The organism is Streptococcus parauberis NCFD 2020 (assembly GCF_000187935.1).
GTDB classification, from domain to species: domain Bacteria; phylum Bacillota; class Bacilli; order Lactobacillales; family Streptococcaceae; genus Streptococcus; species Streptococcus parauberis.
Genome location: NZ_AEUT02000001.1, coordinates 921,765 through 1,037,107, shown reverse-complemented (window position 1 = coordinate 1,037,107; position 115,343 = coordinate 921,765). Strand labels below are relative to the sequence as shown.

General features: G+C 34.9%; 113 protein-coding genes, 1 tRNA gene, 2 pseudogenes and 1 riboswitch (2 of these 117 cut by a window edge). Of the genes and pseudogenes, 101 read left to right on the top strand and 15 right to left on the bottom strand.

Features of this window, described 5'->3' with window-relative positions; all coding sequences use genetic code 11:
* The 7 genes from SPB_RS05170 to SPB_RS05145 form a co-directional block, all read left to right on the top strand.
* Window positions 1-643, top strand: the 3' portion of a protein-coding gene (locus SPB_RS05170) for a response regulator transcription factor (RefSeq protein WP_003103157.1). The gene continues 26 nt to the left of window position 1, outside the view; only the last 643 of its 669 coding nucleotides appear in the window; its start codon lies beyond the left edge, outside the window; it ends in the stop codon at window positions 641-643.
* Window positions 622-1,995 carry a sensor histidine kinase gene (locus SPB_RS05165; protein WP_003105907.1) on the top strand — a complete coding sequence of 458 codons (1,374 nt, stop codon included), beginning with the start codon at window positions 622-624 and terminating at the stop codon, window positions 1,993-1,995. Before SPB_RS05170 ends, SPB_RS05165 begins: the two co-directional genes overlap by 22 nt.
* Before the next feature lie 1,686 nt (window positions 1,996-3,681).
* Window positions 3,682-3,996: a helix-turn-helix domain-containing protein gene (locus tag SPB_RS11645; protein ID WP_367682861.1), complete on the top strand. Its 315-nt coding sequence runs from the start codon at window positions 3,682-3,684 to the stop codon at window positions 3,994-3,996.
* A gap of 47 nt (window positions 3,997-4,043) precedes the next feature.
* Window positions 4,044-4,844: a TspO-related membrane protein gene (locus SPB_RS05160; protein ID WP_003103835.1), complete on the top strand. Its 801-nt coding sequence runs from the start codon at window positions 4,044-4,046 to the stop codon at window positions 4,842-4,844.
* Entirely contained in the window at window positions 4,844-5,239 is a 396-nt protein-coding gene (locus tag SPB_RS05155; protein WP_003104934.1) for a DUF2177 family protein, read from the top strand. Before SPB_RS05160 ends, SPB_RS05155 begins: the two co-directional genes overlap by 1 nt.
* Window position 5,240: 1 nt before the next feature.
* Complete coding sequence (locus tag SPB_RS05150) at window positions 5,241-7,016, top strand: DegV family protein (RefSeq protein ID WP_003105948.1); 1,776 nt, start codon at window positions 5,241-5,243, stop codon at window positions 7,014-7,016.
* Window positions 7,009-7,785, top strand: a complete 777-nt coding sequence (locus SPB_RS05145) for a DUF1295 domain-containing protein (RefSeq protein WP_003102913.1) — start codon at window positions 7,009-7,011, stop codon at window positions 7,783-7,785. The genes SPB_RS05150 and SPB_RS05145 overlap by 8 nt, the downstream gene beginning before the upstream one ends.
* A gap of 83 nt (window positions 7,786-7,868) precedes the next feature.
* On the opposite strand, the gene SPB_RS05140 is transcribed toward SPB_RS05145, so the two are convergent.
* Entirely contained in the window at window positions 7,869-8,549 is a 681-nt protein-coding gene (locus tag SPB_RS05140) for an IS6-like element IS1216 family transposase (protein ID WP_003105887.1), read from the bottom strand.
* Between the two features lie 537 nt (window positions 8,550-9,086).
* Here SPB_RS05140 and SPB_RS05135 point away from each other — a divergent pair.
* Genes SPB_RS05135 through SPB_RS05125 form a run of 3 tightly spaced genes read left to right on the top strand, consistent with a single transcriptional unit; the run spans window position 9,087 to window position 11,038 of the window.
* Window positions 9,087-9,518, top strand: a complete 432-nt coding sequence (locus SPB_RS05135) for a hypothetical protein (protein ID WP_003103571.1) — start codon at window positions 9,087-9,089, stop codon at window positions 9,516-9,518.
* Window positions 9,519-9,535: 17 nt separating this feature from the next.
* Complete coding sequence (locus SPB_RS05130; protein ID WP_003102409.1) at window positions 9,536-9,871, top strand: DUF771 domain-containing protein; 336 nt, start codon at window positions 9,536-9,538, stop codon at window positions 9,869-9,871.
* Window positions 9,872-9,913: 42 nt separating this feature from the next.
* Window positions 9,914-11,038, top strand: coding sequence for a site-specific integrase (locus SPB_RS05125; RefSeq protein ID WP_003105720.1), 1,125 nt, complete (start codon window positions 9,914-9,916; stop codon window positions 11,036-11,038).
* A 92-nt stretch (window positions 11,039-11,130) separates the two neighbouring features.
* Here the strand turns inward: SPB_RS05125 and SPB_RS05120 are convergent.
* Window positions 11,131-11,201 (bottom strand) — tRNA-Thr (locus SPB_RS05120).
* 212 nt (window positions 11,202-11,413) lie between these two features.
* Between SPB_RS05120 and SPB_RS05115 the strand changes: the two genes are divergently transcribed.
* Window positions 11,414-12,604 carry an MFS transporter gene (locus SPB_RS05115; RefSeq protein WP_003104709.1) on the top strand — a complete coding sequence of 397 codons (1,191 nt, stop codon included), beginning with the start codon at window positions 11,414-11,416 and terminating at the stop codon, window positions 12,602-12,604.
* A gap of 20 nt (window positions 12,605-12,624) precedes the next feature.
* Window positions 12,625-13,440: an MBL fold metallo-hydrolase gene (locus SPB_RS05110; RefSeq protein ID WP_003104862.1), complete on the top strand. Its 816-nt coding sequence runs from the start codon at window positions 12,625-12,627 to the stop codon at window positions 13,438-13,440.
* Window positions 13,441-13,470: 30 nt separating this feature from the next.
* Here SPB_RS05110 and SPB_RS05105 read toward each other — a convergent pair whose 3' ends face one another.
* A complete protein-coding gene (locus tag SPB_RS05105; protein WP_003104211.1) occupies window positions 13,471-14,841 on the bottom strand; it encodes an MATE family efflux transporter in 1,371 nt (456 codons plus the stop codon).
* A complete protein-coding gene (locus SPB_RS05100; RefSeq protein ID WP_003103299.1) occupies window positions 14,828-15,286 on the bottom strand; it encodes a MarR family winged helix-turn-helix transcriptional regulator in 459 nt (152 codons plus the stop codon). The genes SPB_RS05105 and SPB_RS05100 overlap by 14 nt, the downstream gene beginning before the upstream one ends.
* A 159-nt stretch (window positions 15,287-15,445) precedes the next feature.
* Between SPB_RS05100 and SPB_RS05095 the strand changes: the two genes are divergently transcribed.
* From SPB_RS05095 to SPB_RS05070, 6 genes are all read left to right on the top strand, one after another.
* Entirely contained in the window at window positions 15,446-15,700 is a 255-nt protein-coding gene (locus SPB_RS05095; RefSeq protein ID WP_003103881.1) for a DUF1912 family protein, read from the top strand.
* Window positions 15,701-15,721: 21 nt separating this feature from the next.
* On the top strand, window positions 15,722-16,270 hold the full coding sequence (locus SPB_RS05090) for a helix-hairpin-helix domain-containing protein (protein WP_003104448.1): 549 nt from the start codon (window positions 15,722-15,724) through the stop codon (window positions 16,268-16,270).
* Window positions 16,271-16,523: 253 nt separating this feature from the next.
* Complete coding sequence (locus SPB_RS05085) at window positions 16,524-17,057, top strand: DapH/DapD/GlmU-related protein (protein WP_003104700.1); 534 nt, start codon at window positions 16,524-16,526, stop codon at window positions 17,055-17,057.
* Window positions 17,058-17,066: 9 nt separating this feature from the next.
* Window positions 17,067-17,657, top strand: a complete 591-nt coding sequence (locus SPB_RS05080) for a GNAT family N-acetyltransferase (RefSeq protein ID WP_003105752.1) — start codon at window positions 17,067-17,069, stop codon at window positions 17,655-17,657.
* Complete coding sequence (locus SPB_RS05075) at window positions 17,644-18,249, top strand: DUF1349 domain-containing protein (protein ID WP_003103269.1); 606 nt, start codon at window positions 17,644-17,646, stop codon at window positions 18,247-18,249. The genes SPB_RS05080 and SPB_RS05075 overlap by 14 nt, the downstream gene beginning before the upstream one ends.
* Before the next feature lie 21 nt (window positions 18,250-18,270).
* Window positions 18,271-20,922, top strand: a complete 2,652-nt coding sequence (locus tag SPB_RS05070; protein WP_003104109.1) for a valine--tRNA ligase — start codon at window positions 18,271-18,273, stop codon at window positions 20,920-20,922.
* Between the two features lie 394 nt (window positions 20,923-21,316).
* On the opposite strand, the gene SPB_RS11640 is transcribed toward SPB_RS05070, so the two are convergent.
* The 3 genes from SPB_RS11640 to SPB_RS05060 form a co-directional block, all read right to left on the bottom strand.
* Window positions 21,317-21,394 carry a putative holin-like toxin gene (locus tag SPB_RS11640; protein ID WP_219565302.1) on the bottom strand — a complete coding sequence of 26 codons (78 nt, stop codon included), beginning with the start codon at window positions 21,392-21,394 and terminating at the stop codon, window positions 21,317-21,319.
* 189 nt (window positions 21,395-21,583) lie between these two features.
* The gene (locus SPB_RS05065) at window positions 21,584-21,916 is read right to left on the bottom strand and encodes a hypothetical protein (RefSeq protein ID WP_003104287.1); all 333 of its coding nucleotides are present in this window, start codon (window positions 21,914-21,916) and stop codon (window positions 21,584-21,586) included.
* 13 nt (window positions 21,917-21,929) lie between these two features.
* Window positions 21,930-22,346 carry a YqxI family protein gene (locus SPB_RS05060; protein WP_003105025.1) on the bottom strand — a complete coding sequence of 139 codons (417 nt, stop codon included), beginning with the start codon at window positions 22,344-22,346 and terminating at the stop codon, window positions 21,930-21,932.
* A gap of 278 nt (window positions 22,347-22,624) precedes the next feature.
* Here SPB_RS05060 and SPB_RS05055 point away from each other — a divergent pair, with 278 nt between their 5' ends.
* From SPB_RS05055 to SPB_RS05035, 7 genes and pseudogenes are all read left to right on the top strand, one after another.
* Window positions 22,625-25,360 carry a GBS Bsp-like repeat-containing protein gene (locus SPB_RS05055; RefSeq protein ID WP_003102479.1) on the top strand — a complete coding sequence of 912 codons (2,736 nt, stop codon included), beginning with the start codon at window positions 22,625-22,627 and terminating at the stop codon, window positions 25,358-25,360.
* Window positions 25,361-25,863: 503 nt separating this feature from the next.
* On the top strand, window positions 25,864-26,154 hold the full coding sequence (locus SPB_RS05050; RefSeq protein ID WP_003103453.1) for a DUF1310 family protein: 291 nt from the start codon (window positions 25,864-25,866) through the stop codon (window positions 26,152-26,154).
* Between the two features lie 41 nt (window positions 26,155-26,195).
* Window positions 26,196-26,822, top strand: coding sequence for an Mbeg1-like protein (locus SPB_RS11500; RefSeq protein WP_254655068.1), 627 nt, complete (start codon window positions 26,196-26,198; stop codon window positions 26,820-26,822).
* A gap of 61 nt (window positions 26,823-26,883) precedes the next feature.
* Window positions 26,884-27,387 (top strand): hypothetical protein, encoded by a 504-nt coding sequence (locus SPB_RS11495; protein ID WP_003104474.1) that lies wholly within the window; start codon window positions 26,884-26,886, stop codon window positions 27,385-27,387.
* A gap of 16 nt (window positions 27,388-27,403) precedes the next feature.
* On the top strand, window positions 27,404-27,796 hold the full coding sequence (locus SPB_RS05040) for a hypothetical protein (RefSeq protein WP_003104106.1): 393 nt from the start codon (window positions 27,404-27,406) through the stop codon (window positions 27,794-27,796).
* 13 nt (window positions 27,797-27,809) lie between these two features.
* Window positions 27,810-28,089: pseudogene (locus tag SPB_RS11635) on the top strand (hypothetical protein).
* A gap of 44 nt (window positions 28,090-28,133) precedes the next feature.
* Window positions 28,134-28,484 carry a hypothetical protein gene (locus SPB_RS05035; protein ID WP_003105763.1) on the top strand — a complete coding sequence of 117 codons (351 nt, stop codon included), beginning with the start codon at window positions 28,134-28,136 and terminating at the stop codon, window positions 28,482-28,484.
* Window positions 28,485-28,495: 11 nt separating this feature from the next.
* Here the strand turns inward: SPB_RS05035 and SPB_RS05030 are convergent, their stop codons facing one another.
* Window positions 28,496-29,350, bottom strand: a complete 855-nt coding sequence (locus SPB_RS05030) for an HNH endonuclease (protein WP_003102407.1) — start codon at window positions 29,348-29,350, stop codon at window positions 28,496-28,498.
* Window positions 29,351-29,898: 548 nt separating this feature from the next.
* Here SPB_RS05030 and hupY point away from each other — a divergent pair.
* The 5 genes from hupY (at window position 29,899) to SPB_RS05005 (ending at window position 37,529) form a co-directional block, all read left to right on the top strand.
* Window positions 29,899-33,243 carry a leucine-rich repeat adhesin HupY/LrrG gene (gene hupY, locus SPB_RS05025; RefSeq protein ID WP_003104327.1) on the top strand — a complete coding sequence of 1,115 codons (3,345 nt, stop codon included), beginning with the start codon at window positions 29,899-29,901 and terminating at the stop codon, window positions 33,241-33,243.
* A gap of 402 nt (window positions 33,244-33,645) precedes the next feature.
* Complete coding sequence (locus tag SPB_RS05020) at window positions 33,646-34,608, top strand: Gfo/Idh/MocA family protein (RefSeq protein WP_003104631.1); 963 nt, start codon at window positions 33,646-33,648, stop codon at window positions 34,606-34,608.
* 179 nt (window positions 34,609-34,787) lie between these two features.
* Window positions 34,788-35,711 (top strand): magnesium transporter CorA family protein, encoded by a 924-nt coding sequence (locus SPB_RS05015; protein ID WP_003105503.1) that lies wholly within the window; start codon window positions 34,788-34,790, stop codon window positions 35,709-35,711.
* 16 nt (window positions 35,712-35,727) lie between these two features.
* Window positions 35,728-36,810 carry an MmcQ/YjbR family DNA-binding protein gene (locus tag SPB_RS05010; protein ID WP_003105316.1) on the top strand — a complete coding sequence of 361 codons (1,083 nt, stop codon included), beginning with the start codon at window positions 35,728-35,730 and terminating at the stop codon, window positions 36,808-36,810.
* A gap of 14 nt (window positions 36,811-36,824) precedes the next feature.
* Complete coding sequence (locus SPB_RS05005; RefSeq protein WP_003105375.1) at window positions 36,825-37,529, top strand: B3/B4 domain-containing protein; 705 nt, start codon at window positions 36,825-36,827, stop codon at window positions 37,527-37,529.
* Between the two features lie 27 nt (window positions 37,530-37,556).
* On the opposite strand, the gene argR is transcribed toward SPB_RS05005, so the two are convergent.
* The gene (gene argR, locus SPB_RS05000) at window positions 37,557-38,030 is read right to left on the bottom strand and encodes an arginine repressor (RefSeq protein ID WP_003106066.1); all 474 of its coding nucleotides are present in this window, start codon (window positions 38,028-38,030) and stop codon (window positions 37,557-37,559) included.
* Between the two features lie 142 nt (window positions 38,031-38,172).
* Between argR and SPB_RS04995 the strand changes: the two genes are divergently transcribed.
* From SPB_RS04995 to ileS, 40 genes and pseudogenes are all read left to right on the top strand, one after another.
* Window positions 38,173-38,853, top strand: a complete 681-nt coding sequence (locus SPB_RS04995; RefSeq protein WP_003105542.1) for a Crp/Fnr family transcriptional regulator — start codon at window positions 38,173-38,175, stop codon at window positions 38,851-38,853.
* A gap of 283 nt (window positions 38,854-39,136) precedes the next feature.
* Window positions 39,137-40,372 carry an arginine deiminase gene (gene arcA / locus SPB_RS04990; protein ID WP_003104748.1) on the top strand — a complete coding sequence of 412 codons (1,236 nt, stop codon included), beginning with the start codon at window positions 39,137-39,139 and terminating at the stop codon, window positions 40,370-40,372.
* A gap of 14 nt (window positions 40,373-40,386) precedes the next feature.
* A complete protein-coding gene (locus tag SPB_RS04985; protein ID WP_003104399.1) occupies window positions 40,387-40,821 on the top strand; it encodes a GNAT family N-acetyltransferase in 435 nt (144 codons plus the stop codon).
* A gap of 116 nt (window positions 40,822-40,937) precedes the next feature.
* Window positions 40,938-41,951, top strand: a complete 1,014-nt coding sequence (gene argF / locus SPB_RS04980) for an ornithine carbamoyltransferase (protein WP_003103580.1) — start codon at window positions 40,938-40,940, stop codon at window positions 41,949-41,951.
* A 100-nt stretch (window positions 41,952-42,051) separates the two neighbouring features.
* Complete coding sequence (locus SPB_RS04975) at window positions 42,052-43,548, top strand: YfcC family protein (protein WP_003102757.1); 1,497 nt, start codon at window positions 42,052-42,054, stop codon at window positions 43,546-43,548.
* Window positions 43,549-43,577: 29 nt separating this feature from the next.
* Entirely contained in the window at window positions 43,578-44,909 is a 1,332-nt protein-coding gene (locus SPB_RS04970; protein WP_003105780.1) for a dipeptidase, read from the top strand.
* A 23-nt stretch (window positions 44,910-44,932) separates the two neighbouring features.
* The gene (arcC, locus tag SPB_RS04965; RefSeq protein ID WP_003103897.1) at window positions 44,933-45,883 is read left to right on the top strand and encodes a carbamate kinase; all 951 of its coding nucleotides are present in this window, start codon (window positions 44,933-44,935) and stop codon (window positions 45,881-45,883) included.
* 167 nt (window positions 45,884-46,050) lie between these two features.
* A complete protein-coding gene (gene asnA / locus SPB_RS04960; RefSeq protein WP_003105278.1) occupies window positions 46,051-47,043 on the top strand; it encodes an aspartate--ammonia ligase in 993 nt (330 codons plus the stop codon).
* 86 nt (window positions 47,044-47,129) lie between these two features.
* Complete coding sequence (rsmD, locus tag SPB_RS04955) at window positions 47,130-47,669, top strand: 16S rRNA (guanine(966)-N(2))-methyltransferase RsmD (protein ID WP_037621167.1); 540 nt, start codon at window positions 47,130-47,132, stop codon at window positions 47,667-47,669.
* Window positions 47,659-48,150 (top strand): pantetheine-phosphate adenylyltransferase, encoded by a 492-nt coding sequence (coaD, locus tag SPB_RS04950; protein ID WP_003103109.1) that lies wholly within the window; start codon window positions 47,659-47,661, stop codon window positions 48,148-48,150. The genes rsmD and coaD overlap by 11 nt, the downstream gene beginning before the upstream one ends.
* Window positions 48,137-49,174 carry a SepM family pheromone-processing serine protease gene (locus SPB_RS04945; RefSeq protein WP_003106043.1) on the top strand — a complete coding sequence of 346 codons (1,038 nt, stop codon included), beginning with the start codon at window positions 48,137-48,139 and terminating at the stop codon, window positions 49,172-49,174. Before coaD ends, SPB_RS04945 begins: the two co-directional genes overlap by 14 nt.
* Window positions 49,175-49,421: 247 nt before the next feature.
* The gene (locus SPB_RS04940; RefSeq protein ID WP_003105284.1) at window positions 49,422-50,396 is read left to right on the top strand and encodes a LacI family DNA-binding transcriptional regulator; all 975 of its coding nucleotides are present in this window, start codon (window positions 49,422-49,424) and stop codon (window positions 50,394-50,396) included.
* Between the two features lies 1 nt (window position 50,397).
* Window positions 50,398-51,309, top strand: coding sequence for a ribokinase (gene rbsK / locus SPB_RS04935; RefSeq protein WP_003103508.1), 912 nt, complete (start codon window positions 50,398-50,400; stop codon window positions 51,307-51,309).
* A complete protein-coding gene (gene rbsD, locus SPB_RS04930) occupies window positions 51,284-51,682 on the top strand; it encodes a D-ribose pyranase (protein ID WP_003102489.1) in 399 nt (132 codons plus the stop codon). The genes rbsK and rbsD overlap by 26 nt, the downstream gene beginning before the upstream one ends.
* An 11-nt stretch (window positions 51,683-51,693) precedes the next feature.
* Window positions 51,694-53,172 carry a sugar ABC transporter ATP-binding protein gene (locus SPB_RS04925; RefSeq protein WP_003102471.1) on the top strand — a complete coding sequence of 493 codons (1,479 nt, stop codon included), beginning with the start codon at window positions 51,694-51,696 and terminating at the stop codon, window positions 53,170-53,172.
* A 1-nt stretch (window position 53,173) separates the two neighbouring features.
* Window positions 53,174-54,124, top strand: coding sequence for an ABC transporter permease subunit (locus tag SPB_RS04920; RefSeq protein WP_003105746.1), 951 nt, complete (start codon window positions 53,174-53,176; stop codon window positions 54,122-54,124).
* 57 nt (window positions 54,125-54,181) lie between these two features.
* Window positions 54,182-55,150, top strand: coding sequence for a substrate-binding domain-containing protein (locus SPB_RS04915; protein ID WP_003103985.1), 969 nt, complete (start codon window positions 54,182-54,184; stop codon window positions 55,148-55,150).
* A gap of 147 nt (window positions 55,151-55,297) precedes the next feature.
* Complete coding sequence (locus SPB_RS04910; protein ID WP_003103722.1) at window positions 55,298-56,626, top strand: bifunctional metallophosphatase/5'-nucleotidase; 1,329 nt, start codon at window positions 55,298-55,300, stop codon at window positions 56,624-56,626.
* Between the two features lie 16 nt (window positions 56,627-56,642).
* Window positions 56,643-57,044: pseudogene (locus tag SPB_RS11490) on the top strand (YutD family protein); the annotation flags it as partial.
* Between the two features lie 390 nt (window positions 57,045-57,434).
* A complete protein-coding gene (gene rlmN / locus SPB_RS04900) occupies window positions 57,435-58,520 on the top strand; it encodes a dual-specificity RNA methyltransferase RlmN (protein ID WP_003104912.1) in 1,086 nt (361 codons plus the stop codon).
* A gap of 2 nt (window positions 58,521-58,522) precedes the next feature.
* Window positions 58,523-59,023: a VanZ family protein gene (locus SPB_RS04895; RefSeq protein WP_003105334.1), complete on the top strand. Its 501-nt coding sequence runs from the start codon at window positions 58,523-58,525 to the stop codon at window positions 59,021-59,023.
* A gap of 85 nt (window positions 59,024-59,108) precedes the next feature.
* On the top strand, window positions 59,109-60,857 hold the full coding sequence (locus tag SPB_RS04890; protein ID WP_003103266.1) for an ABC transporter ATP-binding protein: 1,749 nt from the start codon (window positions 59,109-59,111) through the stop codon (window positions 60,855-60,857).
* Entirely contained in the window at window positions 60,844-62,598 is a 1,755-nt protein-coding gene (locus SPB_RS04885; RefSeq protein WP_003104916.1) for an ABC transporter ATP-binding protein, read from the top strand. Before SPB_RS04890 ends, SPB_RS04885 begins: the two co-directional genes overlap by 14 nt.
* 552 nt (window positions 62,599-63,150) lie before the next feature.
* On the top strand, window positions 63,151-63,681 hold the full coding sequence (locus SPB_RS04880) for a Dps family protein (RefSeq protein WP_003103304.1): 531 nt from the start codon (window positions 63,151-63,153) through the stop codon (window positions 63,679-63,681).
* A 139-nt stretch (window positions 63,682-63,820) separates the two neighbouring features.
* Window positions 63,821-64,054, top strand: coding sequence for a YqgQ family protein (locus tag SPB_RS04875; RefSeq protein ID WP_037621165.1), 234 nt, complete (start codon window positions 63,821-63,823; stop codon window positions 64,052-64,054).
* The gene (locus SPB_RS04870) at window positions 64,029-65,000 is read left to right on the top strand and encodes an ROK family glucokinase (protein ID WP_003104491.1); all 972 of its coding nucleotides are present in this window, start codon (window positions 64,029-64,031) and stop codon (window positions 64,998-65,000) included. Before SPB_RS04875 ends, SPB_RS04870 begins: the two co-directional genes overlap by 26 nt.
* A 9-nt stretch (window positions 65,001-65,009) precedes the next feature.
* Window positions 65,010-65,399, top strand: a complete 390-nt coding sequence (locus SPB_RS04865; protein WP_003104622.1) for a rhodanese-like domain-containing protein — start codon at window positions 65,010-65,012, stop codon at window positions 65,397-65,399.
* A gap of 180 nt (window positions 65,400-65,579) precedes the next feature.
* The gene (gene typA / locus SPB_RS04860) at window positions 65,580-67,421 is read left to right on the top strand and encodes a translational GTPase TypA (RefSeq protein WP_003105330.1); all 1,842 of its coding nucleotides are present in this window, start codon (window positions 65,580-65,582) and stop codon (window positions 67,419-67,421) included.
* Window positions 67,422-67,511: 90 nt separating this feature from the next.
* A complete protein-coding gene (locus SPB_RS04855; protein ID WP_003102438.1) occupies window positions 67,512-67,751 on the top strand; it encodes a DUF3165 family protein in 240 nt (79 codons plus the stop codon).
* A 153-nt stretch (window positions 67,752-67,904) separates the two neighbouring features.
* A complete protein-coding gene (murD, locus tag SPB_RS04850; protein ID WP_003103724.1) occupies window positions 67,905-69,263 on the top strand; it encodes a UDP-N-acetylmuramoyl-L-alanine--D-glutamate ligase in 1,359 nt (452 codons plus the stop codon).
* Window positions 69,263-70,336, top strand: a complete 1,074-nt coding sequence (locus SPB_RS04845) for a UDP-N-acetylglucosamine--N-acetylmuramyl-(pentapeptide) pyrophosphoryl-undecaprenol N-acetylglucosamine transferase (RefSeq protein WP_003105964.1) — start codon at window positions 69,263-69,265, stop codon at window positions 70,334-70,336. The genes murD and SPB_RS04845 overlap by 1 nt, the downstream gene beginning before the upstream one ends.
* A gap of 3 nt (window positions 70,337-70,339) precedes the next feature.
* A complete protein-coding gene (locus SPB_RS04840) occupies window positions 70,340-71,488 on the top strand; it encodes a cell division protein FtsQ/DivIB (RefSeq protein WP_003104771.1) in 1,149 nt (382 codons plus the stop codon).
* 187 nt (window positions 71,489-71,675) lie between these two features.
* Window positions 71,676-73,043 carry a cell division protein FtsA gene (gene ftsA, locus SPB_RS04835; protein WP_003103940.1) on the top strand — a complete coding sequence of 456 codons (1,368 nt, stop codon included), beginning with the start codon at window positions 71,676-71,678 and terminating at the stop codon, window positions 73,041-73,043.
* Window positions 73,044-73,071: 28 nt separating this feature from the next.
* Window positions 73,072-74,406, top strand: a complete 1,335-nt coding sequence (gene ftsZ / locus SPB_RS04830; RefSeq protein WP_003102440.1) for a cell division protein FtsZ — start codon at window positions 73,072-73,074, stop codon at window positions 74,404-74,406.
* An 8-nt stretch (window positions 74,407-74,414) separates the two neighbouring features.
* Window positions 74,415-75,086 carry a YggS family pyridoxal phosphate-dependent enzyme gene (locus tag SPB_RS04825; RefSeq protein WP_003105548.1) on the top strand — a complete coding sequence of 224 codons (672 nt, stop codon included), beginning with the start codon at window positions 74,415-74,417 and terminating at the stop codon, window positions 75,084-75,086.
* Between the two features lie 12 nt (window positions 75,087-75,098).
* Window positions 75,099-75,758: a cell division protein SepF gene (locus SPB_RS04820; RefSeq protein WP_003106068.1), complete on the top strand. Its 660-nt coding sequence runs from the start codon at window positions 75,099-75,101 to the stop codon at window positions 75,756-75,758.
* Window positions 75,759-75,761: 3 nt separating this feature from the next.
* Window positions 75,762-76,016: a YggT family protein gene (locus SPB_RS04815; RefSeq protein ID WP_003103585.1), complete on the top strand. Its 255-nt coding sequence runs from the start codon at window positions 75,762-75,764 to the stop codon at window positions 76,014-76,016.
* Window positions 76,016-76,807 (top strand): YlmH family RNA-binding protein, encoded by a 792-nt coding sequence (locus tag SPB_RS04810; protein ID WP_037621345.1) that lies wholly within the window; start codon window positions 76,016-76,018, stop codon window positions 76,805-76,807. Before SPB_RS04815 ends, SPB_RS04810 begins: the two co-directional genes overlap by 1 nt.
* 9 nt (window positions 76,808-76,816) lie before the next feature.
* Complete coding sequence (locus tag SPB_RS04805) at window positions 76,817-77,581, top strand: DivIVA domain-containing protein (protein ID WP_003107309.1); 765 nt, start codon at window positions 76,817-76,819, stop codon at window positions 77,579-77,581.
* A 256-nt stretch (window positions 77,582-77,837) separates the two neighbouring features.
* The gene (gene ileS / locus SPB_RS04800; RefSeq protein WP_003105723.1) at window positions 77,838-80,633 is read left to right on the top strand and encodes an isoleucine--tRNA ligase; all 2,796 of its coding nucleotides are present in this window, start codon (window positions 77,838-77,840) and stop codon (window positions 80,631-80,633) included.
* Window positions 80,634-80,698: 65 nt separating this feature from the next.
* Here ileS and SPB_RS04795 read toward each other — a convergent pair whose 3' ends face one another.
* From SPB_RS04795 to SPB_RS04785, 3 genes are all read right to left on the bottom strand, one after another.
* Window positions 80,699-81,007 carry a DUF1827 family protein gene (locus SPB_RS04795; RefSeq protein ID WP_003104079.1) on the bottom strand — a complete coding sequence of 103 codons (309 nt, stop codon included), beginning with the start codon at window positions 81,005-81,007 and terminating at the stop codon, window positions 80,699-80,701.
* Between the two features lie 48 nt (window positions 81,008-81,055).
* Window positions 81,056-81,505 carry an NUDIX hydrolase gene (locus SPB_RS04790; protein ID WP_003103112.1) on the bottom strand — a complete coding sequence of 150 codons (450 nt, stop codon included), beginning with the start codon at window positions 81,503-81,505 and terminating at the stop codon, window positions 81,056-81,058.
* Window positions 81,506-81,623: 118 nt separating this feature from the next.
* On the bottom strand, window positions 81,624-83,909 hold the full coding sequence (locus SPB_RS04785) for an ATP-dependent Clp protease ATP-binding subunit (protein ID WP_003102350.1): 2,286 nt from the start codon (window positions 83,907-83,909) through the stop codon (window positions 81,624-81,626).
* 279 nt (window positions 83,910-84,188) lie between these two features.
* Here SPB_RS04785 and SPB_RS04780 point away from each other — a divergent pair, with 279 nt between their 5' ends.
* From SPB_RS04780 to SPB_RS04690, 20 genes are all read left to right on the top strand, one after another.
* Window positions 84,189-84,419 (top strand): DUF1797 family protein, encoded by a 231-nt coding sequence (locus tag SPB_RS04780; RefSeq protein WP_003105222.1) that lies wholly within the window; start codon window positions 84,189-84,191, stop codon window positions 84,417-84,419.
* 123 nt (window positions 84,420-84,542) lie between these two features.
* A complete protein-coding gene (locus SPB_RS04775; RefSeq protein WP_003103587.1) occupies window positions 84,543-85,232 on the top strand; it encodes an amino acid ABC transporter permease in 690 nt (229 codons plus the stop codon).
* Window positions 85,229-85,963, top strand: a complete 735-nt coding sequence (locus SPB_RS04770; protein WP_003102516.1) for an amino acid ABC transporter ATP-binding protein — start codon at window positions 85,229-85,231, stop codon at window positions 85,961-85,963. The genes SPB_RS04775 and SPB_RS04770 overlap by 4 nt, the downstream gene beginning before the upstream one ends.
* A 111-nt stretch (window positions 85,964-86,074) precedes the next feature.
* Entirely contained in the window at window positions 86,075-86,533 is a 459-nt protein-coding gene (locus SPB_RS04765) for a ferrous iron transport protein A (protein WP_003105762.1), read from the top strand.
* Window positions 86,534-86,550: 17 nt separating this feature from the next.
* Entirely contained in the window at window positions 86,551-88,704 is a 2,154-nt protein-coding gene (gene feoB, locus SPB_RS04760; protein ID WP_003105786.1) for a ferrous iron transport protein B, read from the top strand.
* Entirely contained in the window at window positions 88,704-88,838 is a 135-nt protein-coding gene (locus SPB_RS11010) for a FeoB-associated Cys-rich membrane protein (RefSeq protein ID WP_003107303.1), read from the top strand. Before feoB ends, SPB_RS11010 begins: the two co-directional genes overlap by 1 nt.
* Before the next feature lie 68 nt (window positions 88,839-88,906).
* Window positions 88,907-89,761, top strand: coding sequence for a bifunctional methylenetetrahydrofolate dehydrogenase/methenyltetrahydrofolate cyclohydrolase (locus tag SPB_RS04755; protein WP_003103748.1), 855 nt, complete (start codon window positions 88,907-88,909; stop codon window positions 89,759-89,761).
* A complete protein-coding gene (locus SPB_RS04750) occupies window positions 89,758-90,600 on the top strand; it encodes an NAD(P)H-hydrate dehydratase (RefSeq protein ID WP_003104648.1) in 843 nt (280 codons plus the stop codon). The genes SPB_RS04755 and SPB_RS04750 overlap by 4 nt, the downstream gene beginning before the upstream one ends.
* 130 nt (window positions 90,601-90,730) lie before the next feature.
* Window positions 90,731-92,059 (top strand): exodeoxyribonuclease VII large subunit, encoded by a 1,329-nt coding sequence (gene xseA / locus SPB_RS04745; RefSeq protein WP_003105461.1) that lies wholly within the window; start codon window positions 90,731-90,733, stop codon window positions 92,057-92,059.
* Window positions 92,049-92,264: an exodeoxyribonuclease VII small subunit gene (locus SPB_RS04740; RefSeq protein ID WP_003102366.1), complete on the top strand. Its 216-nt coding sequence runs from the start codon at window positions 92,049-92,051 to the stop codon at window positions 92,262-92,264. Before xseA ends, SPB_RS04740 begins: the two co-directional genes overlap by 11 nt.
* Window positions 92,264-93,133, top strand: coding sequence for a polyprenyl synthetase family protein (locus SPB_RS04735; protein WP_003104262.1), 870 nt, complete (start codon window positions 92,264-92,266; stop codon window positions 93,131-93,133). The genes SPB_RS04740 and SPB_RS04735 overlap by 1 nt, the downstream gene beginning before the upstream one ends.
* Window positions 93,126-93,953 (top strand): TlyA family RNA methyltransferase, encoded by an 828-nt coding sequence (locus SPB_RS04730; protein WP_003105099.1) that lies wholly within the window; start codon window positions 93,126-93,128, stop codon window positions 93,951-93,953. The genes SPB_RS04735 and SPB_RS04730 overlap by 8 nt, the downstream gene beginning before the upstream one ends.
* The gene (locus SPB_RS04725) at window positions 93,940-94,410 is read left to right on the top strand and encodes an arginine repressor (protein WP_003104351.1); all 471 of its coding nucleotides are present in this window, start codon (window positions 93,940-93,942) and stop codon (window positions 94,408-94,410) included. Before SPB_RS04730 ends, SPB_RS04725 begins: the two co-directional genes overlap by 14 nt.
* A gap of 15 nt (window positions 94,411-94,425) precedes the next feature.
* Entirely contained in the window at window positions 94,426-96,087 is a 1,662-nt protein-coding gene (gene recN / locus SPB_RS04720; protein WP_003104988.1) for a DNA repair protein RecN, read from the top strand.
* Between the two features lie 101 nt (window positions 96,088-96,188).
* On the top strand, window positions 96,189-97,028 hold the full coding sequence (locus tag SPB_RS04715) for a DegV family protein (RefSeq protein ID WP_003102548.1): 840 nt from the start codon (window positions 96,189-96,191) through the stop codon (window positions 97,026-97,028).
* Entirely contained in the window at window positions 97,021-97,854 is an 834-nt protein-coding gene (locus SPB_RS04710) for an SGNH/GDSL hydrolase family protein (RefSeq protein WP_003103136.1), read from the top strand. The genes SPB_RS04715 and SPB_RS04710 overlap by 8 nt, the downstream gene beginning before the upstream one ends.
* Window positions 97,841-98,464 (top strand): YpmS family protein, encoded by a 624-nt coding sequence (locus tag SPB_RS04705; RefSeq protein WP_003105938.1) that lies wholly within the window; start codon window positions 97,841-97,843, stop codon window positions 98,462-98,464. The genes SPB_RS04710 and SPB_RS04705 overlap by 14 nt, the downstream gene beginning before the upstream one ends.
* A 92-nt stretch (window positions 98,465-98,556) precedes the next feature.
* The gene (locus SPB_RS04700; RefSeq protein ID WP_003104951.1) at window positions 98,557-98,832 is read left to right on the top strand and encodes an HU family DNA-binding protein; all 276 of its coding nucleotides are present in this window, start codon (window positions 98,557-98,559) and stop codon (window positions 98,830-98,832) included.
* 230 nt (window positions 98,833-99,062) lie between these two features.
* Window positions 99,063-100,916, top strand: a complete 1,854-nt coding sequence (locus SPB_RS04695) for a heavy metal translocating P-type ATPase (protein ID WP_003102764.1) — start codon at window positions 99,063-99,065, stop codon at window positions 100,914-100,916.
* A gap of 68 nt (window positions 100,917-100,984) precedes the next feature.
* Window positions 100,985-101,167: a hypothetical protein gene (locus SPB_RS04690; RefSeq protein ID WP_003105552.1), complete on the top strand. Its 183-nt coding sequence runs from the start codon at window positions 100,985-100,987 to the stop codon at window positions 101,165-101,167.
* Between the two features lie 10 nt (window positions 101,168-101,177).
* Here the strand turns inward: SPB_RS04690 and SPB_RS04685 are convergent, their stop codons facing one another.
* Entirely contained in the window at window positions 101,178-102,113 is a 936-nt protein-coding gene (locus SPB_RS04685) for a dihydroorotate oxidase (protein ID WP_003104508.1), read from the bottom strand.
* A gap of 234 nt (window positions 102,114-102,347) precedes the next feature.
* Between SPB_RS04685 and SPB_RS04680 the strand changes: the two genes are divergently transcribed.
* From SPB_RS04680 to SPB_RS04650, 7 genes are all read left to right on the top strand, one after another.
* Entirely contained in the window at window positions 102,348-103,040 is a 693-nt protein-coding gene (locus SPB_RS04680) for a phosphoglycerate mutase (RefSeq protein WP_003104178.1), read from the top strand.
* A gap of 93 nt (window positions 103,041-103,133) precedes the next feature.
* Window positions 103,134-103,655, top strand: coding sequence for a transcription repressor NadR (locus SPB_RS04675; RefSeq protein WP_003104515.1), 522 nt, complete (start codon window positions 103,134-103,136; stop codon window positions 103,653-103,655).
* Between the two features lie 64 nt (window positions 103,656-103,719).
* Entirely contained in the window at window positions 103,720-104,262 is a 543-nt protein-coding gene (locus SPB_RS04670) for a hypothetical protein (protein ID WP_003103671.1), read from the top strand.
* 101 nt (window positions 104,263-104,363) lie between these two features.
* Complete coding sequence (locus tag SPB_RS04665; RefSeq protein ID WP_003102739.1) at window positions 104,364-105,134, top strand: formate/nitrite transporter family protein; 771 nt, start codon at window positions 104,364-104,366, stop codon at window positions 105,132-105,134.
* A 96-nt stretch (window positions 105,135-105,230) separates the two neighbouring features.
* Window positions 105,231-107,321 carry a penicillin-binding protein PBP2B gene (pbp2b, locus tag SPB_RS04660; protein WP_003103498.1) on the top strand — a complete coding sequence of 697 codons (2,091 nt, stop codon included), beginning with the start codon at window positions 105,231-105,233 and terminating at the stop codon, window positions 107,319-107,321.
* A gap of 14 nt (window positions 107,322-107,335) precedes the next feature.
* Window positions 107,336-107,932: a recombination mediator RecR gene (recR, locus tag SPB_RS04655; RefSeq protein ID WP_003104813.1), complete on the top strand. Its 597-nt coding sequence runs from the start codon at window positions 107,336-107,338 to the stop codon at window positions 107,930-107,932.
* Between the two features lie 114 nt (window positions 107,933-108,046).
* Window positions 108,047-109,093 (top strand): D-alanine--D-alanine ligase, encoded by a 1,047-nt coding sequence (locus SPB_RS04650; protein WP_003105598.1) that lies wholly within the window; start codon window positions 108,047-108,049, stop codon window positions 109,091-109,093.
* A gap of 40 nt (window positions 109,094-109,133) precedes the next feature.
* On the opposite strand, the gene SPB_RS04645 is transcribed toward SPB_RS04650, so the two are convergent.
* On the bottom strand, window positions 109,134-109,691 hold the full coding sequence (locus SPB_RS04645; protein WP_003105280.1) for a folate family ECF transporter S component: 558 nt from the start codon (window positions 109,689-109,691) through the stop codon (window positions 109,134-109,136).
* A gap of 38 nt (window positions 109,692-109,729) precedes the next feature.
* A riboswitch (THF riboswitch) is annotated at window positions 109,730-109,820 on the bottom strand.
* Between the two features lie 137 nt (window positions 109,821-109,957).
* On the opposite strand from SPB_RS04645, the gene SPB_RS04640 reads away from it, so the two are divergent.
* From SPB_RS04640 to SPB_RS04630, 3 genes are all read left to right on the top strand, one after another.
* Window positions 109,958-111,328 carry a UDP-N-acetylmuramoyl-tripeptide--D-alanyl-D-alanine ligase gene (locus tag SPB_RS04640; RefSeq protein WP_003105979.1) on the top strand — a complete coding sequence of 457 codons (1,371 nt, stop codon included), beginning with the start codon at window positions 109,958-109,960 and terminating at the stop codon, window positions 111,326-111,328.
* A 98-nt stretch (window positions 111,329-111,426) separates the two neighbouring features.
* On the top strand, window positions 111,427-112,119 hold the full coding sequence (locus SPB_RS04635; RefSeq protein ID WP_003102527.1) for a TMEM164-related integral membrane acyltransferase: 693 nt from the start codon (window positions 111,427-111,429) through the stop codon (window positions 112,117-112,119).
* A gap of 152 nt (window positions 112,120-112,271) precedes the next feature.
* Entirely contained in the window at window positions 112,272-113,816 is a 1,545-nt protein-coding gene (locus SPB_RS04630) for a peptide chain release factor 3 (RefSeq protein ID WP_003103506.1), read from the top strand.
* A gap of 256 nt (window positions 113,817-114,072) precedes the next feature.
* Here SPB_RS04630 and SPB_RS04625 read toward each other — a convergent pair whose 3' ends face one another.
* Complete coding sequence (locus SPB_RS04625; protein ID WP_003103753.1) at window positions 114,073-114,849, bottom strand: Cof-type HAD-IIB family hydrolase; 777 nt, start codon at window positions 114,847-114,849, stop codon at window positions 114,073-114,075.
* Between the two features lie 149 nt (window positions 114,850-114,998).
* Here SPB_RS04625 and cshA point away from each other — a divergent pair, with 149 nt between their 5' ends.
* Window positions 114,999-115,343: the start of a degradosome RNA helicase CshA gene (gene cshA / locus SPB_RS04620; protein WP_003104600.1), read on the top strand. The gene runs 1,269 nt beyond the window's last position; the window shows 345 of its 1,614 coding nt (coding positions 1-345); it begins with the start codon at window positions 114,999-115,001; its stop codon lies beyond the right edge, outside the window.

Sequence of the window (115,343 nt, the reverse complement as noted above, 5' to 3'; positions counted from 1 at the left end):
TATTGACTTATTGAAGATGATAAGAACAATACTATGTAAGAATTATCAAGTTGATACATTTCTGATGCCCAACCCTATTGATCTAAATAAACTAAAAGTATATGATTTGATTATTTTAGATGTTACCATGCCAGACATTAGTGGTTTTGAATTTCTAAAGAAATACAGGGATATTATTGATTCACCCATATTATTATTAACTGCAAAAGATTTTGAAAAAGATAAAATTGAAGGTTTTGCATTGGGTGCTGATGATTATATAACGAAGCCGTTTTCAATTAATGAACTTCGAGCAAGAGTTGAGGCCCATATTAGAAGAGAACGTCGAGAAAAACATGTTCGTATTATTGACTCAATGGTATCTTGTGATCTTCAATCTAGACAAGTATTTTGTTTTGACAGTGAAGTTAACCTTACATCAAGTGAATATGCTATTTGCGAATTGTTACTTAAAAATAAAGGACAAGTTTTTTCAAAAGAAAAAATTTATATAAAACTATATGGTTATGATGGAAACGGTGATAGCAATACTTCCATAACTGAGAGAATTAAACTAATTAGAAAAAAGTTTACAAGTTTGGGAATAAATCCAATAAAAACAATTTGGGGAGTAGGTTATAAGTGGGAAATAGAAAAGGTCTAAAATATTTAATAGCTAAATTTTCTATTTATGAATTAATTTACACATTTTTCATTATTATATTTGCTTATTTCCTGCTTAATAACCTTATATATAATCAGATATTATATCCTGCTAACTATTCAGAAAAAAACTCAATAAAAATTGAGAATAAATTTAAACAATCTAAATTAAATATTGATGATATACCATATTATTATGATTATACATTTATTGAAGATAATAGAGTGATTAAGTCAACTATTGAAAAAAAGTACAAACACTTAGAAAAAAGTGCTAAAAAGAATGGTGAATCAAGAACTAATGATATTATTGGTAGCAAAATTTTTAGATATTTTTCAATAGGAAATAAAGAACTTATTATTAGTTATAGAATAACAGTAATCCCAGTCTCCGAGAGGCTATATCATATAGTTGGCAACTTCGAAATATTCTACTTATTCACTCTATTAGTCATCTGGGGAATAGGCTTTATGCTTATTATCAGTAGATTTTATAATTTATTACTTAGAGAGATACAAAAGATTTCATCTGCTAACTCATATATACAAGAGATGAAATTGGATTTTCCAAGAGAAAAATCCAGATATAAAGAAATAAATAATGTGTTGGAGTCTTTAGATAGATTAGCAAATAATTTAAAGTCGTCACTACAAATTCAGTGGGATATGCAAGAAAAACAAAAAGATTTAATCGATTCCGTCACACATGATGTTCGCACTCCGATTACTTTAATAAAAGGAAATATTGAACTTTTTAAGGAAGAAACCAATTACCATTCAAATGAATATATCTTGCAATTAGAAAGCGGAGTGAATAGGCTTGAAAAATATATTGATAAACTAAGTCAATACTCTGAAAACACTAAAACAGAGAAACAAGTATTAGATGATGCTACTTTAGATTACTGGATTTCGATACTTAAAAATATTTGTATAGCCTATAATAGACAACTTTATATAATAAATAAAGATATTAGTCCCATTCAACTGGATAAAGAAGAAATTTCAGTGGCATTACAAAATATTATAGTGAATGCAGTTGAGAATTCACAAGAAAGATCTAAAATTATAGCTTCATTTTCTGATTATAAAGACAAATATACAATTACTATTTCAGATGAGGGATCTGGTTTTGATGATAATATTTTGGCTAGTGCAACACAAAAATATGTAACAAGTAAAAATAGTAATTGTTCAGTAAATGGAGTTGGTTTATACATTGTTAAAAATATCGTTGAAGGAAATAATGGAATATTAAGAATTAACAATTTAAATGAAAGTTTGAAGACGGGTGCTGTTGTTAAAATGATTTTCAAAAAACAACAAGTATCTAATTTAGAACTATTCATATAATTTTAATTAAATTTATTGAAAACTGATTGTTCGAACCGCTGATAATACTTTATGATAAGATGAGGAAGTTAAATGACTAAAATATTTACTAGATTCAGAATAATTTGGTCAAATTAAAAGTTTTCATTTTTCGTGGACAAATGATGGGATAAATCCACTATAGCCAACCCCAAAAAGGCCTTTAAGTAAAGGCTTTTTCTCATTTATTTAGATGCCCCTACAGCCTAAAATGAGTTGAATTTTAATAAATTAGGAAATAAAAATACTGAATTATCAAGGTTTTGTCACTCTTTTATATGTAGGAAAAATATTTTGGTAGAACAGAAGTAGAACATATTTCAAGTTTAAACTCATAGTTTGATATTGTTATTGTAGAAATATCAAACTGTAAATTTCAACTTTAAAATAAAAATTTGTTGTGTTTAAAAGAGTAATGTCTAAATATACCAAAAATTTTATGAATAAGAGTCATGTTAAAGCTCAACTACGATAAGCAGGGTGAAAATAAAATCACTAGTAGCTTCTTGTTTAATAGAGATCAGGAGGCTATAACTACGGAAGTGATGATTGAAATCTGTTATGATAATGGTGTGCATCAATAATCAATCGTTTGTTGCAATCTGGATGGTCTAATAGAAACTATCAAAATTTATTTAATAATATAATTTTAATTGTTCCCTCTATTTGCTTTAAAAGTGGTTATAAATTTTAATGAATTTAAGAAGATGTATGAGTTTTTAAATCTAAAAAAATTAAAGTACTTTATATTAGTAATATATCCAGAGGGAGTAGATGTGAAATTGTACTAAAGGCTACTATTTTAAACATCAGTAGATATCGGTAGTTTTTGTTATCAAGAGATATTAGAATATTTAGGTATAAATTATGAGAAGATAGAGTTAAATAAAATTAAAGATGTATAAATTCTATAACGTTTGTTCATTTAATACACAAGAAAACAAGATAAGTCTGTCTTTTACGACAAAAAATTGCTTTAATTTTAGCTACGATATTAATAAAGAATAAACTTGAAACTTCTTATAACTTTCGTAGTACTGAAGGATTTTAGGGAAATCTAATGGTAAAAGTTAGAGTCAATTAACTTACTTTTAAAATAAGAAACTAATGAGAAAGGCACTTTACTTCATATAATATATAAATAATGATTATAAATCAAAAACTTCACAAAATAGATTTCTTAATATCAAATAACGGTAGTGTAAAATGTTTTGAAAATGGTTTATGCTTTATTTTCACTTTTTGTTTCAATTAGTTCCTTCTGTGTTTCTAGAAATAAATTCATCTCTAGAAATAAATACATCTTCAGAAGAAAAAATCAACTGAGAGTTATAAATACCAATTATCAAGTTTTTAAAGTTAATTTGTTTTCCTTTTTAATTTTTAAATTTGATTAAGAAATTGAAGGTGCTATATTTCTAACTTTAAATTGGGTTTAATCTAAAAAATAGATGAATATAAAACTTTAATTGAGACTGTAATTTTTAAACCTTCTTTTCCACTTGTATTATATTTCATACTTTCTTCAGAAGAAATAGCAATAATTTTTTTCTAAAAGTGATTTAGTAGCTTCTAAAATTGTTTTGTTTGTTCCATCGCAAACCTCCTTATAATTTGGTATAATATAATTAAAGATTAAATTATACATTTGATGTAAAAAATCAAGAAATAAATTATGTTGTAATTATAAAAGTATTACTTTTTAACTTCTTTGAATTAATACGAGTTGAAAGTTATAGAAATTATGACGTAAAAATATATAAACAACGTGTTGGTTCAAAAATCAAATTAATCCGAAAAAAATATGGCTATTCCATGTCTGAGTTCGCTAACAAAATTGGTGTGACCAAAGGAGCTATAAATAATTATGAAAAGGGTAGAGTAATTCCTAAGTTTTTTGTATTAGATAAAATAATAAAACTTAGTGACAATCTGAATGAAATAGAGATAATTCATTTTAATAAAACCTGTTGTAATGGATAACATTATATCAAGAAAATGAATTAATAATTTATTTAAGGAGATTTAAAATGAAAAATTTAAACACAAAGACCAAAGCTTGGATTAATCTATTTGCATTCATTATAACTATAGCATTTAATGCTTTAGGTTCATTCGGATATATTAACGGAATGAGTCAAAAAGCAGTTTCCGATAAGTATCATAATCTAATTACTCCTGCTCCATTTACTTTTTCAATATGGGGTATTATTTATACCTTACTTTTACTTACATTAGCTATGATGATAGTAAAAAAGAAAGATTCAAAGGTAAATAAACTAATTAATATTTTTACTCCTACTTTTCTTCTAAGCTCTTTATTTAATATCTTGTGGATTGTAAGTTTTTCTTATGAACAAATAGGAATTTCTACTATATTTATTTTTTTGTTACTTATAAGTTTAACTACTATTAGTAAAAGATTAGATGAACATAGGAGTGAAATACCTTACAGACTTATAGGAATTACATTTGGGCTTTATTCGGGATGGTTGACTATAGCTTCAGTGGTAAATGTTGCAGCTTATTTAGTAAGAATGGGATGGAATGGTTTTGGGATTTCTCAAACAGTTTGGGCACCTGCAGTTTTAGCTCTTTCAATTATTATAGTAATTTTAATAAATACTAAGATAAATAATGCTGTATATACTTTACCTGTTGCATGGGCTTTTTTTGGAATACTGATGGAAACGAGAAGATTAGCTGGAAAGTTAGATTATGGTACGTATCTTAACCCAGTTATAATAATTGGAATCGTAGTATTAACGTTAGTTTCGATATTACAATTTAATAGAAACAATTTTTGTGTTGTTAAAAGAGAGGACAAATAATGATAAAAAGATATTTAATAATATTTGGAGTTTTTTTACTAATTGATGCTGCATGGCTTGGACTAGTTGCACCGAAATTTTATAAAAATAATATTGGCCATTTAATGGCTGATAAAGTTAATTTTATTCCAGCAATCATTTTTTATCTATTATATGTTTCAGCTATATTAATATTTATTGTAAATCCAACAGCTGAGAGTGGAAATATATTAAAAGGGATTCTAATGGGAGCATTTCTAGGGCTAGTTATGTATGCAACATACGACTTGACAAATATGGCTACTCTTAAAGGGTGGCCAACTATAGTAACAGTCGTTGATTTAATTTGGGGTTCATTTGTTACAGCTGCAACAACAGGAATTTCAATAAAAATAATTAATATATTAGGATTGTAAGATGAAAGATATCATAACAAGTAGTTCTATCTATAATGCCTTTATATTAGCAACAGAACAAATAATGCTTAATAAAGATTACTTAAATGAAGTAAATTATTTTCCTGTACCAGATAATGATACTGGAGAGAATCTATCTCATTTAATGCAGAGAATAAGGGAAGAAATTCGTGAAGAAGAAAATATAAAAGATATACTAAAATCCGTAAGTAATGCAGCTATCAAAGGTTCTAGAGGTAATTCTGGTGCAATATTTTCACAGTTTTTTCAAGGATTTGAGTATAAATGTCCTGACACTACAAGTTTACATTTATCAGAATTAATTAATTGTTTCGAATCTGGATCAGAGTATGCATACGACTCATTAGAAAATCCAGTAGAAGGAACAATTTTAACTGCAATCTCGGACTTTTCAGCAAGCTTACAGTTATTTAAAAATAATGAAATTGGAACAGGATCAATTTTTGAGAAATCATACGAAGAATTACAGAAGACTGTAGAAAAAACAAAGTATCAGATGAAGACAAAAGTAGGTAGTCAAAAAGTAGATGCTGGAGCACTTGGATTTATGTATTTCGTAGAGGGATTTATTAGTGGAATAAAAGGTAAAAAAGCTAATAAAACTAATAAAACTAACAATGATTATATAGAAATAATAAGAGAAACACATATAAAAACACATGATTATCATATTGTTGATAACTACAAGTATTGTACTGAAATTTTATTAAAAAATAAAAAAAGTGTTCAGAAAGAAGACTTTAAGGATATTCTTAAAAAATATGGAGATTCTATAGTTATAACTGAGAATAAAACGTACCGAAGAACCCATATCCATACTAATGATCCGCAAAGGTTAATTGATATATTTAGAGAATTTGGTGATATTGTTGAAGTTAAAGCAGATGATATGATTTTACAACAAAGACTTACAAAAGTGTCTGATTCAGAGATCGGAATAGTAATAGATAGCATTGCAGATTTACCATTAGGTGATTTACCAGATTTTGCATATATGTTACCCCTAAATATGATAATCGATGGAGTTTCATATCAAGACAAGAGGACTGCTCCCAAAAATATTTCAAATATTAAAAGTGCTACTTCTTCACAACCTAATATTGAAGAGATAAAGAAATTCTTAAATCCTATTATTAAAAGACATAAGCATACCATTGTTTTGACAGTCTCATCTAAAATGTCAGGACTATTTGAGAGATATTTAGAATATAATAAGTCTAATCCGAATATTTCATTGGAAATAGTAGATACAAAATTAAACTCTGTGGCTGAAGGCTTAGTAGTATATCATGCGATTAAAAAAATTCAAGAAGGGATTGAATATAGTGAACTTATTAAATTTCTAGAAAGTTCAATAAAAAGAACTAAGATTTTTGTAAGCCTAAAAAATCTGGATGGTATGGTAAAATCAGGAAGATTAAATCAAAGGATAGGATGGTTCCTTCAAAAAATAGGATTTCTTCCATTAGTTTCTATAGATCAAGAAGGAAATGGAATTATAAAAAGGGCGGCGTTTTCAAACAAGAGAAACTATTCTAAATTATTAAACGAAATAAAAATAAATAAGGATAAAATAGAATCCTATGCTTTAGTCCATGTAAATAATCTTGAGAAGGTTCGAGAACTGGAGAAAGTATTAATAGAAATATTAGGATTTTCACCCTTATATATTTCAGAAATATCTTCAATTACTGAAAATTTTTCTGGAGATGGAAGTGTAGCAATAGGCTATCAATTAAAGGAGAATTATGAATAAATATATTTTAACAGTTGGAATTGTTTTAATTAGTTTCATTTTCGTTTTCTTCATTGGAAAGAGAGAAAACAAGCATGACTTACTTGACGTACTATGGGGAGCTGCATTTATATTGTCCTCAGTAATATCCTACTTAATATCGAATAATAAGACATATTCTGGTTTATTAATGACTATTCTTGTTATTATTTGGGGCAGCAGGCTAACTTTCCATTTAGCAAAGAGAAATATTAAAGCTAAAGAAGATTTTAGATATGATGACTATAGAAAAAATTATAAGGGAAAATATTTTGATTTTTATTTCTTTTTTAGGATGTATTTAGTCCAATTTGTGTTGTGTATAATAGTCGTATTACCAGTAATATATGTAAATATAACAGGTAATGCAAAAATTTCAATTTTAACAATTAACGGAATTTTTCTCTGGATTATTGGATTTATATTTGAATCGGTAGGGGATAAACAATTAAAAGACTTCAGGTCAAAACCCGAAAACAAAGGGGAGCTAATGACATCTGGACTTTGGGCATATACAAGGCATCCAAACTACTTTGGAGAAGCAATACAATGGTGGGGAATTTATATTATATCTATTTCCAATCTAAATAATGTGTGGCTCATTTTTAGTCCTTTAGTGATTACACTTTTAGTTAGGTTTGTATCTGGGGTCCCACTACTTGAAAGGAAATACGAAGGTAGACAGGACTGGGAAGAGTATAAAAACAGTACAAGTGTTTTTTTCCCGCTCCCTCAAAAATCGAAAAATTAGGCTTTACACACAAGATGAATAAAGAGAGAGGTTCTGTTGCAAAGTTTTAAATAAAGAATAAAATCACTTACGGTATCTATGATTTAAGCTGGAATTCCCAATAATACCTTGATTTCAGTACAGACCGAAAACCCGAAGAGAGTGCCTTCTTTTCGGGTTTTCTTATATAATCCTCGGATGGCTTCCATGCCTTTAATCGTGGTAGAGGCAGTGCGTAAACTTCGATAGAATTTATTGCGTCTCTTTACTGGACGATGGTCTTGTTCAATCAAATTATTCAGGTATTTAATGGTACGATGTTCTGTCCCTTGATAAAAGCCGTATTCTTTTAGTTTCTTAAAGGCACTTGTAATAGAGGGGGCTTTATCTGTGACTACAACCTTCGGTTCATCAAACTGCTTCACTAACCGCTTAAGAAAAGCATAGGCTGCTTGTGTGTCCCGTTTTTTACGTAACCAAATATCCAAGGTTAAACCATCTGCATCGATGGCTCGATACAAATAATGCCATGTTCCTTTAATTTTGATGTACGTTTCATCCATTTTCCATGAATAAAAGGATTTTTTATTTTTCTTTTTCCAAATTTGATAGAGTAGTTTGCCATATTCTTGCACCCAACGATAAATCGTCGTATGAGAAACGTTAATGCCACGATCATATAAGATTTCTTGAACTTCACGATAGCTAAGGTTATAACGAAGATAGTAGCCCACGGCTACAATAATCACATCCTGCTGAAATTGCTTTCCTTTAAAATGATTCATCGTCATTCCTCCTGCTATCTTTTTCTATTATTCTACCTTATTTGATAGTAGATTTAAAACTTTGCAACAGAACCGATAATGTTATCAAATCTGAACTTAAACTACTAACCGACTTATTAAAAAATAGTTTTATACTTGTTATTACTATAATAGCTAGTTATAAAATATTGCCTAAAAAAATTTTAGTGGAATTTTTTTTAAATAAAGATATTTTGGAAGTATTAATATTAACTTTATTATATTTAATTATAATGTTTATGTATTTACGCCCTACTTATTTAGATTTTACTTATACACGTAAAAGGGTTGAAATAGCAAATATATTTCCAAAAATTTTATTTGAAGTTATACAGGAAAAAGAAAAAAATGTCAGAAGCTGTGATTGAATTCACGGCTTTTTTGTTTGTTTAATGAATAAAGAGTATTGTTTGTATATTAATAGAAAGATCTATTCTGCAGGTTAAACATTGTTCGGTTTTTAAACATAAAACATGATGACCTTGTTAGAATAATGTTCGCAAAATTAGAGGAGAAAATATGTTTAGAGTGTTTAAAGATGTTAAAGTTACAGTAATTAGTTTTTTAATTTACTTGTTGGGGATAGTTGTTTATTTACTTAAGTTAAATTCATTCAATCAAGTGTTAAATGATTTACAAAATACTGGTGCAAATTATTTGGATATGTATTTGTATAACAATAATCAGATGTTGTTTTACTTTTTAGGAGCAATTTTCTTTTTATTAATTGGTTTATATATATTGGTTGGTTCAGGAGTATTTATGTTATCTGATGATTTAAAAACTGAAAATCTTGTTATAGGTGGGATTATTGTGGTTATTATGTTGGTATTAATTTATTTATTAATTCATTTTATTATGATTCCAGTTATGAAAATTACATTGACAATAATATTCATAGGGCTATTACTTGCTTTTGGGATTGCTGGTATGAATGATAGTAGTTATTAAGAATAGGTGGTGAAAATATGCAACAGGTATTTAATGTTAGTGTCCCAATTCCTGATGATGTGGTTGTAATTTCTAAAGAAGAATATTTAGAGTTATTGAGTGATAATGAGCAAGGAAAATGGTGGGGAATTGAGGATGTAACGAAGTTACTTGATATAAGTAAAACAAAATTGATTAATGATATTTTGTTAAATCCTGATTTAAAATCAGAGATAGATGTTGCTAAAAATTCTAAAGGATTTGTAGTGTATCCTAAAAATAAAGGTTGTCCTTATAAATTTTTAGCAACACGTACTAGAAAATATTTTGAAGAAAATTTTACCACAATTTTACTTAGAGAAAAAATGTTATAATATTGAGGATAAACTCCTTAATATGAAAGAAAAGGAGAAAAAATGGCTACATATAGACAGCGAGGAAAAAAGAAAACTTGGGATTATCGAGTTTATGATAAAAATAGAAATGTTATTGCTTCAGGTGCAGGTTTTAGAACTAAAAAAGAAGCAATTTATGAAGCAGAAGCAATTGAAAGGAGGAAACAATTAGGTAGTGTATTTGCTTCTAAACAAACTTTATTTGAATTATGGCAAGAATGGTATGATTTAGTTATTGAACCAAGTAATCGGGATGAATTAACCAAATTAAAATATCAATCTAGAGGGAAAATAATAAAATCACATCTATCAAATAAACCCGCAATTCATATATCTCATACTGAATATCAACGTTTTATTAGAGACTATGCTGAAAAGGTTACTAAAAATTTGATGACTTGTATTAATTCAGATATAAAAAAAGTTCTACAATTTGTAAAACGAGACGGATTTCTTATTAAAGATTTTACGGAAGGTGTGGTTATTTTTGGTGAATTATATAAAAAAGCACCAGAAGATAAATATATTAAGAGTATTGAGGATTATAATAGATTATCTGATTATTTACAGTCGATCATGGATTATAATGAGTCTATAATCCCTTTTTTTATTTTCACTATGTTACAAACAGGTTTTCGCTTTGGTGAAACAATGGCTATTATCTGGGATGATATTGATTTTGAAAATGATAATATTTATACTTATAGACGTTATTCATCAGTAAAAAAGAAATTTACTAATCCAAAAACAAAGACTTCAATTAGACGAGTTCCAATAAGTAAAAATTTAAAGAAAGTATTGTTGAATTTAAAGAAAGAACAATCAGAGAAGCTCAATGCTTTAGGCATTGAAAATAGTGATAATTTGATATTTTATGATTATAGATTTGGGATGATTTCTAATAACGCTATAAACAAATATTTAACTTCAATTTTAAAATCTTTAAAAATTGATACGAAAATGACATCTACAGGAGCAAGACATACTTATGGAAGTTATCTTTTAGCAAGAGGAGTGGATATTTGGTTAGTATCAAAATTAATGGGTCATAAAGATATTCAAGAACTTATTAGGACGTATGGTCATTTAATGGCAGAAGTTGAGATGAGTCAACAAAAATTAGTTGTTGATGTATTAGATACTTAAACAAAGAAATGATGTAGACCAAAAGTAGACCAAGTTTGGAAGAAAACAAAAACAAACCCTTATAGAATAAGAGTTTGTACTTATAAAATATCTGCCACCACCGAGAATCGAACTCGGAACGAAGCATTACCATTGCTTTATTATACCATTTAACTATAGCGGCTACCTTTCTATAATACTATATGTTGTTTTGGTACGCAAGTCATTTTTTGCAATCCGATTTCATAAAATTAGCTATTAAAAGGGAATTGTGAAATGGTATTACTTTTTCAGAATACTTTAATTGTTGAAAACGCTATCATATGATAAAGTTAAAATAGATTAAGTGACAAGTAGTCTAAGCTTCTTGTCTATCACATCAATTTGGAGGACATAATGACAAAAATACATAAATCGTGGTTGGTCTTAATTGCCCTTTGTGGATTAGCGGCCGCATCAATTGGCATCTCGATTAACACATCTGGTGTGTTCTATAGTGTGGTATCTGAGGACCTGGGCATTTTTCGAGGGGCTTTTGCCTTTAACATGACCATTTTTTCATTGGTTAATGCCATTGCCGGTCTCTTCGTTGTTCGCCTCTTTGACCGTTTCCCATTTAAATTAGTCCTAACAGCATCCGTTATCCTGGCCACCTTATCAACTGGACTCATGGGTAACTCAAGCCAGCTTTGGCAATTCTACTTGTTAGGAGCCCTGCGCGGAATCTCGACAGGGATGTTCTCAATCATGACCCTAACGTTAATCATTAATTATTGGTTTAGTGAAAAAAATGGTCTAGCAACAAGTATCGCCCTCAGCTTTAGCGGGATCACCGGCGCTATGATGTCTCCTATTTTTGCAAAAATTATTGTGGCTAATGGTTGGCACTTTGCTTACTGGATACAAGCTCTGGCATTATTCTTATTCTGTGTACCAGCTTTAGTCTTACCCTTCCAGGACAATCCGCTCAAAGAAGGAAGAAGTCCTTACGGTCACAAAGAAGTCATTTCCGATGCAGGGCCGGTTACTAGTCATTTCAAAGTTAACTCAGCTTATATTGCGATGATTATTTTTGCAGTGTCACTTGCATTCATTTCAAGTATGGTTCAGCATTTCCCAGGTTTTGCAGAAAGTATCAAACTTGATGTGACAACAGGAGCAGCCTTCTTATCGATGGCCATGATTGGTAATATCGTCTTTAAACTGATTGTAGGTTTCTTAAGTGATTTACTTGGTCCAATTAAGGCTTGTCTGGTTCTTGTTTCAGCCAACTTGATTGCAGTTCTTATTTTCTTAATTTCATCTAAACCAGTTATGTTAATGCCAGCAGCTCTTCTCTTTGGAGCTATCTTTGGTGTCTTAGCTGTTTCAATACCATTAATTACACGCCAATTATTTGGCTTAGATAATTATGGGAAAGCTTATCCAATAATAAACTTTGCGACAAACACAGGCGCAGCATTAGCTTTCTCAGCAATTGGTTTTATTTACGACTTTGCCAATTCTTATTATCCTGCACTTATTTTATTCTTGATATTATTAGCTTTAGCTATGGTATCATTAGTCTATGCTAGCAAAAAAGCATAACCTGATTTTGGAGGACTCTTATGTCAATTACATTTAGTAAAACTGGTCAAGCAATGCCAGAAAAAACTGTCAAACTTGATACATCTGCTTTTGATACCATTTCTGGGACAGAAGTTTATTGGTTAGGAAACTCATCTTTATTGATTAATAGTCGTGGTACGATTATTTTGATTGATCCGATTTTAGATAGCTTTGATATGCCTCTTCTAATAGATATGCCGATTGCTTCTCGGGATATCCCTCGGGTCGATGCTTTGCTCATTTCGCATATCGATAATGACCATTTGGCCTTTGATACTTTGGAAAATATCAAAGGCCAAACTAAGAGCTTTCACGCGCCAGCTTATGTCGCAGACGTCATGAAAGAAAAAGGGTTTGATACGCAAGAACATGCCGTTGGTGAAGTTTTTGAGGTCAATGGGATTAAAATTAAACCGACGCCAACCAAGCACAATTGGCAAAGTGAGAAAGAAAAATATAATTTCCGTGAGTGGAAAGAAGAAGAGTACGTTGGTTACTGGATTGAGACCCTGGATGGCACAATTTGGTTACCAAGTGATTCACGTCTCTTGCCTGAGCATTTGGAAATGGACAATCCTGATTTGATCTTCTTTGATTTCTCAGATAATGAATGGCACATTGGTTATGACAACGCCTTGTTGGAAGCTAAGACTTATCCAAAAGCCGATTTGGTTTGTATCCATTGGGGTTCAATTGATGCCTTTGACTGGGCAGTTTTCAATGGCAATCCAGATAAGCTCAGAGAGGATGTCGTCAATCCAGAACGTGTCCATGATCTAGCTGTCGGTGGGAAATTAAGATTAACTAAAAAATAGAAAAAAGCTAAAGAATTTTCTTTAGCTTTTTTACATGCCATCTGCTCTAAAGTCATGTGGCATTCGTTTGAATTCGCGTCTTAGGAAGTAAAGACTTCCGATAAAGGCAATTAAGTCAGAAATTGGTCCGGCATACATAACACCATCCACGCCCAAAAAGTGTGGAAGGATAAACAGTAGTGGCAAGAGGAAAATAACTTGTTTCATCAGTGACAAGAAAGCACCAATTCTAGCTTTTCCAATGGCTTGGAAGAAGGTTGTTGCAGAAACTTGCACACCATTTAGGAAGACAAAGAATAGGAAAACACGGACATACTTCATTCCAAATTGGTAATAAAGGTCGGTACCGTCACCAAATACTTCAAGGAATGGTCGGGTAAATACTTCAAAACCAATGAAGCAAATAATTGAGATAACAAAAGCAATTTTAATAAGTAGTTTGGTTGTTTCTTTAACCCGTTCAAGATTTTTAGCCCCGTAGTTGTAGCCAATTATCGGTTGAGCTCCTTGTACAAGTCCAATAATAATTGCAACAAAGATTGAATTGATTTTCATCACGATTCCAGCAACGGCAATGGCAATATCACTGCCATAGACTGATTCAGCTCCAAATTTGCGGAGCATATTGTTGGTCACAATCTGAATTACCAACATCGATGATTGAAAGATAAAGGAAGAGAAACCAACTGAAATGATAGTTGTGAAAATTTCTTTACGAACTTTGAAATCATTTTTCGTTAACTTAACAGACTTGAATTTTCTAAAGTAAAGTCCCATGTAAATGGCTGAAACCATTTGACTAATTAAGGTAGCAAGTCCAGCCCCCATGATTCCCCAATCTAAATAAAAGAGAAAGATAGGAACTAATATTACATTGAGAATTGCCCCGTAAATAATTGCCATCATCGAGTAAGTTGGACTACCATCGGCACGGACTAAGGGGTTAACACTCATGGTGAAGAGTAAGAAAGGAATCCCAAAAGCAGTCATGGCTGTAAAATCTTGAGCCAGCTGCATTGTCGCTTCAGTTGCTCCAAATAATACAAGCAATGGTTTAAGAAAGACAATAACCAAGATTCCAATGACAAAGCCAAAACTTAGAGATAAAGTAATGGCATTACCAACGATTTTACTGGCTTTATCGATTTGACCACGGCCAAGTGCTAAGTTAAAGTTAGAAGCACCACCTAGCCCAAAGGTAAGTCCAAAAGCTAAACAGATGATAGTTAGTGGAAAGGCAACACTGGTGGCAGCATTTCCTAGATAACCAATACCGTGTCCAATGTAGATTTGGTCGACAATATTATAGAGGGAATTAACTAAGTTAGCCGTGATGGCTGGCATTGCCATGGCAAATAGTAATTTTGGGATTGATTCAGTTTGAAATTTATTGACTTGCATTAAGTCCTCCTTTGTTTACTTTTTCATGTTGTGTTTTGAGTAATTTAATGAGGAGTGGTCGAAGTAAAGCAATCTCCTCAGGGTTCAGTTTATTGGTAAAACCAGCTTCAATCAGATTACTGGTTTCCAGGATTTTGTCATGCATAGTCATAGCTTTCTCTGTTAGGAGGATGACTTTAGAACGTCTGTCAACTGGATGATTTTGTCTGGTAATTAGTTCTTTCTTTTCAAGATTTTGAATAATTCCTGTGACAGTTGGATTAGTCATACCAAAAAATAACTCTAAGTCAATTTGACGGACACTAGCTTGAGGGTGCAAAGTTAAGTATTTTAAAATCTTAAATTGACTCGCGGTCAGATTTTCAGAAATCAGTAAATTATTTGATTGGCGATCAAATTCTAAACTAGCCATTTTGATTAAGACTCCGATGTGTTCATGTTCCATTTTTTATCTCCCTTTTCCATAGCATCCTATGCAACTTGTACATTATAACATAGCTTCCTATGAAAATCTAGACTTTTTTACAATATTAAAGGCTGAAAATGGCGGTAAATGAACACTTATGCTATAATTTTTACATAGATTAGAAGGAAGGAAGGTTTCATGACTTACGAAGAAAAGTTTTTAAGAGACTTTGAAGAATGGGTGCAAACTCAGATTCAAGTTAACCAACTTGCAATGACAACCAGTCGACAAATAGCTCAAGAAGATGGCGATGAGCGTGCTAAGGATGCCTTCATCCGCTACGAAAGTAAATTGGATGCTTATCAATTTTTACAAGGGAAATTTGAAAATTATCGACACGGTAAAGATTTCCACGATGTACCAGATGATTTATTTGCTTCAAAAAATTATTAAATGGGAAAGAGAGATACATAAATGGCTAATCAAAAAAATCGAAAAAAAGAATTAAGACAAGAACTTAAACGCCAAGGAATTACAGGGCAAGATCATCCTAAAGTAGTTACACTTGATAAAGGAACTGATATCACAGCTATCCCAACAGATGCTGAAACAGTTGAAATTGTTGAAAAACCAAGCTTTGAAGAATTTGCAAAAAATCCAGAGTTAGAAGGTCTTTCAGCTGACAAAGTGAAATCATTATATGACCAAGGGATTACTTCTCCAGAAGAAATTAAAAACTTCAAAGAAGAAGAATTACTTGATATTAAAGGTGTCGGACCAGCGACAGTTGAAAAATTGTCTGAAACAGTTGGTGTTGACGGTAAAGGTAGCTTAAATGAGTTTTCAGAATTGAAAGAAGTTGCAGATATCCGTTCAGACTTAGTTGAAATGCTTTATCATGAAGGTATTACAACAGCCGCTGATTTCAAAAAATGGTCTAAAGATGATTTAATTGCTATTAACGGTATTGGACCAGCAACAGTTGATAAACTTGTTGAAAATGGTGCAAAATTAAAAAAATAAGCAATAGGTAATTGCTTATCCCCCCTAAATTTGTTAGAATAATAGCAATCAGAGGTCTTTTAAAGGTAGTTGTTCCAGAGAGCGGTGGTGTTGAGAAATCCGTACAACGATTAAAAGATGTTGCTGAGGTCTACAATTGAAAATAAAGTTGCAACTGCCAGTCAGTTGAATATGGGTGGTACCGCGGATAAAAACATTCGTCCCTGTCTAGCTTAGCTAGGCAGGGATTTTTCTATAAATGAGGAGAGTCGTAATGAGCATTAAACCTAAGTATACTAGCTTTAAAGATGGAAAATTATTTGAAGAGGCTATTGCTTTGACAATGGCAATGAACAGTTCTTATCATCAGCCACATGAACTCAGAGATTTGATGTCACAATTAACAGGGGAAACGGTTCCGGATAGTTTACGTATTTTCCCACCGTTTTACACTGATTTTGGCAAAAATATCATTTTTGATGAAGATGTTTTTGTTAATTCTGGTTGTCACTTTCAGGACCAAGGCGGTATCTCTATCGGCCGTGGAACTTTGATTGGTCACAATGTAGTCCTCGCAACAGTCAACCATGCTCTGGAACCAAGTCACGACCGTAAAAATTCTTATTCACCAATTGATATTGGTCAGAAGGTATGGATTGGCTCCAACGTCACTATCTTGCCTGGAGTGACGGTCGGTGATTGGGCAGTCATAGCAGCGGGAGCAGTTGTTACCAAAGACGTGCCAGCCTATACGGTGGTTGGTGGTGTTCCTGCAAAAGTCCTCAAAAAAGTGGACCCAGAAAGTTAGAGGTGGCCGATGATCAAAACACTAGGAGAAATTGAAAACAATCAACTACCAGTAATAGAGACGGAGAGGTTAATTCTTCGGGGTCGTCGCTTGTCAGATGCAGAAGATATCTTTGCTTTTGCAAAGTTGGCAGAGGTCTCTTATCCCGCTGGTTTTCCACCCGTCGAAAGTATTGAAGACGAAATCTACTATTTGGACACGATTTACCCAGAAAATCTAAAAAAAGAAAAACTCCCCTCAGGATATGGCATCACGCTCAAGGGTCAAGATAAAGTCATTGGTTCTATCGATTTTAATCACCGCCATGAAAATGATGTCTTTGAGGTGGGTTACCTCTTGCACCCAGACTATTGGGGTCAGGGAATTGTACCAGAAGCGGCAGAAGCTCTTTTAGAATATGGTTTTACAAAATTACATTTACATAAAATTGAATTGGCCTGCTACAGCTATAACAAGCAAAGTCAGGCTGTCGCTGACAAACTAGGGTTCACACTTGAAGCTAAAGTCCGAGATAGAAAAGATGCTCAAGACAAACGTTGTGATGATTTACGCTATGGAGTATTGAAGACAGAATGGGAGAAAAAACATGAAAACATTTAATTGTAAAGACCTAGTTTGGACCCGTCAACCAAAATCTTATTCTATCACTGATGAAGAAATCATCATTGAGACTTTACCTCATACCGATTTGTGGCAGCGTACTTATTATCATTTTCAAAATGATAATGCCCCTGTTTTACAAATGACCATTGAAGAAGACTATTTCTCCTTTGTGGTTAAAACCAGCTTTGACAGTAAATACCGATTTGATCAATGCGGCCTAGTCATGTATTTGGATTCTGAAAACTGGTTGAAAGCATCGATTGAATTTGAAAACGAAGACTTCCAACATTTAGGTTCAGTTGCTACCAATCAAGGTTACTCAGATTGGGCGACCACCGAAATTGATGCCTCAATCAAAGAAATGTGGTATCGCCTCAGCCGCCGAGGCAATGACTTCCGCCTGGAGTGCTCACAAGATGGTCATACTTTTAAACAAATGCGGATTTGCCACATGAGTAAAGCCCAAGGCCCAGTCCAATTTGGTATCTATGCTTGTAGCCCAGAGGACTCAAGCTTCAAAGCAACATTTACAGACTTCAAACTAGAAGACTGCCAATGGCCAGCACACGACGGACAAGAACCGGATTAAAGAAATCAAGAAAGGACAATTATGTCTAAAGAACTATCACCAAAATACAACCCAACCGAAGTTGAAGCAGGTCGCTACGACAAGTGGTTGGACCAAGATGTTTTCAAGCCCTCAGGCGACAAAACAGCTAAACCCTACTCAATCGTTATTCCACCACCGAATGTTACTGGGAAACTTCACCTTGGACATGCTTGGGATACCACACTTCAAGATATTATTATCCGTCAAAAAAGGATGCAAGGCTTTGATACCCTATGGTTACCAGGGATGGACCATGCAGGGATTGCAACACAGGCTAAAGTAGAAGAACGTCTGCGCGAGCAAGGCATTTCTCGCTACGATCTTGGCCGAGAAAAATTCCTTGAAAAAGTCTGGGATTGGAAAGATGAGTACGCCTCAACAATCAAGGAACAATGGGGCAAGATGGGAATCTCAGTTGATTATTCTCGCGAACGCTTCACCCTCGATGATGGTTTATCGAAAGCCGTTCGTAAGGTCTTTGTTGACCTCTACAAAAAAGGTTGGATTTACCGTGGCGAGTTCATCATTAACTGGGACCCAGCTGCCCGCACAGCCCTTTCCGACATCGAAGTTATCCATAAAGACGTAGAAGGTGCTTTTTACCATATGACTTATATGTTGGAAGATGGCTCGCGCGGCTTGCAAGTAGCAACTACCCGTCCAGAAACAATGTTTGGTGATGTGGCCGTAGCTGTCAACCCAGAAGATCCTCGTTACAAAGATTTGATCGGCAAAAACGTTATCTTACCAATCGTGAATAAGCCTATCCCGATCGTTGGTGATGAGCATGCGGATCCTGAATTTGGAACAGGGGTTGTTAAAGTAACACCGGCCCATGACCCTAACGACTTCCTAGTTGGTCAACGCCATAACTTACCACAAGTCAACGTCATGAACGATGACGGAACAATGAATGAGTTGGCTGGTGAATTTGCTGGGATGGACCGTTTTGATGCCCGCAAAGCAACAGTTGAAAAATTAAGAGAACTTGGTGCCCTTGTTAAAATTGAAGAACGTGTTCACTCAGTAGGACACTCAGAACGTTCAGGTGCCGTAGTAGAACCACGTCTCTCAACCCAATGGTTTGTTAAAATGGATCAATTGGCTAAGAATGCTATTGCTAACCAAGAAACAGATGGTAAGGTAGAATTCTACCCACCACGTTTCAATGATACATTCATGAGCTGGATGGAAAATGTCCACGACTGGGTTATTTCGCGCCAATTATGGTGGGGACACCAAATTCCAGCATGGTACAATGCTGAAGGTGAGATTTACGTAGGTGAAGAAGAACCAGATGGCGACGAATGGGTTCAAGATGAAGACGTTCTTGATACTTGGTTCTCATCTGCTTTATGGCCATTTTCAACCATGGGTTGGCCTGATACAGATGCAGAAGACTTCAAACGTTACTTCCCAACTTCAACATTAGTAACAGGTTATGACATCATCTTCTTCTGGGTATCACGCATGATTTTCCAATCATTGGAATTCACTGATCAACGCCCATTCCAAAACGTTCTTATCCACGGTTTAATCCGTGACGAAGAAGGACGCAAAATGTCTAAATCCTTGGGTAATGGTATTGATCCAATGGATGTCATTGAAAAATATGGTGCTGATGCTCTCCGTTGGTTCTTATCTAACGGCTCTGCTCCAGGTCAAGACGTACGTTTCTCTTATGAAAAAATGGATGCCAGCTGGAATTTCATTAACAAGATTTGGAACATTTCCCGCTATATCCTCATGAACAACGAAGGCTTGACGCTTGAAGAAGCTGAAAGAAATGTGGCTAAGATTGCTAAGTCTGAAGCGGGGAATGTGACTGACAGATGGATTCTTCACAATCTTAATGAGACTATCGTCAAAGTTACGGAGAACTTTGACAAGTTCGAATTCGGTGTTGCAGGCCACATCCTTTACAATTTCATTTGGGAAGAGTTTGCCAACTGGTATGTCGAATTGACTAAGGAAGTGCTCTATTCCGAAAATGAAGCCGAAAAAGTGATGACCCGTTCGGTCCTTCTCTATACTTTGGACAAAATCTTGCGTCTCCTTCACCCAATCATGCCGTTTGTGACGGAAGAAATTTTCGGACAAATCGCTGAGAGCTCAATCGTAACGGCAGCATATCCAGTCGTTAATCCTGCTTTTGAAAATCAAGCTGCGCACAATGGCGTGGAAAGCCTCAAAGACTTGATCCGTGCGGTTCGTAATGCGCGTGCAGAAGTGAACGTTGCACCAAGCAAGGCTATCACAATTATGATTAAAACGTCTGACAAAGAATTAGAAGACTTCTTCACTGCCAACACCAATTACATCAACCGCTTCACAAATCCAGAGAAATTAGTTATTTCATCTGATATGGAAGCACCTGAGTTGGCTATGACCAGCATCATCACAGGGGCAGAAATCTACTTGCCACTTGCTGATTTACTCAACGTTGAAGAAGAACTAGCACGTCTAGACAAAGAATTAGCCAAATGGCAAAAAGAACTAGACATGGTCGGCAAAAAACTAGGCAACGAACGCTTCGTAGCCAACGCCAAACCAGAAGTGGTTCAAAAAGAACGCGACAAGCAGGCGGATTATCAGGCGAAATTTGATGCGACCAAGGATCGCATTGTTGAAATGCAAAAACTTTCTAATTAATGAACAACTTTCACTACGGCTTTAGAGGCTCTTGATGGACCATCAGTCCTATCTTCGAACCTCTGCATTGTATTTTGAAAAGCCGTTCATTGAATTAGACAATTCATAATTTTACAGGTTTAGTATATAATAGAGTCTTATCCCCAAATTTTCACTCTAAGGGTTAAGGCTCTTTTTGTTGTAGTTCAAAATTTTATCTGGGGTTGAAAAAAGTGATTTGTTTTATAGTAATCATTCTGTTGACATTTTGTTAGCTTATTGTACAATAAATAAAAAAGGGAACTACTTTTGGTAGTTCCCTGGAGGACCGTTTTAAAGACGGGACGGATAAAAAGAAGCAGTAAGAACCGCAACTCAACACCGGTCAAAGTAGAAGAGGGCGGTTTTTACTGACTTATTTTCTTTTTGAAACTATGGTCAATAAAAGAATGCCAAAGTTAATCATAAGCATTAATGCTTGAAAAACTGACATGACGAAACCTTTCTATGGACAGTAAATGCATAGGCATCACCTCCTAAAATAGATTTCCGTCCCGCCTTCGATACTTTCCTACATTTATTTATTCGTAAGTTAGATTGATACTTCCATCTAAAACGAGGTCAAAAATTTATATAACTAAAAAGACTTGAACTAAATTCGGTTCAAGTCTTTTTTCTTGTTTTAATCAATAATTTGAAGTTGCTGGCATTTTAAGTCAATGAGTTTCTGGACTAGTTGGTCAGACATGATCCAATCTTTTTGGAATGTTACTTGAAATTCATTGAACATCCACTTTTGGATTTCTTGGATAGCGAAAGTTTGAATAGTTCTATTATTCAATGTAACGAACTTATTGATTATCTGTTCCTCTTCTGGTTGCACGCGATACTTAATTAAAGTTAGCTCATAGGTCTCAATTTTATACTTGGAACTAATATCATCAAGAGCCGTCATCATCCAAGAAAGTTCTGTCATAATTTCTTCTTTAAAATTGTCATTAATTAAACCAGCCATAAAATCTTACTCCTTATAATAACCACTCAAGAGCCATCCGTATCCAAATAGCAGCTTGTCTTCCAACAACATGTGTTAACTGATCTTGAACTGTTTGCCATACTAAAGTATCATATTGTAATAATCTATTCAATACAGGGGTTGCTTTAGCAAAATTTTTTTGAACGACTTTAGCAGCATCACACCCAATTGTTTGGGATGCAACCCTTATTAGGTCATCACTATGGCGTATGGCCCAACGAATTGATTTCTTAACTGCAACAGTTGGTACACTTTTCATCTCAATACGATTTGGATGTGTTAACAGATTCACTTCATTATTTATGGGAAGAATACATTTTCCACTTGCTTGAACTATAGAACAGTTAAGATTTAAAGAACTTATTAATAAACAACAAAGTAGTAAATAATGTGATAATGCTTTTTTCATAGTTACCTCCTTTCTATATTTAGTGCCTCTACATTTATTTATTCGTAAGTTAGATTGATATTTCTATCACTATTGAAATCAAAAATTTAAGAAAATAAAAAGACTTGAACATTCCCTTGTTCAAGTCTTTTTAGCGTTATCAGCTTTTTTAACGTAATAATATAAGATAATAGGGACTTTTATATAACTTTAAAAGGTGTATAATAAAAGTGAAATACTTGGCAAATAGTTGTATTTTGGAGAATTTAATTTAGGATATCAATGAGGAGGCATAACTATTGAAAAAAAAGATGTATAAGTCCAAGAAAAATTGGGTTGTTGCTAGTGTTGTTGGGCTGAGTTTCTTGGGTGGAAATTTAGTTAAGGCAGAGGATGTTCCAACAAATGAAGCGACAAATGAAATTGTCGTCATTCAGCAAACTGCTGATCCTACAGATAATAGTCAGGAAACAGTTTCACCGACTCCGGCAGAAACTGTTAATCAAGAAATGACTGTTAGTGGCGATCAAACTACTCCAGTCCAACCAGTTACTACTGAGAGTGATAAGGAAGTAGTTGTTAATGGAGTTTCTGATGAGGTTGTGGAGACACCTCTTCAAACAGAAAATGAAACTCTTGCACCTGTCGTTCAAGATAATAAAATGGAAACTGTACCAGTCGTAACTGAAGTGCAAGCTAAGGATACTGCAACTACATCATTAGCTGCAGTGGCGGCAAGTACCACCCTTCCTCTAACAAGTGCAAATGTTATGGATGGTAAAATTCATATTAAATATAACCATCCCTTAAATCCTGGTGAGAAAATAAAATTTGCTGTTTGGTCTGATGTTAACAAACAAGATGATTTAATTTGGTATAATGCAGATGCTAATGCTTCATTAATTGTAGACTTAGCTAAACATAGAGACTATGGAATTTATCATATCCATACTTATAATCAGTATCAAGGCTTAAATGCATTGAAAATAACTATTCCAAAACCAGAAATTCTAACAGAAATTATTAAACAATCTGCAACTTCATATGATATTATGATCCGTAATGTTCCTAACAATATCAGTTTTGTCAAAGTTCCCGTTTGGTCTAAACTGAATAATCAAGATGATTTGATTTGGTATACAGCAACTAAAACAGATACTACAACTTATAAAGTAAATGTTCAACTTTCAAAACATCAGAATAATACTGGAGAATACAGTGCCCATATTTATGGTTTTGATAAATATTTGAATAAATTAATCGGGCTATCTTCAAGTGCAGGCTTCAGTGTTGCAACACCACAAAATGCAACAGTTACTATTGTTAATTATGACCAAAACAATCCGACCTTTGAAGTGATTGTAAGTGGTACAAAAGACACTAAGATGATTTCTTCTGTTAGTGTAGCAGTATGGTCAGAAGACAAAGATCAAGATGATTTAGTTTGGTATAAACCAACCATTGCTAATAATCAGGCTAAGGTTACTATTGATATCAAAAATCATTCTAACTTAAGTGATAACTATTTAGTTCATGTTTATACGAATTATACTGATGGCAGTAAAGTAGGGACAAATTTAGGTTCTTACAAGATTGAGAATAATCAACCAGTTATTAACAAAATACATGCTAATTTGACAACAAGTGGCATTGCCATAGCTCTTGAATCAAATACTGTAGCTACAAATGCGCAAATCAAATATGCAGTTTGGTCTGACGCCAACAAGCAAGACGATTTAAAATGGTATACTGCGGATGCGTCCGGAAGAGTTCTTGCTAATTATGAGAACCACAAAGATTTTGGTCTTTACAATATCCATGCATATCAGCTGCGCGATGGGAAAATGATTGGTTTAACGACTGCAACAATTACCATTCCTAGTCCCCATGTCAGTGCAACGATTCAACAAAAGTCGCCTTCTACATATCAAGTTTCCATTACTAATGTGCCACTTTACATCAGCGAGGTTTTAGTTCCAACTTGGTCTAAGTTGAATGACCAGGATGATATCCTTTGGGGCAAGGCAATTAAAGATGCTGTTGGTAATTATACGGCACTAATTGATTTACGTGATCATCAATTTGACTTGGGTGAATATGCTGTGCATGTTTATGGTAAAAGTAGAATTGGTAAGCAAACAATCGGTCTTACCAGCCAAGGCTTTGTTGTCGATGCGCAGTCAAATATTCCTAAAAATACCATTCAACAATCAGTAAATTACATTGTTTTAAATCATGTTCCTAGTAAAGGAGTGGTCGATTTTGTCTTCAGTCAAAAAGCTAGCGATAAGGCCATTCGAACTGTTAAACTGGATGTTTGGTCTCAAGAAAATAAATCAAACCTCTCTACTTACAATGCCAGCAGTATAATCAATGGAAATCTCAGCCTATCTGTTAATCAAATTAATCACCGTGGCGTAAAAGGGAATTACTATGTTAATGCCTTGGTAACTTTTGCAGACGGAACTGTTGAAAATAAAGCTTTAGGTAATTATATTTTAAATGCCAGTTATGATATCCCATATTATAACCAGAAAGATCCAAGATGGGGTAATAAAACTTATGGTTACTATACAATGGGTGCATCTGGATGTGTTCCTACTAGTCTTGCCATGATCTTTTCTTCACTTTCAGGTAAAGCAGTTTTACCACCACAAGTTGCAGATTTCCTTTATTACAGCACCAACGACTTTAATAAATCAGAGATTGGAACAACTACAACAGGTTTACTAAAGGCTGTTAGCCACTTTGGTTACCAATCTACTAACCTCATTACACAAACAGATTTGATATCAGCTCTAAAAGCAGGTTTCCATGTTGCAGGAGCTATTCAATATAATAAATTTGTCGGAAATGGAAGTCATGAAATGGTTTATAAAGGTTACCAAAATGGGAACACCTATGTCTATGATCCATATACACAAAGATATTGTGGTTGGTATCCAGTAGCAAATCTATGGAATGAACGATCAACATTTAAATCAGATAACCTTGGTGTCAGTGCACCATTCTTCAAGATAACTAATTATATTTAATATAAAGAAAGCCAATCTCTAGGATTGGCTTTTTGAATTGGTTCTGTGAAAAATATCAGACTGTATTTAGTCACATAGCTGTTAAGGAAGTCGCTTTTTACTTATCCTTTTCGATTTTTTTTATCTTCATTTTTATCAAAATGTAAGAAATAATGAAAGTGAATACTGAGAGGAGGATAGTACCTTCTATGTCATAAAATGGCTGGCGCAATGTCGCCCAGAACCATAAAAGTCTACTTAAAAATATGATCAAAAATTGCATATTTTCATATGAATTTTTTCTGCTTAACTTCATTGAAAACTATAAATGTTAAAGGAAAGAAAAGGAGTAATAATTTGTTAATTTGTAGTATACTATAAATAAATTAGAACAGAAATTTTTATAAAATATAATAAAGGTGTTGAAATGAAGAAAAAGTATTGGATATTAATAATATTATTAATAACAGTTTTTGGAGGAATGGGATTTATGATTTTTTAAACTACACACAGAAAAAGAAAAAATGATTGCAATAGCTCACAGTGTAGAAGCTAAAAAAGTATATGATATAAAGATTGAGTATGAAAATAAGGAAGCATCAGCCAATAAAATTAATGACTTTAGAATAAAAAAATATTCTATTGATGATAAAAGCTTAGATTATAATCCAATGGGGGGATTAATGATAAGCTTAATAATTAATGATAATAGTGATTTAACTATTGATTTTAATTTGATTGATAATGGAGATGGGACATATCATTCCGCATATTTTGCACTATCTGAAGATCTTTCTAAAATGTTGGGATATTAAAATGAAACATTTTATTGATGACGATAAATTTGCAAACAGCAATGACAGAATATAATAAAGCTGCTCACCCAGGAAAGGTTTTTCAAGATCAAAATAATAGAAAAATAGGTGTTGTCTCACAAGTTTATGATAATACAACTTTTTCTGGCGAACAGGTTTATGCTGTGGTTGACGATAGATCTATTCCAGGAGAAGATGTAAAAGAAGTAACAGTTCTTTTTAAGGGCTCTACAAGCCCAACGGATTTTTTAAAAGATCCAGTGGATGTTGTAAATGATTGGCTTTTTAATGATTTACCTATGGCAAAAAATATATTCTTCATGAATGATAGTGGAAATCCTTTTTATAATAAAGCTGCATCACCTCAACTAAAAGCATCATCGAGAGAGTTGAATGCAATAATGGAAACATATCCGAATGCCAAAATAAAACTAAGTGGTCATTCATTAGGAGGTATGAATGCTCAATATGCTGTTTCAAATATCAAAGATAAGAAAGCTTTAAAAAGAATCAATTCTGTTCATATTTATAATTCTCCAGATATTTATCCTACACTAACTAAAGAACAGAATAAAACAGCATATTCAATAAAAAGTAAAATTATTGTATATGCTGATCCGAAAGACTCTATCAGTATGGTAGGACGTAAGGGAAAAAGCTGGAAGTGATGATTCGGTTGGGAATGTTTATTATACTGACAGTAAAGACATTGGTGTTATTGATCAACATATGACTTATGGTTATAAGTTAGAAAATGGACAAATTAAGGTCATTGATACTGATTTACCATTAGAAGTAAAAAATCCTCGAAAAGCCATGGGAGCTTTCTATAAGGACAAGAAAAAATTTCAAAAATCCGGTAAAGGCCTAAATTCGCATGAAAAAATCTTCCTAGATGCTGAACAAGCTACTGTGATTTCTAGTGGATTAGTTTCAACAGCACAGACTGCTTATGATGAAATAAAATCTTCAGCGGATGAAGCAAATGAAGAAGCTGAGGCATTATTTAATACGACTTTAGAAATGCCGTTTGGTAAAACAGAGTTAACAGAAGCAGAATTGGCTGATGCATATGAAGTAGGTGATGTTACAAAAGAAAGTATTGTTACCAAAACTGCGGAATACTTTAAAGAAAAAGTCAGTCATGCAGGAGACCAAGTGACTGCTTATACAAATTTAAAGAATGATATTGAAAAAGGTATTGCGTCAATGCTTGAAAAGATAGTGAATTAGTTGAAGATTTTAAAGAATGGGAAAGTTAGAAGAGTTAGAACAAGCTTTATCATCTAAACATCTGGAATTGGAAAAACTAGAAGACAACTATCATCGTCAAGCTCATGACATTTCAGAACAGTTTTTTGAACTGGATTCAAAGCGGACGGAATTGGAAAACTTGTTTCAAGAGTCTTATGAAGCTACAAGTTATACCTTACGAAAAGATTACATAGTAGATGAAGATTCTTTTAGGTCATTAAATCAAATCATAGAGTCCTTTCAAACGGAATTAGATGATGGTTATAATCAAGTACATCAAAATTTGATTGAATTGGAAGATCAAACTAGTCGTGATTATCAGAAAAAACGTAATCAACTAGAACAAAAAATAAATGCTCTTCAAAGAGAAAGACGTCATTTAGAATGATAGGAGTATATGAATGAGTGTAGTTATGGATTTTCTTTTAAGAAAAGAAGACATGAAAGCAGAAAAAAAGAATTGGATAAATTATTAGTCATCACTGTCCATGCTCTTCGTAAAAAAGTAAACGAAGAGCTATAGTTTCTACTTATGACATAGAAATTGAAGAAACAGCAACCACTGCCAAAGCTGCTATTACAGCAATTTCTGGACAAATTGATACTGCTATCAAAGGAAAGTTTAGAACCAAAGTTGAAACAGTCCTTGAGAATAACAGTACGAAATATGATGATTTGTAATATTCTAACAATAACATTGAATTGGAAATTAAGTTTCAAAAGAGATGAGTTCAAGATTTAAAGCACACTATGCAGCATATATTGAAGAAGATTATGAAAAAGCTATAACTGAAATTGATAGAGTTATTTCAATAAATCCAACAATACAATATACAAGGTTTGTGAAGTTTGATATATCTGAAAAATTTGGAGATATAAAAAATATGAAGTCAATTATTCAATTCTTCGAAGAATCGGAATTGAGGTCTAAATATCATAATAATTATATATATATGAAATCTTTACTAATTAAAAGAGAAGATAGTGTTAAGGAAGCAAAAAAATATTTCAAAAACAATATAAAAAATTATACTGAACAAGCAAAAGAGAGATTTATTAATAGATTAGAAAAATAATTTTAATTATTTTATCCTAGTCTATTTTCAACTATTTTTGTCAATTTTTCCTTATCTTCATTTAATTCTAGTTTATGAATTCTATAGTGACAATTTGGACATATTGCAATACTATTTTCAATTGTATCATGGCCGCCATTAGCTAGGTATTCAATATGGTGAACATGTAAAAAAGGCTCTCCATCAACTTCAAATGGTGCGGGTTGCTGACATAATTGGCAGATACCGTGCGCCAAAGACTTCACGTATTCCCTAATATAAGGGTTTCTATCATAAACTTGTGTACTTACTTTTCTAAAAATTGTATTTTGAGCATTCTCCTTACTATAAGAGAGTGCTTTTGTTAGTAATTCAGATTGACTGAAATTTTTGACAGTTTTACTTCTTTTTTTTATTTGTTTATCAATTTTAAATTCTTGTTCAATAATGTTTTCAATGGGTGGAGCATAAGTGGGATCAAGTAATTGTATTGGAAATTTAATTACTTTTCTTAAATAATTTTCACTATCAAATTCTTCATCGATATAAGCCGGTTCTACATATTTAACTTGTCCAGCAAAAGTCATTTCTTTTTCTTTAAAGACTTCAAATAAGAATATTTTAAGTTTAGGGTCATTATTCGATTCAGCTAATCTTTTATTTTGATTCTTAAATTTTTGATCTCCCGTTTGACCCATACCGGTGTAGTGTAAAACGTTATTAATCCATTTGTCTTTATATAGATTACTTTTTAGATTTTTTGAAATTAATACTAAAGTATGAGTTTTGCTAGAATACCTCATTCCTGACATTCTAGAATGCTTAAAAGCTTGTTCTAGATCTTCATTACTGTACACATGATTAACAACAAAATCATTTATTTCCATCTTATTTCTCCGATTAAATTATTAACTAAAGTATAAACAATTTAATGGTCATTTTCAAATTTTTGCTTTTCACCCTCGTCGCACCCTTTACGGGTGCGTGAATTGAAATTATTTGGGAATAAAAGACATGGTATTTTTTGCATGTCGCTCGCTTCTCGGGTGTGTGAACTCATTTTTTGGAATAATACAGGGAAGAAAAATAAGTCACAAAAATTTTCCCACACACCTTTCATATTATATACAGAAAATACTTCTAGTGCACTTGGGTCAAGTCAAAATAGAAGTGTTTTTTCTGACTAATGTGTAGTGTACTGCGCTTATTAGTGTTGTTTTTATTTTTTTTATCCATAAAAATTAACGTTGCTTAAAAAAATAATTAAGGTATTGTAATTTTATTTTTATTATGCTATTATTCAACAAGTGATATTAGGTTTTAGCTACAAGAGAGAATATTATTAATAACCTAAAAATAAATCAATAAGTATTAAGGCTCTAATTTGAATGCCTTTATTATAAATTAGTTAGTAACAGAAAGGAATATGGTGGTTATGAAAACTAAACCCATACTAATTACTTTGTCGCTCTTAACGGCGACAAGTCTTCTTTGTAGTCAGGAGGTCTATGCCAATGAGCTAGAATCCAAACCTGTCGTCCATAATAATCTGTCTTCAGACAATAACGATTGGTTTGAAGATGAAGGTGATGTTGTCGACAAACCAAGCATTGCGGATGATAAACCAATCAATGAAGAGGTTTCAGACTTGTTTGCCGAAGAACCAGCTCCGGCAAGTGAAGAAGGGGCAAAACCTGAAAAAGTCGTTTCTAGTAATCAGGAAAATCCTGAAGCATTAGAGGATGAGATAAGTGATCAAAATCAATCTAGTCCTACAGACGACAAGCCTTCAAAAGCTAGTCAGGAAGGACCGAAGGTGGAAAAAGAACTAGTTCGGGAGGAAAAACAGCCAACTTCAGAAAGTCCAGCCTTAGATTCTCAAAAAGAAAGTCTTTCCCCAAAAGCCCCTAAAAAGGCCCCGATAGTAAATGTGGAAGAAAAAGATATTCCATCTAGTCAGCCAATTAGTGGTTTAGAAATGAAACTTTTAGAAGATAAGCCGCAGGTCGAGCATAACTTAGCCCCAGAAGTTGAAGCAGTTGAGTCAATTTGGAAGCTCTCTGATTTTATCATTAAAGAACAGCAAATCATTGGTTTCACCAAGGAAGGTATCAAGAAGTTAGGGCAAACTGGTCATCTTGTCTTGCCTGATAAAGATGAAACTGGGAAACCAATTTTCAGAGTTGCCAGCTTTGCCTTTATCCCAAATAAAAAGACAGCTATTCCAGATTATATTAGTCGACCAGGAGAAAATGGCAAGGTTGATAATCTTGATGTTGACAAAAAACCAATTATCAATGAGGGAGAAGAATTTAGTTTCTATGCCCTAAAATCACTTACTATACCAGAAGGCTACCTCTCTATTGGTTCGGATGCTTTTACCGAGAATAAGAATTTAACAAGCATCAATTTGCCACAATCTTTAAAAACTATCTCAGACTATGCCTTTGCGCATAATAATTTGAGTCAGATTGTATTGCCTTCATCTCTTGAAAAGATTGGCGATAATGCTTTTTTTGATAACCGTCTCAGTAAGGAAATTGTTCTACCGGAAAGCTTAAAAGACTTAGGAGAACGCGCCTTTAAGTCAAATAGAATCACTAAACTTGTCTCAAAGAGTCCTTATCTCAAAGTGCTTAAGGAAGCTGTCTTTGAAGATAATTCAATATCCAATATCGCTATTGAGAGCCCGATAGAGAAGATAGAAGAAAATGCCTTTGCTGCAAATCCGGGTGATGCTCACTATGGAAACTTTGTGGTTATTAATTCATCAAAACCAGCAAAAGAGATTAAGGTCATTGATAAGCATGTGTATGTTAATCCTGGTAAGGACAAAGAAACAGCTTTGCCTGACCTTGATGTGTCGAAATGGTTGGTTGCTGATTTCACTTATGATGGAACCAGCCTTACAGGATTTTCAGATAGAGGGCTATTAAAAATTCGTCAAAATAAACGTTTAGAAATTCCTAAGTTCAACGCCAATGGAGAATCTGTCACATCCATTGCACCAAATGCTTTTAGAAATGTTGATTTTCAAAATAAGACATTAAGAAAATATGATATTGAAGAGCTCATCATCCCATCAACTATCAAAACTATTGGTGACTTTGCCTTCCAATCTAATAATCTGATTAGCTTTGAAGCTAGTGAAGATCTAGAAGTTATTGGGCAAGGTGCCTTTATGAATAATCAAATTGTTGATCTGGAGTTAAAGGATAGTCTAAAAATAATTGGAGACGCTGCTTTCCATATCAATCGAATCCATGCTATCGTCATTCCTGAAAATGTAGAAAAGATAGGTATTTCAGCCTTTCGTCAAAATGGAGCCCAACACCTACTCTTTTTAGGAAATGAACTAAGAGACTTAGGAGAAATGGCCTTTTTATCAAATGCCTTTTCAGACATTGACCTCAGTGATTTAGATAATCTGAAGGTGATACCTGTACAAGCATTTGCAGACAACCTTTTGAAAACAGTAGCTTTGCCACCACACTTGGAAGCTATCTCAGCTCAAGCTTTCAAGACTAATCACCTAAATGACTTGGTGGTTCCAAATAGCTTACAAAATATAGTCTTTAATGCTTTTGACCAAAATACTGGTCATCATAAATACAAAAAGGTTCTTATAGAGACAAAAGATAAGCTAGTTTCACCACTAGCAGATGGAGACTTTTTCGTCGTTAATCCAGATCTCCTTAGTGTGGATAAGACTCCAATAGCAGATCTGCTCAAAATGATTAAAGAACTTGACTTAGATCAGCTTCAAGAGACGACAAAGACCTACTATGTCGACTTAGCAAAAAGAGCTGAAAAGCTCTTAAATAATAGTGACTTGTCCCAAGGAGCACAGAACCAATTTGTCAACGAAGCAACCTTTTTTATGTCTCGAATTGATTTGGATAAGAGCTTAAAAGAAGCTATTTCAGTCCATAACAGTTATCCCCATTATAAAGATCCAGGTCTTTTGGAAGGCAAAATAGGAGAAGCTAAAGTAGCCTACACGAATAGTGCACTATCAGATCAAAGAATTATCCGTTTGATCAGAGAACTAGATTTTTTAAGTCATCTGGTTAAAAATGATGGTAAGTTAGATTCATTCAACATGGTAGAAGGCATTTATCATTTGGAATCTCCACTACCCATCCCAGATTATTTTATTGCAATTAATCTCTATTTCGACAAAAATGGTAAAATTGTCTTTGTCTTAGATAGAAGTGAGCAGGTGGGACAAAACCAATTTGATGACTATGGTAATCCAATTATGAATATCGATGAGGACAATGAAGGTTATCACAGCTTAGCTATTGCTACTTTGGCAGATTATGAAGGTCTAAGTATTCAAGATATTCTCCATAAAGAACTTTCACAATTACCACAAATCAGGCTGGTTGATAAGGCAGCCTTCCATAGGGAAGGGATATTCCTCGCCATCAAAGATGCTTGTCAAGATGCAATTAAAGTTCTAGATGATAATGCTGATGAACAGTCTCAAAAAAAGCAAGCATTGTCAGAGAATATAGAACCAAGTGCTAAACAGAAAAATCAAGACGTATTAGCTAGCGGCTATGTTCATAGTACAAGAATTGCTCAAAGTGATTTAGCTGACCATAATAGCCAAGAAAATCAAGCAAGTCAGGAAATGTCAAAACAGAGTTCGGTAAGCCTTCCGCAGACTGCCGATCAAGTGAGAAATCCATTTATGGCTTTAGGGCTCCTCTTCTTGAGTCTAGTCTTACTACCTTTGAAAATGATTAAAGTAGGTATTTTTGGTAGTAAGTAAAGTGATAGAACTAGAAGTATGCCCTGAGATTGTATTCGAGATTAGGGGTCAGTGGGTAACTTTCTGTTGCGCCCAATTTGCTGAAAAAGATAAGATAGCTTTTGAGATACTATTGCTTCTCATTTCATTATTGATATCATGTTATTTGTGATAATACTTACTGTCTCATTTTTTGTTTTATTTAATATTAGAATGGAGTGAGTCCATTCAAGATAGGCTAAAATTGTATCTCATAATTAAGCTTTTTGACCATAGTAAAACACTCCTGATTCTCTTTATTAGAATTAGGAGTGTTTTGCTATTCAAGCTTGGCTTGGATTTTTTTATCTCCTCCCAACCCCATCTCTGATTTTATTTCCTAATCATGCTATAATAAATCTATATGTGATAGAGGAGATTAGTATGGCGAAGATTAGGTATGGGATTGTGTCAACTGCTCAGGTCGCTCCACGTTTTATTGAGGGTGTCCGTTTGGCTGGTAATGGAGAAGTGGTGGCAGTGTCCAGCAGGTCTTTTGAGTCGGCTCAAGAGTTTGCAGAGCAACATGATATTCCTAATGCTTATGGCTCTTTGACTGGTCTTCTGGCCGATAAGGATGTTGACGTCGTCTATGTGCCTACTATCAACAAGGACCACTTTAATGTGGCTAAAAAAGCTCTTAAGGCTAACAAACATGTCTTGGTTGAAAAACCTTTCACTTTGAAATTTGATGAGGCGCGTGAGCTATTTGATATGGCTTACCGTAGGGACCTCTTCTTAATGGAGGCGCAGAAGTCGGTTTTCATTCCTTTAACTGATGTAATCAAAGAAACCCTTGAATCTGGTGAGATTGGAGATATCGTTTCGGTGTCATCCGTAACCTCTTATCCAAACATCGATCATATTTCTTGGTTCCGTGACCTGTCCGCCGGCGGTGGTGCTACTCACTTTATGGCCCCTTACGCGCTAGCTTACTTGCAGTACATCTTTGATTCATCCATTGAAAAAGCTGGTGGCATTGCGACCTTTCCTAAGAACCAAAGCGACAGCCAATCTAAGCTTATCTTACAGTTGAAGAATGGTGTCATTGCAGACATTTATCTCACGACAGACATTAAACGAAAACATAAAATGACCATCTATGGGACCAAAGGTTCGCTAGAGATTCCCAGCTTTTGGAAGTCGACGGCCGCTACGATCATTCATGAGGATGGCAGCCGCAAGCTGATTGAGGCGCCTATGGTCAGTGATTTTGCCTCTGAAGCCTTTCACGTCAGTCAGATGATCCAAGAAGGCGAGATCACAAGCCCAATCATGCGACCAGAAATGACTCTGATGGGCATCAAAATTATCGAAGACCTTTACAAAACATGGGGGAAATACTAAAAAAGCACTCTCGAGTGCTTTTTGTTGAATATTAATGTTTCCAGTTTAAAAAACTGAATAGTACATACTATTAGTGTCTTAGGACTGATTTATTGCTTCGACTACTTTCTACTTGAGAAATGATTAAAATTAATTAATAATAGTAATAAGATTTAATCTTTGAATGAAAGGAGAGAAATATGACGGAAAATCAGAATCACAACAAACAGTCAATTGTTGAAATAAATTTAGATGAAGTTTCAGATACTGAGTTACAGCAGTATTTTGATACTGGCTTGCTTGATGATGAAATCATGGCCTATGCTAAAGATAAAAATGAGACTTCATTTATTGAACAAAATAAAGATCACCTGACAGCCGTCTTTCTGATGCTGGATGGCGATTATAATCATTACAAAGTTGGTGATATGCCTAGGACATTGCCTATTCTTATGACAATGAATCAGGACCAACTTTTAGTCTTGACCAATACTAAAACTAGTAAATTATATGCTAAGTTTAAAGACAATATTGATGACAGTAAAACACCACTATATCATTTGTTCTATATTCTTACGCTAATCAGTCAACAATATTTCCAATTATTGGAAAAAGTTGCCAACAAACGGGACAAACTGATTAAGGATTTACAAAAACGAGCCAATAAGAAGAATATTGCTGATTTAGCAAAATTGCAAACAGGATCAGCTTATCTTTTAATCTCAGCCCAACAAAATGCAGATATGTTGCTTGAGTTTAAAAACTTTAGTATGTATGACTCAGCTAGTGATCAAGAAAAGGAAGTATATTCAGACGCCTACATTGAAAGTCGACAACTGAAAAACATGACATCTTTGCATTCGAAAATGTTGAATGATTTATCCTCTTCATATAATAATGTACTTAGTAATCGATTAAATGATAATATGACCAATTTAACTATTCTTTCACTTGGTCTGGCTATCATGACTTCAGTAACTAGTTTCTATGGAATGAACGTCAAGTTACCATTTGCTAAAGTGGATATTGTTTGGGTAATTATAACCATTTTATCAGCTATAGTTGCCATTGCATCCATGATTTGGATGCGCCGTTATGTTAGAAAAGATCATGATGATGATTAAGTAATGAAAGGAAGCTATGTTTAATCCCGCTTTACTATTTTCCAAACAAGTAGTTGATTATAATTTACTTGCCGATTTTGGTTTTATAAAGCAACCAGATCAATCCTATACTTACCAAACGACCATTATGGATGGAGCTTTTCAGGTTAACATTACAGTCTTTTCTAATAAGCAGATTGAAACAAATATCATAGACCTGGATATGAATGAACCCTACCACGCCATCTATGCTAATAACCGTTCTGGCTATGTGGCAGAAGTCCGACAGGCCTATACAGAAGTGCTTGAGGATTTTACTGGGCGCTGCTGTCAGGAGATGCCATTCTTATCTACTCAAATGAACAGAATGGCTACAAAAATCGCTGACAGCTTCGGCGATTCTTGGGACAAACCCTTCGAAAAAGCCAATGAGTACACTTCTTACCGGGTGGCTGGCAAGTGGTACGCCTTGGTTTATCCGGCTAAGGGAGAAAAGTTAGAGGGGATTGCCGACGACAAGAAGGACAAGGATTTTGAGGTGGTCAATCTCAAGGTCAAGCCTTCGGATATGGCGGAATTGCTGGCGCTTGAAGGCGTCTACCCCGCCTACCACATGTCCAAAAAATCCTGGGTTTCGGTCCTTTTAGATGACCAGATCTCAGACCAAGTCTTATGGAGATTGCTGAGTGAGAGTCGACGTTTGGTTGCTCCCTCAGCATTAGCGAATCCTGAAGGTGGCCCAGATTACTGGGTGATTCCAGCAAATCTCAAGTACTATGATATAGATCGCGAATTTGCAGCCAATCCAGTGATTCTCTGGACGCAAAAAGCCAGCATCAAAGCTGGTGATTACCTCTTTATCTATATTACGGCGCCGACCAAAGCCATTCGTTATGCCTGTCAGGTTTTGGAAGCCAATATCCCTAATAATGGCTACCGCAAGAAAACGGGGATCAATCAGTTGATGCGGCTACGGATGCTTGAATATTATCCAGACAATCAGATTACTTTTGATGTGATGAAAGCTCATGGGGTGACTGCCGTTCGTGGTCCGCGGAGGGTTCACCCTGATTTGCTTACTTACTTAAAATCACACCAGTTATTAAAAGAAAAATATTAAAAAGGAGACTAATTATGTCACAATTTATTGCAGATCAAAGCTTCTGGGAAATTTTTCCTGATGCCAAATTAGGTGTCTTGCTTTTGAAAAATTATGATGGTTTAGGCGAATCAAATTCTGAAATTAAAGCACTTTTGGAAGAAAGTCACAAATTAGCGAAAGTCTATATTGATGAAGAGAATTTCAGTGACAGTGAAGTCGTTCAAACTTATCGTAAGGCTTATCAAAAATTTAAAACGAAAAAAGGTGTCCGTTCAAGCATTGAAGCCCTTTTGAAGCGTGTTTCTAATGGGCAAATGATTCCTTCAATTGATCCATTAGTAGACATCTATAATGCTGCAAGCTTGCGTTTTGGTTTACCGGTTGGAGCAGAAGATATTGATCGTTTTGTTGGTGATTTGCGTTTGACAATCACTGATGGTGGTGATGAATTCTATCTGATTGGTGATGAGAAGAACAATCCAACGCTTCCTAATGAGCTTTGCTACAAGGATGAAGCGGGCGCGGTTTGTCGTTGTCTTAATTGGCGTGATGGCGAGCGGACGATGATTCAACCACACACAACCAATGCTTTTGTGGTTATTGAAGCCATTAACCCAGCTGATGCAGACCGCATGCAAGAAGCTCTGTCATTCATCGAAGGCCAAGCCAAACTTAATTTAGGTGCCGAGACAGAAATGTATATTTTAGACAAGTCACTCTCAAGTATTCAATTATAAGAAAAAGGACAAGTGAGAGCTTGTCCTTTACTTATTACTAAAAAAGAATGGTGGGGTGTAATGACTTAATGTTTCATAACAACTTTGGGCTGCTTCGTGGTCTTCGCAGACAATTAGGCAGGTATCGTCTCCGCAGACGGTGGCTACGATTTCTGGAATTTGCATGGCATCTAGGATAGACCCAAATGATTGGGCAAGTCCTGGTAAGGTTTTTAGGACAATTTGATTTTGAACCACGCGAAGCATCACAAGGGCATCCTCCATGTAAAAGCGCAAGCGATGTTCCCAACGGCTTTGAGAAATAGATAAAGCTTCATAATGGGTTTCTGTTCCGTTAGATACTTTTACCAAGTTAAGTTCTTTCATATCACGAGATAGGGTTGCTTGTGTGATATGGATTCCATTTTTTTTAAGGCGATCTTGTAGTTCTTGTTGGGTATGAATAGTTGTTTCTGAGATTAAAGAACGAATCAGTTGGTGCCTAGTCTCTTTTTTATTCATTTTCATTTTCCTTTAATTTAATGCAAATATTAACCAGAGTATATCAAAAAGATTGTTTACTGTAAAGTTTTTTCTGAACCGCTTTCACAAACGTTCGCATTATGATAGAATAGAAGTACTCGAGAAAAATAGGAGGTCGAATTTGATTAAAAGAGAAGATTATCAATACCTTAGAAAATTAGATGATTTTAAGTTTTTTTCAATTGAAGAATTTGATAAGATTGTCGGACAAATGGAACATCGTAAAGCTCCTAAAGGACATATTTTATTTTTTGAAGGCGATCGACGGGACAAACTTTTTCTAGTAACAGATGGTTACTTTAAAATTGAACAAACAGACTCATCTGGTGAATTTGTATATACGGATTTTATTAGACATGGTACTGTATTTCCATATGGTGGCTTATTTAATGATTCCAATTATCATTTTTCTGTCGTAGCGATGACCGAAGTTTCTTACTATTATATTCCTACAGACCTATATGAAAAATTCTCATTAACCAATCAAACACAAATGATACATCTTTATAGTAAAATATCTCGTTTACTAGAATTACATGAGTTAAGAGTAAGAAATTTAATTACATCAAGTGCCACTTCACGAGTTGTGCAATCACTAGGTATTTTACTAATTGAAATGGCTAAAGATGATGGTAGTATCCCCTTCCAATTAACAAGTAGTGATATTGCTAGTATGAGTGGGACCACTAGAGAAACTGTAAGTCACGTACTTAGGCAACTGAAGAAAGATCAGCTAATTGAGTCAAAAGGGAAGTACTTAACTTTCCTTGATAAAGACTATTTTATGAATTATACAAGTTAAAATCGAAAAACTATATTTTTTTCGATTTTTTAAACTTTTTTACATTTATTTTAAATTTATAAACATAAATTTTTACGAAAAAATGCAAGAAACTTACAAGTAAACGTATACAAATTTATAAATATAGATTTCGAGACAGCAAAGTGTAAACGATTACACAAAAATTAGTGAAGGAATTCCCATTTTTTTCAACTATAAAAGGTAAACTATAAATGTAAGCAAGGTTTAGAAAACCTTGAAACGTGAATTCACAACTTATCACATTTAGAAAGAGGTATTACTTATGACTGCTAAATCACCGATTCATGTTTATTCTGAAATTGGGAAACTTAAAAAAGTTTTACTACACAGACCTGGTAAAGAAATCGAAAACTTGATGCCAGACTATTTAGAAAGACTTTTGTTTGATGATATTCCTTATTTGGAGGATGCTCAGAAAGAACATGATGCGTTTGCAGAAGCGTTAAGAAATGAAGGCGTAGAAGTACTTTACTTAGAAAAATTGGCTGCTGAATCTTTAATTAATGATGAAGTTCGTGAACAATTCATTGACGAATACATTTCAGAAGCTAATATCAGAGGTCGTGCTACTAAAATTGCGATTCGTGAATTCTTGATGGCTATCAAAGATAACCAAGAATTGATTGACAAAACAATGGCAGGAGTTCAAAAATCTGAACTTCCAGAAATTGCTGCTGAAGAAAAAGGATTGACTGACCTTGTTGAATCTAACTACCCATTCGCAATTGATCCAATGCCTAACCTTTATTTCACTCGCGATCCATTTGCAACAATTGGTGAAGGTGTATCACTTAACCACATGTTCTCTGAAACACGTAACCGCGAAACATTATACGGAAAATATATTTTCACATATCACCCAGTTTACGGTGGTGAAAAAGTTCCTATGGTTTATGACCGTAGCGAAAACACTCGTATAGAAGGTGGAGATGAACTTGTTCTATCAAAAGATGTTCTTGCTGTAGGTATTTCACAACGTACAGATGCTGCATCAATTGAAAAATTATTGGTAAACATCTTCAAACAAAACATTGGCTTCAAGAAAGTATTGGCATTTGAATTTGCTAACAACCGTAAATTCATGCACTTAGATACAGTGTTCACAATGGTTGACTATGATAAATTCACTATTCACCCAGAAATTGAAGGCGACCTACGTGTTTACTCTGTAACATATGAAAACGATGACCTTAAGATTCACGAAGAAAAAGGTGATCTAGCAGAATTACTTGCAGCTAACCTAGGTGTTGAAAAAGTTGAATTGATTCGTTGTGGTGGTGATAACTTAGTTGCTGCTGGACGTGAACAATGGAACGATGGTTCAAACACATTGACTATCGCACCAGGTGTTGTAGTAGTATATAACCGTAACACAATCACAAACGCCATCTTAGAATCTAAAGGTTTACGTTTGATTAAAATCAACGGAAGTGAATTAGTTCGCGGTCGTGGTGGACCTCGTTGTATGTCAATGCCATTTGAACGTGAAGATCTCTAATTATTATTAACGTTATGAATACATTAAAAGTAGGTAGCCAACCTTATCAAAGAGCAGCAAGTTTATTTATCCGCTATTCCGTCTTTGTATTAGAAAAAGATATTAAGATGGAAGACGAATTTGACAACAATGACGAAAATGGGACCATATACTCAGTTCTATATGAAGATGATCTACCAGTTTCTACGGGGCGCTTCCTAGCCGAAACAGATTCTGAGGCTCGTTTAACTAGAATTGCTACACTTCCTAACTACCGAGGAAAAGGATATGGTGCCCAAGTGATTCACTCCTTAGAAAAATATGCAGTAGAGAAGGGCTTTGAAAGATTGGTTATTCATAGCGAATTAACTGCTAAATCATTCTATGAAAGCATCGGCTACCAAGCTTTTGGTGATATTTATATCGAAGATGGTGAAAAGTGTCAATCACTTCAAAAACAAATAAGATAAACGGAGAAGAATATGGACATATTTATATCCTTATCTGCACTAATGGGTGGCTTTATAGCTGTCTATTTATACAAAAACAGTAAAAAGAAATAATACGAATTCAAAGGAGAAAGAAGATGACTCAAGTATTCCAAGGACGCAATTTCCTAGCAGAAAAAGATTTTACACGCGAAGAATTTGAATATTTAATCGATTTCGCAGCACACTTAAAAGATCTTAAAAAACGTGGGGTTCCACATCACTATTTAGAAGGCAAAAACATTGCCCTATTATTTGAAAAAACATCAACACGTACTCGTGCCGCATTTACAACTGCTGCCATCGATTTAGGTGCACACCCTGAATACCTTGGAGCAAATGATATTCAACTTGGTAAAAAAGAATCAACTGAAGATACAGCTAAAGTTCTTGGACGCATGTTTGACGGTATTGAATTCCGTGGATTCAGCCAAAGAATGGTTGAAGAATTAGGTGAATTCTCAGGTGTTCCAGTATGGAATGGTTTAACTGATGAATGGCATCCAACACAAATGCTTGCTGACTACTTGACTGTAAAAGAAAACTTTGGAAAATTAGAAGGCATTACTCTTGTTTACTGTGGTGATGGACGTAACAACGTTGCTAACTCACTATTAGTTGCAGGTACACTTATGGGTGTAAATGTACATATCTTCTCACCAAAAGAATTGTTCCCAGAAGAAGAAATTGTAAAACTTGCTGAAGGTTTTGCTAAAGAATCTGGTGCTCGCATCCTTGTTACTGATGATGCTGATGAAGCAGTTAAAGGTGCAGATGTACTTTACACTGACGTTTGGGTATCAATGGGTGAAGAAGATAAATTCAAAGAACGTGTTGAAATGCTTCAACCATTCCAAGTTAACATGGATTTAATTAAAAAAGCAGACAACGAAAACCTTATTTTCCTTCACTGCTTACCAGCATTCCATGATACAACAACTGTTTATGGTAAAGATGTTGCTGATAAATACGGTGTAGAAGAAATGGAAGTTACTGATGAAGTATTCCGTAGTAAATATGCTCGTCATTTTGACCAAGCTGAAAACCGTATGCACACAATCAAAGCTGTTATGGCAGCAACTCTAGGAAATCTATTCATTCCTAAAGTGTAATCATCAATAACACATTAACTATTTCTTGGTCGTTCTGGATCTGGCAACACTTACCAGAACCAGAACGACCTTTTATTTTTTAAAATTAGAGGTAAATAAAATGGAAGAACAAAAAAAACGGGGCTTTAGCATTCCTTCTTCTTACACAGTTCTTTTTATCATCATTGCTATTATGGCAGTTTTGACTTGGGTTATCCCGGCCGGAGCCTATGATACAACTAAAGATGGTGCCGTTATTTCTGGAACTTATCATGCTGTTAAATCAAATCCTCAAGGTTTATATGATGTCTTCATGGCACCTGTTCGCGGTATGTTAGGTACAGATAAAACTGATGGCGCAATCCAAGTTTCATTCTTTATCCTAATGGTTGGTGGATTCTTAGGTGTTATTAATAAAACAGGTGCTCTTGACCAAGGTATTGCATCTGTTGTTAAGAAAAATAAAGGCAGAGAAAAGATGCTCATTGCCATTTTGATTCCTATCTTTGCATTAGGTGGAACAACTTATGGTATGGGTGAAGAGACAATGGCTTTCTATCCATTACTAATTCCTGTAATGATTGCCGTTGGTTTTGATACACTTGTCGCCGTTTCAATCATCCTTATTGGTTCCCAGATTGGATGTTTGGCTTCAACAATCAATCCATTCGCAACAGGGGTAGCAGCTGACGCAGCCGGTGTCTCTATTGCAGATGGTATGATTTGGCGTATTATTCAATGGGTTGTCTTAGTGGCTATTTCAGTTTGGTACGTTCACAGTTATGCTGACAAAATTGAAAAAGATCCAAGCCAATCACTTATTGCTGATAAAATGGCAGAACATAAAGAATTGTTTAAACTTGAAAACCAAGGCGAAGATATGACTAAACGTCAAGGTCATGTATTGTGGATTTTCATCATTACATTCTTAATCATGATTCTTAGTCTTATTCCTTGGGAAGACTTTGGTATAAAATTATTTACAAATATCAACAATGCACTTGTAGGAACTCCTGGACTTAATACATTCCTTGGTAAAGACATGTTGCAATTAGGTTACTGGTATTTCCCAGAAATTTCTATGCTCTTCATAATGATGTCTATCTTGGCAGCAATGGTTTATAGAATGAAAGAAGAAGATTTCATTTCTTCATTCATCGCAGGAGCAGCTGATTTACTTGGTGTAGCAATTATCTGTGCGGTAGCACGTGGTATCCAAGTTATCATGAACGATGGTATGATTACTTCAACGATTCTTTCTTGGGGTGAGAAAGGACTTTCAGGTCTATCTTCACAAGTATTCGTAATCTTAACTTACTTATTCTACTTACCAATGTCATTCTTAATTCCATCAACTTCAGGTCTCGCTGGAGCGACAATGGGTATCATGGCACCTCTAGGCCAATTCTCACATGTACCAGCTCACTTGGTAATTACTGCATTCCAATCAGCTTCAGGTGTACTTAACATCGTATCGCCAACTTCAGCAATCGTTATGGGTGCTTTAGCTCTTGGTAAAGTTGATATTGCAACTTGGTGGAAATTTGTAACTAAATTTATCGTTTTAGTAATGGTAGTCAGCCTTGCTGTTATGCTGATTGCGACATTCTTCATCTAATAATTGAAGACAATGGGAGGTAAAAGAATATGAAGTCCTATATTACCAAAGATCATCAAGATGCATGTGTAGAAGCAATCAAAACAATTGTATCTTATCCTTCAGTTTGTAACGAAGGGGAAAATGGTACCCCATTTGGGCAAGCAATCTCTGATGTCTTAGAAAGAACTTTACAACTCTGTGAGGAGTTAGGGTTTAAAACTTATAAAGATCCTGACGGTTATTATGGCTATGCTGAATACGGTCAAGATAAAGAAATGTTAGCTATACTTTGTCACTTGGACGTTGTTCCTGAAGGAGATCGTAGTCTTTGGAAGACAGATCCATTTGAATGTGTCGAAGTAGATGGTCATCTCTATGGACGAGGTACACAAGATGATAAAGGTCCATCAATGTTAGCCTTGTTTGCAGTTAAATCTCTTATGGATGCAGGTGTAACCTTCAATAAACGCATTAGATTCATTTTTGGAACTGATGAAGAAACATTATGGCGCTGTTTGAACCGTTATAATGAAAAAGAAGAACAAGCCACTTTTGGCTTTGCTCCTGATTCAAGCTTCCCTCTTATTTATGCTGAAAAAGGTTTATTGCAAGCAAAACTAGTTGGTGATGGTTCTGATACTCTTGAAATTGAAGCTGGAAAAGCCTACAATGTCGTGCCAGCCCGAGCTTCATATCGTGGTGAATATCTTGGTCAAGTTAAAGAAGAGTTAAACCGTCTTGATTTTGAATATGTTGAAAAAGATGGGAAAGTTACCGTTTATGGTCTTGCCCAACATTCTAAAGATGCTCAATTTGGTATCAATGCACTTGTTCGTCTTGCAAAATCACTTGACGCACATGTTGATGAACCTGTAATTGATTTCTTAGCAAATGTTGTTGATGAAGATGGTAGAGGATTTAATATCTTTGGAGATGTCCAAGACGAGCCATCAGGGAACTTAAGCTTTAATGCTGCTGGATTAACCTTGAATAAAGATCAAACAGAAGTTCGTCTCGATATTCGTATCCCAGTTTTAGCTGATAAAGATCAACTTGTTCAACAATTAACAGCAAAAGCAAAAGAATATGGCCTAACTTATGAAGAATTTGATTATTTAGCACCATTATATGTTCCAATAGATAGTGAACTTGTTACAACACTATTAGATGTATACAGAGAAAAAACTGGTGATCAAAGTCCAGCTGTCTCATCTGGTGGAGCTACTTTTGCACGAACAATGCCAAATTGTGTGGCATTTGGGGCTTTGTTCCCAGATTCTGTTCAAACAGAACATCAAGAAAATGAAAACATCGTTTTAGAAGATGCTTTCAAGGCAATGGACATCTATGCGGAAACTGTTTTCCGTCTAACGCGATAATTAATTATGAGGAGAAAAAACGTATGACTAAACAAAAGATTGTTGTAGCATTAGGTGGTAATGCCATTCTTTCAACAGATGCATCAGCTAAAGCACAACAAGAAGCATTAATTTCAACTTCAAAATCACTTGTTAAATTGATCCAAGATGGTAACGAAGTAATCGTTACACATGGTAATGGACCACAAGTTGGTAACTTATTATTACAACAAGCGGCAGCTGATACAGAAAAAAATCCTGCAATGCCTTTAGATACATGTGTTGCCATGACTGAAGGAAGCATCGGTTTCTGGTTAGTAAACGCACTTGACAATGAATTGAAAGCTCAAGGCATTGAAAAGGATGTTGCAGCAGTAGTTACTCAAGTTATTGTTGATAAAAATGATGCTGCTTTTAGCAATCCAACAAAACCAATTGGACCTTTCCTTTCTGAAGAAGAAGCTAAGAAACAAATGGAAGAAACTGGCGCTAACTTTAAAGAAGATGCTGGTCGTGGTTGGAGAAAAGTTGTACCTTCTCCAAAACCAGTTGGCATCAAAGAAGTTAATGTTATCCGTAGCTTAGTTGATTCTGGTGTTGTTGTTGTCAGTGCTGGTGGCGGAGGTGTTCCAGTTGTGGAAGATCCTGAAACTAAATACATTACTGGTGTTGAAGCAGTTATTGACAAAGATTTCGCTAGTCAAACACTTTCAGAATTAGTTGATGCAGATATGTTCATCGTTCTTACTGGTGTTGATAATGTTTTTGTAAACTACAACAAACCAGACCAACAAAAATTGGAAACTGTAACTGTTTCACAAATGAAACAATATATCACTGAAAATCAATTTGCTCCAGGTAGCATGTTACCTAAAGTTGAAGCAGCAATTGCCTTTGTGGAAAACAAACCTTCTTCAAAAGCAATCATCACTTCACTTGAAAATATTGACAAGGTCCTTTCTGAGGGGGCTGGTACTCAAATCGTGTGTGATTAATTATATACTCTTAAAAGCCTTAGTTCCCCTAGGGCTTTTATTTTTTCCAAGAAATCCTTAATTATTTTAAAAATATAGAAAATTTAGTCTTTAAATATACTGAAATTCAGTGTATAATAAATCTCATATCTCATAATATGTGAGAAAAAAATATTTAAGGAGGAGCTATGAAAAAAAGTTTTATTCATCAACAAGAGGAGATTTCTTTTGTAAAAAATACATTCACACAGTATTTAATTGCAAAACTTGACGTTGTCGAAGTGCAAGGTCCGATTTTAAGTCGGGTCGGGGATGGTATGCAAGATAATTTATCTGGTATTGAAAATCCTGTTTCTGTTAATGTATTGAAAATCCCTGAAGCAAAATTTGAAGTTGTCCATTCATTAGCAAAATGGAAACGTCATACTTTAGCACGCTTTGGATTCAATGAAGGAGAAGGCCTCGTTGTGAATATGAAAGCCCTCCGTCCTGATGAAGATTCATTAGATCAAACGCACTCAGTTTACGTTGATCAATGGGACTGGGAAAAAGTTATTCCAGATGGGAAACGTAACTTAGCTTATTTGAAAGAAACAGTTGAAACAATCTATAAAGTTATTCGTTTGACAGAATTAGCTGTTGAAGCGCGTTATGATATTGAGGCAGTGTTACCTAAGAAAATTACCTTTGTTCATACTGAAGATTTAGTAACCATGTATCCTGATTTGACAGCTAAAGAACGCGAGAATGCCATTACTAAAGAACATGGTGCTGTTTTCTTAATTGGTATCGGTGGTGTCCTATCAGATGGAAAACCTCATGATGGAAGAGCACCAGACTATGATGACTGGACAAGTGCTAGCGAAGGTGACTATAAAGGTCTGAATGGGGACATTCTTGTTTGGAATGATCAATTAGAATCAGCTTTCGAATTATCATCAATGGGAATTCGTGTTGACGAAGACGCCTTAAAACGTCAAGTTGCTATTACAGGTGATTATGACCGCCTAAACTTTGATTGGCATAAATCACTCCTAAACGGCTTGTTTCCGCTCACAATTGGTGGAGGAATCGGACAATCCCGGATGGCTATGTTCTTGCTTCGTAAGAAACATATTGGTGAAGTCCAAACATCTGTTTGGCCACTTGAAGTTCGAGAGAACTTTGAAAACATATTATAAGAAGAACCTACTATTTTGGTAGGTTTTTTAATTTTTAAAGGATAAAAATTCTTTGTTTGGTCTATAATTTTGTTATAATAGGGACTATGAGAATTGTATCAGGTGAATTTGGAGGCCGTCCCCTAAAGACCCTCCCAGGAAAAACGACTCGACCTACATCAGACAAGGTTCGAGGAGCCATGTTTAATATGATTGGTCCCTACTTTGAAGGCGGCCGTGTTCTAGACCTCTTTGCTGGTTCTGGAGGGCTCTCGATTGAAGCTGTCTCTCGGGGAATGGCTAGTGCTACCTTAGTTGAACGTGATAGGGGCGCGCAAGCGATCATCAAAGAAAACATCAAAATGACCAAGTCGGAAGAACAATTTACCCTCCTAAAAATGGATGCAAAAAAAGCAATAATGAAATTGGATCAGGCTTTCGATTTGGTTTTTCTTGACCCACCATATGCCATGGAAGAGATTGTCGAGACCATTGAAGCACTTGACCAAAAAGGACTTCTTTCTGATGATGTGATGGTCGTTTGTGAAACGGATAAAATGGTAAGTTTACCAGAGGAAGTAGCTTCCTTAGGTATCTGGAAAGAAAAAGTATATGGAATTAGTAAGGTAACAGTCTATGTCAAATAAAATTGGACTCTATTCTGGATCCTTTGATCCAGTCACAAATGGGCATATGGATATCATTGATCGGGCTAGTCAGCTTTTTGACAAGCTTTACGTTGGTATCTTCTACAATACAAATAAAGCGGGTTTCTTAGATTTAGAAGGTCGAATTATGGTCTTAGAGGAAGCTTTAGCAAGCTATGATAATGTTTCTGTCGTTTGGACAGATAATCGCTTAGCTGTTGATTTAGCTAAGGAATTAGAGGTGACTCATATGGTCAGAGGGCTTCGTAATCCAACTGATTTTGAGTATGAATCAAATTTGGAGTATTTTAACCATCGTCTAGACCCAAGCATTGATACGGTTTACTTAATTGCTAGAAACAATATGCAACCAATTAGTTCAAGCCGTGTTAAAGAATTGATTCACTTTAATTCATCAATTGAAGGTTTAGTACCCCAATCAGTAATTTCCTATTTGGAGCAAATGAATGAAGAAAAATAATAAATTAAAAATTTGGTTATTGGGCATTATTGCTGTCATTGCAATTGGCTTTTCACTATTTTATCCTCTACCTTATTATATTGAAATGCCTGGTGGTGCCTATGATATCCGTAGTGTCCTTAAGGTAAATGAACAAAAAGACAAGGAAAAAGGGTCTTATAATTTTGTTGCTGTAAGTATTAGTCATGCGACATTTGCACAAATTCTCTATGCTTGGGCAACACCATTTACAGAGATTTCATCAGCAGAAGCAACTACTGGTGGCTATAGTGATGCAGACTACATGAGAATTAATCAATTCTATATGGAAACTTCACAAAATGGTGCTGTTTATCAAGCTCTCAAAAAAGCTGGTAAACCTGTTTCCCTTGACTACTTAGGTGTTTATGTTCTTGATGTCAGTAAGAATTCTTCTCTTAAAGGGGTTTTGAATATTGCTGATACAGTTACAAGTGTTAATCAAAAACACTTTAAGAGTTCAGCTGATTTGATTAAGTTTGTGTCTGCCATGAAGTTGGGGGATAAAGTCAGTGTTCAATATACCAGTAATGGTAAAGATAAATCAGCCAATGGTAAAATTATTAAGTTGAAAAATGGTAAAAATGGGATTGGAATCAGCTTAACTGACCATACCAAAGTACACACTAAAGAAAAAATTGATTTTACAACTGAAGGCGTTGGTGGTCCAAGTGCTGGTTTGATGTTCACCCTTGATATTCTTGACCAAATCAATAAAGAAGATTTACGTAAGGGGCGTAATATTGCTGGTACTGGTACAATTGACCAAGAAGGTAAAGTTGGTGATATTGGTGGTGCAGGCTTAAAAGTAGTTGCGGCTGCTAAAGAAGGGGCAGAGATTTTCTTCGTTCCTAATAATCCAGTTGATCCGCGTGTCAAAAAAGTTGATCCAAAAGCAATAACTAATTATAAAGAAGCCTTAGAAGCTGCTAAGCAATTAAAAACAAAAATGAAGATTGTTCCAGTCAAGACAGTCGATGACGCAATCAGTTATCTGAAAAAGTAAACCAATCCCAAGAGATTGGTTTTTTTGTGGGAAAAGATATAAGACAAATTCTGGATTTTTACTGATAACAGTAAAGAAGAGAAGCTGTATGTGTTAGGGCTATATGAATTTTGATTCTTCTGATAAGAATCAGGTTCTAGTCATTCAAAAATTTTTATTAAATCTATACAAATTTAAATTGACAAGATAAAAGAAAACGGTTACAATAGAATATGTGAGAACGGTTCCACACATCTTAGGAGGATTTATGTCTACGATAAAAGAGGTTGCTGCAGAAGCTGGTGTTTCAAAATCTACTGTTTCTAGATATATCTCACAAAATGGATATGTTTCGGAGCAAGCAAGAGACCGGATTAAGGACGCTATTGAAAAACTCAATTATAGTCCTAATATGATTGCCCAATCCTTAAAGACAAAGAAAAATCAGCTAGTTGGCTTACTTTTACCAGATATTTCTAACCCTTTCTTCCCTAGGGTTGCTAGAGGTGCTGAGATATTTTTAAAAGAACATGACTATCGGATTTTATTTGGCAATATTGGTGGGAGTGCCAAGCTCGAAGAAGATTATATTAATACCTTATTGCAAAGCAACGCAGCTGGTATTATTACAACACATGATTTTACAAAAAAATACCCAAACTTGGCTATTCCAGTGGTAGTAGTTGACCGGGTTGAAGAAGATACAGAGTATGCTGTTTTTGCTGATAATGAAGCTGGTGGTAAGTTAGCCGCACAGGCTGTAACCAACGCTGGAGCGCATAATGTTCTCCTCGTTAAAGGTCCAATGGGACATTCCAATATCACTAATCAACGTTATTTCGCCAGTTTAGATTATCTATCTCGCAAAGAAGTGACAACTCATATCAGTGATAGTCAAACCTTTGATTTTGATGACATTATTGAAGAAGCTAGAATGGCTCTTGATACATATCCAAATGTTGATTCAATCATCGCCCCATCTGATATTCATGCTATTGCTTACATCCATGAATTGTTTTCAAGAGGGAAAAAAATCCCTGAGGATGTTCAAGTTGTTGGCTATGATGATATTTTAATGAGTAAGTTGATTTACCCATCCTTATCAACTATTCATCAACCATCTTATCGAATGGGACGCAATGCCGCAGAACTGATTTATAAGATTTCAAATCAGATGCCAATTAAAGAAAAACGCATTAAATTACCTGTCCACTTTGTTGAACGAGAAACTTTAAGGAGATAATATGACTCGTATAGTAATTATTGGTAGTATTTCAATGGACTTAGTTATGGAAACAAGTCGCATTGCAGAAGAAGGAGAAACTGTTTTTGGCGATCGTTTTTCAATGGTACCTGGTGGTAAAGGAGCTAACCAAGCTGTTGCTGTCGGACGATTGAGTGACAGCCGAGATCAGATAGCCATGATTGGTTGTCTCGGTCAGGATTCATTTGCTCCGATTCTCAAACAAAACCTGCAAGATAATCATTTATCTGTAGAGTGTGTGGGAACGGTACCATCATCATGTGGAATTGCCCAAATTACTCTTTACCACCAGGACAATCGGATTATCTATTGTCCTGGTGCAAATGGTCTCGTTGATCCTAATCAATGGCAAGCAGAGTGGGATTTACTGACAGAGTCTGATTTAGTTATTTTACAAAACGAAATTCCCCACAATGCCAATTTAGCAATTGCAAAATTCTGTCATGATCATGGGGTTAAAGTTCTCTATAATCCGGCTCCTTCTCGTGAAACTGACTTGGAGATGATTTCAATTGTTGATTTTATGACACCAAACCATCATGAATGTATGGAACTTTTTCCGGCTCGTTCACTTGAAGATATTTTACATGATTATCCGAATAAGTTGATTGTGACACTCGGAAAAGAAGGCGCTATGTACTTTGACGGAGAAGAAGTGCAACACATTTCAGCTATTATAGCGGATGCAGTGGATACGACAGGTGCTGGTGATACCTTTAACGGAGCCTTTGGCTTTGCTCTTGCTAAAGGGTTAGAAATTAAAGAAGCCATTCGTTTTGCTACCTTAGCTTCCCATATATCTGTTCAAAAATTTGGTGCGCAAGGTGGAATGCCAACTCTTGAAGAAATGAAAGGTCATGAAAAATATGAAGAAAACTGGAATTTTAAATAGTGATTTAGCTAAATTAGCTGATGATTTGGGACATACTGATCGCGTCTGCATTGGTGACTTAGGCTTACCAGTTCCAAATGGCGTCAAGAAAATTGATTTATCTTTAACACAGGGGACACCAAGTTTCCAAGATGTGGTTGATGTTTATCTTGAAAATATATTGGTTGAAAAAGTTCTCCTTGCTGAAGAAATTAAAGAGCAAAATCCAAAACAATTGAAAGAATTATTGAATAAGCTCGATCAAGATGTGACTGTCGAGTATGTCAGTCATGAAGAATTGAAAGAGCTGAATAAAGAGGTCAAAGCAGTTGTTAGAACTGGTGAAAACACACCATACTCAAATATCATCCTACAATCAGGAGTAACAATATAGAAGAGGTTCTCATGAGAATTGAAATGAAAGACATATCCAAAACATTTGGTGCTAATAAGGTACTTGAAAAAATCGATTTAGTTTTGGAGTCTGGTCAAGTTCATGCCTTGATGGGTGAAAATGGTGCTGGGAAATCAACCTTAATGAATATCTTAACAGGTCTATTTCCGGCTACTACAGGAACAATCCTAATTGATGATCAAGAAATGACCTTTAGCAACCCACAGGAAGCTGAAGAATTTGGGATTTCTTTTATCCATCAAGAGATGAATACTTGGTCAGAAATGACAGTGTTAGAAAATTTATTTTTAGGTCGCGAGATTAAAGGTAGTTTTGGTCTATTGAATCAAAAAGCAATGAAAGCAAAAGCCTTAGAAGCCTTTAAAAAACTTGGTGTTTCGATTCCATTAAATCGACCAATTGGAGAATTATCTGTTGGGCAACAGCAAATGATTGAAATTGCCAAGTGTCTTCTTAATAAATTATCTTTATTGATAATGGACGAGCCGACTGCGGCTTTAACTGACCGTGAAACTGAAAATCTGTTTCGAGTTATTAATGATTTGAAAAACCAAGGTGTGGGAATTGTTTACATCTCACACAGGATGGAAGAAATTTTTAAAATTACAGATTTAGTAACCGTTATGCGTGATGGTATCGTTGTTGATACTACTAAAACTGCTGAAACAACATCTAATGAACTCGTTAAAAAAATGGTAGGTCGCGAATTGGGTGACTATTATCCTGACCGTCAGACAGAGATTGGTGATGTCGTTTTTGAAGTCTCAAACTTCACAGGTGAGATGTTTAAAGATGTCTCATTTAGTGTCAGAAAAGGCGAAATTCTTGGTTTTTCTGGGTTAATGGGTGCAGGTCGGACCGAAGTTATGCGAGCTATTTTTGGACTGGATAAAAAAGTTTCTGGGACAGTTAAAGTAAACGGTCAAGAAATTACCATTTCTAACCCAGCACAAGCCATTCAAAAAGGCATTGGTTTCCTAACTGAAAATCGTAAGGATGAAGGCCTAATCCTTGATTTCTCAATTAAAGATAACATGACACTACCAAGTACCAAAGACTTCAGTCAAAAAGGATTCTTTGATGAAAAGACTAGTACTATTTTTGTTCAGCAACTGATTGATCGCTTACGCATCAAAACAGGTCAGCCAAAGACCCTAGTTGGTAATCTGTCAGGAGGAAATCAGCAAAAAGTTGTACTGGCTAAATGGATTGGAATAGCACCTAAAGTTTTAATCCTTGATGAACCCACTCGTGGTGTCGATGTTGGTGCTAAACGAGAAATTTACCAATTGATGAATGAACTAACCGACAGAGGAGTACCAATTATAATGGTTTCCTCAGACTTACCTGAAATTCTTGGAGTTAGTGACCGCATTATCGTCATGCATGAAGGTAAAATTACAGGACAACTATCACGGGCAGAAGCTAATCAAGAAAGTGTTATGCAACTAGCTACAGGAGGACAATAAGTTGAAACAAGTCATGAAATATATGTCAGAGTTAACAACTCTGGTTGCTTTAATTGGATTAATGATTATCATTACATTACTTAATCCAAACTTTTTAACTACTAATAACTTAATGAATTTACTTCTGCAAGTTACAGCAAATGGGTTTATTGCTTTTGGGATGACATTTGTTATCTTGACAGGTGGCATTGATTTATCTGTTGGTTCCATTCTTGCCTTATCTAGCGCCTTAACAGCTGGATTAATTGGTAAGGGCGTACCAGTCGGCGTGGCGATTATTTTAGCCTTAGGTTTAGGTGGTATCTTTGGGATGTTAAATGGACTCTTAATTGCTTATGGAAAATTAGCACCATTTATCGTAACTCTTGCTACCATGACTATTTTCCGAGGAGCAACACTTGTTTATTCAAATGGGAACCCAATAACAAAAGGGTTATCAGATAGTTTCTTTTTCCAATTCTTAGGTCAAGGCTATCTCTTAGGTGTACCATTCCCAGTTATCCTCATGTTTATTATTTTTCTTATTTTGTATGTTCTATTACATAAAACTGCTTTTGGGAAATCTGTATATGCGCTAGGAGGTAATGAAAAAGCAGCATATATCTCAGGTGTTAAGTTGAATAAAGTTAAAATCATTATCTATACTATTTCTGGTATGATGGCAGCTATGTCTGGCTTAATTATTACATCACGTTTAAGTTCTGCACAGCCAACTGCTGGAGCTAGCTATGAAATGGATGCTATTGCGGCAGTTGTCCTTGGTGGAACTTCACTTTCAGGAGGTAAAGGTCGCATCCTTGGAACACTGATTGGTGCCTTAATCATCGGCGTTCTAAATAATGGTTTAAATATCATTGGGGTATCAGCTTTCTGGCAACAAGTAGTAAAAGGGGTAGTTATTTTAATTGCAGTTCTCCTTGATCGTTTTAAAGTAGCTAATAATGTCTCATAGACATTTTAGAACACGATTATTTCTATAACACGACTATTATTCTGGAGGAATAAAAAAATGAAATTTGGAAAAAAACTTGGTTTCTTTGCTTTATTAATGTCATTAGTATTAGTTTTAGGCGCATGTGGAAAAACAGGCTTAGGTAACTCATCAGGTTCTTCTTCAAAAGAAGTAACTAAAAAAGCTGCCAAAGATCTTAAATTAGGTGTTTCAATTTCAACAACAAACAACCCATATTTTGTATCAATGAAAGATGGTCTTGATTCATATGCAAAAGACAAAAAAGTTAGCTTAAAAGTTGCTGATGCACAAGATGATGCAGCGCGCCAAGCTGACGATATTCAAAACTTTATTAGCCAAAATGTTGATGCTATCTTAATCAACCCAGTTGACTCAAAAGCTGTTGTTACTTCAATCAAAGCAGCTAACTCAGCAAATATTCCAGTAATCTTAATTGACCGTGGTAGTGAAGGTGGCGACGTTTTAACAACTGTTGCTTCTGATAACGTTGCTGCAGGTAAAATGGCTGCTGAATTTGCCGTTAAAGAACTTGGTGAAAAAGCTAAAACTTTTGAATTATCAGGGGTACCTGGAGCTTCTGCAACTGTAGACCGTGGTAAAGGTTTTAATGATATTGCTAAAACAAAACTTGATATTCTTTCAAGCCAATCAGCAAACTTTGACCGTGCTAAAGCGTTAAACACAGCTCAAAATATGATCCAAGGTAACAAAGATGTACAAGTTATCTTTGCTCAAAATGATGAAATGGCACTAGGTGCTGCACAAGCTGCTAAATCTGCTGGACTTAAAGATGTGATGATTATTGGTATTGATGGACAACCAGATGCACACGATGCCATAAAAAAAGGTGATATCACAGCTACAATTGCACAACAACCAGCTAAAATGGGTGAAATTGCAATCCAAGCAGCAATTGACCACTATCAAGATAAAAAAGTTGAAAAATCAACAGTTTCTCCAATTTACTTAGTTAAAAAAGATAACGTTGATAAATACAACTGGTAATTCAGTTCTCTAAAATAGCCTTAAAATATGACGAAGACGAAATTTTGTCTTCGTTTTTTATTGCTTATTTATCATTTTTGTTATCAGATTTAATAGCACTATCATGTTATAATAAAAAGAAAACTGACTAGTCTTAAAAGGGGAATAATGGTGGAACAGTTAAGAATTTTGCATTTAAACGATTTGCATTCACACTTTGAAGCTTATCCAAAATTGGAAAGGTTTTTTAAGTCTGCTTCCGAAACTTCCACCGAAGTCATTAAATTGGATATTGGGGACAATATTGATTCCAGTCATCCGCTAACTGATGCGACCCATGGTAAGGCAAATGTGCTACTCATGAATCGTTTAGGCATTCAATATGCGACAATTGGAAATAACGAAGGGGTTGGCTTATCAAAAGCTGATTTAAACCAAGTTTATGACCAAGCAGAATTCACAGTTATTCTCAATAATTTACAAGATGAAAATGGGCGACCTGATTGGGCAACACCTTACCAAATCCACACCACTAAGGAAGGCAGCCGCATCGCCTTTTTGGCCTACACTTTCCCTTATTATAAAACCTATACTCCAAACGGCTGGCAAGTTCATGATCCCATAGCTTGTTTGAAACGGGACTTGGCTATTGAAGAAGTTGCTAGCGCAGATATGCGGATAATTATCAGCCATCTTGGCATCCGCCTAGATGAGAAAATCACTGAAGAATGTGATAATGTTGACTTGATTATTGGTGCTCATACCCATCATGTCTTCGAAGACGGCGCCTGTCTAAATGGGACCTACTTAGCTGCCGCTGGCAAATACGGTCAGTATGTTGGTGAGATTAATTTACGTTTGGATATGCACCGTTTGCAAGAGATTGAAATTGTTGCGCATGAGACCAGTCACTATCAAAGTCACCCAGAGGATGCTGACTTCATCCAAGAATTAAATGATCAAGGCAGAGCAATTCTCCATCATCAAGAATTGATGGAGTTTGAACAAGCTCTAACTATAGAGCAATCCTTGGAGCTATTGATGGATGCTATGCTGGACTATGCCCAAGCGGACATTTGTATCATCAATTCAGGATTAATGGTTCAGCCCTTTGCTCAACAGCTAACGGAAGGTAGTTTGCATTCTAGTTTACCTCACCAAATGCGTTTGGCTGTGATGGAGGTTAGTCAAAGGGATTTATTAACTATTTGTCAGGATATTTTTACGCAAGGCGAATTATTAAAAGAACAGGAAATTAGAGGCATGGGCTTCCGTGGGAAGAAATTCGGTCAAATTGTCTGCTCTGGATTTACTTACAAATCTGGAAAAATAGTGTATAATGATAAAGTTATGGGTAAATTGGATAAGGTCAAATTAGTGGTCGTCGATCAATACTATTTTGCAGCTTATTTCCAGTCGATTAAAAAACAGTCGGTTCAATTGTTATTTCCAGATTTATTACGTCAAGTCATAGCTAACTATATAAAACAAAATTAATTGAGAAAGGAGACCAATGAAAAAAGAAATTTTACCAGAGATGTACAACTATAATAAATTCCCTGGTCCTGAGTTCATTCATTTTGACAACCATGTTAAAAGTGATGCTATTGAATTTATCATCTTAGAAAATGTCAAAGATGCTTTTAATACAACTAATTTTGGTCAACGCTTTACAGAAATCTTATTAAAATACGATTATATTGTTGGTGATTGGGGCAATGAACAACTTCGATTAAGGGGTTTTTACAAGGACGAAAACGACATTAGAAAATCAAGTCGTATCTCACGTTTAGATGACTATATCAAAGAATTTTGTAATTTTGGTTGTGCTTATTTTGTCTTAGAAAATCCAGCACCTCAAGAAATAAAATTTGAAGAAGAGAGAGCTCCGCGTCGTAAACGTTCTAATCGATCAAACAAGTCTCGCACAAATTCAAACGATACAAAAGGTACCGATTCACGAACAAATGACTCAAGAAAACCAAATGCAGTTAAAGCTGAGTCGAAAAAATCTGATAGTCGCAAATCAGATTCTAGAAAACCTAATTCTAGACGGTCAAATTCTAGAAAAACTGAGTCTAAAGTTGATGAAACCAGAAAACCAGAATCACCAAAACAAAAGTCAGCAAATAAAGCAAATAATCCAAAAAACGAAAACAGAGCAAAAGATAAACAAGTGTTTTCTCGGAAAAAACGACAAGAGAAAAATCCAGGTCGTAATCGTTTATCTGAACGTTCAAACATACCAAAAGAATCAAATGATAAAACAGGTCATTTTATAATCAGAAAGAAGGATAATTAATCCATGAAACCATCAATTTACAGCTTAACACGTGATGAACTGATTGCTTGGGCAATTGAAAATGGCCAAAAGAAATTTAGAGCAACACAAATTTGGGACTGGCTATATAAAAAACGTGTAGACAGCTTCGAAGAAATGACAAATATTTCAAAGGACTTCATTGCTCTTTTGAATGACAACTTCTGTGTCAATCCTTTGAAACAACGTATTGTTCAAGAATCGGCAGATGGTACTGTCAAATATTTATTTGAGCTGCCAGACGGTATGCTGATTGAAACAGTATTGATGCGTCAGCACTATGGTCATTCGGTTTGTGTGACAACACAAGTTGGCTGTAATATTGGGTGTACATTTTGCGCCAGCGGTTTAATCAAAAAACAACGCGACTTAAATAGTGGAGAAATTACTGCCCAAATTATGTTAGTCCAAAAATACTTTGACGAGCGTGGTAAGGACGAACGTGTTAGTCACGTCGTTGTTATGGGAATTGGTGAACCATTTGATAACTATACAAATGTTATGAAATTCCTTCGTACAATCAATGATGATAATGGTTTAGCTATTGGTGCACGTCATATTACTGTATCAACTTCTGGTTTAGCACATAAAATCAGAGAATTCGCTAATGAAGGTGTTCAAGTTAACTTAGCTGTCTCTTTACATGCACCAAACAATGACCTACGTTCACAAATAATGCGAATCAATCGTTCATTCCCACTTGAAAAGTTATTTGCTGCGATTGAATACTACATTGAAACAACAAATCGACGTGTAACTTTTGAGTACATTATGTTAAATGAAGTTAATGATGGTGTTGAACAAGCAAAAGAGTTAGCTGATTTAACAAAAAATATTCGTAAACTTTGCTATGTGAATCTCATTCCTTACAATCCAGTATCTGAACATGATCAATATAGTAGAAGTCCTAAAGAACGCGTTTCAGCATTTTATGATGTCCTTAAGAAAACTGGGGTTAACTGTGTTGTTCGTCAAGAACATGGTACTGATATTGATGCAGCTTGTGGGCAATTGCGTTCAAATACAATGAAGAAAGACAGACAAGAAGCTGTCGCGGATGCAGCTAAATAACAATGGCTCTACCCAAAAATCTCAAAAATCTGCTTCATCATCGAACGATTATCTGGCTAGCACTGACTGCTTATGCAATTGCAATTGCTGTCATGTGTTTTACACCCCAACCAAAATTATTTGATAGCATTCATACTCCTAATATCATTATGTGGGGGAGATTACGCCTCTTATTGATCCCGTTTAATACAATTGTCAGCATGACCAAAGCTGTGAGTCTCTTTGAATTATTCTGGTTCACTCTTCAAAATGTAATGAATATGCTTTTGCTCTTTCCTTTAGTCTTTTTACTTCATTTCCTGACAGATAAATGGCATGGGTATCGCAAAAGTTTTGTCCTAGGACTATTTATCAGTTTAACTATTGAAGTGACTCAATTACTACTTGATTTAGCCATCGATGCCAATCGGGTTTTTGAAATCGATGACATTTGGACAAATGCATTAGGTGCATTGATTGCCTATTTTGTCTATCGATATGTTAAAATGAAATTTGTTAGATAAAAAAGTTCTCTCTAACTAGGGAGGACTTTTTAAGCAAAATTCTATGATTAAACTATTTGAAAATTTTACTTACGAAAGGTGACCTATGTCAATTATAAAAAATTTATGGTGGTTCTTTAAACAAGAGAAGAAACCATACTTGATAGGAATCTTGACCCTGAGCTTAGTTGCTTTACTCAATCTGATTCCACCAAAAATTATGGGCCATGTCATTGACGGCATAACTAGTGGCAATTTATCAAAAAATCAATTATTATGGCAAATACTCTGGCTAGTTTTAGCAGCAGTAGCTATGTATATTTTAAGATATATTTGGCGGATTTGTATCTTCGGAACTTCTTACCGTTTAGGTCGAATCATGCGATTTAGACTATTTGATCACTTCACACAGATGTCGCCATCTTTCTACCAACATTACCGTACAGGTGACCTGATGGCCCATGCAACAAATGACATTAATTCCCTAACCCGTTTAGCAGGTGGAGGTGTTATGTCGGCTGTTGATGCTTCGATTACAGCTATCGTCACCTTAGTTACCATGTTTTTCTCAATTTCATGGCAGATGACCTTGATTGCTGTTCTTCCTTTGCCGTTAATGGCATACGCTACCAGTCGACTTGGTCGGAAGACCCACAAAGCATTTGGTGAATCACAGGCAGCCTTCTCAGATCTTAACAACAAGGTCCAAGAAAGTGTATCAGGCATTAAAGTGACAAAATCATTTGGTTACCAAACTGAAGAATTGCACTCATTCCAAGAGATAAACCAAGCAACCTTCCGCAAAAATATTAAAACAATGACTTATGATGTTATGTTTGACCCATTGGTTTTATTATTCATTGGTGGATCATATGTCTTAACACTCCTAGTTGGTGCATACATGATCAAAGCTGGACAAGTAACCATTGGTAGCCTAGTAACTTTTATTTCTTACCTGGATATGTTAGTCTGGCCTTTAATGGCAGTTGGTTTCTTATTTAATATGATTCAACGTGGTTCAGTTTCCTATGATCGTATTGACAAATTACTTGCAGAAGAATCTGATGTCCAAGAAAGTACAAATCCGATTGAGTCTATCTCAAATGGTTCCTTGGTTTACGATATCAATGATTTCCAATATGAAGACGAACCAACTTTAGATGACATTCACTTCACTTTGGAAAAAGGGCAAACACTAGGATTAGTTGGTCAGACTGGATCTGGTAAAACAAGCTTAATTAAACTCTTGCTCAGAGAATATGATGTCACAAATGGTTCAATTTCACTCAATGGTCATAATATTAAAGACTACCGTTTGAAAGATTTAAGAGGATTAATTGGTTATGTCCCTCAAGACCAGTTTCTCTTTGCAACATCAATTTTAGAAAATGTTAGTTTTGGAGACCCAAGTATTCCAAGAGACGAGATTGAAGAAGCAACTCGTTTATCTCAGGTTTATGATGATATAACAGATATGCCAAATGGCTTTGATACCTTAATTGGTGAAAAAGGTGTGTCACTTTCTGGTGGTCAAAAACAAAGGATTGCAATGAGTCGTGCCATGGTTCTTAATCCTCCAATCCTGATATTAGATGATTCCTTGTCAGCTGTCGATGCTAAGACAGAACATGCTATCATTGAAAACTTAAAAGAAACAAGACAAGATAAAACAACTATTATTACAGCTCACCGCTTAAGTGCAGTTGTTCATGCCGATATCATCTTAGTCATGAAAAATGGTCATATTATTGAACGTGGAAAACATGATGATTTAATCAAAGCAGATGGTTGGTATGCAAAAACATACGTATCACAACAAATGGAAATGGAGGCAGAAGAAAATGTACAAGAGTAATCAATGGCAAATTTTCAAACGCCTCTTAAGCTATTTGAAACCATACAAATTACTAACAGCCTTAGCTTTGGGCTTACTTTTACTAACAACAGTCATTAAGAGTTTAATCCCCTTAGTTGCTTCATACTTCATTGACCATTTTTTAATACATATCAATGATAAAGCCTTTTTCATCCTAATTGGATACTATGCCCTATATGTATTACAAAGTTTGATTCAGTATTTCGGTAATTTATACTTTGCTAAAGTATCCTATTCAATAGTCAGAGATATTCGTCACGATGCCTTTGCCAATATGGAAAAACTAGGAATGTCTTATTTTGATAAAACTCCCTCAGGCTCAATCGTCTCTCGTATCACAAATGATACAGAAGCTATCAGTGACATGTTTTCGGGAATTCTTTCAAGTTTCATTTCCGCAATTTTCATTTTTACAGTAACCCTCTACACGATGCTAATGTTGGATGCTAAGTTAACTGGAATTGTCTTAATATTCCTCCCTTTCATTTTCATCCTTGTTAATATCTATCGTAAAAAATCAGTTCAAGTAATTGCTAAAACCAGAAGTTTGCTAAGTGATATCAACTCCAAACTTGCTGAAAGTATTGAAGGGATTCGAATCATTCAGGCGTTTGGCCAAGAAGAACGTCTTAAAGCTGAATTTGAAGCAATCAATGAAGAACATGTATTTTATGCTAATAAATCAGTTGCCTTAGATAGTATCTTTTTAAGACCAGCTATGTCCCTGCTCAAGTTGCTTGCTTATGCAGTCTTAATGGCCTACTTTGGTTTCAATGGCTTAGAAGGTGGCTTAACAGCAGGTTTAATGTATGCCTTTATTCAATATATTAATCGCCTCTTTGATCCACTGATTGAAGTAACCCAAAACTTTTCGACCCTGCAGACTTCTATGGTATCGGCAGGCCGTGTATTCAAGTTAATTGATGAAAAAGGTTATGAACCAAGTCAAGAAGATAATGGCTTTGAAGTCACCGACGGAAATATCGAATTTAGAAATGTCTCCTTTTCATACGATGGCAAAAATAAGATTCTCGATGACATCTCTTTCAAAGTTAACAAAGGTGAAACAATTGCTTTTGTTGGATCAACTGGGTCTGGTAAATCATCAATTATCAATGTCTTTATGCGCTTTTATGAGTTCCAAACGGGACAGGTATTGTTAGATGGCAAAGATATTCGTCAATTCAGTCAAAAATCATTGCGTCAAGCAATTGGACTAGTCTTACAAGATCCATTTTTATATCATGGAACAATTGCTTCCAATATTAAAATGTATCAAGATTTAAGTGATGAAGAAGTTATGTCTGCAGCAGAGTTTGTTGATGCAGATCAGTTCATTCAAAAATTACCTGATGGATATGATGCTAAGGTTACCGAACGTGGATCTAGTTTCTCAACTGGTCAACGTCAACTGTTAGCATTTGCTAGAACGGTTGCAAGTCAACCTAAAATTTTGATATTAGATGAAGCTACAGCAAATATTGATTCTGCGACAGAACAAATTGTCCAACACTCATTAGAAAAAATGCGTAAAGGTAGAACAACGATTGCAATTGCCCATCGCTTATCAACAATTCAAGATGCTAATTGTATCTATGTTCTAGAAAAAGGCAAAATAATTGAAAGCGGAAGCCATGAAGACTTACTAGCTAAAAAAGGGTCTTACCACAAGATGTATCAATTACAAGCTGGCATGATGGAAACAAGTCCAGTTTTTTAATAAATAGTTCACAAGGCTGAGGGAAACCTCGGTCTTTTTAATGGTTCATGATAATAAATAGACCTATAGTTAAAAAAGGTAAAAAAGGCAATCGTTTGGTTTGACAGGAAAAGCTCATAAAAAGACCAAGAAGGCTTGCAATCTGAACAATCCAAAGGATATCTTCTAGAGTATAAACCAATGATAAAGTAGCTAGATATAAAAAATCACCAGCGCCAATACTAAGATTTATAATATTACAAAGCAAAGCTATCATTATTAGGAAAACAAATAAGCTATTGATTCGATAAAAGGGTAATAAAAGACTTGTTCCCAAGAACCAAAGAAAAAAAGGATAGCTAAAACTTTTTAAGTCAAAATAGCTGAGTAGTAGTGAAAACAATAGTAAATAAGCATAAGTAAAGAAGATGTCCATATCTATCTATTCGAAAAAGTATAGTAGAAATTTGAAATGTCTATCAAATAGCGTTACAATTTATGTATAGTCTAGGTAGAATCTTAAATTTATTATGATTCTATTGCTTTTATATTTAGAAAAAGGAGAATTTTATTATGGCAAAAAACGAAATAAAAAAATTACAAGAATCCATCGAAAAATCAGTAGCTAAATCTGATAAATCTAAATACAAAAAGACAAAAGCAGTATTAAATCAAGCAGTAGCAGATTTATCAAAGGCGGCCTCAATTATTCACCAAACTCATTGGTACATGCGTGGACCTGGTTTCTTCAATTTACATCCTAAAATGGACGAATTGATGGATAGTTTAAATGCCGATTTAGATGTAATGAGTGAGCGATTAATTACAATTGGAGGGTCACCATATTCAACTCTTAAAGAATTTGATCAAGCGTCTAACTTAGAAGAAACGAGAGGGGCTTTTGATCTAAAAATGAAAGATCATTTAAAACGATTAACTGAGGTATATAGCTACTTAGATCAACTTTACCAAGTTGGTTTAGATATCACTTCAGAAGAAGGAGATGATCCAACAAACGATATCTTTACTTCTGCAAAAGCGGAAACGGAAAAAATGATATGGATGCTAAATGCAGAATTAGGTACAAAACCAGAAGTAGAATAACTGGTCAGTACTAAATTGTAAATTATTTTTGATCATTAAAAGGTTTGATAAAATCAAACCTTTTTCTTTTTCTGAAAACCAGAAAGCGATTGCACAAATATCTTGAAATTCTCTGATATTTTTGCTAAAATCATTATGTATGAAAACATTATATGACGTGCAACAATTGTTGAAGAATTTTGGCATTTATATTTATCTTGGCAAGAGATTATATGATATAGAAATGATGAAGATTGAATTAGGAAAACTCTATGAAAATGGGTTGATTGAAAAAGAAGATTACATTAAGGCTGAGCTAGTCTTAAGACATGAACACAGAATAGAATTGGAAAAAGAAGGTAAAAATAATGGCTCAAAAATTATTGGGGATTGATTTAGGTGGCACAACTGTAAAATTTGGTATTCTTACTTTAGATGGACAAGTTCAAGAAAAATGGGCAATTGAAACGAATATTTTAGAAGATGGTAAACATATTGTTCCCGATATCGTAGCTTCTATAAAACACCGTTTAGACTTATATGGTTTAACAAAAGATGATTTTCTTGGAATTGGGATGGGCTCTCCAGGTGCCGTTGACCGTGAAAAAAATACTGTAACTGGCGCTTTCAACTTAAACTGGAAAGATACCCAAGAAGTGGGCTCAGTCATTGAAGCAGAAGTTGGCATTCCGATCGCTATAGACAATGATGCTAATGTTGCAGCATTAGGAGAACGTTGGGTAGGTGCTGGTGAAAACAATCCAGATGTTATCTTTATGACCCTTGGAACTGGTGTTGGTGGTGGAATCATTGCTGACGGAAACCTAATTCATGGTGTTGCCGGTGCCGGTGGGGAAATTGGTCACATGATTGTTGAAACTGAAAATGGTTTTGCTTGTACTTGTGGAAGCCATGGCTGTCTAGAAACAGTAGCCTCCGCAACAGGTGTTGTTAAAGTGGCTAGACTGCTTGCCGAAAGCTATGAAGGCGATTCACAAATTAAAAAAGCAATTGATAACGGCGAAGCTGTTACAAGTAAAGATATCTTTGAAGCGGCACAAAATGGGGATACATTCGCTGACTCAGTTGTTGAAAAAGTTTCTTTCTACCTAGGATTAGCTTCAGCAAATATGTCGAACATATTAAATCCAGACTCAGTTGTAATTGGCGGTGGTGTATCAGCTGCTGGTGAATTCTTACGTTCGCGGATTGAAAAATACTTCATGACCTTCACATTCCCACAAGTACGTCAATCAACAAAAATCAAAATTGCTGAACTTGGAAATGATGCCGGTATTATCGGAGCAGCAAGTCTAGCAAGAACATCTGAAACTGTATAGGAGGACTTCATGTCAACATTTACAATAATATTATGGATTATCATCGTAGCGATTGCCGTCTATTTTGCCTATAATTACTTTACTTTTAAGAGAATGGCAAAGCAAATTGGAAACGATGAATTTAAAGAAATGATGCATTATAGCCAAGTTATCGATTTACGTGATCCAGTGTCCTTTAGAAAAAAACATATCATCGGGGCACGCAATTTTCCAGGGCAACAATTTGATGGTGCAACAAAAGCTTTACGTAAAGATAAACCAATTCTGATTTATGAAACTGCTCGTTCCACACTTGTTCCAAGTGCTGTAAGAAAGCTAAGAAAAGCAGGTTTTAATAATCTGTATGTCCTCCGTGATGGTATCGATTATTGGGATGGCAAAGTAAAAGAAAGCAAGTAAAAGTTTGATTTCACATCAAACTTTTTTCTATTTTGGGGCTTTTGGTGTTTTTTCATGTAAGAATCAATTATATTGTTGAAAGCATTTACTTAAGAATCATCATATAAAGATGCGTGACTTTTTCAATTCAAAGTGCTATACTTGGTAAGTTAAAAAATAATTAAGCTACAAGAGGAAAAAATGACACAATTCAGAGAAGATATCCGTAACGTCGCTATCATTGCCCACGTTGACCACGGAAAAACTACATTAGTTGATGAACTATTAAAACAATCACACACTCTTGATGAACGTAAAGAACTTCAAGAACGTGCAATGGACTCAAACGATATCGAAAAAGAACGCGGTATTACAATCCTTGCTAAAAATACAGCTGTTGCTTACAAAGATACACGTATCAACATCATGGATACACCAGGACACGCGGACTTCGGTGGAGAAGTTGAACGTATCATGAAAATGGTTGATGGGGTTGTCCTAGTTGTCGACTCTTATGAAGGAACGATGCCTCAAACACGTTTTGTGTTGAAAAAAGCATTGGAACAAGACTTAATTCCGATTGTTGTTATTAATAAAATTGATAAACCATCTGCTCGTCCAGCAGAAGTTGTTGATGAAGTATTAGAACTTTTCATCGAACTTGGTGCTGACGACGAACAATTAGAATTCCCAGTTGTATATGCTTCTGCGATTAATGGTACATCATCATTGTCAGATGATCCTACAGATCAAGAACATACAATGGCTCCAGTATTTGATACAATTATTGAGCATATTCCTGCTCCTGTTGATAATTCTGAAGAACCATTACAATTCCAAGTATCATTACTTGACTATAACGACTTTGTTGGTCGTATTGGTATCGGACGTGTATTCCGTGGAACAATCAAAGTTGGAGATAATGTTACGCTTTCTAAATTAGATGGCACTAATAAAAACTTCCGTGTTACTAAACTTTTTGGTTTCTTTGGTCTTGATAGAAAAGAAATTCAAGAAGCTAAAGCTGGTGATTTAATTGCCGTTTCTGGTATGGAAGATATCTTCGTTGGTGAAACAATTACGCCAACAAATGCTATTGAACCATTACCAATCTTACGTATCGATGAACCAACTTTACAAATGACGTTCTTAGTAAATAATTCACCATTTGCAGGTCGCGAAGGTAAATGGATTACTTCTCGTAAAATTGAAGAACGTTTGTTAGCTGAACTTCAAACAGACGTTTCACTTCGTATTGACCCAACTGACTCTCCTGATAAATGGACAGTTTCAGGTCGTGGTGAACTCCACTTGTCAATCTTAATTGAAACAATGCGTCGTGAAGGTTATGAATTGCAAGTATCACGTCCAGAAGTTATCATTAAAAACGTTGATGGTGTTCAATGTGAACCATTTGAACGTGTTCAAATTGACACACCTGAAGAATACCAAGGTGCAATCATCCAATCACTTTCAGAACGAAAAGGTGATATGTTAGATATGCAAATGGTTGGTAACGGACAAACACGTTTAATTTTCTTGATTCCAGCTCGTGGACTTATTGGATACTCTACAGAATTCTTATCAATGACACGTGGTTATGGTATCATGAACCATACCTTTGATCAATACTTACCAGTAGTTGGTGGGGAAATTGGTGGACGCCACCGTGGTGCTCTTGTGTCTATCGACCAAGGTAAAGCAACTACTTATTCAATTATGCGTATTGAAGAACGTGGTACTATCTTTGTAAATCCAGGTACTGAAGTTTATGAAGGTATGATTGTTGGTGAAAACGCTCGAGATAATGACCTTGGTGTAAACATCACAACTGCAAAACAAATGACTAACGTTCGTTCTGCAAATAAAGACCAAACTTCTGTTATTAAAACACCACGTATTCTTACTCTTGAAGAATCTTTAGAATTCTTAGCTGATGATGAGTACATGGAAGTTACACCAGAATCAATTCGTCTACGTAAACAAATCTTGAACAAAGCTGCTCGTGATAAAGCAGGCAAAAAGAAAAAATCAGCTGAATAATATTAGTATCATGCTGTCGATGAAAAGCTTTTAAAGCAGAAATGTTTTAATGCTTTTTGCGTCTAAAAAGATAAAGGTTAGGGAGATATCTTGTTTTATTTAATCATTGCAATATTAATCATTTCTTATTATCTTTTTATGGCACCTGATAGTATCCGTAATACCATTTCAATGATTGGTATGGTTGCACTTGTTGCACTTTTGCTAGTTCTTGCTGGTATGAGCATTATTAAAATTATGCAAACACCTCCAGAAATTTTTGTAGCGTTAGCAATGATGGTTTTAGCTTATTTTTCATTGAAAGATGTTATAAAAATGCCTAAAAAGTAATCTAAAAGGTCAGACCCACAGGGTTTGGCTTTTTTTCCAGACCGATTTGAGACTGGAATAATTTGACGCGTCAGCGATTCTTTAAAAATCTTGAAAAAGCCATTAAATAAATGTAAAATAGTAAGGAAATGAAAAGATAGAGTGGATTAAAAAATGAAACAAATTACTGATTTTCAAAATAAAAAAGTTCTAATTTTAGGATTAGCACGCTCAGGTCAAGCTGCTGCAAAACTTTTGTCTAAGCTTGGGGCCATTGTTACAGTGAATGATGGAAAAGCCTTTGAGGAAAATCCTTCAGCACAAGTATTGCTTGAAGAAGGGATTAAAGTCATTTGTGGCAGTCATCCCTTAGAATTATTAGACGAAGATTTTGCTTTAATGGTGAAGAATCCAGGGATTCCTTATTCAAATGAGATGGTCAAAAAAGCCCTTGATAAAGGCATTCAAGTATTAACCGAAGTCGAACTTGCATATCTTATTTCAGAAGCTCCTATTTTTGCTATTACTGGTTCAAATGGTAAAACAACTACAACAACGATGATTGCAGATGTGCTCAATCATGCTGGGCAATCGGCCCTCCTTTCTGGCAATATCGGTTTTCCTGCCTCTGAAGTTGCAGTCGATGCTAAAGAAAATGATCGACTCATTATGGAATTGTCTTCATTCCAATTAATGGGTGTTGACCAGTTCCGCCCACATATTGCGGTTATCACGAATTTAATGCCAACTCACATTGATTACCACGGCAGTTTTGAAGAATATGTCAATGCTAAGTGGAACATTCAAAATAATATGTCAGACAAAGATTTTCTCATTTTAAATGGTGATCAAGAAATTTCATATGACTTAGCTAACAAAACTAAAGCGACTATTCTCTATTTTTCTAGCCAAAAAGAAGTTGATGGTGCATATTGTCTTGATGGAAAACTATACTTCGAAGGCGAATATATAATGGATGCTGATCAAATTGGCGTTCCAGGACTTCATAATGTTGAAAATGCTTTGGCGACAATCGCTGTCGCAAAATTAGCTAATGTCGATAATGATAGTATCAAGGAAACACTAGCTAGTTTTGGTGGTGTGAAGCATCGTCTTCAATATGTTGGTCAAGTTAATCAGATTAAGTTCTATAATGACAGCAAGTCGACAAATATTTTAGCCTGCCAAAAAGCATTGTCAAGTTTTGATAATAGCAATTTAATCCTTATTGCCGGTGGGTTAGACAGAGGAAATGAATTTGATGACTTAGTCCCAGATATCATTGGTTTAAAGAAACTGATTTTGCTTGGTCAGTCTGCTGATAAAATGAAAAAGGCCGCTGAAAAAGCGGGTGTCAGCTATCTTGATGCAAAAGATGTGGCTGAGGCGACAGCTATTGCCTTCAAAGAAGCGAAACAGGGAGATGTTGTTCTATTAAGTCCTGCCAATGCCAGTTGGGATATGTATAAGAGTTTTGAAACCCGTGGGGATGAATTTATTCAGGCCTTTGAGCAAATTAAAGGAGATGCCTAATGGCAAAACGTATTCTTTTCACTGGTGGTGGAACTGTTGGACATGTTACCTTGAATCTTATTTTAATCCCCAAGTTTATCGATGATGGTTGGGAAGTTCACTATATTGGTGATAAAAACGGGATTGAATATCAGGAAATCAAAAAGTCTAATTTAGATGTTGCTTTTCATGGTATTATGACAGGTAAATTGAGACGTTATTTTTCATGGCAAAATTTTTTAGATGTCTTTAAAGTAGGTATTGGATTACTTCAGTCCTTAGCCATCATTGCTAAAATACGCCCTAAAGCTCTCTTTTCTAAAGGTGGCTTTGTTTCTGTACCGCCTGTGGTGGCATCTAAAGTACTAGGTGTTCCTGTTTATGTCCACGAGTCAGATCTTTCAATGGGCTTAGCAAATAAAATCGCTTTGAAATTTGCGACAATTATGTATACAACTTTTGCTCAAGAACATCCACTTGCAAAGATGAAGCACGTTGGTGCAGTTACTAAAGTAAAACCAAAAATTGAAGAAAATTTTCCTGAAATGAGAGAAATCAAAAGTCATTTTGATCAATCCCTTAAAACACTGCTTTTTGTAGGTGGATCAGCTGGTGCAAAGGTTTTTAATGACTTTATCAGCAAGCATCCGGAATTGATGGATAAGTTCAACGTCATAAATATTACTGGACACTCAGAATTAAATTATTTAGGTAAAAATTGCTACCGCGTTGAGTATGTTACGGATCTTTATCAACCACTGATGGATATGGCTGATGTTGTCGTTACTCGCGGAGGCTCCAATACACTTTTTGAATTATTGGCTATGCAAAAATTGCATGTAATTGTTCCCCTAGGAAAAGAAGCTTCACGCGGTGATCAATTAGAAAATGCTGCATATTTTGAAAAACATCATTATGCTCGTCAAATAGCAGAAGATCAGTTGACATTCGAAACTTTAGAGTCTGAAATCAATCAATTGGTGAAAGAATCAGATTCATATGTTCAATCCATGGCAATGGCCAAAGAAATTAAATCTCCAGACCGTTTTTATGAATTATTAATCACTGATATGGGCTGGCAGACTAAAGGATGATAAATGGCAAAAAATAAAAAAAAGACTCCAAATGAGCCCGTTGTTTTAACAGAGTGGCAAAAACGAAATCTGGAATTTATCGAAAAAAAGAAAAAAGAAGCTAAAGAAGATGAAGCTTTAAGAGAAAAATTACGGATTGAGAAAAAAGAGCAAATTCAACAAGTTGAAAAAAAGTTGGAGTCCTCTAATGAGACTGAGGTGACGGAAACTGAGGAAGTTGTTGAAAGTCCTGAAAAAAATCAAAAGAAACAAAAACTTCATAAAGAAAAAAAATCAAAAACGAAACGTCAGATTGCGTTAATTAAAGCGTTACCTGTCTTATTAATAAGTTTTCTAATTTTATTTATTTCAGTCTTTTTAATGACGCCTTTTAGTAAAATAAAGGATTTCAAAGCTGATGGGAATAGCCATACCAGTCTTAATAGTCTGATAAAACAAAGTGATATCCGTGACTCAGATTATATCTTCACAGTTATTAAATCCGCATCTAAATTTGAATCTAATATTACTAAAACAAATCCTTGGGTAAAAGATGTTTCAATTAAGTATAGCTTCTTTAACCACTTTACTTTCAAGGTTAAGGAATACAAAATTATTGCATATGCTCAAGAAAAAACAGGTTTTCAACCAATTTTAGAAAATGGTGTGCGTGTTAAGGTCGTTAAAGAAAGTGAATTACCAAAAGAATATTTAATTATCAATTTAACTAATGAAAATGATATTCAAAATTTAGTAAAAACATTAACAAAATTACCTGAAAAAATAGTTACTAATATTAAGTCTGTTTCACCAGCTAATTCCAAATCTACTTCGGATTTGATAGTGATTGAAATGCATGATGGCAATACTGTTCGTGTACCTCAATCACAGCTTGAAACAAAAATGCCTTATTACTTGAAAATCAAGAAAAAGTTAAAGGAAAAATCGATTATTGATATGGAAGTTGGCATTTATTCAACGACAGCAGAAATAGAAGCACAGCCTGTTAAAAAAGTTGATGCTAATGCTGATGCAAACAAGAAGGAGAAAACTCAGTCGACAGATACTTCAAATTCTTCCAGTCAAACAGCAAGTTCGTCTCAAGACACTACGACTGAAACATCGAGTGAAGCAGAGGCACCTGTGCCAGTAGAGACACAAATTCCACAATAAAAAAATTCCTAAAAATTTCAGCGATTATTAGTTAAAATTTAAATGAGGTAAAAGATTAAGTTTATATAACAAAAAGCGTAAAATGATAACATTTCGCGCTTTTTTATGTTATAATATTGACTGAATAATTCTGTTTTTAACAGATTTTAGAATAGTAAAAGTTTGGAAAGATAGTGAGGTCAAGTGAATGGCTAGGAATGGCTTTTTTACTGGTTTGGATATAGGAACTAGCTCAATAAAAGTTCTTGTCGCAGAATTTATTTCTGGCGAAATGAACGTGATTGGTGTTAGTAATATCCCTAGTACAGGCGTAAAAGATGGAATAATTATTGATATTGAAGCAGCAGCTGCTGCAATTAAAACAGCTGTTGAGCAAGCGGAAGAAAAAGCTGGGATGACAATTGATAAGATTAATGTTGGGTTACCAGCTAATCTTCTTCAAATTGAACCATCACAAGGCATGATTCCGGTCCCAAGTGAATCAAAAGAAATTAAAGATGAAGACGTTGATAGCGTCGTTAAATCAGCACTTACAAAAAGTATCACACCAGAACGTGAAGTGATTTCTTTAGTTCCTGAAGAGTTTATCGTTGATGGATTCCAAGGAATTCGTGATCCTCGTGGAATGATGGGGATTCGTTTAGAGATGCGTGGTCTAATTTATACAGGACCAAGTACCATTCTACACAATCTTCGTAAGACGGTTGAACGTGCTGGTATCTCTGTTGAGAACATTATCATCACACCTTTAGCAATGGCAAGGACTGTTCTTAACGAAGGTGAACGAGAATTTGGTGCTACTGTAATTGATATGGGTGGCGGTCAAACAACTGTTGCGACAATGCGTGCTCAAGAATTACAATATACAAATATCTATACTGAAGGTGGCGATTATATCACCAAAGATATTTCAAAAGTTCTTAAGACATCAATGTCAATTGCAGAAGCTTTAAAATTTAATTTTGGTCAAGCAAATGTCAACGAAGCAAGTGAAACTGAAACTGTAAAAGTCGATGTAGTTGGTAGTGAGGAACCAGTAGAAGTAACAGAACGTTATCTCTCTGAAATTGTTTCTGCTCGTGTTCGTCATATTTTAGATCGTGTAAAACAAGATTTAGAACGTGGACGTTTACTTGATTTACCTGGTGGTATCGTTTTAGTAGGCGGTGGCGCAATTATGCCAGGTGTAGTTGATGTAGCTCAAGAAATCCTAGGAACAAATGTTAAATTACATGTACCGAATCAAGTAGGTATCAGAAATCCAATGTTTGCAAATGTTATCAGCCTTGTAGAATTCGTAGGCAAAATGTCTGAAGTTGATGTTTTGGCACAAAATGCGGTTTCAGGTGAAGAAATGTTAAGACGCAAACCAATTGATTTTGCTGGACGTGATAATTATGTTCCTAATTTCAATGAATCAAGACCATCAACACAAACTTCAAATTATAACCAACAGCCAGTTGCTCCAGTAGATTATAATTCTCAAGAACCAACTCAACCTAAACAAAAATTAGGTGATCGCGTTCGTGGTATTTTTGGAAGTATGTTTGATTAATAGATAGTAATAAAAGTGAGGAAATAAAATGGCATTTTCATTCGATACAGCATCTATGCAAGGTGCAGTAATTAAAGTAATCGGTGTTGGTGGAGGCGGTGGTAACGCAATCAATCGTATGATTGATGAAGGCGTTGCTGGTGTAGAATTCATCGCAGCTAATACTGATATTCAAGCTTTGAGTTCATCAAAAGCTGAAACAGTTATTCAACTTGGCCCTAAATTAACTCGAGGTTTAGGTGCTGGAGGTCAACCTGAAGTTGGTCGCAAAGCAGCTGAAGAAAGTGAAGAAGCATTATCAGAAGCGTTATCTGGTTCAGATATGGTTTTCATCACTGCTGGTATGGGTGGCGGATCTGGTACAGGTGCTGCACCAGTGATTGCTCGTATTGCTAAAGGTTTAGGTGCTCTAACTGTTGCAGTAGTTACTCGTCCATTCGGTTTCGAAGGAAACAAACGTGGTAATTTTGCAATTGAAGGTATTCAAGAATTACGTGATCAAGTAGATACCTTATTAATTATTTCAAATAATAATTTACTTGAAATTGTTGATAAAAAGACTCCGCTACTTGAAGCACTTAGTGAAGCTGATAACGTTTTACGTCAAGGTGTACAAGGTATCACTGACTTAATCACAAGCCCAGGTTTAATTAATCTTGACTTTGCTGATGTTAAAACAGTTATGGCCAACAAAGGTAATGCATTAATGGGAATTGGTGTTGGTTCTGGTGAAGAACGAATTATCGAAGCAGCTCGTAAAGCAATCTACTCTCCATTACTTGAAACTACAATCGATGGTGCAGAAGACGTTATTGTCAACGTTACTGGTGGATTAGATATGACACTTACAGAAGCAGAAGAAGCATCAGAAATTGTTGGTCAAGCGGCTGGAAACGGTGTTAACATTTGGCTAGGTACATCAATTGATGATAGTATGAAAGATGAAATCCGTGTAACAGTTGTTGCAACGGGTGTTCGTCAAGATAAAGCTGAAAAGGTTTCAGGTTTCCGTCAACCACGTACTTTTAACCATGATTCATCAAATACAAATTCTAATGTGGTAGCACAGCAAGCTGGAGCACAATATGCTTCAGAACAAACTCATCAACCAAACTTTGAACGTCCTTCAAATTATGATTTTGATATGGCTGAATCTCGTGAGATGCCTAGAACATATACAAAAGAAAAACAAGCACCACAAAATCAGGGTTCAGCATTTGGGAACTGGGATTTAAGACGCGATAATATTGCTAAACCTAGTGAAAGTGAACTTGATAATCAATTAAATATGTCAAGATTCTCTCCAAATGATGAGTCGGGTGATGATGAGTTAGAAACACCGCCATTCTTTAAAAATCGTTAATTTACATTATGGATTTACAAAAAAATAGAGATCAAGTTTTAAAAGATGTTGGAACGGCGGCAATTGAGGCCCATCGAAACCCTGAAGACATAAATGTAATTGCTGTTACAAAATATGTAGATGCAGGTATCGCTGGTGCCTTGATGGAAACTGGATTGACTCATATTGCTGAAAATAGAGTAGATAAATTTTTAGATAAATATGAATCATTAAAAAACAAAGACTTAACTTGGCATTTGATTGGCAGTCTCCAACGCCGTAAAGTTAAATCTGTTATTAATTTGGTAGACTATTTTCATGCTCTAGATTCGGTAAGTCTTGCTGAAGAAATTCAAAAAAGAGCTAAGCATCCAATTAAGTGTTTTTTACAAGTAAATATTTCTGAAGAAGAAAGTAAACATGGTTTTACGATTTCTGAACTTCCACAGGTTATTGAAGAGCTAGCTCAATTGAATCAGATTCAACTCGTTGGATTAATGACGATGGCACCGCTTGGAGCTAGTGAAGGAACCATTAGGGATATTTTTAAAAAAGCAAATAAATTAAGACTTAAGCTTGAGTCAGAAAACAGAAAGAATATGCCTTTTACAGAATTAAGCATGGGGATGAGTGGTGATTATAAAATTGCCATTCAAGAAGGTGCAACTTTTGTAAGAATCGGATCTTCTTTCTTCAAGTAAATGGAGAACTATATGGCACTTAAAGACACATTCAATAAGATGATTTCTTATTTTGATACTGACGAAGTTAGTGAAGTTGAAGGTGAAGAGCAAGCTCCGATTAATGCGGAACAGGCTAGACCTCAGCAAGCAACTAGACCAAGTCAACCTCAACAACCCACTAGACCTGTTCAGCAACAAGCTCGACCAAGTCAAGCTACTACACGTCCGGTTCAACCTACAAGTAGTCAAAGAGCAAGTGAACAATATTCAACTGGATATCAATCACGTGGACAAGTTACTGATGCTAGTGAAAGAAGAGCAAGTCAAAACTCTTATCAAACTTCTGCACCAACAAATAAAAATAATCACATTCAGGCAAATTCTAACCAAGGTCAAACAACAATTGCTTTGAAGTATCCTAAACGTTACGAAGATGCCCAAGAAATTGTTGATCTACTTATTGAAAATGAATGTGTATTGATTGATTTTCAATTTATGTTGGATGCTCAAGCAAGACGTTGTCTTGATTTTATTGATGGAGCTAGTAAAGTTCTTTATGGAACCTTACAGAAAGTTGGGTCTTCTATGTATTTGTTGACCCCATCAAATGTATCTGTTAATATTGAAGATATGAATATCCCAAATAGTAATCAAGATTTTGGATATGATTTTGATATGAAGAGACGTTAATCTATGGGATTTATTTTATATATTTTACTTAATATCATAAGACTATACACCTATTTGTTAGTTGGCTATGCTTTATTATCTTGGTTTCCAGGAGCATATGATACAACTTTAGGCCGTTTAATTCGTCAGTTAGTTGAACCACTAATTAAACCTTTTAAAAATCTGCCATTACAGTTTGCTGGAATGGACTTCACTATTTTAGTCGTAATTCTTGCCTTGAACTTTCTTAGTAGAATTTTAATCCAGATTTTTATATGATGGTCAATCTAAAAGATAAATACCAACATTTTCATCCCGAGGAATATTCGTTCATTGATAAAGTTAGTGAAATAATTAATCGAGTAGAAGATACTTATGTTATTAATATCACTGATTTTTTAAATCCAAGACAAATTGATATTCTAAAATCCTTGGTTGCCCCGACCGAATTACAAACATTTAGTTCCAATGATTATTATGGAACTGAATATGGCAGGGTGATCATTGCACCAGCTTATTACCAGTTTGATCAGAATGATTTTGAGTTAGATTTACTAGAAATTAATTATAATGCTAAATTCAATCAATTAAGGCATTCGCAAATTCTAGGTACTTTGATAAATGAATTAGGAATCAAGCGAGAGTCTATGGGAGATATCCTAGTAGAGGAAGGTTACGCTCAACTGATGATTAGTCATCATCTACTGAATTATTTTTTAGGAAATATTAGTAAAATTGGTAGAGCCAGTGTAACACTTAAAAAAATTCCAATCAATCAGCTAATTAAGGAAGCAAATGAAATGACTTCAACAGACATTTTGGTTTCAAGTTTGCGAATTGATCTGATTATGGCTTCAGTTATCAAAATATCCAGAAGTCAGGCGATGAAATTCATTGAATCTGAAAAAGTAAAAGTTAATTATCGTAAAGTAACTAGAACATCAGATAATCTTGCTCTAGGCGATATGATTAGTGTAAGAGGTTATGGTCGATTCAAAATCGAATCAGATAATGGTCTAAGTAAAAATGGGAAGATTAAATTAACAATCAGTAAAACGATGCGTAAATAAGGAGAAATAATGGCACTTACAGCACTTGAAATTAAAGATAAAACATTTAAAACAAAATTCCGTGGATATAGCGAGGAAGAAGTTAACGAGTTTTTAGATATCGTCGTAGACGATTATGAAGCACTTGTGAAAAAGAACCGTGAACACGAAGCAAAAATTAAAAATTTAGAAGAAAAACTTTCTTATTTTGATGAAATGAAAGAATCTTTAAGTCAATCAGTTATCTTAGCTCAAGAAACTGCTGAAAAAGTAAAAGCTACAGCAAATTCTGAGGCATCAAATCTTGTTAGCAAAGCAAATTATGATGCACAACATTTATTAGATGAGTCAAAAGCGAAATCAAACCAAATGTTGCGTGATGCTACAGATGAAGCAAAACGAGTTGCAGTAGAAACAGAAGAGTTGAAACGTCAAACTCGTGTCTTCCATCAACGTCTTATTTCTTCTATTGAAGCTCAATTGAACTTAGCCAATGCACCTGAATGGGATGAATTGTTGCAACCAACAGCAATCTATCTTCAAAATTCAGATGCTGCTTTTAAAGAAGTTGTGAAAGAAGTTCTTAACGAAGAAGTACCTGAAACTGAAGACAGTGCATCATTTGATGCAACACGCCAATTCACTCCAGAGGAAATGGAAGAATTACAACGTCGTGTTGATGAAAGTAATAAAGATTTGGAAGATGCAAATTTTGATCATTACAATAGTGAAGCAAGTGAACCTGCAATCAACCTTAATGAAACACAAACCTTTAAATTAAATATTGAAGAATAAGAAAAACACAGTTTAATTTACAATATTCACAGCAAGTAGAGGATGATGAGAGCTCTACATTCCCTAGTAAATTTAATTATCATTTTCTTTCTTCCTAACTGAACCAAGTAAGTTAGGAGGTCTGCTCACCTTACGAGCGAAAGAGGGAATAAGAAATTATTCTAAACTAAGGTGGTACCACGAGCTTTCGTCCTTTTACGGATGGAGCTCTTTTTATATTGTCAATAACATGAACTATGACTAAGGAGTTAAAAAAATGAAATTAAAAGAAACCTTAAATCTTGGAAGAACAGCTTTTCCAATGCGTGCTGGCCTTCCTAATAAAGAGCCTCAATGGCAAGAAGCTTGGTTCCAAGCTAATCTTTATAAAAAACGTCAAGAATTAAATGAAGGAAAACCAAGTTTTCATTTACATGATGGACCTCCCTATGCCAATGGAAATATTCACGTTGGCCATGCTTTAAATAAAATATCTAAGGACATCATTGTTCGTTCAAAATCTATGTCTGGCTTCCAAGCGCCATTTGTCCCAGGTTGGGATACTCATGGGTTACCAATTGAACAAGTTTTAGCTAAAAAAGGTGTAAAACGTAAAGAAATGGATTTGGCTGAATATTTGGAAATGTGTCGTACCTATGCACTCAGCCAAGTTGATAAACAGCGTGAAGATTTCAAACGCCTTGGAGTTTCTGCAGATTGGGAAAACCCTTATGTAACTTTGATGCCTCAATACGAAGCAGATCAAATTCGTGTATTTGGTGCGATGGCTGATAAGGGTTATATCTATCGCGGTGCGAAACCAGTCTATTGGTCATGGTCTTCAGAGTCAGCTTTGGCTGAAGCTGAGATTGAGTATCATGACATTGACTCAACGTCATTATATTACGCCAATAAGGTAAAAGATGGCAAGGGTAAATTAGATACAGATACTTATATCGTTGTTTGGACAACAACACCATTTACGGTTACAGCATCTCGTGGCCTTACTGTTGGTCCAGATATGGACTATGTACAAGTTAAACCTGCTGGAAGTGACTGTAAATATGTCGTAGCTGAAGGTTTACTTGAAAGTTTATCAAATAAATTTGGTTGGCCAGAATTTGAAGTCCTTAATAGCTTCAAAGGAAGTGAACTTGAATATATTGTGACTGAGCACCCATGGGATACAGAAGTTGATGAACTTGTTATTTTAGGTGACCACGTTACACTTGAAACAGGTACAGGTATTGTTCATACAGCACCTGGTTTTGGTGAAGATGACTACAATGTTGGTAGTAAATATAAATTAGAAGTTGCTGTTACTGTTGATGAGCGCGGCATCATGATGGAAAATGCAGGACCAGATTTCCAAGGCCAATTTTATGATAAAGTGACACCGATTGTTAAAGAAAAGCTTGGCGACTTATTATTAGCTAGTGAAGTTATAAATCACTCATACCCATTTGACTGGCGTACTAAAAAACCAATCATTTGGCGTGCTGTTCCACAATGGTTTGCTTCAGTATCAGATTTCAGACAAGAAATCTTGGATGAAATTGAAAAAGTTAACTTCCATCCTTCATGGGGTAAAACGCGTCTTTATAATATGATCCGTGACCGTGGCGATTGGGTAATCTCACGTCAACGTGCATGGGGTGTCCCTCTACCAATCTTCTATGCTGAGGATGGCACAGCTATTATGACAAAAGAAGTAACTGACCATATTGCCAATCTTTTTGAACAAGAAGGTTCAATCATCTGGTGGAAGAAAGAAGCAAAAGAATTACTACCTGAAGGCTTTACTCATCCAGGTTCACCAAATGGTGAGTTTACAAAAGAAACAGATATCATGGATGTTTGGTTTGATTCAGGTTCATCTTGGAATGGTGTAATGAATGCTCGTGGACACTTAGACTACCCAGCAGATCTTTATTTAGAAGGATCAGACCAGTACCGAGGATGGTTTAATTCATCATTAATCACATCAGTTGCTGTTAATGGTCATGCCCCATATAAAGAAGTCTTATCACAAGGTTTTGTCCTTGATGGTAAGGGTGAAAAAATGTCTAAATCAAAAGGTAATACAATCTTACCTAGTGATGTGACTAAACAATATGGTGCAGAAATTCTGCGTTTATGGGTTACTTCAGTTGACACCGATAATGACGTCCGTGTATCTATGGATATTCTAGGACAAGTATCAGAAACATATCGTAAAATCAGAAATACGCTACGTTTCTTGATTGCTAATACGTCTGATTTCAATCCAAATACTGATGCTGTAGCTTATGAAAATCTTTCTGCAGTTGATAAATATATGACAATCAAATTTAACAAATTAGTTGAATTAATCAATACTTCATATGCATCATACGATTTCATGGCAATCTACAAAGCAGTTGTTAACTTTGTGACAATTGATTTATCAGCCTTTTATTTAGATTTTGCTAAAGACGTTGTATATATTGAAGGAGCTAATAGCCCTGAACGCCGTCGCATGCAAACAGTATTCTATGATATTTTGGTTAAAATTACTAAACTATTAACACCAATTTTACCTCATACAGCTGAGGAAATCTGGTCCTATTTAGAATTTGAAAGTGAAGAATTTGTACAGTTATCAGAGTTACCTCTAGCTGAAAGCTATGAAGGTGAAGAGGATATTTTATCTGCATGGGAAGCTTTCATGACTCTACGTACACAAGCTCAAAAAGCTTTAGAAGAAGCTCGTAATGAGAAAATTATCGGTAAATCTCTTGAAGCACACTTGACAGTCTATGCTAGTCCGCATGTCAAAACATTATTAACAGCTTTAGATAGTGATATTGCACTATTAATGATTGTATCTCAATTGACAGTTGCTGATTTAGAAGAAGCGCCTGAAAATGCAATAGCATTTGATGGTGTTGCATTTACTGTAGAACATGCAGTAGGTGAAGTGTGTGAGCGTTCTCGCCGCGTTGATCCGACAACTAGAATGCGTCCTTATGGAGCATTTGTCTGTGATGCAAGTGCAAAAATAATTGAAGAAAATTTCCCAGAGGCAGTAGCTGAAGGATTTGAAACTAAATAAAAAATCTGACCGAAAGGTCAGATTTTTTTGTTTGTTAGTGATAAAGAAAAACTAACCTGGATGGGCTAGTTTTCTTCTTTGATTGGGAATGAGATTTCAATTAAATTATTGGTATGAACCATTTTTGTTTTCCCTTTAATGATAAGAGATTGATCGATGCGACGTTTTAAGAAAAATTCACGGATTGCTTCTAATTCTTCATCTTTAATTGCGCGATATTTATTAGTGATTAATAGTTCGTAATGTTTTGGTGCTTTTGTGAAAACGACATCTGTGTTACCTGCCGAGTAAACTTCAACCAATTTAGCATCTGTATTTGTTAGTTGATTGGTTACCAGTTCAGGATGACTCCCTGTTGTATTAATAAGTCTCATAATTATCTCCTCTTTATCAATCACTATACATCAATAAATTAATAGTTATTAAGAATGGTGTTGTTTTTGCCATTCAGTTATTGCCCATTTATGACTGCCGCGTTTTAAGTTGGCAATTGCTTCCTCGATTGGGAACCAAGCTAGTTTGTTAAAGTCTTCCAAGGGATCTCCTTGAATACTATAAGAAGTTACTTCATACAAGTAAGCTGGATTATAGTAATAGGTATCTCTATGACGTGAGTAAAAATACTCGTCTGCTTGGCCATAGTAATATCCAATCTCAGCTGAGAATCCGAGCTCCTCAATCAATTCTCGCTCTAAAGCAGTTAAGTGATTCTCACCTTCCTCAATTTCTCCACCAGGAAGAAACCAAGCCCCGTTGGGTGCCTGTACTAAGATGACCTCTGTTTTATCACTGTTTGGAATAACTGCATAAACTCCATACCGAGATTTGTAGTTTTTTTCTTCAATTTTTTCGCCGAATTTTGGAACTGTCATAGCCGTCCCTCCTATTTATATTATACTAAAAAAATGAAGATAGCGCTTTATTTTTTTTCATAATATGTGAAAATTTTCATCAAAAAAGTGATAATAATCATTATTATCACTTTTCAAATTAATTTTCGTAAGACTTGGTTTGATCTTCCACAGGGGAATTAGATTTTTTTGCTGATTTAATAATGATATTTCCATTACTAGTCATCATTGCTTTAAGCTCTTTTTCACTAGGATTTTCCAAGTAGAAATCAGTAATAGCATCTTCAATGTAATCTTGAATAGTTCTTCTTAATGGACGAGCACCCATTTTTGGATTATAACCAAGATCGACTAATTTCTCTTTAACTTTATTGGTCACATCAAGGTGAAGGCCATTTTGAGAGAGGCGATTGTTGACATCTTCTAACATCAAATCAACAATATGTAATAGATTATCTTTGCTTAATGTTTGGAATTCAATAATACCATCAAAACGGTTCATAAATTCTGGATTAAAGAAATTTGTTAATTGTCCCAGAACTGAACTTGTTCGTCCTTCGCGGGCTGCCCCAAATCCGACAGAGGCTTCATTAGTACTTGTCCCGGCATTAGAAGTCATAATGATGATGGTATCTTTAAAGCTAACTGTCCGGCCTTGCCCATCAGTCAAACGACCATCGTCTAAAACTTGAAGGAACATGTGCATAACATCAGGGTGAGCTTTTTCAATTTCATCCAGCAAAATGAGTGAATAAGGATTGCGACGGACTTTTTCCGTTAATTGACCGGCTTCCTCATATCCGACATAGCCAGGAGGGGCACCAACCAACTTAGCAACGGCATGTTTTTCCATGTACTCTGACATATCAAAACGAATCATATTATCGGCTGTGCCAAAAAGTTCAATTGCTAATTGCTTAGATAACTCAGTTTTCCCTACACCTGTAGGACCCACGAATAAGAATGAACCGATTGGTCGATTTGGCGTACCTAGACCGACCCGGTTACGACGAATAGCTTTAGCAATTTTATCAACAGCATCGTCTTGACCAATGACATGACTCTTCAAGTCTTCAGCCAGGTGAATCAATTGTGATTGTTCTTTTTCTTTCAAATCACCCACAGGGATATTGGTTTTGTCCTCTAAGATACCTTCAATTGTTTTCTCAGTAATGATTGGGGTATCTTCTTCATCAACTTTTTGCTTTTGTAACTCTTTATATTTGATAATTTGGTCGCGGAAATAAGCTGCGCGCTCATAGTCTTCATCTCGTGTAGCCTGCGCTTTTAAATTTTCGGCTTCGACAAGACGTTGATCTATTTCTTTTGGATCAACAAAAGTTAACGTCAAGTTCAATTTTGAGCCGGCTTCATCGAGTAAGTCAATTGCTTTGTCTGGAAGGAAGCGATCTTGAATATATCGATTAGAAAGTGTCGCAGCAGCAATGATAGCATCATCTGTATACTTAACATGATGATAATCTTCGTACTTAGTCTGGATCCCTTTTAAGATGGTAATTGTTTCTTCAACAGAAGGCTCATCAACCTTAACAGGTTGCATACGTCGTTCTAAGGCGGCATCTTTCTCAATAATTCGATACTCATTAAGTGTAGTAGCACCAACTAACTGTAATTCACCACGAGCAAGAGCAGGTTTTAAGATATTTCCAGCGTCCATGTTGCCATCACCTGCATTACCGGCTCCAACAATTTCGTGAATTTCATCAATGAATAAGATAACATCTTGACGGTTTCTTATTTCTTCCATCAGTTTTTGCATTCGTTCTTCAAATTGACCACGGATTCCAGTTCCTTGGACTAAACTAACAACATCTAAACGAATCACTTGTTTACCTTGAAGTTTATATGGGACATCACTGTCCACAATTTTTTGAGCTAAACCTTCAACGACAGCAGTTTTACCAACACCGGGTTCGCCAATTAGAACTGGATTATTCTTTGTACGACGATTGAGAATTTCAATGACACGTGTAATCTCTTCGTCACGACCTATAACAGGGTCAATACCTCCTTTACGGGCAATTTCCGTAACATTGATACCAAACTCTTCTAGTAAGCCTTTAGGCTGTTGAGTAGCTTGTGCATTTTGATTACGAGAGCCCTGTTGGTTAGGAATTTTCCCATTATTTCCACCGTTTCCACCTGCCTGAGTTGGAGGAGTATTAGGTAGATTTCCGAAAGATCGAAAGTTATTCAAATCACCGAAAAAGTCATCAAAGAATGGATTCATTGGGTCTTGTTTTTTTTCTGAACGCGAACCAATTCCCCCTAATATTGAATTATTCGCATCCGTTTTCATTATTTGATAGCAATTTTGACATAAATCAATTTGCTTTTGTTTCCCATTAACATTGGTATATAAATGGATTGAAGCTTCATTTAATTGACAATTCTGACAGAGCATAGCATACCTCCAATGCATTTCTATCGACCATCTTGATTTATAGTCAAACATGGTCAAACTTTATAACCATATTATAGCACCCTATTTTTGGAAATCAAGTAAAAAGTTCGAATTTTTAGCACTCTCCAGAATAGAGTGATAATCACAATATTTTCGAGAAAAAACAACAATTTACCACACATAACAAAGGAAAAGATTGAGAAATTTGTCTCTTTTAGTGTTTGTTTAGGGCAAATTATGTTAAAATAATATGGAAAACTAAGGAATAGGAGAACAGAAATGGAATCACATTTAGTGAGAATCATCAACCGCTTAGAATTAATGGTTAATGACGGTGGCAACTTAAAAAGAAATTTTGAACGTGATGGCGTAGTAGTTGCTGAAGTAGCATTTGCAAATGATGTTGAAACTGGACCAGTTTTTACATTACGTGATGTTGAAGCTCGTGAATCATATTCATTTGATAGTATTGATTTAATTGCAATGGAAATTTACGATTTATTATATTAATATTAATCTTTAAAAAAAACTTGCCCAGGCAGGTTTTTTATTTTAGTTTCTATTGTATTTTTATACATAAAGTGTTATAATTATTTCGTTGTTTTAAAAAATCGATATGTTTGGAGTATAAATATGAATTTTTCTTTTTTGCCACATTACTGGGGCTACTTTAATTACGGTGTCTTAGTCACCATTTTTATTTCAATTGCTGTAGTGTTTTTTGGCACCATATTAGGCATAATTATTACATTTTTGAAGAGAAGTTCTATTCTTCCCTTGAAATGGCTTGCCTCTTTCTATGTTTGGATTTTCCGAGGGACACCAATGGTCGTTCAAATTATGATTGCCTTTGCTTGGATGCACTTTAATCAAATGCCTATTATAGATTTTGGTGTTCTAAACCTTGATTTTTCACGACTCTTACCTGGGATTATTATTATTTCATTGAATAGCGGAGCATATATTTCCGAAATAGTCAGAGCTGGGATTGAGGCCGTACCGGCTGGCCAGTTAGAAGCAGCATACTCTTTAGGCATTCGCCCTAAAAATGCGATGCGGTTTGTTATATTACCTCAAGCTTTTAAGAATATCCTTCCAGCATTAGGCAATGAGTTTATTACAATAATAAAAGATAGTGCACTCTTGCAAACAATTGGTGTTATGGAATTATGGAATGGTGCCCAATCGGTTGTTACGTCAACGTATCAGCCAATTACACCTTTATTGTTTGGAGCATTTTATTACTTGATGGTTACGACTGTAATGTCACAACTATTACATTTATTAGAAAAGAAGATGGGACAGGGAGTTAAAAGTTTATGAGTCAAGAACTATTGAAAATTGAAGCCTTACATAAGTCTTTTGGTCAGCATCATGTTTTAAAGGGAATCGACTTAACAATTGAGCAAGGAGAGGTTTTAGTCATTATTGGACCGTCTGGATCTGGTAAGTCAACATTATTAAGGACGATGAACTTATTAGAAACACCAAGCAAAGGAAAAGTAACCTTTGAGGGTACTGACATTACGGATAAGGAAAATGATATTTTTAAAATGCGTGAAAAAATGGGAATGGTCTTTCAACAGTTTAACCTCTTTCCCAACATGACCGTTTTAGACAATATTACTCTCTCACCAATCAAAACTAAAAAGGTCAGTAAAATGATAGCTGAAGAAAAGGCTTATCACCTTTTGGAAAAAGTTGGTCTCGCTGATAAGGCTACAAGTTATCCAGATTCTCTTTCAGGTGGGCAAAAGCAAAGGATTGCGATAGCTCGAAGCTTGGCGATGGACCCCGATATGCTTTTATTTGATGAACCAACATCTGCCTTAGATCCTGAAATGGTGGGTGAGGTTTTAACTGTTATGAAAGAACTCGCTCTTGCCGGAATGACAATGGCTATTGTTACACATGAAATGGGTTTTGCCAAGGAAGTTGCAGACCGAGTTATCTTTATGGATGATGGTATGATTGTCGAAGAAGGCAAGCCTGAAGAAATTTTTGACCACCCAAGCCAAGCAAGAACCGTTGATTTCTTGAGTAAAATACTTTAATTAAGTTGGAGAAATCCAACTTTTTTATTAACTCTATTTAATTTTTTAGTGAAAAGGATTACATTATAATTTTCTTATGTTATAATTGGAAGATATTAAAGGGAGAATAGTGTGAAATTATTACAAGCAGAAATTGGGAAAAAGTATCTTATCAAGTCTATTAATCTTCCTGATTCATTTAAAAAACATTTGTCACATTTAGGCTTGTTGCCTGACAAACAGATTATGCTCATTTCAAAGACTAATAATAGTGCTATCGTAATGTTATCAGATCAGAGACTAGCATTTGATAAAAGTATTTTAGATAATATTGATGTTGAACTACATCAAACGACCTCAAATGCTGTCCCACTTACCGATTTATTGGTAGGTGAAAAAGCTTATATTGATAATATCTTTACAAATAAAGAAACTAAGCGACATTTGATGGATATGGGATTAACGAAAGGGACGCAAGTCAAATTAATAAAAGTTGCTCCTTTGGGAGATCCAATTGAAATCTCTGTGAGAGGATTTGAACTAACACTTAGAAAATCAGAAGCACAATTAATTAGCGTTGATCGAAGATAGAACATTTAAGAGGAGTTATGCGAAAAGTTACATTAATTGGGAACCCAAATAGTGGAAAGACGAGTTTATTTAATTTATTAACTGGAAGTAATCAGAAAGTTGGAAATTGGCCAGGAGTCACTGTTGATCGAAAAAGTGGCTTTTTAAAAATAGATAAACAGATTGAAATTCAAGATTTACCAGGAGTTTACTCTTTATCTCCTTATACATCTGAAGAAAAAGTGGCGAGAGATTATCTGCTTTGTGGGCAACTTCAGCTTATTGTTGATGTTTTAGATGCATCAAACCTTGAAAGAAATCTTTATTTAGCAACCCAACTGTTAGAATTAGGTTTTCCTTGTCTTCTTGTCTTAAATATGATGGATGTTGTAGAAAGAAATGGAAATCAGATTAGTTGTGATAAACTTAGTTATCTGCTAAGTGTACCTGTAGTTTCAATCAGTGCCATAAAAAATAAAGGGATTGATAAGATGGTTAAGTACATCCAAAAATTAGTTCATAGTGGGTCACCTTCACCTTACCCAATTTATGAAGATAGTTTTGAAGCTGCATTGAGTCAAATAGAGCAACTTCTAACAGACTATGATTTAGGGCTCAGTAGACGACACTACTTGATAAAATTATTTGAACGAGACCCTCTTGTTCAGGAACATCTTGAATTATCTTCTGATATCATTTCGGAAATTGAATATATTTCAGCAATTACAGAGAAGATTTATATGGAAGATGCAGAATCTATTGTTATTAATCAAAGATATGCTTATATTGATAGCATTTGTCAAATGGCTCAAATAAAAAAAGATAATTTCGAGCTTAAATTATCTGACAAAATTGATACTATTATCACTAACCGGTTTTTAGCTTTACCTATTTTTGCTATTATCATGTTTATTGTGTATTATTTATCCATTCAAACAATTGGAACCTTAGGAACTGATTGGGCTAACGATTATTTATTTGGAAAACTAGTTCCAAATACTCTGCAAACTGTGTTAACATACTTAAAAGTTGATTTTTGGTTGAAGTCCTTAATAATTGATGGCATCGTTGCAGGAGTTGGAGCAGTTCTAGGTTTTGTTCCTCAATTGTTTGTTTTATTTCTTTGTTTGGGTATACTTGAAGATATTGGTTATATGAGTCGGATTGCTTTTGTAATGGATAGAGTTTTCCGTAAGTTTGGCTTATCAGGAAAGACATTTATTCCAATGTTAATTGCTACTGGGTGTGGTGTTCCTGCTATTATGGCCAGTCGTACAATTGAAAATGAACAAGATCGTAAGATAACGATTATGACATCAACATTCATGCCATGTTCGGCTAAAATGGCCATAGTCGCTCTTATTTCGGGTGTCTTCTTTCCCAATAACCCTATAATTGCCCCAAGTGCCTATTTTATTGGAATTGCTTCTATTGTTTTATCAGGTATTTCCCTGAAAAAAACAAAATTATTGTCAAGTCAAGCAAGTCCATTTATCATGGAGTTGCCTGCCTATCATTTACCACATTTACCTACAGTAATACTATATGCTTATAATAAAGCCTTAAGTTTTATAAAAAAGGCAGGTACTGTCATTTTTGTTTTAACAATTCTACTTTGGTATTTAACTTCCTATGATTTTCGATTTCAACCCGTTAATGCACAAGAAAGCATATTAGCAGACATAGGACGTCATTTTGCTTGGATTTTTTCACCATTAGGATTTGGTAATTGGAAAGCAACAGTAGCAACTTTTTCTGGATTGTTAGCTAAAGAAACCGTGGTTGCAACATTTGGTATCTTTTATCAAAATAATCAAATGACTGTGTCACCGAATTTGCTTTGGAATCAATTAAGATTAGACTATTCTCCTATAGCAGCATATTCCTTCTTGGTTTTTAATCTATTATGCACTCCTTGTTTTGCAGCTATCGGGGCAATAAAACGTGAAATGAATAGTAAGAAATGGTCATTGTTTGCTATAGGTTTTCAAACAGAACTAGCTTATTCGGTAAGTTTTATCATTTATCAACTTGGTCTTTATTTTCAGACAGGACAACTTTCATTTTTCACAATCATTGCAGTCCTCTTGTTAATAATAGCTAGTTATCTGATTTTGAGGAAACCTAAAGAAAGTCAAGAAAACCTAATCACATTAACTAATATTTTCAATTATAGGGAGGATAAAAACTAATGTCGACGTTTATTATTTTTATTATTATCGTCATTCTAGTATTTTTTAGTTTAAAATATTATCGCAGTCAAAATGGTTCATGTGGCGATTGCAATTGTTCTTGTCCAATCAAAGATAAAATGAAAGATAAATAATTGACAAAGAGGGAATGCTCCCTCTTTTTTTTGGTATAATGATAAAAAGATAGATAAGGAAAGAATTCATGACACAGATAATCGATGGAAAAGCACTAGCCCAAAAGATGCAATCAAATTTAGCTGATAAAGTGCAAGTTTTAAATAATAAGTACCATATTGTACCAGGATTAGTAGTGATATTAATTGGTAATAATCCGGCCAGTCAAGTTTATGTCAAAAATAAAGAAAAAGCAGCTATAGCAGCTGGTTTTAAAAGTGAAACTGTTCGCTTATCGGAATCAACTTGTCAAGAAGAGCTGATTGATATTATCAATCAATATAACCTAGATGATAGCATCCATGGTATATTAGTCCAATTACCATTGCCAAGCCATATTAATGACAAAAAAATAATCCTCTCAATTGATCCTAAAAAAGATGTCGATGGCTTTCATCCAATGAATACTGGTCACTTGTGGTCAGGTCGCCCACTTATGGTTCCTTGTACACCAGCGGGGATTATGGAGATGTTTAGTGAATACAGTATCGATTTAGAGGGTAAAAATGCAGTAATCATTGGTCGTTCAAACATTGTTGGCAAACCAATGGCCCAATTGTTACTAGATAAAAATGCGACCGTTACTTTAACACATTCGCGGACCAAGCATTTACCAGAAGTAGCTAGTCGCGCAGATATCCTTATCGTGGCAATTGGCCAAGGAAATTTTGTAACTAAAGAATTTGTCAAAGAAGGTGCTGTTGTTATTGATGTTGGAATGAATCGTGATGATAATGGTAAATTAATTGGGGATGTTGATTTTGATCAAGTGGCTGATTTAACTAGTTTCATCACACCAGTCCCAGGTGGAGTTGGACCGATGACAATTACGATGTTACTAGAACAAACTTATCAAGCTTGTTTAAGAAGTGTGTCAAAATGAAATTAAACGAAGAATTGGCCAAGGAAATTATTGGTCCTAGACGTCGTAATTCCCACAAAGGCGATTATGGGCGCGTGCTATTAATTGGTGGTCTATATCCCTATGGTGGAGCAATTATTATGTCTGCAATTGCTACTGTCAAAAGTGGCGCAGGTCTAGTAACTGTGGCGACTGAAAAAGAGAATATACCAGCCTTACATAACCATTTGGCTGAAGCAATGGCCTTTTCAGTGGATGACCAAGACTTCTTGCAAAAAACGATGATTACAGCCGATGTAATCCTAATTGGCCCAGGCCTTGGGGACAATAGCAAAGCAGAAGAACTATTAAAAACAGTCTTGCAAGGGGTTAGCCCTGAACAAATTCTGATCATAGATGGCTCTGCTTTAACACTCTTAGCAGAAGAAGATGTTTCAATCTTAAAGAATAAGCAAGTTATCCTTACCCCTCATCAAAAAGAATGGGAAAGGTTAAGTAAACTAGCTATTGCGGATCAGAATCCTCAAGCCTCTCAAAAAGCTTTAATGCATTTTCCGCAAGAAACAATCTTAGTAGCCAAAAGTGATGAAACGGCTCTAATCTCGACTGAAGAGATTTCTCTCCTTGACGTTGGAGGACCTTATCAAGCTACAGGTGGAATGGGCGATACCCTAGCTGGAATGATTGCCGGCTTTGTGGCCCAATTTAAACAAAAAAGCATTTATAAAGTTGTTGCAGCGGCAACTTATCTTCATTCAGCAATAGCAGATGACTTGGCAAGAGATAACTATGTTGTCCTACCCACGCAAATTAGTGACTCTATCCAAAAATGGATGAATAAGTATGCGAAAGCTGATTAATAAGAAGATTTTAAAAGAAGCTTTAAAGCTTCTTTTTTGGTACTAATCTTAACAATTTAAAATGAAAAATGGTATAATTGCAATAGTATAAAAAGGCAGTAGTGCCTTTAATTATAAGGAAAGGAACCTGATGACAGATTATTTAAGTGTCAGCAATCTGACTAAATATTTAAAAATGAAGTTTGACCGAGACCCCTATTTGGAACGGGTTTATCTGACTGGTCAGGTTTCCAATTTTAGAAAAAGACCAAAACATCAATATTTTTCATTAAAAGATGAAGGTGCTGTTATTCAGGCCACAATGTGGGCAGGTGTTTATAGTAAATTAGGATTTGATCTTGAGGAAGGCATGAAGCTTAATGTCGTTGGTCGGATTCAGCTCTATGAGCCTTCAGGAGCTTACTCAATTATCATCGAACGTGCTGAACCAGACGGGATTGGTGCATTAGCTTTGCAATTCGAACAATTGAAAAAGAAACTGACAAGTGAAGGATTTTTTGATGATAGACATAAGCAAGCCTTACCTCAGTTTGTAACTAAAGTCGGAGTTTTAACTTCTCCAAGTGGAGCTGTTATTCGGGATATTATTACTACAATTTCACGTCGTTTTCCGGGAGTTGAGATATTACTGTTTCCAACTAAGGTTCAAGGCGAAGGTGCTGCTCAAGAGGTTGTGGATAATATCATTCGAGCCAATCAAAGGGACGATTTGGATCTTCTAATTGTCGGTCGAGGTGGTGGTTCAATTGAGGATCTCTGGGCCTTCAATGAAGAAAAAGTTGTTCATGCAATCTTTGAATCACAGCTTCCAATTATCTCTAGTGTTGGCCATGAAACAGATATAACTTTGGCCGACTTCGTCGCCGATCGCAGGGCTGCAACACCAACAGCAGCAGCAGAACTAGCGACGCCTGTTACTAAAGCTGATATATTAGCCTGGATTAATGAGCGTCAGACCCGTGCTTTTCAAGCAAGTAATCGAATAGTGCGTGAAAATCAAGAAAGAGTCAATAAGCTAGCGCAGTCAGTTATCTTTAGGCAACCAGAACGCCTGTATGACGGCTATCTCCAAAAACTTGATCGTCTCAATATGGCATTGGTATCATCATTTAAAGAGAATATAGCCAGTAATAAAGATTCAGAAATCCAAATGAGACACCGTTTGCAATCAATTGATTTAATGAGTCGTATTAATCGTTACCAAGATCGTATTACGAGTCTCAGTCAACAGTTGACTTATGATGCTAAAGCATCATTTGAAAGCAAATTAAGACGTTTTGAAAAAGCGCAAGATACCTTGTTATCTCTTGATACAAGCCGCATCATTGCAAGAGGTTACGCAATGCTTCACAAAGGAGAGGAAGTTATTGCATCAGTCGAACAAATTGAAAAAGGTGATCATCTTAATATTCAATTAAAAGATGGTCAATTAGAAGTAGAGGTAAAAGATGTCAACTAAGAAAACATTTGAAGATAATTTGCAAGAATTAGAAATGATTGTTTCCAAACTTGAAAATGGCGATGTGCCATTGGAAACTGCTATTGCAGAGTTTCAAAAAGGGATGGTTCTTTCTAAAAATCTTCAAAAAACATTACAAAATGCCGAAAAAACACTTGTTAAAGTTATGCAAGCGGATGGTTCAGAAGTAGATATGGATGCTTAATGGAAAAGTTAACAAAAATCAATCAAACAATTAGCCATTTTTATCAAAAATCAAATTTAGTTTCTCAAGATTTAATTGATTCTATTATATATTCTGTTGATTCTGGAGGAAAAAGAATTAGACCCCTTTTCTTATTAGAATCTTTAGAAGCTTTCAATATTACATTGACAGAAGATCATTTTAAAGTTGCTGCAGCGTTAGAAATGGTTCACACTGGAAGTTTAATTCATGACGATCTACCTGCTATGGATAATGATGAATATCGCCGTGGCAGATTAACGAATCATAAGCAATTTGATGAAGCTACAGCAATTCTGGCTGGGGATAGTCTCTTTATTGATCCCTTTTCATTGATTGCAGAAACTAATTTTTTACCACAAGTAAAAGTTGACTTAATCGCCCAATTGAGCAATGCAGCAGGAACTTTTGGTATGGTTGGTGGTCAGATGCTGGATATGAGAGCTGAAGATCAAAAATTAGGCATAGAAGAATTGCAGGGCATCCATAGTCATAAAACGGGTAAACTTTTGGCTTATCCATTTATGGCTGCTGCAATCATTGCTCAATTACCTGCAGACATGATATCTGACTTAACAAGAGCGGGTGAGTTAATTGGCCATGCTTTTCAAGTCCGGGATGATATTCTTGATATCACAGCAAAATTTGAAGACTTAGGAAAAACGCCCAACAAAGATATAACTGCCCATAAATCAACATATCCAGGATTACTGGGATTAGAAAAATCATATCAAGTATTAAATGAAGAATTAGATGGAGCCTTGTTCATTTTTGAAAAAACTAAAAATCAGACAAATTTTAACCCACAGAACCTAATTGATTTAGTAGAAAGGTTGAGACTAGATGCCTAAGGAAAGAGTAGATGTCTTGGCTTTCAAGCAAGGCCTCTTTGATACCCGTGAACAAGCAAAAAGAGGAGTAATGGCTGGTTTAGTTGTATCAGTCCTCAATGGTGAACGTTTTGATAAACCTGGTGAAAAAATTGATGACGCAACTGAATTAAAGCTGAAAGGTGAAAAGCTCAAGTATGTTAGTCGTGGCGGTTTGAAATTAGAAAAAGCCTTATCTATTTTTAATATCTCAGTTGATAACAAAGTCTGCATTGATATTGGTGCCTCAACAGGTGGTTTCACCGATGTTATGCTCCAATCTGGTGCTCAATTAGTTTATGCAGTTGATGTGGGGACTAATCAGTTGGTTTGGAAATTACGTCAGGACTCACGTGTGCGGAGTATGGAACAGTACAATTTTAGATATGCTCAGCTAGAAGATTTTACAGAAGGCCAACCTACATTTGCTAGTATTGATGTTTCTTTTATTTCATTAAGCCTGATTTTACCAGCATTGAAGTCAATCTTAGCTCCTTCAGGCCAAGTAGTTGCCCTAATCAAACCACAATTTGAAGCAGGCAAATCACAAGTTGGAAAAAATGGAATTATTAAAGATAAATCGGTTCACTTAAAAGTTCTTGAAAAAGTGACAACTTTTGCACAGGAATACGGATTTAATATAAAAGGTATCGATTTTTCACCTATACAAGGTGGACATGGTAATATTGAATTTTTAGCTTATATGGAAAAAGCAGAACAAATTAAAGAGATTGATGTTTGTCTCCTTTCAGAAGTTGTTGAAAAATCACATAAGGAATTTAATCAAAATGAAGAAGAATGAACGTTTAGATTTAATTAAAAGAATGGTCTTGGCAAACGAGATTGAAACACAGCATGATTTACTAGCTTTACTTCGTAATGAAGGTTTAGAATTAACTCAAGCCACCATTTCAAGAGATATGAACGAAATTGGTATTGTCAAAATTCCATCTGCTAAAGGTCGTTATATTTATGGCTTGTCACAAGATAGTGGTAAAAAGATTTTTCAGCGTCCAACATCAATTAAGAGTAATATTCTAAGTATTTCAGAGAAACGATCAGATTTAAAATGTCATCTATTCTTAAAAGTTATCCCTGGAAATGCGATGGTCATTAAAAAATATTTAGTTAAGGATTTTGCGGATTCAATCTTTTCTGTAATTGCAGATGATGACAGTATTTTATTAATTGCCAATACTGAGATTGATGCGGACCATATTCGACAACAAGTCCTTCAATGGAAAGCTGAAGAAAGATAATAGAAAGAGGATAGAATGTTATTAGAAATTTCAATTAAAAATTTTGCCATCATTGAAGAAATTTCATTGACGTTTGAAAATGGCATGACTGTCCTAACTGGCGAAACAGGAGCCGGAAAGTCAATTATTATTGATGCGATGAATATGATGCTTGGTGCGCGTGCCAGTACTGAGGTTATTCGTCATGGTCAACAAAAAGCTGAAATTGAAGGTTTCTTTTCACTTGAAAAAAATTTGGATCTTCAAGCTCTCTTAGAAGATAATGGTATTCCAGTTCAAGATGAACTCATTATTCGCAGAGATATTTTTGCTAATGGTCGAAGTGTCAGTCGTATAAATGGGCAAATGGTTAATTTAACCTTTTTAAAAGAAGTTGGACAGTATCTAGTTGATATTCATGGTCAACATGACCAAGAAGAATTAATGCGCGCATCTCATCACTTAACAATTTTAGATTCATTTGGGAATCAAGATTTTAAGGACCTTAAAACAAGCTATCAAGAAACATTTAACAGTTATAAAACGGTCAGAAAACGTGTCATTGAACGTCAGAAAAATGAACGTGAACATAAAGAACGGATTGAGATGTTAACCTTTCAACTAGCTGAAATCGAAGCAGTTGATTTACATAGGGGTGAAGAAGAAAGCCTTAATCAGGAACACCATCGGCTTTTAAATCACAAAAATATTGCTGACACTTTAGCTAATGCCTATGCTATGCTTGATAATGATGATATTTCAAGCCTAAACAATGTTCGGTCTGCAATGAATGATCTTTTGACAATTGAAAATTATGATTCTGATTATAAAGCTATTTCCACAAGTATTTCGGAAGCTTATTATATTTTGGAAGATGTGACCAAACAATTATCTGATACAATTGATTCGCTTGACTTCAATGCAGGTCGTTTGATGGAGATAGAAAGTCGTTTGACACTCATTAATAGTTTGACACGTAAATATGGTGGATCTGCTGATGACTTGTTAGATTACCATGGTAATATTCAAAAAGAATATCAACTTCTCACTGGTGACAACATGGCATCAGGTGCAAGTGACTCCCAATTAAAATTGTTAGAAAAAGAGCTTGTTAGTAAGGCAACACAATTAAGCGAACAACGCCAAAATTTAGCTCTGCGATTAGAAGCTGATATTAAGGCAGAGTTAAAAGATTTATACATGGAAAAGGCTGATTTTCAGGTTAAATTTGATAAATCAAAATTTAATTCTCAAGGGAACCAAACAGTTGAATTTTATATTTCAACAAATCCTGGTGAAGGCTTCAAGCCCTTGGTAAAAGTAGCTTCTGGTGGGGAATTATCTCGTCTGATGTTAGCTATTAAATCTGCTGTTTCGAAAAGAGAAGACAAAACAAGTATTGTCTTTGATGAAGTGGACACAGGCGTTTCTGGTCGTGTTGCGCAAGCTATTGCCAAAAAAATTCATAAAATTGGTCAAAATGGACAAGTTCTGGCTATCTCACATTTACCACAGGTGATTGCTATTGCTGACTACCAGTTCTTCATTTCCAAAGAAAGCAAGGAGGATTCTACTGTTTCGACGGTCAGTCTTCTTACCTATGAAGAACGTGTTGAAGAAATTGCTAATATGATAGCAGCAAATGAAGTAACAGAAACGGCAAGAGAACAAGCAAGAGACCTGTTAGCAAAACCATAAAATCATAAAAGAGACAGTTTAGTTTGTCTCTTTTTGATTTATTTGACAATCAATGATAAAATATAGGGAAAATACGCTTTTAAAAGAATGGAAAATAATAAATGGAAAAAATTAAAATTTTGACAGACTCATCTATAACAATTGAAAAGGAATTGATTGAAAAATATGATATTACAGTAGTTCCTTTGTCAGTAATGATTGATGGTAAATTATATTCTGACAATGATTTAAAAGAAGAAGGTCAATTTTTGAAGTTAATGCAAAATAGTAAGGAGTTGCCCAAAACAAGCCAACCTCCGGTCGGACTATTTGCTGAATATTATAAGGACCTCATTGAACAAGGTTATAATGAAATCATTGCAATTCATTTAACGCCTGCTCTATCAGGAACAATTGAGGCTTCTCGTCAAGGTGCTGAGCTTGCTGGAGCTCATTGTCATATAGTTGATTCTGGTTTTACTGATCAAGGCATGAAATTTCAAGTTAAAGAAGCTGCTAAATTAGCTAGTCAGGGTGCTTCAGTTGTTGAAATTTTGGAAAAGATTCAAGAAGTCAAAGAAAAGACTAAACTTTTTATTGGAGTTTCAACTTTAGAAAACCTAGTTAAAGGTGGTCGAATTGGTCGTGTTACAGGTTTGATTTCAACCTTGTTGAATATTCGTGTGTTGATGGAACTAAAAGATGCAGAACTGAAAACAGTAGTCAAAGGGCGAGGAAATAAAACTTTTAATAAATGGCTTGATTCTTACATGGCTGAAACAAAGGATAAAGTAATTGCAGAGTTAGGTATTTCCTATGCTGGAGATCAAGGTTTAGCGAACCATTTAAGGGAAATTATTTCAGAGTATTATACTAATCCAATTGCTTTTTTAGAAACAGGGTCAATTATCCAGACTCATACGGGTGAGGGTGCACTTGCCGTAATGATTAGATATGAATAAAATAATTTTATTAAAAGATTTTCTCTTTTTTGCAACTTGTCTGATTCTTAGTATTCTTTTCTTGAATTTTGTCATACCTAATTCAGATTCACAGATAAAAAGAATGGATTATATTCAATCCAAAACCAAAATAATTAATTATGTTGCTTTAGGTGACTCATTAACAGAAGGTGTTGGTGATTCTACTGGTCAAGGTGGATTTGTCCCACTACTTGCAAATGATATTAGAGACAACTTAGATGTTGAAGTTTCCTCACAGAATTATGGGATTTCGGGTAATACTAGTCAGCAAATTTTGAAGCGGATGCAATCTGACAAGGCCTTGAAAAATGACTTGAAAAAAGCTGATATTTTGACCATAACTGTTGGTGGTAATGATGTCATGGCCGTCATCAGAAAAAACTTAGCTAATTTAAAAGTATCTAGTTTTGAGTTACCAGAAAAGAACTATCAATTACGACTACAGAAAATTGTCAAGTTAGCAAGAAAAGATAATAATGACTTACATATTTATATCTTAGGTATTTATAATCCATTTTATCTAAACTTTCCTGAGATGACTGAAATGCAAAATGTAATTAATAATTGGAATAATAAGACAAAAGAAGTGACCAGTCAATTTGAGCACGTTCATTATGTACCTATTAATAAACAATTATATCGAGGAATCGATGGACAAGAAGGAATTGTTCAATCAGATGGAGACCAGACACGCGTCGTTAATGATGCTTTGTTTAATCAAGATCATTTTCATCCAAATAATATTGGGTATCAAATTATGTCAGACGCAGTATTGGAGTCTATATTAAAATATGAAAAGAAATGAAAAAAATAAAATAGCTTATAACCAAAAATCTAAGATTAATTGGTGGAGATGGGCATTCCTCTTGTTACTTGCTTTTAATTTTGCTTTTATTTTGGTAATTGGAAGTCGCTTAATTCAAGTTCGTGAACCAAACTCTGAAAAGCTTGTTTCATCAATATCTAGCTCGGTGAAAATCGGGACAATATCCACTAATCGTCGTCAAATCAATAAAACAGTTGCCAGTTACTTGAAGGATTATCAAAAGAACGACATGACTTACAAGATTTATACAACTTCTTCATCTATTGTTTTTGAAGGGAAGTATCAACTGTTAGGTTATGAAGTACCTTTATATATTTACTTTCAACCAATCGCATTAGAAAATGGCAGTTTACAACTTCAAATAACCTCTATTTCAGCCGGAACCCTTCCATTACCAGAAGGAGAGGTTCTTCAGTATATTAAGTCATCCTATAAACTTCCAGATTTTGTAAGTGTTAATAAGAATAACTCATCTATAATAATAAATTTACAGCAGATAAAAAATGATGCAGATATTTATTTAATAGCTAAAAAAGTTGATTTACTGAATAACCAAATTACTTTTGATATTTACAAGAAAAAAGGCTAAATAACGTTAAATACTTGACCTATAGCCATTTTTTAGATATTATTAGTATTGTTAAAGCATATTGCTTATTAATTAATTGGAGGATTTGTTAAATGGCTAACAAACAAGATTTAATCGCAAAAGTTGCAGAAGCAACTGAACTTACTAAAAAAGATTCAGCAGCAGCAGTTGACGCTGTATTCTCTGCAATCGAAGCATTCCTTTCTGAAGGTGAAAAAGTTCAATTAATCGGTTTTGGTAACTTCGAAGTTCGCGAACGTGCAGCTCGTAAAGGTCGTAACCCACAAACTGGTGCAGAAATCGAAATCGCGGCATCAAAAGTTCCAGCATTTAAAGCAGGTAAAGCTCTTAAGGATGCAGTAAAATAATTTAATATTTTTGAAGGACCAACTAACAATTTTGTTAGTTGGTCTTTTTTTATTGATCATGTAATTATCGATGCTTCTTATATTTGATAAAGATACTTAGCTGGTTAAGTTATTTAGAATCATTCTAGATAACTTGACTTTTTTATTTAGAACAATTATAATTAAGTAAATAAGAAAATTTTAAAAATACACACAAATGAGATTTTCAACTACGTTTTTTGGAGGGAAAAATGACTTGGATTAAAGAACATATGCATTTAATGGAAACTTTAGCTTGTCTAGCTTTGATTTTAATTGGCTTACCATTATTAGGTAATCATCCACAACTTGCAGCCGGATTTTTTATTGCCGGATTCTTAATTGGGGGTTATGAATCTGCAAAAGGAGGGCTTCTTGATTTAGTAAAATATAAACATTTATCTGTTGACATCCTTATGATTTTAGCAGCAATTGGTGCAGGTATTATTGGATATTGGCTAGAAGGTGCACTGTTAATCTTTATTTTTTCTCTTTCAAGTACACTTGAAGAAATGGCGATGGAAAAAAGTAGAGATTCTATTTCTGCTTTAATGAACTTAACACCAGATACAGCTCGACGTTATAATGTTCAAAATGAAATCGTTGAAGTTGAAACAAAAGATTTGCATATTGGCGATAAACTTCAAGTACGTAAAGGTGAATCAGTTCCCATTGATGGAGAATTAATCAGTCAATTTGGGCAATTTGATGAATCAATGGTAACTGGAGAGCCTATAACAGTTGACAAAGAAAGAGGTCAAGCATTAATTGGTGGAACCATTAATGAAGGTCAAACGATTGATATGTTGGTAACTGTTGAAAATGAAGATACTTTATTTGCTAAGATTGTTAATTTAGTAGAATCTGCCCAGACACAAAAAAGTAAAACAGCAACATTTATTGAAAATCTTGAAGATGGTTACGTTAAATTTGTTTTGCTACTAGTTCCTTTCTTTATTCTTTTTTGTCATTTTGTCTTAGGATGGGAATGGTTGACTGCTTTCTATCGTGGTATGATTCTCTTAACAGTAGCTTCACCGTGTGCATTAGTCGCTTCGTCCTCTCCAGCAAGTCTTTCGGCTATTAGTCGAGCAGCTCATAAGGGATTGATCATTAAAGGTGGAGATATCATTGACAATATGGGTGATATTAGAGCTGTTGTCATGGATAAGACGGGGACATTAACTCAAGGTAAACCTTCAGTTGTTGATAGTCATTATGAAGGTGATAAAGCAATTATTGATTCAATTGTTAAAACAGCAGAGGAAGCTTCAACACACCCAATCTCAAAAGCTTTACAAGATTTTACTCAGGATAGTCCACGACTTACTTTGGAAGGAAGTCATGAAATCTCAGGAAAAGGTTTTGTTTTCAACTATCAAGGTCAGGAATGGCGAATTGGTAAAAAGACATTTATTCTTGAAGTAGTAGAGCATATTAATCATCTTGAAGTTGAAATTGAAAAATTAGAAGGTCAAGGGAAGACTTTAGTTTATGTCAGCAAAGGTACTGAACTTGTTGCTTACTATGCTTTATTAGATGATATTAAAGAAGAATCGCGTCAAGCCATAAAAATGTTACATGATATGAGAATTAAAACTGTTATGTTAACAGGTGACCAAGAAAAAACAGCTGCATATGTTGCTGAAAAACTTGGTATTGATGATGTTGTTGCTAATTGTATGCCTCAAGATAAAGTAACACGGATTAAAGAAATTAAAGAAAAATATGGTTTTGTAGCGATGGTGGGTGATGGTATTAATGATGCCCCAGCTTTAGCTCAAGCCGATGTTTCATATGCTATTGGTACAGGTACTGATATTGCTATGGAAAGTGCGGATAGTGTTATTATGGATGATTTAACTAAGATTCCATTCTCAATAAAACTTTCAAGAAAAATGAAAGGTATTGTTAAAACAAATATTATCTTTGCCTTGTCAGTAATCACTTTATTAATTCTTGCCAATGTTTTTCAAGTTGTGACACTTCCTCTAGGAGTGGTCGGTCATGAAGGTTCAACTATCTTAGTTATATTAAACGGCATGCGACTTTTGGGATTTCAATAATAATTGACTTGAAAATAAATATGAAAGCGTTTATACTATTACTAGGAGATTTATGATGGGGTGATAGTATGCTAGAAGCAGTTTTAATTGGTCTTGCTATCTTTTCAATAGTCAAAGTTATTATTTTTATCAAGCTTTCGGATATATTTTTATCTAAAAAGGTTAAGAATGATAATGACAATATTATTGAAATTAGTGATGATGTACAAATAGATGAATCAACTAAATATAAAAGAGACTACTTTAAGTAATCTCTTTTTTTTATTTTAGATAATGTAATTTTCCTCGGAAATCTTCAATTGTTTGATAGCCTTTTTCTTTCATGATGACTCTTAATTCTTCAGTTATACGATTAAAGATTTCTGGTCCTTCTTCATGTAAAGCTGTGCCAATTTGGACCATACTCGCCCCACAGAGGATATGTTCAAAGGCATCGCGACCGTTTTTAACACCGCCAGTGCCAACGATTTGAATAGAAGGATTAAGACGCTGGTAGAAAGCATGGACGTTTGCTAAAGCAGTTGGTTTAATATAATCGCCACCGATCCCTCCAAAACCGGTTTTGGGTTTTATAACAACTGATTCATCTTCAATTACAAGACCGTTTCCGACTGAGTTGACACAATTGACAAAGGCTAATGGGAATTGATTAAAGATTTCAGCTGCTTGGTCAAAATGGACAATGTCAAAATATGGTGGCAACTTAACGCCAAGAGGTTTGGTGAAATAGCTAAATACTTCTGTCAGGAGTGAATGGGTCATTTCGAAATCATAGGCAATTTGGGGTTTTCCAGGTACATTTGGACAAGATAGATTTAATTCAACTAATCCTTGATAATCTGACTCTTGGATTGTTTTTAAGATGGTATCAGTGTCATCAGGTGAGAGTCCAACAACAGAAAGAAAATGATTTTTACTATTTTGCACTTTTGCCAATTCAATGACAAAATCTAAGTAATATTGGAAACCAAGATTTGGCAAGCCCATTGAATTAATTGATCCAAGTTCTGTTACAGCATAACGTGGTTCAGGATTGCCATCTCTTTTTTCTAAAGTTCCTGTTTTAGTGACAAATGATCCAGCCAAAGAATTCTCGATTTCCATCAGTTCTTCCTTGGTCATACAATAGACACCAGCGGCATTCATTAAACAATTATCAAATGTAATATTTGAAATTTGTGTTGCTGTTGAAATCATAATTTCCTCCAAATTTTGACAAATTTTTTCTATTTTATCACTTGGTCAGATGATTAGCAAGAAAATTTTTAATCTGTAATCAGATTTCTCTAAAAAGACGAACTATTTATATTTTCATGATAATCTCAATAGAGTTTTCAAAAACAACCATTATCCACTAGCTTTTTTGTACTTAATTTTGTAAAATAGTAGATGTACTAGGTTTAAACCTAAAATAAAAGGAGATATTAACTAATGGTAAAATTGGTTTTCGCTCGCCACGGTGAGTCAGAATGGAACAAAGCTAACCTCTTTACAGGATGGGCTGACGTTGATCTTTCAGAAAAAGGTACACAACAAGCTATTGATGCTGGTAAATTAATTAAAGAAGCAGGAATTACTTTTGATAAAGCTTATACTTCAGTTTTAACGCGTGCTATCAAAACAACAAATTTAGCACTTGAGTATTCTGATCAACTTTGGTTACCAGTTGAAAAATCTTGGCGTTTAAATGAGCGTCACTATGGTGCTCTTACTGGTAAAAATAAAGCAGAAGCAGCTGAAGAATTTGGTGACGAACAAGTTCATATCTGGCGTCGTTCTTATGATGTATTGCCTCCAGCAATGCCTAAAGATGACCAATACTCAGCACATACTGATCGTCGTTATGCTGACGTTGATCCTGCATTGATTCCTGATGCAGAAAACTTAAAAATCACTTTAGAACGTGCATTACCTTTCTGGGAAGAAACAATTGCACCAACTTTATTAGAAGGTAAAAATGTTTTCGTAGGAGCACATGGTAACTCAATTCGTGCCATTGTTAAGCATATTAAAGGCTTATCTGATGATGAAATTATGAATGTTGAAATTCCAAACTTCCCACCATTAGTTTTTGAATTAGATGAGAAATTAAATATTACTGCTGAATACTATTTAGGTAAATAATATCGTAAAAACCAAGCCAGGCTTGGTTTTTTATTTTGATTTAAACTCAAATTGATTTATGGTATGATGATAATGGGAAAGCGAGGTAATCCAATGAAAGCCAAAGAACGTAGACAACAGATTTTAGGTATGCTTGAAAAAAGTGTTACGGCCTTATCGGCAAGCTATCTTGCTGAGGAATTTGGTGTCAGTCGACAAATTATAGTGGGTGATATTGCTATTTTGAGGGCTTCACAAGTTGATATATTATCTACACCAAGAGGTTATCAGATGAATCAACTGCTAACTAATAGTAATTTTACTGGTAGAATTGTTTGTCAACATAGCATTGAAATGACTGAAGATGAATTGGATATCATTATTTCTCATGGAGGAGTTGTCTCGACAGTTGAAGTAGAACACCCTATCTATGGCATGTTAGTTGCGTCATTGAATATTAAATCTAAAGAAGATATTATAGACTTTATATATAAGGTAAATCATGAACAAGCTGAATTACTATCTAGTTTAACTAATGGACTGCATAGTCATCTTATTTCTTGCCCAAGTCAAGAGCAATTTGAAATGATTAAAAAAAAGTTAGCGCATAGAAACATTCTTTATATCAATAAATAAAACCATACAGGTGTCTTGACACCTGTATGGTTTTTGCTTTATAATATGATAAAAAGGAGATTTTATGACTAATAAATCAACACAAACAATTGCCTATTCATCAATTTTAGTAGCATTTGGGATTTTGATTCCAATGATTATGCCAGTTAAAATAATTATTGGTCCTGCATCTTACACCTTAGCCAGTCATGTCCCATTATTTTTAGCAATTTTTATTTCACCAGCAGTAGCAATCTTTGTAAGTCTGGGGACAACATTAGGATTTTTTCTAGCAGGATTTCCCTTTGTAATTGTTCTTAGAGCTTTTTCACAGATTTTCTTCACTTTGATTGCTGCCTTTTACATTCGAAATCATCAATCACAAATCTCATCACCCATAAAAGCTTTGCCATTCGCCTTATTTATTAATATCATCCATGGGCTAGGAGAGTTTCTCGTTGTACTCTTATTTACAAGTGGACAATCTCCTGATGTTGGTTATATCTGGTCAATCTTTTCATTGGTGGGATTGGGCACTATAGTACATGGCTTAGTTGATTTCTACTTGGCTCTTAGTCTTTGGAATATCATACTTACTAGAATCGGACTTAATATTAAACCATTATAATATAAAAAGTGTAAGTTTCTTTCTGGAAGGGCTTGCATTTTTTTTATTTAACTGGTATATTAGTTTATGCATTTGTGAGTGTTGTAACAATAGGAGATAATATGAAAAGTCCAGATATGATATTAGCGGCAACAATTGAAACAGGCCATCATAAAATCGAAAAACCATTTTTAGCAAAAGCTATTTTAGGTTTCATCGGTGGAGCAATGATCAGCTTAGGCTACTTACTTTACGTACGGATTGCAGCCAGTGGTTTAGAAGCATTTGGTAGTTTTTCGAGTATCCTGGGAGCATGTGCTTTTCCAATTGGTTTGATTATCATTTTAATGGCTGGTGGAGAATTAATTACTGGAAATATGATGGCCGTGTCAGCTACTTTCTTTTCGAAGAAAATCAGCATTTCTGACCTGCTTAAAAACTGGTTAGTCATTACCATTTTTAATTTGATTGGCGCCTTTTTTGTAGCCTTTGTTTTTGGTCACTTTTTAGGTTTAACGTCGACAGGAATTTTTAAAGAAGAAGTAATCGAAGTAGCACATGCGAAAATCGCTGCTAGCCCGCTACAAGCCTTTGTTTCTGGAATTGGCTGTAATTGGTTTGTTGGTTTGGCATTGTGGCTCAATTATGGCGCTGAAGATGCCTCTGGCAAAATTTTAGGAATCTGGTTCCCTGTTATGACATTCGTTGCTTTAGGTTTCCAACATAGCGTCGCTAACGCCTTTGTCATCCCTGCTGCAATCTTTGAAAAAGGTGCAACCTGGCTTGAGTTTATCCAAAATTTTTCTTTTGTTTATTTAGGAAATATAATAGGTGGAGCCGTTTTTGTTAGTTTATTTTACTATTTTGCTTTTACCCATAAACATAATGATTAACCAAGGTGCCCTAAAAAAATTTTTGGCCGAGAATTTATTCTCGGTCTTATTTTTATCAATTTATGTTAAAATAATAAAGATAGTAAAAAGGAGGTTTTGGTCATCAAAGAAAAATTTGAATCGAAAACAATATCAAAAAAAACAGCTAGTATTACCAACCGAATTCACATCCTTTTTCTAATTATTGTTCTATTATTCACTGCATTGATACTCCGTTTGGCAGTAATGCAAATTCAAAATAAAGCATTTTATGATGCAAAATTAAAATCATCCACGGTTTATAATATAAAGACCTCTAATCCAAGGGGAAAGATATTTGATCGAGATGGGAAAATTCTTGTTTCAAATGATATAAAAGATGTTGTTTCATTTACACGCAGTCCTAAAATCAGTACTAAAGAAATGAAGCAGTTAGTTAAGGATTTAGCAGGATATGTCGATTATCCTGAAGCAAAGGTTTCAAAACGAGCTAAAATTGATTTCTATTTAGCGGATCCAGAAATTTATGCAAAAGTAGTCGAAAAATTACCCCAAAAGAAGAAATTTGATAATTATGGAAATGGTCTAAAAGAGAGCCAAGTTTATAATAATGCAGTTGATTCTATTACAGAGTCAGAGTTAAATTATTCAAAAGAAGATCTTAAAGAAATTGCTATTTTTAATCAGATGAATAGTGTTGCAACTTTTGACACAATCACATTAAAAACACAAGATTTAAGTGAAGAAGAAATTGCTTATCTTATTGCCAATAAAAGCAAGCTCCCAGGTATTTCGGTCGCGACAGATTGGAATCGTAAAATTGAAGATGCTAGTTTAACGTCGATTATTGGTAAAGTTTCCAGTCGAGAAGCTGGACTTCCTCAAGAAGAAGCAGACAGCTATATCAAAAAGGGCTATTCCTTAGATGATCGAGTTGGTACTTCATATCTTGAAAAAGCATATGAAGATATCCTTCAAGGGCAACATGAAATAAGACAAATTAAAACAAATAAATCTGGTAAAATTATTTCCAATAAAATCAAACACAAAGGACAAGTTGGTAAAAATATTAAACTGTCAATTTCCTTAGATTTTCAAAAAGATGTTGATAATATTGTCAAAAAACATCTGCAGGCTGAAATAGCTTCAGGGTCTGGGAAATATTCCGAAGGTGCTTATGCTGTTGCAATCAATCCGCAAACAGGATCCGTACTTGCTATGACCGGATTGGTGCATGATAGGGATACCAATCAATTACAAAAAGATGCCCTCGGAACTATTACCAATGTCTTTACACCAGGATCTGTTGTCAAAGGTGCAACCTTGGCATCTGGTTGGGAAAATGGTGTGATTTCAGGAAATCAAATATTAACCGATCAACCAATCCAATTTGGTAATTCAAAACCTATAAATTCATGGTTTACAGCTGGTCAACAAAATATATCTGCAGTCCAAGCCTTAGAATATTCATCAAATACATATATGGTACAAGTGGCTTTAAAAATGATGGGTCAGGAGTATCACACAGGTATGGCCTTGATGACTGATGGGATGAAAACAGCAATGTCTCAGCTTCGTAAGACCTATGCAGAATTTGGTCTTGGAACAAGTACGGGAATCGATTTACCAGGTGAGTCATTAGGATTTTTAACCAAAGACTATACGGTTTCAAATGTAATTACAGAAGCTTTTGGTCAGTATGATAACTATACAACAATGCAATTGGCCCAATATGTTTCAACAGTTGCTAATGGTGGTAAAAGAATCGCTCCGCATTTAGTCGATGGTATCTATGAGGATACGACTGATCCAGCTAAAAGCGAAAAAGATAATTTAGGTCGATTAAACAATACAATAACTGGCAAAGAATTAAATAAAGTCAATATCTCAGATCAAGAAATGGCAATCATCCAAGAAGGATTTTATCAAGTTGTAAATAGTTCAAGTGGCTTTGCGACTGGTAAAGGATTAGTTGGAACAAATGTTTCAATTAGTGCCAAAACAGGTACAGCTGAAACGTATGTTAAAGATGATAATGGGAACACTGTTGGTACCTATAATTTAAATGTTGTAGCCTATGGACCAAGTCAAGATCCGCAAATTGCAGTTGCCATCATGTATCCGCATGCCTCAGATTCACTGACAAAGTCACACCAATATATGGCGCGTGATATTATTTCAGATTATCTAAACAAGTATAAAAAATAAAAAGGAGCTAGCAAGTGTTATATCCCACACCAATAGCAAAATTAATTGATAGTTATTCAAAGTTACCAGGAATTGGTATTAAAACAGCAACTCGTTTAGCATTTTATACAATTGGAATGAGTGATGAAGATGTCAATGATTTTGCCAAAAATTTATTAGCAGCAAAACGTGAATTAACTTACTGCTCTATTTGTGGAAATTTAACAGATGATGATCCTTGTGGAATCTGTACCGACCCAAATCGTAACCAAGAAATTATTCTTGTTGTTGAAGAATCAAAAGATGTTTCAGCTATGGAAAAGATTCAAGAATATCATGGGTTATATCATGTTCTTCATGGTCTAATTTCACCAATGAATGGTGTTGGTCCGGATAATATCAATTTAAAACCTTTAATTACGCGACTAATGGATGGGAAAGTTAATGAGGTTATCGTTGCTACAAATGCAACTGCTGATGGCGAAGCGACTTCTATGTATATTTCCCGTGTACTTAAGCCAGCCGGAATAAAAGTTACGCGGTTGGCTAGAGGATTAGCAGTAGGGTCCGATATCGAATATGCAGATGAAGTTACTTTACTGCGAGCTATCGAAAACAGAACAGAACTTTAAAAAAACAAGAAAATCATTTCTTGTTTTTTTGTTTTTGAAATTTTTAAGAGTTTTTGAAATGCCTTACATTTTCTGATATAATTAGGAGAAATTAATCAGATTGGAAGTATAATAATGTCTAAGCAAACCCTTGTTTTACTCTATGGCGGTCGTTCTGCTGAACGCGAAGTTTCTGTGTTATCAGCAGAAAGCGTAATGAGAGCTATCAATTATGACAAATTCTTCGTAAAAACATATTTCATTTCACAAGTAGGTGATTTTTATAAAACGCAAGAATTAAGTCAAAAACCAGATGATAACGAAAAATTAATGACTAATCAAAGTATTGAGCAATCACAACTTATTAAAGCAAGTGATATTTATGAAGAAAATGCAGTTGTGTTCCCAGTACTCCATGGTCCAATGGGAGAAGATGGTTCAATTCAAGGATTTCTTGAAGTCTTAAAAATGCCATATGTTGGAACAAATATTTTATCTTCAAGTGTGGCAATGGATAAAATTACAACCAAACATGTTCTTGCATCAGCAGGTATTCCACAAGTAGCTTTTACAGTCTATATTGAAGGTAATGATTTAGATGCTTGTATGTCAGAAACAATGGAAAAATTACAATTCCCAATTTTTGTTAAACCGGCCAATATGGGTTCTTCAGTAGGAATCTCTAAAGCGGAAACTGAAATGGAATTAAAAGAAGCTATTGGCTTGGCACTGAAATATGACAGCCGTATTCTTATTGAGCAAGGTGTTGTTGCGCGTGAGATCGAGGTAGGTTTGCTTGGAAATAATTCGGTCAAGTCAACTTTCCCTGGTGAAGTTGTTAAAGATGTTGCTTTTTATGACTATCAAGCAAAATACATCGACAACAAAATTACAATGGCGATTCCCGCGGAGATTGATTCAGAAATCGTTAAAGAGATGAGAGCCTATGCAGAAGCTGCTTTTAAAGCACTAGGAGGTTGCGGACTATCTCGTTGTGATTTCTTTTTGACTGAAGATGGTCACATGTATCTCAACGAATTAAATACTATGCCAGGATTTACCCAATGGTCGATGTATCCATTACTTTGGGAAAATATGGGACTTGTATACTCAGATTTAATTGAAGAGTTAGTCAAACTAGCAATAGAAATGTTTGAAAAACGTGAAAGTCATTTAATATAAGCATAAAAAAGAAGAGAGTAGGGATGGAACTCTCTTCTTTTTATGTAGTTGATAATTTCTTTAATTCAGGAATCTTCTGAATTGCTGGTAAAACAGCCATAGTAATGACTACGCGAAGTGGAATTTCAAATATTTTGAGCCATCGACCAGCAATAAACTGTGCCCAAAATGGCACTCCATAGTAAATTTGGATTAGTAATGGCGTTAAAATAAAGGTTCCAATTAACATGATAACAATTGTTGCAATTGTTACATATAACCAGTCGAATTTTTTCTTAGTGTCTAGAGGTCTACGATAGAAAAATAGACCATAAAAGAATCCTTGAATAGCCTCCATCAATGTCCACCAGATAATAAAGTCACCACTACCACTGGACAAGTTATCGACAACATCGATTAAGCCAAGAGAAATAAATCCCCAAATCGGACCAGCTATCATCCCAATTACAGAATTGACAATAAATGTTAAACTAACTACCAATTGTTTTGGAATAATTGGCAAAGCAAACTTACTGACGATTACTGAAAGTGCAATTAACATAGCCAAGGAAACTAACCTTTGAGGTGTTAGTTTTGGATTATGAAAATAAGTATTCATTGTTGCTCCTTTGAATTTTTTGGAGCTGTTAATTTAATAACAGCGGATGCAATGATTTACCGCGCATTTGGCTTCCTTATGTGACGACATCCCATTCACATACACTTGACGCAAATCACCTACTCTGTAGTTTCTGTAATTAATTACAAGGAACTGAGAAAATTATATCATAAGTGACAGGAATTGAAAATGCTAATTTTTTAATAAAAAATATGGTATAATATTAGGAAAGTCTATTTGGACGATTCGATTAAGAAGGATATAAGATGAAACTATCATTACATGAAATTGCAAAAGTTGTGGAGGCTCAAAATTCACTTTCTGAATTTGACGACGTTCCTCTGAATCAAATTGAATTTGACAGCCGGAAAATTGTAAAAGGCGACCTTTTTTTACCTTTAAAAGGTGAAAGAGATGGTCATGACTTTATTGAACTGGCTTTTGAAAAAGGAGCAGCGGCCACTTTTTCTGAGCATCCTATTGAGGGGAAACCTTATTTATTGGTAAATGATTGTTTACATGCCTATCAAACATTAGCAAAATATTATATTGAAAAAATGCGTCTGGATGTCATTGCCGTAACTGGATCTAATGGAAAAACCAGTACAAAAGATATGATTGAAGCAGTACTTGCTACTACTTATAAAACTTATAAGACACAAGGTAACTATAACAATGAGATTGGTTTACCTTATACTGTTTTACATATGCCTGATGAAACTGAAAAAGTTGTGCTTGAAATGGGACAAGATCATATGGGTGATATCCATTTATTATCAGAGATTGCTCAACCTCGTATTGCTGTTTTAACAATCGTCGCAGAAGCACATCTAGAATTCTTTGGCTCACGCGAAAAGATTGCTCAAGGAAAAATGCAAATTGTTGATGGCATGGATTCTCATGGAATTCTACTTGCACCTGGAGATCCGATTATAGATCCTTACCTACCTGATAACCAAATGGTGATTCGATTTGGTGAAGGAGAAGAAATATTTGTTAAGGATATCAAAGAAGATAAAAATTCCTTAACATTTACAACCAATGTCCTTGATCAAGCAGTAACCCTACCATTATCAGGTAAATACAATGCAACCAATGCCATGATAGCGGCTTATGTCGGAAAATTATTAGCTGTCTCTGATGAAGATATTGTTGAGGCTTTGGAGTCAGTCCAATTAACAAAAAATCGGACAGAGTGGAAAAAGGCAGCAAATGGTGCGGATATTCTATCTGATGTTTATAATGCTAACCCGACAGCAATGCAACTCATTCTCGAAACTTTCTCTAACATCCCTAATAATCCGGATGGCAAGAAAATTGCTGTGCTTGCAGATATGAAAGAACTAGGACCTGACTCCGTTTCTTTGCATTCTAAACTGATAATGAGTCTGAGTCCAGAGAAAATCGATACATTAATTTTTTATGGACAAGACATTCAAGAACTGTCACAATTAGCTAGTCAGATGTTCCCAATTGGGCATGTTTATTTCTTCAAAAAAGATGAACAGCTGGATCAATTTGAAGAGCTCTGCCAATTAACAAAAGAAAAACTAGGACAAAATGACCAGATTCTTTTGAAAGGTAGCAATTCAATGCACCTCGATCGACTGGTAGAGTATTTAGAACTAAACAATTAATAATTATCTATAAACACTTTCTTACACTTTATTAAATTAATGAACTTGTTATGAAAATCACTATAAGGTATAATGATATGATAAAGAAAGGAATGTTTATGGATTTTTTTAGTTTAAAACCAATTGGAATACCACATATTACGTCTGTTTTTTATCTTGGAACAATTCTTATAGCTTGTATGCTAGTGATGATGACAAGTAGATTACAAGATTCAAAGTTTTATGGCAAGATGTTTATATGGCTTCAAATTACACAAATTTTTTCTCTATATATTTGGTATCTCTTTAAGGGCTTTCCGCTAAATGAAGCATTGCCTTTTTACCATTGTCGGATTGCCATGTTGGCCGTATTTTTATTACCAAATGGTAGTCGGTTTAAGCAATTGTTTATGAAACTAGGTATAGGTGGTACATTCCTAGCTTTGATTTCACCAGATTTTTATCCCTATTCCTTATTTCATGTGACCAATGTTGCATTCTATTTAGGTCATTATGCTCTATTGGTGAATGGTCTCCTATACTTATATCACTATCAAGAGCAACCTTTGGCTCCAACTGCTTTATTTAGAGATTTGGCCTATATTAATTTTTTCATCCTAATGGTAAATCTTATGACAAAAGGAAATTACGGTTTTTTAACCGATCTTCCAATTTTTCACTCCCATCATTTAGTATTCAATTATATAGTAGTGACCAGTGGACTAACAGTTATGATAAAAACAGTGGAATATCTCTTCGATAAGAGTCAAGAAAATAGTCAAACAATGATAAAGGTCGTTGCTCGAAAGTAAGAGATTGCGAAAGCTTCTAAAATCATATATAATGAAAGAGTTGTTTAAAACATGACTCTTTTTTGTTAATTAAATGGAGTAAAGCCAATGTAAAAAAAGTAATCTTAAAACAAAAAAACATAATATAACAAGATTAAATCAAGGAAAATAATATGTCATTAAATGAAGAAATAAAAAAACGTCGCACTTTTGCCATCATCAGTCACCCGGATGCTGGTAAAACGACAATTACTGAGCAATTACTTTACTTTGGAGGAGAAATTCGCGAAGCAGGTACAGTTAAAGGGAAAAAAACCGGAACCTTTGCTAAATCGGACTGGATGGATATTGAGAAACAACGTGGTATCTCTGTTACTTCATCAGTAATGCAATTTGATTATGCTGGAAAACGCGTTAATATCCTAGATACTCCAGGGCATGAGGATTTCTCTGAGGATACCTACCGGACTTTGATGGCGGTAGACGCAGCAGTTATGGTTATTGACTCTGCAAAAGGGATTGAAGCACAAACTAAAAAGTTATTTGAAGTTGTTAAACACCGTAATATTCCAGTGTTTACCTTTGTCAATAAGTTGGATAGAGATGGTCGTGAACCACTTGAATTACTAGAAGAACTTGAAGAAGTACTCGGTATTGCCTCTTATCCAATGAACTGGCCAATTGGTATGGGAAGAGCTTTTGAAGGTCTATATGATTTGCACAACCAACGCTTAGAGCTTTATAAAGGCGAGCAACGATTTGCTAATTTCGATGAAGGGAATTCACTTTTCTCAAACAATCCTTTCTATGAACAGGCTCGAGAGGACATTGAATTGTTAGAAGAAGCTGGAAATGAATTTTCAAAACAAGCTATTCTTGATGGTGAATTGACCCCTGTATTTTTCGGTTCAGCTTTAACAAACTTTGGTGTACAAACCTTCTTAGATACCTTTTTGCAATTTGCTCCAGAACCGCACGGCCATAAAACAACTGAAGATAAAATGATTGATCCATTAGACAAAGATTTTTCAGGATTTGTCTTCAAAATTCAAGCAAATATGGATCCTCGTCACAGAGACAGAATTGCCTTTGTAAGGATTGTCTCAGGGGAATTTGAAAAAGGGATGTCTGTCAATTTAACCCGGACAGGTAAAGGTGCCAAATTATCAAATGTCACACAGTTTATGGCAGAATCTCGTGAGAATGTTCAGAATGCAGTAGCTGGTGATATCATAGGTGTTTATGATACTGGGACTTACCAAGTTGGAGATACACTGACAGTTGGTAAAAATAAATTTGAGTTTGAACCATTACCAACCTTTACACCTGAATTATTTATGAAAGTCTCAGCAAAAAATGTCATGAAACAAAAATCATTCCATAAAGGAATGGAACAATTGGTTCAAGAAGGTGCAGTTCAACTCTATAAAAATTTCCAAACTGGCGAGTATATGTTAGGAGCAGTTGGTCAATTGCAGTTTGAAGTGTTCAAACATCGTATGGAAGGTGAATACAATGCCGAGGTTGTCATGACGCCAATGGGTAAAAAGACTGTTCGTTGGATTAGTGAGGATGACCTTGATCAACGTATGTCATCAAGCCGAAACATTTTAGCCAAAGACCGTTTCGATCAACCTGTCTTCTTATTTGAAAATGATTTTGCACTAAGATGGTTTGCGGATAAATATCCTGATGTTAAATTAGAAGAAAAAATGTAAAAATAAAAACAGTATGATAATTCATACTGTTTTTATTCATGTTGCACTAATGTTCTAACGTTTCATTTTCTGCTCAATCAGTAAATAGTCCAATTAGTGATATAGGAATTAATCCAATCTCAGCATACTAAAACGATAAGGTTGGAAACACTATTACCAAAGATTGAATTGCATTTGGACAATGTGATACTATGTTTGCAGAATCATATTGTAAAGCTCAATAAAAACCTAGTTTAGATAACTAGGTTTTTATTTTTTAAATCAATCCATAATGTCTAAGTCCAAAAGCTATTCCGTCTTCAGTATTTTTATGGGTAATAAATTCAGCTAATTCTTTCAGATCAGGAATGGCATTTTCCATAGCAACTGGATGGTCAACGGCAGCTAGTAAGTCTAAATCATTTCCTCCGTCACCAAAGCCATAGGTTGGTAGGTGCTCAGACTGCAGGGCTTTTTTAATCAAAGCAACACCAGTTCCCTTATTATAACCTTTTTTGACTACATCAATAGAGAAGGGGCTATTCCGTAAAAATTTTAGGTTAGGAACACCTTCCTGGTAGAAGTGGTCATTATTTTTAACTGCCCCACCTACCAGAAGCATATTAACATCTTCTTCTTTGAAATAATCTTTATCAATACGAGGGAGTGGTCCATGAAAATAAGCAAAGTGACCTCTCAAGCCTTCAGATAAACCAGCCAAGACTAATTCATCTGGAGTATAGTATGCAATACTTTCTCCAAGCTCATTTGCAATTTTGAGCGTTTCCTCAATATCTGCGTTATCAATTGTTTCTTTGAAGATAATTTGTCCTTCAACTTGAACTACCATTCCATTAAGCATGGCTACGGAAGAAATGCCTGATTCCTCTAATATATTTTCCAATTCAAGTACAGAACGACCAGTTGCAATAACAGGTAAATAGCCATTGGCTCTTAGCTGATTCAATGCTAGTCTATTATCCGCAGAAACATGTGAAGTGGCATCAAGTAAGGTGCCATCTAAGTCAAAAAATACAATTCCTTTATAGTTCATAAGTCAATAATATCATAAAAACACTTACATGACATATTTCCTATCTTTTTATTTTTAATTGTGTTACACTAGTCTAGTTGTTAATGGAACGACAGAACTATAAAGGCTTATAAGGCAGCTTCGCACTGCTTTTTAGAAAAGAGAAACATTTGAAATTTACAGAATTTAACTTATCAGAAGACATCCAATCAGCAGTAGTAACAGCTGGTTTTGAAAAAGCATCTCCAATCCAAGAGATGACTATTCCATTAGCCCTTGAGGGTAAAGATGTTATTGGACAGGCACAAACAGGTACTGGTAAAACAGCAGCATTTGGTTTGCCAACTTTAAACAAGGTCCGTACGGATGAAAATATCATTCAGGCTCTTGTAATTGCACCTACTCGTGAACTTGCTGTTCAGAGTCAGGAAGAATTGTTCCGTTTTGGTCGTGATAAGGGCGTTAAGGTTCGCTCAGTTTACGGTGGATCAAGTATCGACAAACAAATTAAAGCT

What these genes read in the sequence shown, in the direction of transcription:
- SPB_RS05130 (WP_003102409.1), top strand. Translation starts at nt 9,536, where the DNA reads ATGCAACAGGTATTTAATGTTAGTGTCCCAATTCCTGATGATGTGGTT.
- SPB_RS04810 (WP_037621345.1), top strand. Translation starts at nt 76,016, where the DNA reads ATGGTCAATCTAAAAGATAAATACCAACATTTTCATCCCGAGGAATAT.
- SPB_RS04740 (WP_003102366.1), top strand. Translation starts at nt 92,049, where the DNA reads ATGTCAACTAAGAAAACATTTGAAGATAATTTGCAAGAATTAGAAATG.
- SPB_RS05075 (WP_003103269.1), top strand. Translation starts at nt 17,644, where the DNA reads ATGAAAACATTTAATTGTAAAGACCTAGTTTGGACCCGTCAACCAAAA.
- murD (WP_003103724.1), top strand. Translation starts at nt 67,905, where the DNA reads ATGAAACAAATTACTGATTTTCAAAATAAAAAAGTTCTAATTTTAGGA.
- feoB (WP_003105786.1), top strand. Translation starts at nt 86,551, where the DNA reads ATGCGAAAAGTTACATTAATTGGGAACCCAAATAGTGGAAAGACGAGT.
- SPB_RS04725 (WP_003104351.1), top strand. Translation starts at nt 93,940, where the DNA reads ATGAAGAAGAATGAACGTTTAGATTTAATTAAAAGAATGGTCTTGGCA.
- SPB_RS05110 (WP_003104862.1), top strand. Translation starts at nt 12,625, where the DNA reads ATGTCAATTACATTTAGTAAAACTGGTCAAGCAATGCCAGAAAAAACT.
- SPB_RS05155 (WP_003104934.1), top strand. Translation starts at nt 4,844, where the DNA reads ATGATAAAAAGATATTTAATAATATTTGGAGTTTTTTTACTAATTGAT.
- rbsD (WP_003102489.1), top strand. Translation starts at nt 51,284, where the DNA reads ATGAAGAAAACTGGAATTTTAAATAGTGATTTAGCTAAATTAGCTGAT.
- SPB_RS04805 (WP_003107309.1), top strand. Translation starts at nt 76,817, where the DNA reads ATGGCACTTACAGCACTTGAAATTAAAGATAAAACATTTAAAACAAAA.
- SPB_RS04825 (WP_003105548.1), top strand. Translation starts at nt 74,415, where the DNA reads ATGGATTTACAAAAAAATAGAGATCAAGTTTTAAAAGATGTTGGAACG.
- SPB_RS11010 (WP_003107303.1), top strand. Translation starts at nt 88,704, where the DNA reads ATGTCGACGTTTATTATTTTTATTATTATCGTCATTCTAGTATTTTTT.
- SPB_RS04685 (WP_003104508.1), bottom strand. Translation starts at nt 102,113, where the DNA reads ATGATTTCAACAGCAACACAAATTTCAAATATTACATTTGATAATTGT.
- SPB_RS04730 (WP_003105099.1), top strand. Translation starts at nt 93,126, where the DNA reads ATGCCTAAGGAAAGAGTAGATGTCTTGGCTTTCAAGCAAGGCCTCTTT.
- SPB_RS11495 (WP_003104474.1), top strand. Translation starts at nt 26,884, where the DNA reads ATGACTTATGGTTATAAGTTAGAAAATGGACAAATTAAGGTCATTGAT.
- SPB_RS04750 (WP_003104648.1), top strand. Translation starts at nt 89,758, where the DNA reads ATGAAATTAAACGAAGAATTGGCCAAGGAAATTATTGGTCCTAGACGT.
- SPB_RS04820 (WP_003106068.1), top strand. Translation starts at nt 75,099, where the DNA reads ATGGCACTTAAAGACACATTCAATAAGATGATTTCTTATTTTGATACT.
- SPB_RS04815 (WP_003103585.1), top strand. Translation starts at nt 75,762, where the DNA reads ATGGGATTTATTTTATATATTTTACTTAATATCATAAGACTATACACC.
- SPB_RS04785 (WP_003102350.1), bottom strand. Translation starts at nt 83,909, where the DNA reads ATGCTCTGTCAGAATTGTCAATTAAATGAAGCTTCAATCCATTTATAT.
- SPB_RS04970 (WP_003105780.1), top strand. Translation starts at nt 43,578, where the DNA reads ATGAAGTCCTATATTACCAAAGATCATCAAGATGCATGTGTAGAAGCA.
- coaD (WP_003103109.1), top strand. Translation starts at nt 47,659, where the DNA reads ATGTCAAATAAAATTGGACTCTATTCTGGATCCTTTGATCCAGTCACA.
- rbsK (WP_003103508.1), top strand. Translation starts at nt 50,398, where the DNA reads ATGACTCGTATAGTAATTATTGGTAGTATTTCAATGGACTTAGTTATG.
- SPB_RS05005 (WP_003105375.1), top strand. Translation starts at nt 36,825, where the DNA reads ATGTCACAATTTATTGCAGATCAAAGCTTCTGGGAAATTTTTCCTGAT.
- SPB_RS05035 (WP_003105763.1), top strand. Translation starts at nt 28,134, where the DNA reads ATGAGTTCAAGATTTAAAGCACACTATGCAGCATATATTGAAGAAGAT.
- SPB_RS04870 (WP_003104491.1), top strand. Translation starts at nt 64,029, where the DNA reads ATGGCTCAAAAATTATTGGGGATTGATTTAGGTGGCACAACTGTAAAA.
- SPB_RS04700 (WP_003104951.1), top strand. Translation starts at nt 98,557, where the DNA reads ATGGCTAACAAACAAGATTTAATCGCAAAAGTTGCAGAAGCAACTGAA.
- SPB_RS04910 (WP_003103722.1), top strand. Translation starts at nt 55,298, where the DNA reads ATGGTGGAACAGTTAAGAATTTTGCATTTAAACGATTTGCATTCACAC.
- ileS (WP_003105723.1), top strand. Translation starts at nt 77,838, where the DNA reads ATGAAATTAAAAGAAACCTTAAATCTTGGAAGAACAGCTTTTCCAATG.
- SPB_RS11640 (WP_219565302.1), bottom strand. Translation starts at nt 21,394, where the DNA reads ATGTCAGTTTTTCAAGCATTAATGCTTATGATTAACTTTGGCATTCTT.
- SPB_RS04735 (WP_003104262.1), top strand. Translation starts at nt 92,264, where the DNA reads ATGGAAAAGTTAACAAAAATCAATCAAACAATTAGCCATTTTTATCAA.
- SPB_RS04865 (WP_003104622.1), top strand. Translation starts at nt 65,010, where the DNA reads ATGTCAACATTTACAATAATATTATGGATTATCATCGTAGCGATTGCC.
- SPB_RS04925 (WP_003102471.1), top strand. Translation starts at nt 51,694, where the DNA reads ATGAGAATTGAAATGAAAGACATATCCAAAACATTTGGTGCTAATAAG.
- SPB_RS05040 (WP_003104106.1), top strand. Translation starts at nt 27,404, where the DNA reads ATGGGAAAGTTAGAAGAGTTAGAACAAGCTTTATCATCTAAACATCTG.
- SPB_RS05115 (WP_003104709.1), top strand. Translation starts at nt 11,414, where the DNA reads ATGACAAAAATACATAAATCGTGGTTGGTCTTAATTGCCCTTTGTGGA.
- SPB_RS04665 (WP_003102739.1), top strand. Translation starts at nt 104,364, where the DNA reads ATGAAAAGTCCAGATATGATATTAGCGGCAACAATTGAAACAGGCCAT.
- SPB_RS04890 (WP_003103266.1), top strand. Translation starts at nt 59,109, where the DNA reads ATGTCAATTATAAAAAATTTATGGTGGTTCTTTAAACAAGAGAAGAAA.
- rsmD (WP_037621167.1), top strand. Translation starts at nt 47,130, where the DNA reads ATGAGAATTGTATCAGGTGAATTTGGAGGCCGTCCCCTAAAGACCCTC.
- SPB_RS05095 (WP_003103881.1), top strand. Translation starts at nt 15,446, where the DNA reads ATGACTTACGAAGAAAAGTTTTTAAGAGACTTTGAAGAATGGGTGCAA.
- SPB_RS04640 (WP_003105979.1), top strand. Translation starts at nt 109,958, where the DNA reads ATGAAACTATCATTACATGAAATTGCAAAAGTTGTGGAGGCTCAAAAT.
- SPB_RS05100 (WP_003103299.1), bottom strand. Translation starts at nt 15,286, where the DNA reads ATGGAACATGAACACATCGGAGTCTTAATCAAAATGGCTAGTTTAGAA.
- SPB_RS05015 (WP_003105503.1), top strand. Translation starts at nt 34,788, where the DNA reads ATGACGGAAAATCAGAATCACAACAAACAGTCAATTGTTGAAATAAAT.
- SPB_RS05080 (WP_003105752.1), top strand. Translation starts at nt 17,067, where the DNA reads ATGATCAAAACACTAGGAGAAATTGAAAACAATCAACTACCAGTAATA.
- SPB_RS05060 (WP_003105025.1), bottom strand. Translation starts at nt 22,346, where the DNA reads ATGAAAAAAGCATTATCACATTATTTACTACTTTGTTGTTTATTAATA.
- SPB_RS05160 (WP_003103835.1), top strand. Translation starts at nt 4,044, where the DNA reads ATGAAAAATTTAAACACAAAGACCAAAGCTTGGATTAATCTATTTGCA.
- SPB_RS04885 (WP_003104916.1), top strand. Translation starts at nt 60,844, where the DNA reads ATGTACAAGAGTAATCAATGGCAAATTTTCAAACGCCTCTTAAGCTAT.
- SPB_RS04690 (WP_003105552.1), top strand. Translation starts at nt 100,985, where the DNA reads ATGCTAGAAGCAGTTTTAATTGGTCTTGCTATCTTTTCAATAGTCAAA.
- recN (WP_003104988.1), top strand. Translation starts at nt 94,426, where the DNA reads ATGTTATTAGAAATTTCAATTAAAAATTTTGCCATCATTGAAGAAATT.
- ftsA (WP_003103940.1), top strand. Translation starts at nt 71,676, where the DNA reads ATGGCTAGGAATGGCTTTTTTACTGGTTTGGATATAGGAACTAGCTCA.
- arcA (WP_003104748.1), top strand. Translation starts at nt 39,137, where the DNA reads ATGACTGCTAAATCACCGATTCATGTTTATTCTGAAATTGGGAAACTT.
- SPB_RS05065 (WP_003104287.1), bottom strand. Translation starts at nt 21,916, where the DNA reads ATGGCTGGTTTAATTAATGACAATTTTAAAGAAGAAATTATGACAGAA.
- SPB_RS04635 (WP_003102527.1), top strand. Translation starts at nt 111,427, where the DNA reads ATGGATTTTTTTAGTTTAAAACCAATTGGAATACCACATATTACGTCT.
- argR (WP_003106066.1), bottom strand. Translation starts at nt 38,030, where the DNA reads ATGAATAAAAAAGAGACTAGGCACCAACTGATTCGTTCTTTAATCTCA.
- SPB_RS04945 (WP_003106043.1), top strand. Translation starts at nt 48,137, where the DNA reads ATGAAGAAAAATAATAAATTAAAAATTTGGTTATTGGGCATTATTGCT.
- SPB_RS04845 (WP_003105964.1), top strand. Translation starts at nt 69,263, where the DNA reads ATGGCAAAACGTATTCTTTTCACTGGTGGTGGAACTGTTGGACATGTT.
- xseA (WP_003105461.1), top strand. Translation starts at nt 90,731, where the DNA reads ATGACAGATTATTTAAGTGTCAGCAATCTGACTAAATATTTAAAAATG.
- SPB_RS04630 (WP_003103506.1), top strand. Translation starts at nt 112,272, where the DNA reads ATGTCATTAAATGAAGAAATAAAAAAACGTCGCACTTTTGCCATCATC.
- SPB_RS05030 (WP_003102407.1), bottom strand. Translation starts at nt 29,350, where the DNA reads ATGGAAATAAATGATTTTGTTGTTAATCATGTGTACAGTAATGAAGAT.
- SPB_RS05135 (WP_003103571.1), top strand. Translation starts at nt 9,087, where the DNA reads ATGTTTAGAGTGTTTAAAGATGTTAAAGTTACAGTAATTAGTTTTTTA.
- SPB_RS05105 (WP_003104211.1), bottom strand. Translation starts at nt 14,841, where the DNA reads ATGCAAGTCAATAAATTTCAAACTGAATCAATCCCAAAATTACTATTT.
- hupY (WP_003104327.1), top strand. Translation starts at nt 29,899, where the DNA reads ATGAAAACTAAACCCATACTAATTACTTTGTCGCTCTTAACGGCGACA.
- SPB_RS04780 (WP_003105222.1), top strand. Translation starts at nt 84,189, where the DNA reads ATGGAATCACATTTAGTGAGAATCATCAACCGCTTAGAATTAATGGTT.
- SPB_RS05140 (WP_003105887.1), bottom strand. Translation starts at nt 8,549, where the DNA reads ATGAATCATTTTAAAGGAAAGCAATTTCAGCAGGATGTGATTATTGTA.
- SPB_RS04705 (WP_003105938.1), top strand. Translation starts at nt 97,841, where the DNA reads ATGAAAAGAAATGAAAAAAATAAAATAGCTTATAACCAAAAATCTAAG.
- rlmN (WP_003104912.1), top strand. Translation starts at nt 57,435, where the DNA reads ATGAAACCATCAATTTACAGCTTAACACGTGATGAACTGATTGCTTGG.
- SPB_RS04775 (WP_003103587.1), top strand. Translation starts at nt 84,543, where the DNA reads ATGAATTTTTCTTTTTTGCCACATTACTGGGGCTACTTTAATTACGGT.
- SPB_RS05125 (WP_003105720.1), top strand. Translation starts at nt 9,914, where the DNA reads ATGGCTACATATAGACAGCGAGGAAAAAAGAAAACTTGGGATTATCGA.
- typA (WP_003105330.1), top strand. Translation starts at nt 65,580, where the DNA reads ATGACACAATTCAGAGAAGATATCCGTAACGTCGCTATCATTGCCCAC.
- argF (WP_003103580.1), top strand. Translation starts at nt 40,938, where the DNA reads ATGACTCAAGTATTCCAAGGACGCAATTTCCTAGCAGAAAAAGATTTT.
- SPB_RS05070 (WP_003104109.1), top strand. Translation starts at nt 18,271, where the DNA reads ATGTCTAAAGAACTATCACCAAAATACAACCCAACCGAAGTTGAAGCA.
- SPB_RS05010 (WP_003105316.1), top strand. Translation starts at nt 35,728, where the DNA reads ATGTTTAATCCCGCTTTACTATTTTCCAAACAAGTAGTTGATTATAAT.
- asnA (WP_003105278.1), top strand. Translation starts at nt 46,051, where the DNA reads ATGAAAAAAAGTTTTATTCATCAACAAGAGGAGATTTCTTTTGTAAAA.
- SPB_RS04670 (WP_003103671.1), top strand. Translation starts at nt 103,720, where the DNA reads ATGACTAATAAATCAACACAAACAATTGCCTATTCATCAATTTTAGTA.
- SPB_RS04650 (WP_003105598.1), top strand. Translation starts at nt 108,047, where the DNA reads ATGTCTAAGCAAACCCTTGTTTTACTCTATGGCGGTCGTTCTGCTGAA.
- SPB_RS05050 (WP_003103453.1), top strand. Translation starts at nt 25,864, where the DNA reads ATGATTGCAATAGCTCACAGTGTAGAAGCTAAAAAAGTATATGATATA.
- SPB_RS04645 (WP_003105280.1), bottom strand. Translation starts at nt 109,691, where the DNA reads ATGAATACTTATTTTCATAATCCAAAACTAACACCTCAAAGGTTAGTT.
- SPB_RS04880 (WP_003103304.1), top strand. Translation starts at nt 63,151, where the DNA reads ATGGCAAAAAACGAAATAAAAAAATTACAAGAATCCATCGAAAAATCA.
- SPB_RS04985 (WP_003104399.1), top strand. Translation starts at nt 40,387, where the DNA reads ATGAATACATTAAAAGTAGGTAGCCAACCTTATCAAAGAGCAGCAAGT.
- SPB_RS04770 (WP_003102516.1), top strand. Translation starts at nt 85,229, where the DNA reads ATGAGTCAAGAACTATTGAAAATTGAAGCCTTACATAAGTCTTTTGGT.
- SPB_RS04875 (WP_037621165.1), top strand. Translation starts at nt 63,821, where the DNA reads ATGAAAACATTATATGACGTGCAACAATTGTTGAAGAATTTTGGCATT.
- SPB_RS05020 (WP_003104631.1), top strand. Translation starts at nt 33,646, where the DNA reads ATGGCGAAGATTAGGTATGGGATTGTGTCAACTGCTCAGGTCGCTCCA.
- SPB_RS04795 (WP_003104079.1), bottom strand. Translation starts at nt 81,007, where the DNA reads ATGAGACTTATTAATACAACAGGGAGTCATCCTGAACTGGTAACCAAT.
- SPB_RS04940 (WP_003105284.1), top strand. Translation starts at nt 49,422, where the DNA reads ATGTCTACGATAAAAGAGGTTGCTGCAGAAGCTGGTGTTTCAAAATCT.
- SPB_RS04710 (WP_003103136.1), top strand. Translation starts at nt 97,021, where the DNA reads ATGAATAAAATAATTTTATTAAAAGATTTTCTCTTTTTTGCAACTTGT.
- SPB_RS04675 (WP_003104515.1), top strand. Translation starts at nt 103,134, where the DNA reads ATGAAAGCCAAAGAACGTAGACAACAGATTTTAGGTATGCTTGAAAAA.
- SPB_RS05085 (WP_003104700.1), top strand. Translation starts at nt 16,524, where the DNA reads ATGAGCATTAAACCTAAGTATACTAGCTTTAAAGATGGAAAATTATTT.
- SPB_RS04915 (WP_003103985.1), top strand. Translation starts at nt 54,182, where the DNA reads ATGAAATTTGGAAAAAAACTTGGTTTCTTTGCTTTATTAATGTCATTA.
- SPB_RS04695 (WP_003102764.1), top strand. Translation starts at nt 99,063, where the DNA reads ATGACTTGGATTAAAGAACATATGCATTTAATGGAAACTTTAGCTTGT.
- SPB_RS04755 (WP_003103748.1), top strand. Translation starts at nt 88,907, where the DNA reads ATGACACAGATAATCGATGGAAAAGCACTAGCCCAAAAGATGCAATCA.
- SPB_RS04790 (WP_003103112.1), bottom strand. Translation starts at nt 81,505, where the DNA reads ATGACAGTTCCAAAATTCGGCGAAAAAATTGAAGAAAAAAACTACAAA.
- SPB_RS04840 (WP_003104771.1), top strand. Translation starts at nt 70,340, where the DNA reads ATGGCAAAAAATAAAAAAAAGACTCCAAATGAGCCCGTTGTTTTAACA.
- SPB_RS11500 (WP_254655068.1), top strand. Translation starts at nt 26,196, where the DNA reads ATGACAGAATATAATAAAGCTGCTCACCCAGGAAAGGTTTTTCAAGAT.
- SPB_RS05145 (WP_003102913.1), top strand. Translation starts at nt 7,009, where the DNA reads ATGAATAAATATATTTTAACAGTTGGAATTGTTTTAATTAGTTTCATT.
- SPB_RS04680 (WP_003104178.1), top strand. Translation starts at nt 102,348, where the DNA reads ATGGTAAAATTGGTTTTCGCTCGCCACGGTGAGTCAGAATGGAACAAA.
- SPB_RS04625 (WP_003103753.1), bottom strand. Translation starts at nt 114,849, where the DNA reads ATGAACTATAAAGGAATTGTATTTTTTGACTTAGATGGCACCTTACTT.
- SPB_RS04975 (WP_003102757.1), top strand. Translation starts at nt 42,052, where the DNA reads ATGGAAGAACAAAAAAAACGGGGCTTTAGCATTCCTTCTTCTTACACA.
- ftsZ (WP_003102440.1), top strand. Translation starts at nt 73,072, where the DNA reads ATGGCATTTTCATTCGATACAGCATCTATGCAAGGTGCAGTAATTAAA.
- SPB_RS05090 (WP_003104448.1), top strand. Translation starts at nt 15,722, where the DNA reads ATGGCTAATCAAAAAAATCGAAAAAAAGAATTAAGACAAGAACTTAAA.
- SPB_RS04895 (WP_003105334.1), top strand. Translation starts at nt 58,523, where the DNA reads ATGGCTCTACCCAAAAATCTCAAAAATCTGCTTCATCATCGAACGATT.
- arcC (WP_003103897.1), top strand. Translation starts at nt 44,933, where the DNA reads ATGACTAAACAAAAGATTGTTGTAGCATTAGGTGGTAATGCCATTCTT.
- SPB_RS05150 (WP_003105948.1), top strand. Translation starts at nt 5,241, where the DNA reads ATGAAAGATATCATAACAAGTAGTTCTATCTATAATGCCTTTATATTA.
- SPB_RS04715 (WP_003102548.1), top strand. Translation starts at nt 96,189, where the DNA reads ATGGAAAAAATTAAAATTTTGACAGACTCATCTATAACAATTGAAAAG.